The sequence below is a fragment of the Psychrobacter sp. ANT_WB68 genome (assembly GCF_008369115.1).
GTDB lineage: Bacteria > Pseudomonadota > Gammaproteobacteria > Pseudomonadales > Moraxellaceae > Psychrobacter.
Map to the genome: position 1 here is coordinate 230,686 of NZ_VOAZ01000002.1, position 115,343 is coordinate 346,028.

The 115,343-nt window shown below is 43.0% G+C and carries 86 protein-coding genes, 2 tRNA genes, 1 other RNA gene, 1 pseudogene and 1 other annotated feature (2 of these 91 only partly in view); of the genes and pseudogenes, 40 read left to right on the forward strand and 50 right to left on the reverse strand.

What is annotated here, in order from left to right; all coding sequences use genetic code 11:
- From mfd to FQ084_RS06150, 4 genes are all read left to right on the forward strand, one after another.
- Positions 1-913, forward strand: the end of a protein-coding gene (gene mfd / locus FQ084_RS06135) for a transcription-repair coupling factor (protein ID WP_149489764.1). The gene continues 2,822 nt to the left of window position 1, outside the view; the window shows 913 of its 3,735 coding nt (coding positions 2,823-3,735); its start codon lies off the left edge, out of view; it ends in the stop codon at positions 911-913.
- Between the two features lie 252 nt (positions 914-1,165).
- Positions 1,166-1,597: an HIT domain-containing protein gene (locus tag FQ084_RS06140; RefSeq protein ID WP_045445060.1), complete on the forward strand. Its 432-nt coding sequence runs from the start codon at positions 1,166-1,168 to the stop codon at positions 1,595-1,597.
- Between the two features lie 321 nt (positions 1,598-1,918).
- Positions 1,919-4,159: a neutral/alkaline ceramidase gene (locus FQ084_RS06145; RefSeq protein ID WP_262880679.1), complete on the forward strand. Its 2,241-nt coding sequence runs from the start codon at positions 1,919-1,921 to the stop codon at positions 4,157-4,159.
- Positions 4,160-4,556: 397 nt separating this feature from the next.
- On the forward strand, positions 4,557-5,990 hold the full coding sequence (locus tag FQ084_RS06150) for an adenylate/guanylate cyclase domain-containing protein (RefSeq protein WP_149489765.1): 1,434 nt from the start codon (positions 4,557-4,559) through the stop codon (positions 5,988-5,990).
- A 214-nt stretch (positions 5,991-6,204) separates the two neighbouring features.
- Here FQ084_RS06150 and fdx read toward each other — a convergent pair whose 3' ends face one another.
- From fdx to FQ084_RS06190, 8 genes are all read right to left on the reverse strand, one after another.
- On the reverse strand, positions 6,205-6,543 hold the full coding sequence (gene fdx / locus FQ084_RS06155) for an ISC system 2Fe-2S type ferredoxin (protein ID WP_149489766.1): 339 nt from the start codon (positions 6,541-6,543) through the stop codon (positions 6,205-6,207).
- 101 nt (positions 6,544-6,644) lie between these two features.
- Positions 6,645-8,522, reverse strand: a complete 1,878-nt coding sequence (hscA, locus tag FQ084_RS06160) for a Fe-S protein assembly chaperone HscA (RefSeq protein WP_149489767.1) — start codon at positions 8,520-8,522, stop codon at positions 6,645-6,647.
- Positions 8,523-8,720: 198 nt separating this feature from the next.
- On the reverse strand, positions 8,721-9,314 hold the full coding sequence (hscB, locus tag FQ084_RS06165) for a Fe-S protein assembly co-chaperone HscB (protein WP_149489768.1): 594 nt from the start codon (positions 9,312-9,314) through the stop codon (positions 8,721-8,723).
- Between the two features lie 140 nt (positions 9,315-9,454).
- A complete protein-coding gene (iscA, locus tag FQ084_RS06170) occupies positions 9,455-9,775 on the reverse strand; it encodes an iron-sulfur cluster assembly protein IscA (protein ID WP_149489769.1) in 321 nt (106 codons plus the stop codon).
- 289 nt (positions 9,776-10,064) lie between these two features.
- Positions 10,065-10,475, reverse strand: coding sequence for a Fe-S cluster assembly scaffold IscU (iscU, locus tag FQ084_RS06175; RefSeq protein ID WP_149489770.1), 411 nt, complete (start codon positions 10,473-10,475; stop codon positions 10,065-10,067).
- A 231-nt stretch (positions 10,476-10,706) separates the two neighbouring features.
- On the reverse strand, positions 10,707-11,933 hold the full coding sequence (locus FQ084_RS06180; protein ID WP_149489771.1) for an IscS subfamily cysteine desulfurase: 1,227 nt from the start codon (positions 11,931-11,933) through the stop codon (positions 10,707-10,709).
- Positions 11,930-12,442 (reverse strand): Rrf2 family transcriptional regulator, encoded by a 513-nt coding sequence (locus FQ084_RS06185; RefSeq protein WP_149489772.1) that lies wholly within the window; start codon positions 12,440-12,442, stop codon positions 11,930-11,932. Before FQ084_RS06185 ends, FQ084_RS06180 begins: the two co-directional genes overlap by 4 nt.
- Positions 12,443-13,012: 570 nt before the next feature.
- A complete protein-coding gene (locus tag FQ084_RS06190; protein WP_149489773.1) occupies positions 13,013-13,660 on the reverse strand; it encodes a hypothetical protein in 648 nt (215 codons plus the stop codon).
- Positions 13,661-14,284: 624 nt separating this feature from the next.
- Here FQ084_RS06190 and FQ084_RS06195 point away from each other — a divergent pair.
- Both FQ084_RS06195 and FQ084_RS06200 read left to right on the forward strand, forming a co-directional pair.
- Positions 14,285-14,557, forward strand: coding sequence for an HU family DNA-binding protein (locus tag FQ084_RS06195; protein WP_068404475.1), 273 nt, complete (start codon positions 14,285-14,287; stop codon positions 14,555-14,557).
- Positions 14,558-14,990: 433 nt separating this feature from the next.
- Positions 14,991-16,865 carry a SurA N-terminal domain-containing protein gene (locus FQ084_RS06200; protein ID WP_149489774.1) on the forward strand — a complete coding sequence of 625 codons (1,875 nt, stop codon included), beginning with the start codon at positions 14,991-14,993 and terminating at the stop codon, positions 16,863-16,865.
- 154 nt (positions 16,866-17,019) lie between these two features.
- Here the strand turns inward: FQ084_RS06200 and purH are convergent, their stop codons facing one another.
- The 6 genes from purH to mrcB form a co-directional block, all read right to left on the reverse strand.
- Positions 17,020-18,600 carry a bifunctional phosphoribosylaminoimidazolecarboxamide formyltransferase/IMP cyclohydrolase gene (gene purH, locus FQ084_RS06205; protein WP_149489775.1) on the reverse strand — a complete coding sequence of 527 codons (1,581 nt, stop codon included), beginning with the start codon at positions 18,598-18,600 and terminating at the stop codon, positions 17,020-17,022.
- Positions 18,601-18,843: 243 nt separating this feature from the next.
- The gene (gene fis, locus FQ084_RS06210; RefSeq protein WP_316620108.1) at positions 18,844-19,236 is read right to left on the reverse strand and encodes a DNA-binding transcriptional regulator Fis; all 393 of its coding nucleotides are present in this window, start codon (positions 19,234-19,236) and stop codon (positions 18,844-18,846) included.
- A 257-nt stretch (positions 19,237-19,493) separates the two neighbouring features.
- Complete coding sequence (locus tag FQ084_RS06215; protein ID WP_149489777.1) at positions 19,494-20,774, reverse strand: DUF3426 domain-containing protein; 1,281 nt, start codon at positions 20,772-20,774, stop codon at positions 19,494-19,496.
- Between the two features lie 179 nt (positions 20,775-20,953).
- Positions 20,954-21,880: a 50S ribosomal protein L11 methyltransferase gene (prmA, locus tag FQ084_RS06220; protein ID WP_149489778.1), complete on the reverse strand. Its 927-nt coding sequence runs from the start codon at positions 21,878-21,880 to the stop codon at positions 20,954-20,956.
- Positions 21,881-22,123: 243 nt separating this feature from the next.
- The gene (locus FQ084_RS06225; RefSeq protein WP_149489779.1) at positions 22,124-22,936 is read right to left on the reverse strand and encodes a tetratricopeptide repeat protein; all 813 of its coding nucleotides are present in this window, start codon (positions 22,934-22,936) and stop codon (positions 22,124-22,126) included.
- A gap of 31 nt (positions 22,937-22,967) precedes the next feature.
- Positions 22,968-25,457: a penicillin-binding protein 1B gene (gene mrcB / locus FQ084_RS06230; protein WP_149489780.1), complete on the reverse strand. Its 2,490-nt coding sequence runs from the start codon at positions 25,455-25,457 to the stop codon at positions 22,968-22,970.
- A 608-nt stretch (positions 25,458-26,065) separates the two neighbouring features.
- Here mrcB and FQ084_RS06235 point away from each other — a divergent pair.
- Positions 26,066-28,894, forward strand: coding sequence for a heavy metal translocating P-type ATPase (locus FQ084_RS06235; RefSeq protein ID WP_149489781.1), 2,829 nt, complete (start codon positions 26,066-26,068; stop codon positions 28,892-28,894).
- Between the two features lie 98 nt (positions 28,895-28,992).
- On the opposite strand, the gene FQ084_RS06240 is transcribed toward FQ084_RS06235, so the two are convergent.
- Positions 28,993-29,715 carry a Bax inhibitor-1/YccA family protein gene (locus tag FQ084_RS06240; protein ID WP_149489782.1) on the reverse strand — a complete coding sequence of 241 codons (723 nt, stop codon included), beginning with the start codon at positions 29,713-29,715 and terminating at the stop codon, positions 28,993-28,995.
- A 318-nt stretch (positions 29,716-30,033) separates the two neighbouring features.
- Here FQ084_RS06240 and FQ084_RS06245 point away from each other — a divergent pair, with 318 nt between their 5' ends.
- Together FQ084_RS06245 and FQ084_RS06250 are read left to right on the forward strand one after the other, a co-directional pair.
- Entirely contained in the window at positions 30,034-31,035 is a 1,002-nt protein-coding gene (locus FQ084_RS06245; RefSeq protein WP_149489783.1) for an NAD(+) kinase, read from the forward strand.
- A 69-nt stretch (positions 31,036-31,104) separates the two neighbouring features.
- Positions 31,105-31,416 carry a YeaC family protein gene (locus FQ084_RS06250; protein WP_149489784.1) on the forward strand — a complete coding sequence of 104 codons (312 nt, stop codon included), beginning with the start codon at positions 31,105-31,107 and terminating at the stop codon, positions 31,414-31,416.
- Between the two features lie 103 nt (positions 31,417-31,519).
- On the opposite strand, the gene FQ084_RS06255 is transcribed toward FQ084_RS06250, so the two are convergent.
- From FQ084_RS06255 to FQ084_RS06275, 5 genes and pseudogenes are all read right to left on the reverse strand, one after another.
- Entirely contained in the window at positions 31,520-31,894 is a 375-nt protein-coding gene (locus FQ084_RS06255; RefSeq protein WP_149489785.1) for a HopJ type III effector protein, read from the reverse strand.
- Between the two features lie 169 nt (positions 31,895-32,063).
- Positions 32,064-32,231: pseudogene (gene csrA / locus FQ084_RS06260) on the reverse strand (carbon storage regulator CsrA); the annotation flags it as partial.
- Positions 32,232-32,625: 394 nt separating this feature from the next.
- Positions 32,626-33,912: an aspartate kinase gene (locus FQ084_RS06265; protein ID WP_149489786.1), complete on the reverse strand. Its 1,287-nt coding sequence runs from the start codon at positions 33,910-33,912 to the stop codon at positions 32,626-32,628.
- Positions 33,913-34,236: 324 nt separating this feature from the next.
- Positions 34,237-36,909, reverse strand: coding sequence for an alanine--tRNA ligase (alaS, locus tag FQ084_RS06270; protein WP_149489787.1), 2,673 nt, complete (start codon positions 36,907-36,909; stop codon positions 34,237-34,239).
- 262 nt (positions 36,910-37,171) lie between these two features.
- A complete protein-coding gene (locus FQ084_RS06275) occupies positions 37,172-38,833 on the reverse strand; it encodes a DUF389 domain-containing protein (protein WP_149489788.1) in 1,662 nt (553 codons plus the stop codon).
- Between the two features lie 364 nt (positions 38,834-39,197).
- Between FQ084_RS06275 and FQ084_RS06280 the strand changes: the two genes are divergently transcribed.
- A complete protein-coding gene (locus FQ084_RS06280; protein ID WP_149489789.1) occupies positions 39,198-39,410 on the forward strand; it encodes a hypothetical protein in 213 nt (70 codons plus the stop codon).
- Positions 39,411-39,606: 196 nt separating this feature from the next.
- Here FQ084_RS06280 and FQ084_RS06285 read toward each other — a convergent pair whose 3' ends face one another.
- Positions 39,607-41,025: a L,D-transpeptidase family protein gene (locus FQ084_RS06285; protein WP_149489790.1), complete on the reverse strand. Its 1,419-nt coding sequence runs from the start codon at positions 41,023-41,025 to the stop codon at positions 39,607-39,609.
- A gap of 363 nt (positions 41,026-41,388) precedes the next feature.
- On the opposite strand from FQ084_RS06285, the gene prmB reads away from it, so the two are divergent.
- From prmB to FQ084_RS06315, 6 genes are all read left to right on the forward strand, one after another.
- Positions 41,389-42,558 carry a 50S ribosomal protein L3 N(5)-glutamine methyltransferase gene (gene prmB / locus FQ084_RS06290; protein ID WP_149489791.1) on the forward strand — a complete coding sequence of 390 codons (1,170 nt, stop codon included), beginning with the start codon at positions 41,389-41,391 and terminating at the stop codon, positions 42,556-42,558.
- Positions 42,559-42,632: 74 nt separating this feature from the next.
- Positions 42,633-43,736 (forward strand): chorismate synthase, encoded by a 1,104-nt coding sequence (aroC, locus tag FQ084_RS06295; RefSeq protein WP_149489792.1) that lies wholly within the window; start codon positions 42,633-42,635, stop codon positions 43,734-43,736.
- A 369-nt stretch (positions 43,737-44,105) separates the two neighbouring features.
- Positions 44,106-44,777 carry an alpha/beta hydrolase gene (locus tag FQ084_RS06300; protein ID WP_149489793.1) on the forward strand — a complete coding sequence of 224 codons (672 nt, stop codon included), beginning with the start codon at positions 44,106-44,108 and terminating at the stop codon, positions 44,775-44,777.
- A gap of 85 nt (positions 44,778-44,862) precedes the next feature.
- Positions 44,863-45,221, forward strand: a transfer-messenger RNA (tmRNA) gene (ssrA, locus tag FQ084_RS06305).
- A gap of 394 nt (positions 45,222-45,615) precedes the next feature.
- Positions 45,616-45,732, reverse strand: a sequence feature (AL1L pseudoknot).
- 480 nt (positions 45,733-46,212) lie between these two features.
- Complete coding sequence (locus tag FQ084_RS06310) at positions 46,213-46,464, forward strand: hypothetical protein (RefSeq protein WP_149489794.1); 252 nt, start codon at positions 46,213-46,215, stop codon at positions 46,462-46,464.
- A gap of 263 nt (positions 46,465-46,727) precedes the next feature.
- Entirely contained in the window at positions 46,728-46,973 is a 246-nt protein-coding gene (locus tag FQ084_RS06315; protein ID WP_149489795.1) for a hypothetical protein, read from the forward strand.
- A 326-nt stretch (positions 46,974-47,299) separates the two neighbouring features.
- On the opposite strand, the gene FQ084_RS06320 is transcribed toward FQ084_RS06315, so the two are convergent.
- From FQ084_RS06320 to FQ084_RS06345, 6 genes are all read right to left on the reverse strand, one after another.
- Positions 47,300-47,386 (reverse strand) — tRNA-Leu (locus FQ084_RS06320).
- A gap of 123 nt (positions 47,387-47,509) precedes the next feature.
- Positions 47,510-47,583, reverse strand: a tRNA-Cys gene (locus FQ084_RS06325).
- 220 nt (positions 47,584-47,803) lie between these two features.
- Positions 47,804-48,856 (reverse strand): formate dehydrogenase accessory sulfurtransferase FdhD, encoded by a 1,053-nt coding sequence (fdhD, locus tag FQ084_RS06330; RefSeq protein ID WP_149489796.1) that lies wholly within the window; start codon positions 48,854-48,856, stop codon positions 47,804-47,806.
- Positions 48,857-48,946: 90 nt separating this feature from the next.
- Entirely contained in the window at positions 48,947-51,334 is a 2,388-nt protein-coding gene (locus tag FQ084_RS06335; protein ID WP_149489797.1) for an FdhF/YdeP family oxidoreductase, read from the reverse strand.
- A gap of 218 nt (positions 51,335-51,552) precedes the next feature.
- The gene (locus FQ084_RS06340) at positions 51,553-52,521 is read right to left on the reverse strand and encodes a c-type cytochrome (RefSeq protein ID WP_262880680.1); all 969 of its coding nucleotides are present in this window, start codon (positions 52,519-52,521) and stop codon (positions 51,553-51,555) included.
- The gene (locus FQ084_RS06345) at positions 52,521-53,897 is read right to left on the reverse strand and encodes a cytochrome c (RefSeq protein ID WP_262880681.1); all 1,377 of its coding nucleotides are present in this window, start codon (positions 53,895-53,897) and stop codon (positions 52,521-52,523) included. Before FQ084_RS06345 ends, FQ084_RS06340 begins: the two co-directional genes overlap by 1 nt.
- Positions 53,898-54,139: 242 nt before the next feature.
- Here FQ084_RS06345 and FQ084_RS06350 point away from each other — a divergent pair, with 242 nt between their 5' ends.
- Complete coding sequence (locus FQ084_RS06350) at positions 54,140-56,257, forward strand: PhnD/SsuA/transferrin family substrate-binding protein (protein ID WP_149489799.1); 2,118 nt, start codon at positions 54,140-54,142, stop codon at positions 56,255-56,257.
- Between the two features lie 33 nt (positions 56,258-56,290).
- Positions 56,291-56,968 (forward strand): response regulator transcription factor, encoded by a 678-nt coding sequence (locus tag FQ084_RS06355; RefSeq protein ID WP_188032911.1) that lies wholly within the window; start codon positions 56,291-56,293, stop codon positions 56,966-56,968.
- Positions 56,969-57,063: 95 nt separating this feature from the next.
- Here the strand turns inward: FQ084_RS06355 and FQ084_RS06360 are convergent, their stop codons facing one another.
- The 6 genes from FQ084_RS06360 to FQ084_RS06385 all read right to left on the reverse strand — a co-directional run bounded on the left by FQ084_RS06360 (position 57,064) and on the right by FQ084_RS06385 (position 65,584).
- Entirely contained in the window at positions 57,064-57,858 is a 795-nt protein-coding gene (locus FQ084_RS06360; protein ID WP_149489801.1) for an ABC transporter ATP-binding protein, read from the reverse strand.
- A 31-nt stretch (positions 57,859-57,889) separates the two neighbouring features.
- Positions 57,890-58,789, reverse strand: coding sequence for an ABC transporter permease (locus FQ084_RS06365; protein WP_149489802.1), 900 nt, complete (start codon positions 58,787-58,789; stop codon positions 57,890-57,892).
- 375 nt (positions 58,790-59,164) lie between these two features.
- Positions 59,165-60,193: an ABC transporter substrate-binding protein gene (locus FQ084_RS06370; RefSeq protein WP_149489803.1), complete on the reverse strand. Its 1,029-nt coding sequence runs from the start codon at positions 60,191-60,193 to the stop codon at positions 59,165-59,167.
- Positions 60,194-60,307: 114 nt separating this feature from the next.
- Positions 60,308-61,354 (reverse strand): ABC transporter substrate-binding protein, encoded by a 1,047-nt coding sequence (locus tag FQ084_RS06375; protein WP_149490199.1) that lies wholly within the window; start codon positions 61,352-61,354, stop codon positions 60,308-60,310.
- Positions 61,355-61,668: 314 nt separating this feature from the next.
- Entirely contained in the window at positions 61,669-63,774 is a 2,106-nt protein-coding gene (metG, locus tag FQ084_RS06380) for a methionine--tRNA ligase (protein ID WP_149489804.1), read from the reverse strand.
- Positions 63,775-64,168: 394 nt separating this feature from the next.
- Positions 64,169-65,584 carry a GntP family permease gene (locus FQ084_RS06385; protein ID WP_149489805.1) on the reverse strand — a complete coding sequence of 472 codons (1,416 nt, stop codon included), beginning with the start codon at positions 65,582-65,584 and terminating at the stop codon, positions 64,169-64,171.
- A gap of 312 nt (positions 65,585-65,896) precedes the next feature.
- Between FQ084_RS06385 and FQ084_RS06390 the strand changes: the two genes are divergently transcribed.
- From FQ084_RS06390 to dcd, 7 genes are all read left to right on the forward strand, one after another.
- On the forward strand, positions 65,897-66,610 hold the full coding sequence (locus tag FQ084_RS06390; protein WP_149489806.1) for a CoA transferase subunit A: 714 nt from the start codon (positions 65,897-65,899) through the stop codon (positions 66,608-66,610).
- A 92-nt stretch (positions 66,611-66,702) separates the two neighbouring features.
- The gene (locus FQ084_RS06395) at positions 66,703-67,332 is read left to right on the forward strand and encodes a CoA transferase subunit B (protein ID WP_149489807.1); all 630 of its coding nucleotides are present in this window, start codon (positions 66,703-66,705) and stop codon (positions 67,330-67,332) included.
- Positions 67,333-67,400: 68 nt separating this feature from the next.
- Positions 67,401-68,201, forward strand: a complete 801-nt coding sequence (locus tag FQ084_RS06400) for a 3-hydroxybutyrate dehydrogenase (protein ID WP_149489808.1) — start codon at positions 67,401-67,403, stop codon at positions 68,199-68,201.
- A gap of 156 nt (positions 68,202-68,357) precedes the next feature.
- Complete coding sequence (mgtE, locus tag FQ084_RS06405; RefSeq protein ID WP_149489809.1) at positions 68,358-69,707, forward strand: magnesium transporter; 1,350 nt, start codon at positions 68,358-68,360, stop codon at positions 69,705-69,707.
- Between the two features lie 243 nt (positions 69,708-69,950).
- The gene (apbC, locus tag FQ084_RS06410; protein WP_149489810.1) at positions 69,951-71,171 is read left to right on the forward strand and encodes an iron-sulfur cluster carrier protein ApbC; all 1,221 of its coding nucleotides are present in this window, start codon (positions 69,951-69,953) and stop codon (positions 71,169-71,171) included.
- Positions 71,172-71,324: 153 nt separating this feature from the next.
- On the forward strand, positions 71,325-72,437 hold the full coding sequence (locus FQ084_RS06415) for a DUF2804 domain-containing protein (protein ID WP_149489811.1): 1,113 nt from the start codon (positions 71,325-71,327) through the stop codon (positions 72,435-72,437).
- 172 nt (positions 72,438-72,609) lie between these two features.
- The gene (gene dcd / locus FQ084_RS06420) at positions 72,610-73,185 is read left to right on the forward strand and encodes a dCTP deaminase (protein WP_149489812.1); all 576 of its coding nucleotides are present in this window, start codon (positions 72,610-72,612) and stop codon (positions 73,183-73,185) included.
- Positions 73,186-73,320: 135 nt separating this feature from the next.
- On the opposite strand, the gene FQ084_RS06425 is transcribed toward dcd, so the two are convergent.
- From FQ084_RS06425 to FQ084_RS06450, 6 genes are all read right to left on the reverse strand, one after another.
- The gene (locus tag FQ084_RS06425; RefSeq protein WP_149489813.1) at positions 73,321-73,758 is read right to left on the reverse strand and encodes a ClpXP protease specificity-enhancing factor; all 438 of its coding nucleotides are present in this window, start codon (positions 73,756-73,758) and stop codon (positions 73,321-73,323) included.
- Positions 73,759-73,884: 126 nt separating this feature from the next.
- The gene (locus FQ084_RS06430; protein ID WP_149489814.1) at positions 73,885-74,499 is read right to left on the reverse strand and encodes a glutathione S-transferase N-terminal domain-containing protein; all 615 of its coding nucleotides are present in this window, start codon (positions 74,497-74,499) and stop codon (positions 73,885-73,887) included.
- A 195-nt stretch (positions 74,500-74,694) separates the two neighbouring features.
- On the reverse strand, positions 74,695-75,411 hold the full coding sequence (locus FQ084_RS06435) for a cytochrome c1 (RefSeq protein WP_149489815.1): 717 nt from the start codon (positions 75,409-75,411) through the stop codon (positions 74,695-74,697).
- Positions 75,411-76,631, reverse strand: a complete 1,221-nt coding sequence (locus FQ084_RS06440; protein WP_410477333.1) for a cytochrome b — start codon at positions 76,629-76,631, stop codon at positions 75,411-75,413. The genes FQ084_RS06435 and FQ084_RS06440 overlap by 1 nt, the downstream gene beginning before the upstream one ends.
- 7 nt (positions 76,632-76,638) lie before the next feature.
- A complete protein-coding gene (petA, locus tag FQ084_RS06445; RefSeq protein WP_149489817.1) occupies positions 76,639-77,223 on the reverse strand; it encodes a ubiquinol-cytochrome c reductase iron-sulfur subunit in 585 nt (194 codons plus the stop codon).
- 431 nt (positions 77,224-77,654) lie between these two features.
- Entirely contained in the window at positions 77,655-79,604 is a 1,950-nt protein-coding gene (locus FQ084_RS06450; RefSeq protein WP_149489818.1) for an ATP-binding cassette domain-containing protein, read from the reverse strand.
- 189 nt (positions 79,605-79,793) lie between these two features.
- On the opposite strand from FQ084_RS06450, the gene FQ084_RS06455 reads away from it, so the two are divergent.
- The 8 genes from FQ084_RS06455 to FQ084_RS06490 all read left to right on the forward strand — a co-directional run bounded on the left by FQ084_RS06455 (position 79,794) and on the right by FQ084_RS06490 (position 94,761).
- The gene (locus tag FQ084_RS06455; protein ID WP_149489819.1) at positions 79,794-80,075 is read left to right on the forward strand and encodes a SlyX family protein; all 282 of its coding nucleotides are present in this window, start codon (positions 79,794-79,796) and stop codon (positions 80,073-80,075) included.
- A gap of 232 nt (positions 80,076-80,307) precedes the next feature.
- Complete coding sequence (locus FQ084_RS06460; RefSeq protein ID WP_149489820.1) at positions 80,308-81,699, forward strand: outer membrane protein transport protein; 1,392 nt, start codon at positions 80,308-80,310, stop codon at positions 81,697-81,699.
- A 413-nt stretch (positions 81,700-82,112) separates the two neighbouring features.
- The gene (locus FQ084_RS06465; RefSeq protein ID WP_149489821.1) at positions 82,113-83,516 is read left to right on the forward strand and encodes an OmpP1/FadL family transporter; all 1,404 of its coding nucleotides are present in this window, start codon (positions 82,113-82,115) and stop codon (positions 83,514-83,516) included.
- Between the two features lie 457 nt (positions 83,517-83,973).
- Entirely contained in the window at positions 83,974-85,362 is a 1,389-nt protein-coding gene (locus tag FQ084_RS06470; protein WP_149489822.1) for an OmpP1/FadL family transporter, read from the forward strand.
- A gap of 226 nt (positions 85,363-85,588) precedes the next feature.
- The gene (locus FQ084_RS13235) at positions 85,589-86,638 is read left to right on the forward strand and encodes a transferrin-binding protein-like solute binding protein (RefSeq protein WP_188032912.1); all 1,050 of its coding nucleotides are present in this window, start codon (positions 85,589-85,591) and stop codon (positions 86,636-86,638) included.
- A 400-nt stretch (positions 86,639-87,038) separates the two neighbouring features.
- Entirely contained in the window at positions 87,039-88,982 is a 1,944-nt protein-coding gene (locus tag FQ084_RS13240) for a transferrin-binding protein-like solute binding protein (protein ID WP_188032913.1), read from the forward strand.
- An 811-nt stretch (positions 88,983-89,793) separates the two neighbouring features.
- Positions 89,794-93,057 (forward strand): transferrin-binding protein-like solute binding protein, encoded by a 3,264-nt coding sequence (locus tag FQ084_RS13245; RefSeq protein ID WP_188032914.1) that lies wholly within the window; start codon positions 89,794-89,796, stop codon positions 93,055-93,057.
- A 150-nt stretch (positions 93,058-93,207) separates the two neighbouring features.
- The gene (locus FQ084_RS06490; RefSeq protein ID WP_149489823.1) at positions 93,208-94,761 is read left to right on the forward strand and encodes a porin family protein; all 1,554 of its coding nucleotides are present in this window, start codon (positions 93,208-93,210) and stop codon (positions 94,759-94,761) included.
- A gap of 85 nt (positions 94,762-94,846) precedes the next feature.
- Here FQ084_RS06490 and putP read toward each other — a convergent pair whose 3' ends face one another.
- Together putP and FQ084_RS06500 are read right to left on the reverse strand one after the other, a co-directional pair.
- The gene (putP, locus tag FQ084_RS06495) at positions 94,847-96,346 is read right to left on the reverse strand and encodes a sodium/proline symporter PutP (protein WP_149489824.1); all 1,500 of its coding nucleotides are present in this window, start codon (positions 96,344-96,346) and stop codon (positions 94,847-94,849) included.
- A 508-nt stretch (positions 96,347-96,854) separates the two neighbouring features.
- Positions 96,855-97,727 (reverse strand): LysR family transcriptional regulator, encoded by an 873-nt coding sequence (locus tag FQ084_RS06500; protein ID WP_149489825.1) that lies wholly within the window; start codon positions 97,725-97,727, stop codon positions 96,855-96,857.
- A 382-nt stretch (positions 97,728-98,109) separates the two neighbouring features.
- Between FQ084_RS06500 and leuC the strand changes: the two genes are divergently transcribed.
- The 5 genes from leuC to FQ084_RS06525 all read left to right on the forward strand — a co-directional run bounded on the left by leuC (position 98,110) and on the right by FQ084_RS06525 (position 104,161).
- Positions 98,110-99,528 (forward strand): 3-isopropylmalate dehydratase large subunit, encoded by a 1,419-nt coding sequence (gene leuC, locus FQ084_RS06505; protein WP_149489826.1) that lies wholly within the window; start codon positions 98,110-98,112, stop codon positions 99,526-99,528.
- A gap of 103 nt (positions 99,529-99,631) precedes the next feature.
- Positions 99,632-100,282, forward strand: coding sequence for a 3-isopropylmalate dehydratase small subunit (gene leuD / locus FQ084_RS06510; RefSeq protein WP_149489827.1), 651 nt, complete (start codon positions 99,632-99,634; stop codon positions 100,280-100,282).
- A gap of 199 nt (positions 100,283-100,481) precedes the next feature.
- Positions 100,482-101,243, forward strand: a complete 762-nt coding sequence (locus FQ084_RS06515) for a hypothetical protein (protein WP_149489828.1) — start codon at positions 100,482-100,484, stop codon at positions 101,241-101,243.
- Positions 101,244-101,446: 203 nt separating this feature from the next.
- Entirely contained in the window at positions 101,447-102,550 is a 1,104-nt protein-coding gene (gene leuB, locus FQ084_RS06520; protein ID WP_149489829.1) for a 3-isopropylmalate dehydrogenase, read from the forward strand.
- 441 nt (positions 102,551-102,991) lie between these two features.
- The gene (locus FQ084_RS06525) at positions 102,992-104,161 is read left to right on the forward strand and encodes a L,D-transpeptidase family protein (protein WP_149489830.1); all 1,170 of its coding nucleotides are present in this window, start codon (positions 102,992-102,994) and stop codon (positions 104,159-104,161) included.
- 229 nt (positions 104,162-104,390) lie between these two features.
- Here the strand turns inward: FQ084_RS06525 and infA are convergent, their stop codons facing one another.
- The 7 genes from infA to dinB all read right to left on the reverse strand — a co-directional run bounded on the left by infA (position 104,391) and on the right by dinB (position 112,821).
- Positions 104,391-104,612, reverse strand: a complete 222-nt coding sequence (infA, locus tag FQ084_RS06530) for a translation initiation factor IF-1 (protein WP_149489831.1) — start codon at positions 104,610-104,612, stop codon at positions 104,391-104,393.
- Between the two features lie 121 nt (positions 104,613-104,733).
- A complete protein-coding gene (gene truA / locus FQ084_RS06535) occupies positions 104,734-105,573 on the reverse strand; it encodes a tRNA pseudouridine(38-40) synthase TruA (RefSeq protein WP_149489832.1) in 840 nt (279 codons plus the stop codon).
- 43 nt (positions 105,574-105,616) lie between these two features.
- Positions 105,617-106,717 carry an asparaginase gene (locus tag FQ084_RS06540; protein WP_262880682.1) on the reverse strand — a complete coding sequence of 367 codons (1,101 nt, stop codon included), beginning with the start codon at positions 106,715-106,717 and terminating at the stop codon, positions 105,617-105,619.
- A gap of 151 nt (positions 106,718-106,868) precedes the next feature.
- A complete protein-coding gene (locus FQ084_RS06545) occupies positions 106,869-108,476 on the reverse strand; it encodes a FimV/HubP family polar landmark protein (protein WP_149489833.1) in 1,608 nt (535 codons plus the stop codon).
- A 57-nt stretch (positions 108,477-108,533) separates the two neighbouring features.
- Complete coding sequence (locus FQ084_RS06550) at positions 108,534-110,198, reverse strand: FimV family protein (RefSeq protein ID WP_149489834.1); 1,665 nt, start codon at positions 110,196-110,198, stop codon at positions 108,534-108,536.
- A 111-nt stretch (positions 110,199-110,309) separates the two neighbouring features.
- A complete protein-coding gene (gene queA, locus FQ084_RS06555) occupies positions 110,310-111,560 on the reverse strand; it encodes a tRNA preQ1(34) S-adenosylmethionine ribosyltransferase-isomerase QueA (RefSeq protein ID WP_149489835.1) in 1,251 nt (416 codons plus the stop codon).
- A 175-nt stretch (positions 111,561-111,735) separates the two neighbouring features.
- On the reverse strand, positions 111,736-112,821 hold the full coding sequence (gene dinB, locus FQ084_RS06560; protein ID WP_149489836.1) for a DNA polymerase IV: 1,086 nt from the start codon (positions 112,819-112,821) through the stop codon (positions 111,736-111,738).
- A gap of 435 nt (positions 112,822-113,256) precedes the next feature.
- On the opposite strand from dinB, the gene FQ084_RS06565 reads away from it, so the two are divergent.
- Positions 113,257-113,502, forward strand: a complete 246-nt coding sequence (locus FQ084_RS06565) for a hypothetical protein (protein ID WP_149489837.1) — start codon at positions 113,257-113,259, stop codon at positions 113,500-113,502.
- Positions 113,503-113,572: 70 nt separating this feature from the next.
- Here the strand turns inward: FQ084_RS06565 and maiA are convergent, their stop codons facing one another.
- Positions 113,573-114,226: a maleylacetoacetate isomerase gene (maiA, locus tag FQ084_RS06570; RefSeq protein WP_188032929.1), complete on the reverse strand. Its 654-nt coding sequence runs from the start codon at positions 114,224-114,226 to the stop codon at positions 113,573-113,575.
- 153 nt (positions 114,227-114,379) lie between these two features.
- Between maiA and FQ084_RS06575 the strand changes: the two genes are divergently transcribed.
- On the forward strand, positions 114,380-115,237 hold the full coding sequence (locus FQ084_RS06575; RefSeq protein WP_149489839.1) for an IclR family transcriptional regulator: 858 nt from the start codon (positions 114,380-114,382) through the stop codon (positions 115,235-115,237).
- Positions 115,238-115,328: 91 nt separating this feature from the next.
- Here the strand turns inward: FQ084_RS06575 and FQ084_RS06580 are convergent, their stop codons facing one another.
- Positions 115,329-115,343 carry the 3' portion of a VOC family protein gene (locus FQ084_RS06580; RefSeq protein WP_149489840.1) on the reverse strand. The gene runs 561 nt beyond the window's last position, so the window shows 15 of its 576 coding nt (coding positions 562-576); its start codon lies off the right edge, out of view; the stop codon is at positions 115,329-115,331.

Consider the following 115,343-nt stretch of genomic DNA (forward strand, 5'->3'; position numbering starts at 1 on the left):
CGAGCAAGTAATGCAGCAGTTTTATCATAAAAAGTTCAACGTGCTGATATGCTCGACCATTATCGAAACGGGTATTGATGTACCCAATGCTAATACGATTATCATTGAGCGCGCGGATAAGTTTGGCTTGGCTCAATTGCACCAACTTCGTGGTCGCGTCGGTCGTAGCCATCATCAGGCTTATTGTTATCTACTGGTGCCGTCTATTAAAGGTCTTAAAGGCGATGCTAAGCGCCGATTGCATGCGATTGAACGCGCCAATACCCTAGGCGCAGGCTTTATGCTGGCAAGTGAAGATTTAGAGATTCGCGGTGCTGGTGAGATACTTGGTAAGCAGCAAAGCGGTAATATGCAAGCCATTGGTTTTAGTCTGTATATGGATATGCTGGAGCGGGCAACAAAAGCGATTAAAGCGGGTAAGGAACCTGATTTGAGTACGCCATTGTCACTGACTAGCGAGATTAATCTGCATAGCTCCGCATTGATTCCTGAAGAATATTTGCACGATGTTCATCAGCGTTTATTGTTCTATAAACGCATCAGTAATGCCGATGATAAAGAGGCATTAACCGATATCCGTACCGAAATGATTGATCGTTTTGGCGTTTTGCCAGACCAGACCAAGCAGTTATTTGCTATTCATGGACTGCGCATACAAGCCGAGCCGCTAAAAATTAATAAGATTGATGCCAATAGCAACAGCATGACGTTAGAGTTTGCCCCTGATACGCCGGTCGATGCGTTAGCAATTATTAAGTTGATTCAATCAAATGGGCAACGCTATCGTATGAATGGTGCATCTGGTATTCGTTATCAGGATGCCGATAAACTGGCAACGCCGCAACAACGCGTCACTGCCATTCAAGAGCTATTACGCTATTTTAGTGAGCATATGGTGGCAGAGTCAGCGTAGCGCTTCTTGATATTTTGACAGTCATTTTCTGCGAATTAGATTGCTAAATAGGTAGACTGGCTAGCCAGTGCTTAAGTAGAACGTCAAGGCAATCAGTTATGGCGCTATTTTATCGGTTGGATAACTGATAAAATAGCAACATCCTGTATTTAGCCTATTATCTTTAAGCTTCTTATGTTTTAGTAAATTAAATTCTGCTCTTCTATATTCCAATTCCTTTTATTTCAGCGTCATAACAAGAGAACCGTCATTATGTTCCAACTTCATCATAAACTTGCTGCCGATAGTTTTTTAGTGGGTGATTTCCCCTTATCCACCTGTCGTTTAATCAATGATTGTCAGTTTCCTTGGTTGATCTTAGTACCTCGTGTATCGGGTATCAAAGAGTTGTATGAGTTGTCTGAGGCCGACCAAACACAGTTTTTGCGTGAGTCGAGCTGGTTATCAAGCCAACTTGCTAAGACTTTTCAAGCAGATAAAATGAACGTAGCAGCACTGGGCAATCAAGTACCGCAGCTGCATTTTCATCATATCGTTCGTTATCAGAACGACATGCAATGGCCGAATCCAGTGTGGGGCGTCCCTGCGATACCTTATACCAAAGAAGTGTTGGCGCAGATGCAGCAGACATTAATGATGGCATTACGTGGTCATCATCAAATGCCGTTTGATTGGCAAATGTAGTCGAGCCTTAAATGATGGTTTATAAATTTTACCTCAAGATTTTTTTATTGAAGCAGTTTTTACCTAAAGTAAAACAATAGTTAAATCAGCTTTGATACTAATTTCAGCTGATTTAACTATAAATTATTTTACATTTGTTTGTTATTCGTTATATTAGTAGAGTGGGTTGGTTAAATGGATATAGCCAACTTATCTGCTCGCAGCCGTTTTTTTGCGTATTAGTCAGTATGCTTGATTTAATGCATTGGAAACGCTTCGAGGTATTTGATCTTAGATCGAAAGTTTTCAGTCTGAGATTTCACTCTATGTTAAGGATAACAGATGGCTACTTCCTCTATTGCATCCCCATTACTACGACCTTCTATGTTACTCATCTCTATTTGTACCGCCGCTCTCGGTTTAACGGCCTGTGAGACGGATTCAACTGAAGCTGCTTCATTACAGGCTGACTCAATACAGTCAGCATCCGTGCAATCCGATTCAGCGCAAACCATTACCGAAAATACCTCATCATCAGACAGCTCTGTTACGTTAAATCATAGCGCCTCTGCCATGTCTATGAGAGGAATGCCGACAAGTCAGTATCTCGTTGGTAGCGGTAAGGCAGATATCACCGGTGCGGCTGCCGAAACTGGCATGTTTGGTTATGCTTCTGGGCAGGTGGTGCAAGGTATTAACGACCGCTTATACTCTCATGCTTTTATTATCGGAGAAGCGGATAAAAATGATGGCAAGCGCGTCGTCTATGTATCAGCAGATATGGGCGCGATGTTTACTGCAGTAAAGCTTGAGGTCATCAAACGCCTGCAAAAGTACTATGGCGAACTATATAACGATGATAACGTCATGCTTACTACCACGCACACCCACGTGGGTAATGCCGGTTACTCGCATCAACAGCTGTATCAAATTGCCAGTACTGACGACACGCTATCAGGATATAGTAGCCAAAATTTCAATGCTATCGTTAATGGCATTGTCACCTCGATTAAGCGTGCTCATGATACCTTGACGCCAGGGACGTTATCTTTGGCGCAAGGCGAGCTAAAAGGTGCCACACTTAATCGCTCAGAATTTGCTTATAACAATAATGTTGATGCAAAAGACTTTGATAGTAATGTCAATCAGACCATGACTCAGCTGCGCCTAAATGCTGCCGATGGTACACCAGTGGGTCTGATTAATTGGTTTGCACTACATCCGACCAGCTTTAGCAATCAATTTATGCATCTAAGCGCTGACAATAAAGGCTTTGCTCAGCGCGGCGCAGAAAAGATTTTTGCTGGAAAATCAGGCAAGCCTTTTGTCGCAGCTTTTGCCAATGCGGATGAGGGTGATGTACTGGCCGCAGGTGGCAATGCCAACTCAAAACCTGGCTATCAAGGTAGTGACAATGAGTGGGAAAATGTCAGTCGTGATGGGCAGCTACAGCTTGATAAGGCTATTGAGCTTTGGAATCGAGGTGTGCCTGTTGCTGGACCTGTGGACGTACGCGCCCGTTGGGTCGATTTAAAGGGCTACCAAGTAGATGGTAAATTTACTAATGGGGCGGGCAATAAAGTCCTATGTATGCCAGCTCGTGGTTATTCTTTTGCTGCTGGCGGCGAGAATGGCCCATCGAACATACCGGGTATGTATGAGGGCATGACGCGAGAAAACTTCCGCATTAATGATGATATTAATAAAGTCGACCAATCCTTTCTAGGTAGTTTGACGCGCGGTGCCTTTGGGATTGTTTCAACCGTCAGCCAAGATGATTGTCAGGCTGAAAAACAGGTGTTATTACCTACTGGCAGCTGGGGCTGGATTAATACTCAGCAACCCGTCCAGCTCATGCGTATCGGTAATATCGCCCTCGTTGCTATTCCTGGCGAGCCAACCACCATGGTTGGACGACGAATGCGCGCTGCCGTGCTTGCACAGCTAAAAGATTCAGGGGTCGACACGGTTATTATTAATGGTTTGGCGAATAACTATAGCGGCTATTTAAGTACACGCGAAGAATTTGCCACCCAGCATTATGAAGGGGCGTCTACCGAGTATGGCCCTTATCAAGCCGCTGCTTATATACAAGAATACACGCAACTGGCCGAAGCGCTGCGTGATGGCATAGAGGTTTATGACAGTGCCACACCGCCTGATCGCTCAGGTAAATCGTTTAGTGAACGTCCAGGCGTGGTATTTGACGATAAACCTTTAAACCAAAGTTGGGGACAAACACTCACTCAGCCTAAAGCCAGTTATCAAAAAGGTCAGGTTGCTACGGCGGTATTTCGCGGCGCTCATCCTAAAAACAATTTACGTACCGAAGACAGTTTTTTAAAAGTGCAGCGTTTTGAGAATGGTCAATGGGTCGATTATCTAAGTGATAGCGATTTTGAGACCACTTATACATGGAAGCGTGAAGGGGCGGCTTATAGTAAAGCCATTATTGATTGGCGGATTGGTAATGATACTCCAGCGGGCACTTATCGATTGACGCACCAAGGTGATTGGAAAAGTGGCTGGACGCGTAAAATAAAACCCTATTCAGGCGTTTCTAATAGCTTTAGCGTTCAATAATTGCTCTCAGTCTTATAGCAACTTAGCTTTATTTCTCCTTAGTTTTACCTGCAAAAAAGCCAGATAGTATGCATCTGGCTTTTTTGTCTTTGTTATCGTTACTTATAAGGTTGTTAGGCTAAATCATATCTACCTGCCTTCAGATTGAAGTAACTTTCAGACAAATGAGCGATAAGTGGTATGCTTTTACTTACCAGTAACCTAGGTGCTATGGAAATAAGCCAGTATAATGTACAGATTTACTATCTAGTTATATTATCAGTTGTTTATAAAGTTGAGCGCTGCTTATCAACTTGTTATCACGTACTATGTGCCTCTTAAAGCCTAAATGGTAGTATGAACCTTATTTAATTTTTATTTAAACCTCTGATAGTTTTTCTTTAGGCGAATATCGACCATGGCACTTTTAGCAACCTCAAGCCCAAAGACTCCTGTACAAGATAACTATAGTATTAGTGATGCCTATCGCTTTGATTATCCAGAAGTCTTCGTCTTAATACTCACAGTGATATTGCTGGCTGTACATTTCAATTTTAGTGCCACCTCAATGGCGATGGTTGTTATTGTCTGTCTACCTAGCCTAATGATTTTGATTTATAACTATCGCCGTAAAACCAGTTTTTGGACATCGAATATTGTCGTTATTTTATTATCGGCGGTCATTGGTTCGATACAGTTTTGTGCAATTATTTCGCTCAGCTTAGCGGCGCTCATAGGTTTGAGGGTTATTATTAGTAGCCCAGAAAACCATCTAAAACTCATAGCGGTCTCAGTAGTAACCGTCATTATTTTTTATTATGTTAGTGTCACATTAAGTAGCTCTGAGATAGATTGCCATGAGGGCTTAATCACCCCCATCATCTTATTGGCTACTATGCTCGTGATATTGTGCCATTTTCGCCATGTTTATCATGACTATATAAACTATGAAGCGCGCGCTCAGCAAGCGGTTGGGCGCTTAAATACTATGGTTTCCGTGATTAATAAATTGACACGTTTTGTACCGCCGCAAGTGTGGGAGCCAATCGTCAAATCTGACAGTCCTGTTAGCGTCGATAATAAACGTGCCAAACTGACGATTATGTTCTCAGATATTGTTGGGTTTACTGAATTGTCTGAGAGTTTGAGTGCTGACAATTTGGCGGATATTTTAAATACGTATATGCACTGTATGACGTTAATTGCCAATAAGCATGGCGCGGTACTAGATAAATTTATTGGCGATGGTATGGTGTGTTTTTTTGGCGAACCAAATAGTCGCGGACCCCGTCAAGATGCACTGGATTGTGTGGCAATGGCGATAGATATGCGCCGTGAGATGCGTACCTTAAGGCAAAAATGGCGCTTGTTGGGCTTTGAGGGTTTGTATATTCGTATTGGTATTACCACGGGCTACTGTCATGTTGGTAACTTCGGTAGTAATAGCCGCCTAAGCTATACCCTTATTGGTAAGGAGGCCAACTTAGCATCAAGGCTTGAGGCCGTTGCTGCTAAAGGGCAGATATTCATTAGCGAAAGTACGCATGACTATATCTCGCATGATTACGATTGTGAATATGCCGGTGCTTTTCAGCTAAAAGGTTTTGATAATAAAGTAAATGCGTGGCAAGTACTTGACCCTGATGAAAATAAAGGCCAGTTATCAAAGTGGGTTGACCATACGCTACCAGGTTTTAACTTGCACCTAAACTTTCGAGACATGCAAGATAACGATTATCAAGACATCAGAAATCGCTTAAATCTAGCACTTGCACGCATTGAGCAAGAAGAGCAGACGGTAGCGCTTAAGATTATAAAAGAAAGTAAACAGGAAAATAGTCGTCATAAATAAGCAGAGGTTGATATCGATTTAAGTGATTTTGAGAAAATGACTATTTATGGCATAGCAGTTAAACTTGCGGGTAGGGTTTTGGGATTATAAATAGAAAAAGCCAGTTATTTATCATAACTGGCTTTTTTAATATCATTTCAGCGTTGCTATCTAAGCCAGAACCTAAGCTATACAAGCAAGCGAATCATGTTAATAGATGAGACGACTTCGGTACTTAGTGGTTTTCTTTGGCATGGTTTAACGTGTACTTAGGAATTTCGATGGTCAAATCTTCGTCATCAAGCATAACCTGACACGATAGGCGCGAATCAGGCTCTAACCCCCAAGCGCGATCTAGTAAGTCGGCTTCGATATCGTCCATCTCCTCTAAGCTATTAAAACCTTTACGTACCACGACATGACAAGTAGTACAAGCTTTTGACATCTCGCAAGCATGTTCAATCTTGATACCTTTTGCGAGCAGCGCTTTACATAAATTTTCGCCTGCCTCTAGTTCAACTTCGATGCCTTCAGGGCAAATTTCGTGATGGGGTAGTACAGTGATTTTTGGCATAAGTTATGTGTCCGGTGCTAATCAATTAAAAAATAAAAAGGGTCAACCTAGCATATAGTGACTAAGTTAGTTTCTTAAGCGTATATTATTAACGGTATCTGCTACCAATCTTGCGCACTGGTGCCTGCCATGCTGGCTTTAACACTTTTATTCATAATACGGGCCGCAAAGTCATCACTGTGTGGCTTTAATTTGGCTTGCCCGGCTTCGATAATGGCTAGATCGTCAGTGCTGAGCGCGGTTTGTAACGCCTGCATAGCTTGGGTCAATGACTGCTGCTCTTCAGCTGACATTAATACCGCAAACTCATTAAGCGCCGATTTTAATGCCAATAATTCACGTTCAGCTTCTACTTTGGTCTCGATTAAAGAGCGCGCGTTTTTGTCTTCTTCTGCGTATTTAAAGCCGGCAATCAATAGCTGCTCTTTTTGCTCATCAGACAATCCATAAGATGGCACAATCTCAATCTTACTTTCAGTCTTAGTGGTGGTTTCTTGCGCACTGACGGTTAGCTGTCCATTGGCATCAATACTAAAGGTCACCTCAATACGAGCAAAGCCAGCTTTCATCGGTGGAATGCCATATAGCTCAAAGCGGCCAAGTGAACGGCAGTTGTCTACTGTCTCGCGCTCGCCTTGTACCACATGAATCACCATGCCTGTTTGACCGTCTTGATAGGTGGTAAACACTTGGCGTTTTTTGACCGGAATAGGGGTGTTACGCGGAATCAGTACTTCAACCAACCCGCCCATGGTTTCTAGACCAAGCGATAAAGGCGTTACGTCAAGCAATAACAGGCCATTGTCACTATCGCCATTGACCAATTGATGCGCAGTTTGTGCTGCCCCTAAAGCGACGACTTCATCTGGATTTAAGCGGCAAAGCGGCTCTTTAGCAAAAAAATCTGCAACCACTTGCTGCACCGCAGGCATACGCGTAGAGCCACCGACCAAAATTACTTCATCTAAATCAGCGGCAGATAACTTGGCATCGCGCAGGACTTGCTCACAGACGCTCAACGTGCGACGACTGACAGGCTCTGCAATCGTTATCAAGTCTTCACGGCTTAAGATGCCTTGATAAGATTGCTCATTGACTACAATGTCGATATCCACTTGTTCGGCATCGGTCAATGCTTGCTTATAAGCTTTGGCTTGTTGGGCAAGTATTGATTTGTCATGCAGGCTTACGTTTTTAGGGTCAATATGCAACTGTTTGATCAGCCAATTGGTCAATAAGCGGTCAATATCATCACCACCAAGCGCACTATTACCGCCCGTGGCTAATACTTCAAACACGCCATCGCTTAGCTTTAAAATAGACACATCAAAGGTACCACCACCCAAATCATAGATTAAGTAGTAGTTTTCAGTATTGTCATCGGTAGGTTGATCAAGACCGTAAGCGACCGCCGCAGCGGTAGGCTCGTTTAATAAACGCAGTACATTGATACCGGCCGCCTGTGCCGCATCTTTAGTTGCTTGACGTTGCGCTTCATCGAAGTATGCCGGTACGGTAATCACCGCACCCTTTATGCTGTCATCTGGCAAAGCACTTGCGGCCCGTTGTTCTAGCGCTGCTAAAATACGTGCTGAAACCTCAACAGGAGATACTTCCCCTTGCGCCGTAACAAACGCTGGCATCGCATCTTGGCTGCCACTTAATTCATAAGGGTGTGAGAATTTAATATCTGCTTGGCTACGACCCATGAAGCGCTTAGCCGAGATAATCGTATTTTTTGGATCATCTACTAAGTGGGCAAGGGCGTCATAGCCGACCACTGGGTTGCCTGTGCTTGGGTAGTAGACCACAGACGGTAGCAAAGTATCTGTCGTTGTCGCTGCTTGCAAAACTTGCGCCTTGCCTGAGCGTACCACAGCGACCAGTGAGCGCGTTGTCCCAAGGTCGATTCCTAGACCAAAACGATGCTGGTGAGGTTGGGTACTTTGATTGGGTTCGGCAATTTGCAATAAAGACATAAGAAAACTCAAAGATAAAATGAATAAGTGAAGTGAAACAAATGCAATAATAGTAGGGTTTAGAAATATCCCAATTTAAAAGGCAATAATCAAAGACAGTGAACAGCAGCCATTATACGGGATAGCGACAGCTATTTTAACCATGCCTTTATATAATCCCGTCTATTATAAAATTAAGCATATTTAGCTTGTATGATGTTAAACATATAAATCATCGTCATCTGAATGTTCAGTAGAGGCCACTGTATCAAGTCCTGCGGTAACATCGCCATCTAGCTTTACTAAGAATTTTAACTTTTGCGTGGCATCAATCGCGGTTTGCCAGTCTTGGCTTTGATAAGCGGTGTTAAAGCGCTCAGATTGTTTGGCTAAACGCTCAGTAATCTGCGGATGTAGTTGCTTTAGCGTTGCTATGTCTTTATCACCAATAGCGTCGTCCAAATCTATACGCATTTCCATCGCATCTTCTAAAAAGTCTAAATCGGCAATAGAATGCTCTAAATTCTGGGCTTGACCTGCGATATCTAATAAGTAGCTGGCACGACTATCGGGCACACTTAGCGTTTGATAAGCTTGGTTAATAAGTGCTGATGCTTGTTCTGATTGCTGTTTAGCTTGCGCACTATCTGCCGCATTTTTAGCATTTGCTACCGATAGGTTATCCGGATGATAGCGTTTTTGTAGCAGACGCAGCTGCTGATCAAGATGCTCTTGATTGACTGCAAATTGTACAGGTTGTTCAAATAGGGCAAAGAAGTTATCAAACTGTGCTTCTGAGGTGAGGTCTGTCATATCGTCTGCCTTCATTTCTATTTATTATTGTCAGGACTTTACTGTTTTGATGATCGCTTTAAATAGTGTTTTTTTTAAAATCGGTATTTAAGCGCTAAGCGCTTGCATGTTAATCGTTTAGCGCTCTCTCGTTTAAATTTTTAAACCGTAAACGATTCACCGCAACCACATTCACCTTTTTGATTGGGATTAGTAAATTTGAAGCCTTCGTTAAGCCCTTCTTTTTCATAATCCATCAATAAGCCATCTAAATAGACCAAGCTTTTAGGGTCAATAAAAATATTAACGCCAAGACTTTCGTAACGTGTATCATTTTCGTCAGGTGTGTCAACAAACTCTAGGACATAAGCCAAGCCTGAGCAACCCGCTGTGCGGATACCCACTCGAATGCCTTCACCTTTACCGCGATTGTCCAAAAAATCTCGAACATGCTGAGCGGCGCGTTCTGTCATTTCAATCATGCCAACTCCCATTGACTATCAAAAGTCGATAATAATAATTCACGTAAAATGCTTATTTTGTTTAGAGCTTAGTACGAATAAAGCGTTGTGAATAATATTCTGTAAATAAAGCATTAAAAAACAAATAAAAGGTGACAATTACATGAGCGTTATTGTCACCTTATTAGCGTTAGTAGCTTCTAACGTTACTGCTCATGGCTTTTGCTAAAATACTGCTATTAAAGTATTGCTACTAAAATTTGGCTACTAACGCTTATTACATTAATAAGCGCATACGCTCTAAATTAGCTTAGCTGGTTGCTTCTTCTGTTTCTGCAGTAGCACTATGCTTACCTTTATAGTCGCTAATCGCGGCTTTAATAGCGTCTTCTGCAAGTACAGAGCAATGCACTTTTACTGGTGGCAATGCCAATTCTTCAGCAATGTGGCTGTTCTTAATTTCGCCAGCTTGGTCTAAGCTTTTGCCTTTTAGCCACTCGGTAACAAGTGAGCTTGAAGCAATGGCTGAACCGCAGCCGTAAGTCTTAAAGCGTGCATCTTCGATGATACCGTTATCATCGACTTGGATTTGTAGACGCATCACATCGCCACAGGCTGGGGCACCAACCATACCTGTACCAACGTTTTTGGCATTTTTGTCAAGATTGCCGACGTTGCGTGGGTTTTCGTAATGATCAATAACTTGGTCACTATAGGCCATGGGGTTTTCTCCTAGTTAGGTGATGAGTAGGTAGTTAGACGATAAAAATGAATCAGTCACCTACTAACGCTAAATGGTTATCTACTCATCGATAATTGGGGTCAAACATGTCATTCATAAAACTGTATTTATAAAAACTAAATGTATGATTGTCTGATTAATTGTTTGTCATAATGGTTATATTTGATAACCATTAGACGTTTTAACTATTAAAGGTTTTACTGATAAATATTAATGCTCAGACCATTCTACTGAGTCTAGATCAACCCCTTCTTGATACATATCCCAAAGTGGCGATAGGGCACGTAATTTATCAACCGCTTCATGCATTTGCTTAATGACCGTATCAATGTCTGCTTCAGTGGTATAACGACCAAAGCTAAAGCGGATTGAGCTATGTGCCAATTCGTCTGGGCGACCAATAGCACGCAATACATATGATGGCTCAAGCGTTGCTGAGGTACAGGCAGAACCCGATGATACTGCTAGATCTTTTAGCGACATCATGAGCGACTCGCCTTCAACGAAGTTAAAGCTGATATTCACAATATTTGGTACGCTGTTTTCTAAATCACCGTTTAGATAAATCTCTTCGATATCTTGTAGACCGTCCCACAGCTTTTGACGTAATTTTGCCGCGTGAGCATGGTCTTCTTGATAGCGCTCATTGGCTAATGCAAATGCTGCACCGAGACCAACGATTTGATGCGTCGGCAATGTACCTGAACGCATACCGCGCTCATGACCACCGCCATGCTGTTCCGCTTTTAGGCGAACACGTGGCTTACGACTGACAAATAATGCGCCGATACCTTTAGGACCATAAGCCTTATGACCTGAGAAACTCATTAAGTCAATTTTCATCTCTGCAAGATCGACCAATACTTTACCAACTGACTGCGCACCATCGACATGAAAGATAACGCCGGCTTCGCGAGTAATCTCACCAATCGCCGCAACATCAGTAATCGTACCAAGCTCATTATTCACCATCATCAATGATATTAAAATCGTATCATCGCGTAGGGCTTCTTTCACTTGCTCTGGTAAAATCAAACCGGTGCTTGGCTGCGGCTCAAGATAAGTAATCTCGAAACCTTCTTGCTCAAGCTCACGGCAAGTATCTAATACGGCTTTATGCTCAATTTTACTGGTAATAATATGTTTGCCACGAGACTGATAAAAATGTGCTGCGCCTTTGATGGCTAAGTTGTCTGATTCTGTCGCGCCAGAGGTAAAGACGATTTCGCGTGGATCCGCATTAATCGCTTCAGCCACTTGCTGACGAGCCGTTTCTACCGCTTCTTCTGCTTGCCAGCCGTAGCCATGTGAGCGTGATGCTGGGTTACCAAAGATGCCGTCTACCGTCAGATATTCGCTCATCTTGGCAGCGACTGACTTAGCAACTGGCGTGGTGGCGGCATAATCTAAGTATATAAGGTTGTTATGTTGGCTCATGCTGGGTTTGCCTCGCTGGTCGATAGAGTAATAGTATTGATGTCTTTTGTAGAGATGTCTTTTGGAAAAGAAATATGTTGACGGTCTGAGACCGACTGCACATGTTCCATGTCTAATAATTGCGCTAATGTTATATTTTTCAAGTATTGTTCGACATGATTTGAAAGGGCACACCATAAATCATGTGTTAGGCACATTGTACCACTTTGGCAATCGCCGCGTCCTTCGCACTGCATAGCGTCCACAGATTCATCGACGGCAGAAATAATGCTCATCACATCAATCTCATCAAGTGGTTTGGCTAGGTGGTAGCCGCCTGCTGCGCCGCGAATACTGGTGACTAAACCACGCTTACGAAGCTTTGAGAATAACTGTTCAAGATAAGAGATAGATATCGATTGCCGCTTGGCAATATCAGATAACGAGACGGCGCTGTCTTGTTGGCTGGTTTGCAATGCCAAATCAAGTAAAGCGGTCACGGCGTATCTGCCTCGAGTAGTCAAACGCATGTGTTATCTCCAAACCTTTTAAGGATAAATTTATTTAACAACGATCTTAGTCATGTCGTATTGTTAGAAGTGCATCGCTAGCGATAAATAATGAAAGTCTGTAAGTGCTTTATTAACCGCTGGCCATTAGTAATTAATACTATTAAATAACTAACTGATATTGAATAACTAATGCTATCTACACTTCTATTAAGGGAAATCATCTATGGACTAAGTGGTGTCTTGTCGCTATTAAACAGCAGATGGTTTACCCGATGTGTGCAACGATAGATTCATTATAATCAATCCTGAGTAATTTAGTCAAGATTAAAGTGTGGTTGAATGGTGAGTGCGACTGATTGCCGTTATTGATAAAAACAATGATAGGTACAGTAGGCAGATGAGGAAAGTTAATACTTGAGTAATAGCGATGAGTTCGTGACTCTAGTTTATGACTTAAAGCGTTGATAAAAGCGTTTAATAATTTTGAGTTTATTAAACGCCAGATAAATAAGAGCAATGACTTTAAAACACCTTACTAATGAATTAGGCCGCTATAAATTGGGTCATTATAAATTAGGTCACTACTAATCATGTCATTATAAATAGAGCGATGATGGCAGCAATAGCGATAACAGCAGCAATAACTGTGGTAATCATAAAGGTCTTTTGCTTACTTTGTAACTCTTTTACCGTGGTTTCAAGCTCACGGTTTTTGATGGTCAAGGTAGTGATTTGAGTTTGCTGCTCTTTAATACGTAGCTTGTAGCTCTCTTTTTTATCAGCCATTTCTGCTTCAGTAGGCTTGGGCTTGCTTTTGCCGCCTTTAATCTTTTTAATCAAACCTTGAATTAAGCTACCAAGACCTAGCTGCATAATAAATTGCTTTACCAATTGTACTTGCACGGATTCGCCACGCATTTGCAGCTTTTCAGTGGTTTCTCTGTCATGGGTAGTGAGCGCATTGAGTACTTGAATGCTATAAGCGTTGATAACGACGTCGGGCTCAGTACGGCCAATAGGCAGGCGGTCATCCAACAATACGCCCTTGGTGCTAAAGGTGGCAAAAACTTCCACATGCGGTAAATACAGTCTTAGCGCGACAACAGTCTCTTGCTTGGCAAGCGGATAAGCGGCTTTACGGAGTTCTGGGTCTAAACGTAACAGCAGGGTCAGCGCCGACTCGATAAACACCAAGATGATATTAAGCAGAGAGTGAGACAACGTAGAACGCTTCATGTAAATAATCCGTTTTTATCGTGTAAGTAAAAGAGAAAAGGACAAGCAAGGATCAAAATCGACCCAAAATAGGCAATGGAATGGCGCTTATAGTAACGCCTTTATAATAAAAAGTAACGCCCGTTTCTGTCAGTTGGTAAATTATTACCTTACAATTTGCCAGTCAGTAAAGACACTGGTATTTATGACTGACAATGTATTAGTATGGCTTGGCAGCTATTCATTATGGGCAAACCTGATTTTTAGGTGGCGAAGTTAGCAATTTACATTTCGTACTGAAGCCTATACTGAATATCTGATAATGCTGTCATGAACCTATATAGGTAAACCACCGATATAACGATACATAGCGAAACCAATGATACTAAACTGTCTAAGATAAAGTAGCGATTTAGTAGAAAAGTTGCAGCAGTTTTAAGTAACATTGGGTGTCAAATAAGTAGCACAGTGGACAAAAATATGTAAAATCGCTTGCGCTCCTTATGCGGCCTTGATATAAAGACGTTAACAAAGCGAAACCTGTTTATACGCCAGTCAGGTGGTTTTTATTGCTTAAGTAGTCTGAGAGCGATACAATACTTGGCGTGAGCGTTTTTTTACCCCCTAAAACTTGAAGGAAATTTTATGAATAAGTCAGAATTAATTGATAGCATCGCCGAGAAAAGTGGTCTAAATAAAACTCAAGCTGGTGAAGCTTTGAATGCAGTAATGGAAAGTGTTGGCGAAGCTCTAGAAGCTGGCGATAGCATCTCATTGGTTGGTTTTGGTACTTTCAGCGTAAAAGACCGTAAGGCTCGTACTGGCCGTAACCCTAAAACTGGTGAAGAGCTTAGCATTCCAGCAAGCAAAGTACCAAGCTTCAAAGCGGGTAAAAACTTGAAAGAGCGCTTAAACTAAGCCACTTTATTCAAGCCATTCTATAATAGACAGATGCTCGTTGACGACGTGATACACGAATAAAAGCAGCGTTTGTTGGCAGTAAAGCGATAGATGGCAGCTCATGGCTTAAGGGACCATACTAAGTCACGAGCGATGTAGCAAAAAAGCACCTAGAAATTAGGTGCTTTTTTTAGCGCTATAGTTTGTATTATATAGTGCGAATATTTTGAGTCTGTATCAAAAATCACGTATCATAGGGCGCGCGATAGATGTGTTGTTTAAACAAGGGGTTTTAAAAAACCTTGTCATAAGCCTCATCAATCAGCCTTGTTTTACAACGATAAAATGCACACGTTCTTTTTCTTACCATTGCCTGCTTATACAGCGTTGATATTATTAATAGTATTACAATGGTCTTTCATCAATATAGGTTAATAAAGCAGAGATAACTATGGATAAATTGCGCGATTTCTTAAAAAGTTGGCCGGGTCGCATTTTATTGATTCTATGCCTATCGCCGCTCGCTCTATTGGGTGTCGAAAGTTACTTTGGAGGCGGGGTCGATCCCAACCAAATCGCTCAGGTAGGTGACGCAAGCGTGGGATTGTCCGAGTATCAGACAGCCGTAAATAATCGCCGTAGCGAGCTTTTAGACCAAGTTGATGATGCCAGTTTATTAAATGAAGATGTACTACATGAGCAAGTCTTAAAAGGCTTGATTGATCGTACCTTACTAGAGCAGCAGGCTGGTAAGCTGGGTATGACGGTTTCTGATGACACTATCAATCGTTTGTTGCGCCAAGAAGCAATTTTTAAAGATGCTGAAGGTAACTTTTCTAACGAGCAGTTTTCGAACTTTTTGCGTCAGCGCAACATGACCAAAGATCAGCTGTTTGCAGAGTTTCGTAATCAGTTAAGCCTTGACCAACTTAACGCCAGTATCGTAGGGACAGCGGTTTATCCAATGCAAGCAGTCAGTCAGTTGATTGACTTGCAGCTAGAGTCGCGCAATATTTGGCTGCATCGTTTTAACTGGCAGGATTATGCGGAGCAAGTGAAATTGAGCAAGGGTGACATCCAAGCCTACTATGATGCCAATAAAGACAAACTCAAAAGTGCGGCCATGGTAGATTTGGCATACCTGCAACTGAGTCCGCAAGCGATTGAAGTTAATGAAGTTAGTAAAGAAGATGTGCAGCAGCAATATGAAGCCTATAAGCAAAGTCTTGCCGTGGTTGATGAGCGTAAAATCAGCCAAATTTTGTTAACGGGTAAAGATGCCAAAGCGCGCGCTGACAAGATTAAAGCCCGTCTTGCTAAAGGTGAATCATTTTCTAAGCTAGCCAAAACCGAGTCTGATGATCCATCAGGAGAAACAGGCGGTGCTATCGGACGCTTTAATCCAACAGTATTTGGTAATGATGCACCAGCAGTTGAAAAAGCGCTTGAAGGCTTAAGTGCTGGTGATGTCAGTGCGCCTGTAAAGACCAGCTTTGGCTATCAGATATTTACCGTGACCGAGGATAATGGTAGCAAAATACCTAGTCTAGAAAGCATGCGTGCAGAGCTAACGGCTAAAGCCAAAGAATACAAGCGTCAGGAAATGTATGCGGATAAAGTCACAGCGATTAACGATCTAACGGCAGATGGTTTTAGTATTGAAGACATCGCTCAGCAAGAAAATGTGGCACTGAAACGTATCAAAGATTATCGTAAAGAAAACAATAAATCTGTTTTGGCACAGCCTGCGGTGATTAAGCAAGCGTTTGATGAATTCACGATTCAAGATCAAGCAGTGACAGCAGGTATTGAAGTCGGTAACAGTACGGTATGGGTACAACCCAGTAACTACCGTCCAACGAAGACGCTATCTTTATCAGCGGCGACGCCAAGAATTACGCAGATATTGCGTCAACAAAAAGCCACTGAACTGGCACTAAAAGAGGCGAAAAATCTAGCAGCTGGTATTAAGACGCCTGCTGATATCGGCAAGCAGCCAGTTAAGCTACAAGCTTTGGGTGAAGTGAATCGTCAGACCACGCAATTGACTGAAAAAGAGCGTGGCTTAGCCTTTAGCCAACAAGCGGCAGCAAATGGTATCGTAGCCGTAGCTAGCGAGACTGAGATGGGTGCAACGCTATTGGTAGGTGATCGCATCAAAACAGAGCAGCAATCACCGTTATCTGATGCCCAGAGAGCACAAACTGCCGCCATTATTCGTGATAACTTGGGTCAAGATCAGTTGCAAGATTATCTGGATTATCTGCGTATGGTGTATAAAGTTGAGATTAACGAAGCCAACATGGCCAATGCGCAAGGGCGCTAAGCTACCTGTAACGGATTTATTTTACGCTTTGTATTAATAAACTTTATCAAATCTTAACTAAAAAAAAGCCACTATTGATAGTGGCTTTTTTATGCAATACGATTTTTATTTATTCTTAATGTCTTTGTCTTAACAGTATTATCATAACCGCTGCTTAATGGCGGAAATGACGCATACCAGTGAATACCATGGCGATACCATGCTCATTGGCCGCGGCAATCGTTTCGTCATCACGCATAGAACCACCTGGTTGGATGATAGCAGCAATACCGACTTCGGCAGCGTTATCGATACCATCACGGAACGGGAAGAAGGCATCTGATGCCATTACCGCGCCTTCAGTGGCAAGACCTGCGTGCTCGGCTTTGATAGCGGCGATACGCGCTGAATTTACGCGGCTCATTTGACCGGCACCCACACCGATAGTGCGCTGACCTTTAGCGTAAACGATGGCGTTAGATTTGACATATTTAGCAACGTTCCAGCTAAATAGTAAATCAGCAATCTGTGCTTCGGTTGGTTGTACGTCAGTAACAATTTTTAGGTCATTAGCGGTAATCAAGCCCAAATCTTGCTCTTGCACCAATAAGCCGCCATTGACGCGTTTATAATCAAGCTGGCTTTCACGCTGTTCAGGCGCTGGCAATTCACCGCAAACTAAGACGCGCACGTTTTTCTTGCTCGCAGTCGCCTCGAGAACGCCATCTTCAATACTTGGTGCAATGATAACTTCGACAAATTGATTGTCAATAATGGCTTTGGCAGTAGCAACGGTTAGTGGGCGGTTAAAGGCGATAATGCCACCAAAAGATGACTCAGGGTCAGTACTAAAGGCAGTGCGATAAGCGGCTACTTGATCGCTATCTACTGCGACACCGCAAGGATTGGCATGTTTTACGATCACACAAGCGGGTGCGCTAAAGGCTTTAACGCATTCAAGCGCTGCGTCGGTATCAGCGATGTTGTTATAAGACAGCTCTTTACCTTGCAGTTGCTGTGCGGTTGCAATAGACGCTTGCTTGCTTTTTAGCGCATGATTTTCGACATAAAAAGCAGCGTTTTGATGGGGGTTTTCTCCGTAGCGTAGGTCTTGTACTTTTTCAAGTTGGACGTTAAAGGTACGGGAAAAATGCTCAGGCTCTTGAGTCTCATTCACTCGGCTGCCCAAGAAGTTTGCAATCATACCGTCGTATTGCGCGGTATGCTCAAAGGCTTTAACCGCTAAATCGTAGCGTAGGGCGTGGGTCAGTGTCGTACCTTCACCTAAGGCTTCGAGTACGCGCGTATAATCAGCAGGATCAGTCACAATACCGACATGGGCGTGGTTTTTTGCTGCTGAACGCACCATAGTAGGACCGCCAATATCGATATTTTCGATAGCGTCATTCATGGTCACGTCAGGACGAGCAATGGTTTCTGCAAACGGATAAAGGTTGACGACGACCAAGTCAATACGTTCAATCGCGTGCTCACTCATCACCGCGTCATCGGTACCACGGCGTCCTAAAATGCCCCCATGAATTTTTGGGTGTAGGGTTTTAACACGGCCGTCCATCATTTCAGGAAAACCGGTATAGTCTGATACTTCGGTCACAGCAACGTTGTGCTCTGTCAGCAAGCGATAAGTACCGCCAGTCGATAGTAAGCCAAAACCTGCTTTCAGCAAACCTTGAGCGAATTCAACGATGTTAGATTTATCGGAGACCGATAGTAGCGCAAGTGGGGTTGTACTCATAAGAAAAGTTCCATAAAAAAAGCCTGACGTAAACGTCTGGCAAGGTAATAATGGCAAGCAGTACAGAGCATATCGCGATTGATAAGATCATAAACTTATAGATTTGCCATACATAGCGATTGTGAAAAGTAACTGTTAAAAGTGGCTGTGAAAAATGATAATTAAAAATGACTGAGAAATAAGGGTAGCGCGCATAATGTTGGCGGTATTAAGCAAAAGTATGTGGCATCAATGCTAGCCGTACTACATTAAACCATAGATTTTTAGCTTTTTGCGTAGCGTGCCGCGATTGAGCCCTAAAATTTGCGCACACTTGGTTTGATTGCCTCGGCTCTTTTCAAGCACCACAGACAAGAGTGGTTGCTCTATTTCTTTTAAAATAAGATTATACAAGTCCGTTGGCATCTCATCATCTAACATCGCAAAATACTGCCGCACCACACGTTCCACATGCACCCGTAGAGGTTCATGAGCATGAATGCTGTTGTCTAAAGAAGATTCCACCTCGTGAATTGAGCGAGCGTAGTCTTCTTCATAGTAATTGGTAAGACTCTCGGCATTTTTGTCAAAATGATTGGCATTATACTGTGCATGTGGTGCCATAAGATAATGTCCTTGAGCGTAAATAAAAGCCATAAGGCGTTTAAGGGTTATTATAACAAAGTCATCGCGAATCAGAGCAATAGATTGAGCATTACGATAGCATTGGCGCTACTTATTTCTATCCATTGTTGCCGATTTAAAGCGATTGGCTTAAAGGTTATTGGATAGCATCGTATTTTTGTTAAAGGATGCCATTAATAAAAACTTTCTGTAATAAGAATGGTCTTTAATAAAAGATAAGCCTTAATACATCTTGTGGCTATTAACTGTATTTTTAATAAACGATATCATTAGTAAATAGGCTCGACGCTTACTTTGCTGATTTGAGCATTGGCAACTGGGATAGTGAACAATAGCTGTTTGTGACTTTCCGCGCCTAATTGGTTTTGTGTGCTCAATAAATAATCCTGTGGCGCCGCAATAAACGCGCCGATAAGCGCATTTTCACCATAGACACTGACTCTTACATGAGGAAGTAGTTGTGCTTGTGGGCTTTGATTGTTTAAAGTGACGCTGATATCACTAAATGTGCTTGCAGTCTTAATACGACTGGATTGATGCTGAATATCGCTTGTGCTCAAAGCCGCTAAATTGGCATTAGGGAGACTACAAGCAGCGATGGCACATATTTTTTGCAAGCGTTCTGCATGGGCAGGGTTTTTAACCAAGTTATCTAAGTTGAAAATGACATACTGGGCAAATAGGAGCAGCGTCAATACCAGACAGCCGAGTGTCCATAATAATGTGGCAATCGACCGTCGGGCGCGCTTTGGCGAAAACCTTGTTTGGGTATGTTGCTTTTTAATATGAGCCGCATTGGTGTGGTTTCCATCTTTAATAGAAACACCCATACTCGCCAGCAGTTCTGATAAGTCTGTCTGATTTCTTTCGGTATCTTCACTTTGATTTTGTTCTTTGAGGAGTTTTTCAAGCCATGACTCATCGGCATTGTCATCAACATTGGCATTGATATCATTAGCGGCGGCTGAGCTAAGAGCAACGTGTGCAGCTGATGAATCCTCGTTTAAGAAGGTTTTTGCTAAAGAAGAGTTTTCTACTGGGTTAACAGATAGATGAGAGCTTTTATCTAATGTCTTAGAGTTATTTTTTGCTGAATTAGTGTTTTTATCTTTAATAGCAGTAGGATTGCTATCCGTTGCTTTAGTCAGCCATGCATCCATACTGTCTAATGAACCATATTCTAAATCGTCCTCTTCAAAAGCCTCAATATCCATGTCGTCATGAATCATGTCATCATGAATAAGAATATCCGCTTCTGCTGGCTCTGATGTTGTGTTTGACTTAGCTAAGATTTTTGATTTTGATAAGATGGTAGAAGTTTGCTTATTAACAGGAATATTGGAAGTAGCCGCTGCTTCAGCTTTATTTTCACTTATGATAGCGTCATGAGTGCTTTCTGTATCAGCAGTGACGATAAGATTGCTATTGACCAAAAAACTTTGCTGACAATGCTCGCAGCAAACATTTGCCGTTTTTTGGTCTAACTGAGTTTTTTTGATATTGAAAATAGCATGACAATGAGGGCACTGGGTTTTTATTGGCGTAGTCATAGGGTCGAATCCAAAAAGGTATAAGTATTAATACCGCATAGCCACTCACCAATCGCTGCCAATTATTCTAATGTCATTTTAGATATACTAACCATCACAACCCAGAGGCAACTATAGAGCAGCGTCAAATACACAACATTTAACTGCTCCTCTATCGTAACAGATGTAATTAAATGTTGCTAGCCTGTAAATGTGCCAGATAAACGCTGCCAATGTTGATCTTCTTGCGCGGTGAAAGCATGCTTAGGATCTAGGTCAAAGTAGGGCTGATACGCTTCGGTGACTTGCTCAGTTTGGGATTCAATTAAACCTGCTAATACAATACGACTTTCCGGTGCCATCAAGGTCGCAAAATAAGGCGCTAAGCCAATAAGTGGCTTGGCTAAAATATTGGCGACCATGACATCTACGGGTTTAACATCGTTTTGTTGCCAGTAATTATTGAAGTCTTCTGGCAAGAATGCTTGCAGGCGATCGTCGACCTGATTACGTGCTGCGTTTTGATTGGTCGCAAGGACGGCTTGAGGATCAATATCAACGGCATAAACTTGACGAGCGCCCAATAAAAGCGCGGCAATGCCTAAAATACCTGAGCCACAGCCATAATCAATCACGACTTTATCGGTAAGGTCTTGCTCTGTCAGCCAATCCAGGCAGAGGCGGGTAGTGGCATGGTAGCCGGTACCAAAAGCCAACCCTGGATCCATAATAATATTGGTGGCGTCAGGGTTTGGCGGTGTCAGCCAGTTAGGCACAATCCATAAGTCGTTGGCACACTCGATAGGCTTATAATTGGACATCCATTCACGTTCCCAGTCCTTGTCATCGACAGCGCTAACCCACGTACGGCTAGCTTGCACTTGTGCGCCGATTTCATGGCTTAATTGCTCAATCGCCTGACGATTGCCAGCATCGGTAGTGGCATCGAACAATCCTGTGAGTATGACCTCATCCCATAATGGCGATTCACCAGGAAGTGGCTCAAATAAAGGCTGATCGCCGGCGTCATCTAAAGCGATTGAAAGAGCGCCAGCTTCTAATAACAGTGCTTCAGCGAGATCGACATTGTCTTTTTCACATTGTAAATGCAGTTGTTGCCATGCCATAAGGGTTACCTTTATGTTGAATTAAAAGCGGAGTGATATCTTTTAATATTATTGATTCATCAATAATGTTAATGAGAAATAGCAAAAGAGAAAGATATTGGCAGTTGATAAATCATATGTTTTGCAGAAAATGTCTTAGGGCCAATTTATAAATGCTTATTAAACAACTGTAAATTGGCGCTAATAAATAAGTGAATAACAGACAAGTCGATAATCATTGACTTAATAACAGTCATGATACGCTTAGCGTAGCGCTTGTTTAGCTTCCTTTATCACGCGGGCGTTGCCTTGCGCTTGTCCTGATTGCAAAATAATTTGCCACAGCGCACGGCGGCGACTGCTGTCTTGAGAGACAGTTAAACCACGACGTGCCATTGCTTCAGCCTTACGTGGTTGGTTTTTCTTAAGAGCCACTTGTCCCAAATAAAAATAGACTGCTGATGATTTGGGTGCGAGTCGCTGCGCACGAGTAAAACTGCTTTCAGCGCCATTTAGATTGCCAGCTTTTAATTGCTCTGTACCTACTTGCATCAAATTACGAAAGGCAGGTAAGTTACTGTTATTGGTCGTGCTTTGCTGGCTACGCTGCTGTGAGTTCTGTCGCGCCCGCTCTAATAGCTCATTATGTGGAGGTATCGATGGTTCAGATATCATGTAATCTTCACGAGCAGGTGTGATAATCACAGTATCAGGCTGAGAGACAATCGGACTTTGCGTGGGTGGCGTATATATCGTAGTGGCTTCGGTTAACGGGTTTGTTGCCGTGGTTTGCTCAGGCGGCGTATAAGGCTCAGTAGGATATTCATAGCCATTACTTTCGTAGTTATTGCTTTTAACAATAGGTGCCTGAGTTGCTGTCGTTGGTTGCTTCGCCGTTGGCCGTTTAATCACTGATGATGACGTTTGTGCAGGAGAGGTTTTCACCACCGTTGGCGCCGTCTGGCAGGCACTTAAACTTAGCATGCCGATAAGGGCACTTGCGGTAAGGATAGTATTAATAAACTTAGTCTGTGCTTTAGGCTGGGCAGTGATAGTCTGCTGTATAAATAACGCCATATTTAAACCCCTTTTTTAAGTTTTCAAAACCCTAGAACCATTCAACGGCACGATCATACCAAGTATCAGTACGATTGCTTGACTCACCTTCTTGCCCAGCATTGTTCTCTTCGTTATTGATATCAACGGCTTCGCCATTAGGAATGTCTAAGCCTTCGCGGCGACGCTGCTGATTGATAGAGCCTTGCTGATTTTGCCATTGTATCTGCTCACTGGCACGATCTTGCTGATATAAGCCAATAGCGCAACTGCTGGCTTCTTCTGGTAGATGTGCTGACATAACAGGCAGATAGCGTGCGTTGGCACAGCGCTCATTAGACAGCTTGCCTGAGTTGTTCTCTAGCCACAACCATTCAATACCTTCGGGCTCTGGTAGCGCTACAGGCGTCAGTTTTAGACGATTCATATAATCGACCCAAACTGGTAAAGCACCACTACCACCGCTCAGACCAATGGGTTTATTGTCATCACGACCGACCCAAACCACGCTGACATAGTTACCACTGTAGCCGGCGAACCAAGCATCGCGGTAATCGTTGGTGGTACCCGTCTTACCAGCAAGATTTAAGTTGTTGCCAAGGGATTGCACGCGTCTGGCAGTGCCATTTTTGACCACATCTTGCAAAGCATAATTAATCAAAAAGTTGGTTTCAGGCGGGATACTGCGCTGAGTATTTAACCCTGTACGCTGTAAGATGCGCCCACGATCATCAATCACGCTACGGATACTATGAATAGGGGTGCGGAAACCACCGGTAGCAAACACTTGGTAGACGCCGAGCATATCCATCGGACTAAGATTAACTGAGCCTAACAAAGCGGAAGGATAGGGCGGGATTTTCTCTTTGATACCCATACGCTGCAACTGCTTGGCAAAAGTGTTAACACCAAATTCCATACCCAAACGTACCGCGCTATGATTATAAGATTGCGACAAAGCAGTGGTAAATGGCACATAACCATGGTCACGATTGTCGTAGTTTTTAGGATTCCACTCAGTACCGTCGCTGAGATTCACCGTAATCGGCGAATCATCAACCGAGCTTGCCAAATTATAGCGTCCGCTTTCAAGCGCCGTCATATAGATAATAGGTTTTAGTAATGAACCGACTTGTCGTTTGGCGTCGACAGCACGGTTAAAGCCAGTAAATTCACTGCCACTACCGACCACTGAGACCAGCTCGCCCGTTTCAGGATTGGCACTGACTAAAGCGCCTTGTAAATCCTTAGTCTTGCTACCTTTACGGCGCAGCTCACCGAGTTTTATCTGGACGGCTTTGTCCGCTGCTAACTGCGCAATAGGATCTAAGGTACTGATAATAATCAGACCTTCGTTTTTAAGGTCATCAGAGTAATATACTTTGTTCAGCTCGCGCTTGACGATATCTAAGAAGTCAGGGAACTGGCTTTTCCCTTCAACCGGTTTATCCACCACACCAAGTGGCTTCTCGATAGCCTTGTCATATTCTTCTTGGCTAATCTTACCTACGGCTAGCATATTATTAAGTACCGTGTTGCGACGCGCTTTTGAGTCGTTTGGATGGCGGCGTGGATTATAAACGCTCGGTCCTTTTGCCATACCGACCAGCAGTGCTTGTTGGTCTAAACGCAGCTCTTTGAGTGGTTTATCAAAGTAAAACTGCGATGCTAAACCAAAACCATTAATAGAGCGGTTGCCATTTTGACCCAAGTAAATCTCATTGAGATAGGTTTGCAGGATTTCATCTTTACTATAATGCAGCTCAAGTAAGACCGCCATCAAAGCTTCATTGGCTTTACGTTTCATCGTACGGTCTGAATTCAGATAAAAGTTCTTAATCAGCTGCTGAGTGATGGTCGAGCCGCCTTGCCTAGAACCGCCAGTAAAGTTGTTTAATACAGCACGGGCAATACCACGTATTGATACGCCTTTATGCTCATAAAAACCACGATCTTCTGTAGCGATGAGCGCGTCAATCAGCGGCTGCGGCACTTGATCTAGCGACACCACCATACGATCTTCGTTACTGTCAGGATAAATGCCGCCGATATTAACGGGCTCAAGACGGATGATGCCGGTTTTGGCCGGTTGGGTACTTTGGACCGACTCAATCTTATTGCCAGCAATCGTCATTTTAATGACTTGTTCTTTGTCCACATCATTGGCGCTATAAGTAAAGCCGCGCGTATGGATAAAGTAGGTGTTACCAGATTGATGATACGTACCCGTACGATCGTAAGCTTTATTGCTTTGATAATTGAGCAGCTTAAGCCACGTCTTCATCGTGTCTTTATCGACGTTAGCCCCTTGATAGAGCTCGAGAGGCTGCGAATAAACTTTGGCAGGAATATCCCAGCGTTTACCCTCAAATTTATGGGTAATAGTGCGGTCAAGTTTGATCAGATATAGCGCTAATAGCACCATACCAGCGATAATGACAATTAATAAAATACTACTAAACACCATGCCGCGCTGCTGTGAAGGTAGCGTGTTTATAGCAGGCTTAGAGGACTGTGGCTGCTTAGAATTAGATTTTTGCACTGATAACACACCATTCTAGGATAAAAAACTGCCTCATAATGACGCAAATTGACAAATTTTTCAATCTATCATCGTCAACGTACGCATTCATTGAGTGTTTATTAGATATTTATTACATGTGGTTTAGAGGGGGCGAGAGAGTGAAAGGAAGGGTTATGCTGCTTACCGCGCCTGCTTATAGTATAATGTTTATCTTAATATTCGGGTATATGTTAATAGGGTTTTACTCGAGCATCGGGCACTTTTAATAGGGTTTGTTGATACCATATAAGTCTTATTAAAAGTAGTCACTAAGCCAGTAATTTGCCACTGATGCTACTTAAAGCAGTGACATCATACTTTCCCCACCATTTGCTTCAGGATGCTTTTTTATCAATGCTATCAAGGAGCCGTTGATTTTTTTATTAGGTATTTTGTTTGTGCCAGTCATGCCAATCTCTATGCAAAGTAGCTGTGTCAAAAAGCAGTAATATTAAATATTAGCGGTGTTAAACAGAGACCATGTTAAACAGCTTTTTTACATAGGGATTGATTCTATTTGATCATAGCAAGTTTACTAAAAGCCCATCGCTCATAAGTAAACCTGTCGAAAGGAAATAAGCGCGATTATGTCCAGTGTTCCCTCACCAATGCCATCAACCAGCAACCGTTATTATCAAGACAACTCAATTACTGAGGGTCTGGTGCTGCCGCTTGCTGGTCACTGTTTTCATTGCGGTGATCCTGTGCCGCAGCCGCCGTTTCATACTGAGATATTGGGTCAGTCACGTGAGATGTGCTGTATGGGCTGTCAGTTGGCCTCGCAAAGTATCGTCGAAGCGGGTCTTGAGCAATATTATCTCGACCGCTCGGAGATTAACCGTACGGCAAGCTTACCCACGCAGCTGACTCGCCTCGAAGCTTATGATCACGATGAGATAAAATCACAGTTTGTCTATGCGCAAGATGGCATGTCGGTAGCCGAGCTGTCGGTGAATAACCTGCGCTGTGCCGCTTGTACGTGGCTGATTGAATCGCGTTTAGATGAGTTAGATGGCATCAGTCAATGTCAGGTCAATTTAACCAATCAGCGTATGCGGGTAATTTGGGACGAAGATAAGCTGCCGATTAGTCGCATTTTGGGCGTTATCAATGAGATTGGCTACGAAGCCAAGCCTTATCGGCAAGATACGCACGAAGCCATGCTGGCACGTCATAACAGTCAGATGCTATTGCGTCTTGGTATCGCTGCGCTCGGCTCGATGCAGGCAATGATGTATGCTGTCGCGATTTATTTTGGTGAATATAGCGACATGCTGATTTTTCAGCGTGATTTTTTGCGTTGGGTATCTTTGTTTGTGAGTACGCCGGTGTTCTTTTATGCAGGTATTCCGTTTTTTACCTCAGCATGGTCAGCGATTCGTGCCCGTCAAGTCAATATGGATGTGCCGGTTAGTATTGCCTTAGTGGTGACTTTCTTTGCCAGTCTTTACGCCACCATTACTGGGCAAGGGGAGACGTACTATGATTCAGTCAGTATGTTTATTTTCTTCTTATTGGCTGGGCGCTATATTGAGCATAATGCGCGCTTAAAAGCAGCCACCATGGCCAATGATTTGGTGGTAGTCGAGCCTGTCTTGGTACAAAAAATTGCTGAAGATAAAGATGCGGCTGAGCGTATCTTGGAGCAGCTAGCGCAAAATGCGCTTAAGGAAACTGCGCTTGATAAGGAATCTGAACAATTTACCAATCCAAATAGTAATTTAGCGGTTGATGAGACAAGCATAGTATCAAAATCGATGCCCGACTTTATGCAAAGCATGGATGTCAATATCCAGCAATTGACATCACGCGTCGCCCAAGACTGGCAGCAATCAAATAATACGCCCACGAGTCTCTCAAAAACGGAATATACGCTAAACAATAAGCCAAAAGACAAGCAGATGGTGACTGCGCATAGCTTGCAGGTGGGTGACATCATCATGGTGGAGGCAGGTTCTGAGATTATCAGTGATGGTATCCTGCTCAGCCCAACCGCTACCGTTTCGCAAAGCTTGTTAACAGGCGAAGGTGACTTAATCCTTAAAGCCCAAGGCGATTATATCGTTGGCGGCGCACAAAATGACAGTCAGCCATTCGAGATGTTAGTGACGGCATTGCCAGAAGACAGTCAAATAGGGTTGATTGACAGGCTAATGAACCGTGCCATGAGCGAGAAGCCGAAACTGGCCCAGCAAGCGGATAAGCTGGCGCGTTGGTTTGTGGCGCGGATTTTAGTATTGTCAGCCTTGGTATTTATCGGCTGGTATATCGTTGACCCGAGCCAAGCGATTTGGGCGACAGTTGCGGTATTGGTAGCGACTTGTCCTTGTGCGCTGTCTTTAGCGACACCGATTGCGCTGACGGTGGCGACCAATCGACTGGCAAGTTATGGCTTTTTGACCACGCGTGGGCACACTTTACAAACCCTCGCTGAGATTACCCATGTAGCATTTGATAAGACGGGTACGCTGACTTACGGTAAGCCTAATTTATTAAATATCGAACTAATGGCAAGCAATGATGCGACAACAGATACAAACGATGCTAGTGATAAAAAAAACCATCTATTAGCCATTGCCGCAGCGCTTGAAGTAGGCAGTCGTCATCCGATTGCTCATGCGCTGCTTACCGCTGCTTATCAATTGCACCTGCCAGCCACGCAAGCGTTAAAGCATTATCCGGCAGGAGGGGTGGAAGCGATGATTGATGGCATGTTATATCGCATTGGCCATGTAGATTTTGCTTTAGATAGAACGAATAATAATGCCAATGCGGATAACGATTTAACGATTGATTTAATTGCTCATCGTGCCAGCTCAGCGGTGGTATTGTCTCGTCAAAATAGTCAGTCAAATGCATGGCAAGCGCTGGCCTGTTTTTACTTTAACGATAAGGTGCGTGATAGTGCGCCGTCTATGCTTAACGCCCTAAAAGAGCTCGGTATTGAGCCTGTGATGCTCACAGGAGATCCAAGTCCGCAAGCACTGGTGCTGGCTGAGGATTTAGGGATAAAGGCAGCCTATAACGGCTTGTCACCCACCGATAAAGTCAATCATATTCAGGCGCTGCAAGCCAAAGGCGCAGTCGTGCTGATGGTCGGTGATGGTATTAATGATGCGCCGGTATTGGCAGCAGCCGATGTTTCAACATCGATAGCGGGCGCAGCAGATTTGGCGCAAGTATCGAGTGACAGTATCATCCTAAATGGACAGATTGAAGCTATTACTGCGGCGAAACGTATCGCTGATAAAACCAAACGTATTATTAAGCAAAACTTGCGCTGGGCACTCATCTATAACAGTAGTGTGTTGATACCTGCAGCTTTAGGCTACGTGCCACCTTGGCTTGCTGCTATTGGTATGTCATTGAGCTCATTGTTTGTGGTATTAAATGCGCTGCGCCTAAAACGTGGCTAGTTTAAAGCCATTTGAATATATCTTTGAAAATTGCCCAAAAAAAACCGTCTCTATAAAAGACGGTTTTTATTTTGACTGATTGCTAAACGTTTTTTAAGTTAGTCTTGTAGATAGCTTAGCAAACGCATGAATTCGATATACATCCACACCAGTGTGGCAAGGATACCAATACTAAACAACCATTCGTAGTCTTCTGACACGCCCATCGCTACGCCACGATCGATGTTATCAAAGTCTAACAACAGGGTAAAAGACGCGATAACAATCACAAATAAGCTAAAGCCGATAGCGATAGCGCCACCTTCAAATAAGAAAGGTAGGCTTGAACCAAAAGCTAAAGATAGCACCCACTGCGCCACATAAACCAGCATGATAGCAATCAATGCTGAAGTAACAATCGAGCGGAATTTTTCAGTCACTTTAACCAAACCTGAGCGGTATAGTCCTAGCATCACGGCTGCCGTGACAAAGGTCGCACACATCGCAGTGACAGGAACGCTTGGGTACATGCGCATAAAGAATAGCGAGATGCCGCCTAAAAATATACCTTCCAATAAGGCATAAGGCACCGCAAAGGTTTTGGCTTTTTGCGGTTTAAAGGTGATAAAAATAGCTAAACCGAAGGCAGCAAACATACTACCAAAAGCTGCCATGGTGATAAAACCTTGCGATAAGCCTGCCATCAAGGCATAAAAGAAAAATCCAATACCAGTAATGGCCGATAGCCCAAGCAATAAACTAGTTTTTTGAATCACGCCCTTCACCGTCATTGGCGCGCCGCCAATAGCAAGCTCTGCGCGACTGACAATAGGATTGGCCATAAAAATATCCTCAATAAAATATAAATAATTTAGATGTTAGCTACTTTAGCAAAACCGCTATTATTGTCAACTGTGTTTGCGTGACAGCATACAAGGCTCTCAGCGACTATTGCGCCACTTATGAACCAATATGCATAGAAAAAGTTTGCGTAATTTGCGTCAGTGGTAGCTAAACAAACTCGCCTAAAAGTGGCGTATGATAGAAGTTATATGGGGCCAATTACGACAGTTAACAACGAAAATTGATAAACATGCTAGTCTAAGCACTGATTTCTCGTTATCATTGCCCTGTAATTTACCGTTAAGCCGAGTCGTTTTATGGAAAACTCAGCGCAGTCCGCACGATTGCCGCATTTACATGAATCAGAGCTGTTCCACGCTATCAAAAATCCTGCTTTCAGGCGTATTGGTCTGATGGGCCGTGCGGGAAAACGTAGCGTCACCCAAACTTTGGTGCAGATTGCCCAAACCATCAATGATATGAATTTAACATTGATTATGGATGTGCAAACGGCCAATTTACCGACATTAAATCTTACTGAGATTGAGGTAGTCAAAATCGTCAAGCGTAGCTTGATTGGCGAGATTTGTGACTTGGTCATTGTCGTCGGTGGTGATGGCTCAATCTTGCATGCCGCTGAGGCACTGGCGCGCTATCGAGTGCCTGTTTTAGGCGTCAACCGTGGTCGTCTGGGATTTTTAGCCGATGTGAAGCCTGATGAAGCCGCCTTTAAGTTACGCCAAGTATTGATGGGTAATTATCAGTTAGATCACAGGTTTTTGCTCACCATGGAGATTCGTGAAGGCCGCAAGATTATCCACGAAGATATGGCGCTCAACGATGTGGTGCTGCATGCCGGTAAATCAGTGCATATGATTGATTTTCAGATGAAAATCGACGGCCATGATGTCTATCGTCAGCATAGTGATGGTCTCATTGTGGCGACACCAACGGGTTCGACTGCTTATGCGCTCTCTGGCGGTGGTCCTATCATTCATCCAAGTATGGATGCGATCTGTTTGGTGCCCATGCATCCGCATACCTTGTCTAGTCGACCGATTGTGGTCAGCGGTACGAGCGAGATCTGTATTCGTATTCATAAGGACAATCGCACTCAACCGCAGGTGAGCGCCGATGGCAAGCCCAGCATACCGCTTGACCAAGAGCAACGCCTTTATATTCGCAAGCATCCTGATAAGTTAACCTTGTTACATCCACCTGGGTTTGATTTTTATGAGGCCTGCCGAACCAAGTTACACTGGAACGTGCATGCCGAAGAATTCAGTATGGATGTTGATGATGATATTATAGAAGAATAAGGGCATCGATTATATAAAGCCTATTAGATAACGATTTTATATAAAATATAGTAGTGGAGAGTAGGTAAGATGGACAAACAAACGATATTAGCAAGTGTCACACCAGAAGTGGTCGATAAATTCCGTTTAGCGATTGAGATAGGTAAATGGCCAGATGGTCGTAAGCTCACGCCTGAGCAGCGCGAAACTTGTATGCAAGCAGTGATGGTTTGGGAGCACGAGCATCTACCGCCAGCTGAGCGTACCGGTTATATTCATAAACCCGTAAAAGACGATGGCTCTATTGTGGGTGCTGAGTGTGATGTCGAACATGAACATCACTACCCTAATATGCCCAATCCTAAAGGGGCGGTCCAGCCTGTTAAATTCCGCGATAAGTAAGTTGATGATTAAATTTTATAATAAAAAATATTGATACATAGAAAAAGCCACGCTATCATTATAGCGTGGCTTTTTTATGTATCAATATTGCATTGCCACATCACTATAGCGCGCTGGTATCGACACTTGGACGTGGCGTTAATGGATTTTTTTCCATCAAAAACCCTTGCCAACCCCAATGTAAAAAGTTACGGATATTGGCATGGTCCGTACCCTTAGGGGTCGCTTGAACCTTAGCATAATGCTCACCGAACAGCTTTAGGGTGTCTAATTGATTTAAGCCATGGTGCTTAGCAAAGCCAAAAATCTTAGCGCTGCCTTCGTTTTCGCCAGCCGCATTATGCTGCATGCCATTCACAAAAGGCGCGGGTGCATAACGATAAAAATCATCAATAAAGCTGATGACATCATTGAATCCAATGGCTTTTTTGTTCAAACCATTAAGTAGAGCCGATACATCTGATTGGCGAATACTCATAAATACATGACCTCAGAGCAGATTAAAAAGCAAAAATAGGGTGCTTAATTTATGCTCAATGATTATTGATAGTTAGATAGTAAGCAACAACTTAGCGATTGAAATAGTCTTCGTCATCGAATGAAGGCGCAAAACTACCTTGTTCAAGATGTTGCATTTGCGATTGTACCGTGCGCTCATGCTGAATACGCTGATAAATCTCTTCGCGGTGTACGGCAATATCTTTTGGTGCATTCACACCAATTCGTACTTGATTGCCTTTGACACCTAGGACAGTCACACTGACCTCGTCGCCAATCATTAGCGTTTCGCCCACGCGGCGTGTCAAAATTAACATGCGTCACACTCCTTATGTCGCATCAACAGATTATTACTCATCAGATTGCGTCTCAATTACAGGACATCACCGCAGCACTAAATAGGCAAGGTATTTATTATAAAAACAATGCTTAAGGTTGTGCCAATAGCGGTAATGATAGGTAGATTCATTTAGCCCAAATGAAAGCCCCATTATAGGGGGCATAACAGATACTGTCACGGGTTTTCACAAAACTATTAGGTATATACTTACCTGAGCAATAGTAATAAAAGAAAATAGAGCCTAAAAAGACTCTATTTAATTAAAATTTTGCTAAAAATAATCAATCGCTATTGCTTAATAACTATAAAACCAGCTTGAGGTTTTATTAATGCGCTAACGTTTATAATGTATAAACGCTTGCCATTAAATATTATAGCCCAGCAATTTTGCTGTCACCGTCTTCACGGTCAAGCCCAAAAGCAGTATGTAGAGATTTAACCGCTTTTTCTAAATGCTGTTCTTGGATAAGAACCGATACTTTGATTTCACTAGTCGATATCATTTGGATATTGATATTATTTTCTGCCAACGTTTGGAACATAAGGCTAGCAACACCGGCGTGCGAGCGCATGCCAACGCCAACTAATGAGACTTTGACGACTTCGTTGTTAGCCAATATCTCTTTAGCGCCGATCTCATCTTTAACTTCGTTTTCTAGCACTTTCATGGTTTTATCCATGTCAGAACGGTTGACGGTAAAGGTAAAGTCTGTAGTGCCATTGGTCGATAAGTTTTGTACGATCATATCGATTTCGATATTGGCGCGACCGATAGGGCTTAGGATGGCAGAGGCGATACCAGGGTGATCAGGTACACCGCGTACTACGATCTTTGCTTCGTCGCGATTAAAAGCGATACCTGAGATGATTGCCTGTTCCATATTGTCTCCTTCGTCTATCGTAATTAGGGTGCCGACATTGTCTTGAAAGTCTTGGTCGAAGCTACCATCGTTGTTTTCATCAAAGCTAGATAGTACGCGCAGTGGTACGCCGTATTTGCCAGCAAATTCTACTGAGCGAATTTGTAAAATCTTAGAGCCAAGGCTTGCCATCTCCAGCATTTCTTCAAAGGTAATTTTTTCAAGTTTTTTGGCTTTTGAGGTCACGCGTGGGTCAGTGGTATAGACGCCATCGACATCGGTATAGATTTGGCATTCATCAGCGCCTAGCGCTGCAGCAATGGCCACACCAGTAGTATCCGAGCCGCCGCGTCCTAAGGTCGTCGCATTGCCTTCTTCATCGATACCTTGGAAACCTGCGACGATAACGACGTTACCGGCATCTAGTTGCTCACGGATGTTTTTGTCATCGATGCTCTCGATACGCGCTTTATTGTGGGCGCTATCGGTTTTAATGGCGACCTGACGACCCGTAAATGAACGTGCGCCAATACCCAGCTCTTTAATCGCCATCGCAAGTAAAGAGATAGAAACCTGTTCGCCCGTTGAGACCATTTGGTCATATTCGCGTGGGTCAGGCTGGCTGCTGATTTGGCGCGCTAAATCGATCAAACGGTTGGTTTCGCCGCTCATGGCAGACACCACCACGATCACTTGATGACCATTGTCATGCCAGCGTTTGACTCGTTTGGCGACATTTTTGATGCGGTCGATACTGCCCATCGAGGTGCCGCCGTATTTCTGTACTATTAACGCCATAAAAATCTACCTATTATTCACTAATGGCCATCTGTTAATTATCGACATCAATCCGTCATGCCACTATTTATAAATTCAATTTACAAATTCAGTGTGAGATTAATTTTAATAACGATAGAGCCGGATTATAAAAATGCGCCCTGTATTTACATCTCTGATGTTTTAATCTTCGATTATGCTAGAGACTTCATATGCTGACAGTCGTTTAAGCGTGGTACTTTATACCATATTAGTGTGATAACTTTAAGTGCCAACAAGCATTAGATATATGGCGATTGGTTATAACCATTATAACCAATCGCGTATTATCCTTTAGCTTCATGGCTAACCAAGCTGCTCTGCAATCCAAGCAGGCAGCGCATTGATAACCGCACTGGTATTGGCAGCTTTTGGCGCACCGCCTTGAGCATAGTCAGGCTTTCCGCCACCTTTACCACCTAGCTCGCCTGCCAAATGACGAATGATGTCGCCCGCTTTGACGCGATCTGTCACAGATTTATCGACGCTTGCAGCCAGTGCCAACTGCCCATCTTTATCACCAATCAACACAATAACACTGTATGGCAGTTTAGATTTAACATCATCCATCAGCGTACGGATTGATTTACCATCAACGCCGCTTAAGGTGCTGATAAGTACTGGCGTACCGGCGATGGTCTGAACGTCATCGAGCAAGTTTGCGGCTTGGGCACTGGCGATTTTTTGCTCTAAACGCTCTAGCTGTTTTTCCAAATCGCGCTGCTTATCTGCCATGGTACGCACACGCTGCGCCACTTCAGGACGTTTTACTTTTAGTTGACTGGCAAGCTCACTCAGTTGCTGCTCACTTTGCTGAATGTTTTTAATGGCATTCATACCTGTGACGGCTTCAATACGACGGATACCCGCCGCAATACCTGACTCGCTGGTGATTTTTAACACCCCAATATCACCAGTACGCTGTACGTGTAGACCGCCGCATAGCTCAATAGAGAAAGGCTTACGTTGACCATCGACAATGGTATCGGTACCCATGGTTAGGACACGAACGTCATTACCGTATTTTTCACCGAACAATGCCATGGCACCTTGTTTCATGGCCTCATCGATAGACATGTGCTCGATACGGGTAGGAGTGTTTGCTTGGATTTGCTCATTAACCAGACGTTCAATACGGCTAATTTCAGCGGCACTAACGGGTTTGTCATACGAGAAGTCAAAACGTAAGACGTCGCTTGATACTAGCGAGCCTTTTTGCGACACTTCCGCGCCTAATACTTCTCTTAATGCAGCATGCAATAGATGCGTGGCCGAGTGGTTTTTGGCACTAGCCGCACGAATGCTTGATAAGACTTGTGCATCAGCCGTTTGCTGGGCGTTAATTTCGCCCATAGTTACCACGCCATAATGGATAATGGCTTGCCCTGATTTTTTGGTATCTTGCACTTCAAAGACGCCGGTCGCGGTGCGAATTTCACCCAGCTCACCAACTTGACCACCGCCTTCAGCATAAAACGGCGTACGATCAAGGACAACGACGCCTTCCATGCCTTCGCTTAAGCTATCGGCTGGATTGCCGTCTTGATAAAGCGCATGAATGGTCACGCCGTCTTCTTCGAGCTGCTCATAACCGATAAAGGTGGTTGGGTTTTCTACTTGAATAACGCTACTGTAATCGACATCGAATTTGCCAGCATCACGCGCACGTTCACGCTGTGCTTGCATATGTTCATCAAACTCAGCTTCATCAATCACAATGCCGCGCTCACGGGTGATGTCAGCGGTCAAATCAAGTGGGAAGCCGTAAGTATCATACAGTTTAAATGCCGCTTCTCCAGAAAGAGTATCACCATCTTGCAAGCCTTCAAGCTCGCTGGCAAGTAAACGTAAACCTTGCGCTAAGGTTTTGGCAAACTGGGCTTCTTCTTTTTGAATGGCGTTTTCGATGATGCTTTGTTTGTCTTTTAGCTCTGGATAAGCGGTGCCCATCTCAGCGACCAAGGGCGCGACCATTTTATAAAAGAAATCACTGTCAGCGCCAAGCTTGTTGCCATGACGAACGGCACGACGAATGACGCGGCGTAGTACATAACCACGGCCTTCATTACTTGGGGTAACGCCATCAGCAATTAGAAATGCTACGGCACGGATATGGTCGGCGATGACTTTTAATGACGACTGTTGCTGATTTTCAATGCCTAAAATATCTGCAGCAGCATCCATTAGATGGACGAATAAATCTATCTCATAGTTGCCGTGCACGCCCTGCATAATGGCACTGATACGCTCAAGCCCCATGCCGGTATCAACACTTGGTGCTGGTAGCGGTAACATGGTGCCATCTTTTTGACGGTTAAACTGCATAAAGACGCAGTTCCAAATCTCGATATAACGGTCACCGTCTTCTTCTGGCGTACCCGGCAGACCACCTTCGATATGAGCGCCGTGATCATAAAACACTTCGGTACAAGGACCACAAGGACCGGTATCGCCCATCGTCCAAAAGTTGTCTGATGCGTAAGGCGCGCCTTTATTATCACCGATACGGATAATGCGCTCACTAGGAATGCCGATGTCTTTATGCCAAATATCAAAGGCTTCATCATCGGTTGCATAAATGGTCACATACAAGCGCTCTTTATCGATTGCTAGCCATTCATCTGAGGTTAGAAATTCCCAAATATAAGCAATACCAGCTTGCTTAAAATAATCACCAAAAGAGAAGTTACCAAGCATCTCAAAGAACGTATGATGGCGCGCTGTGTAGCCGACATTGTCCAAATCATTATGTTTACCGCCAGCACGTACGCATTTTTGCGAAGTCACCGCACGGGTATAATCACGCGGCTCCATGCCCAAAAAGGTCTCTTTAAACTGATTCATACCGGCATTGGTAAATAGCAATGTCGGGTCATTATAGGGAATCAAGCTCGACGAGGCGACGGGGGTGTGCTGCTTGCTTATGAAAAAATCGATAAAAGCTTGACGAATATCGGCTGAGCGAAATGGCTGGCTCACAGCGGCTCCTTACTGACGGATGGTATTGAGTAGAATAAGTAAAATAATTTTGCAAGCGATTTTAGCACAAACGTACCAAGGGTGTTGAAGATTCATAAGCAAACGCACGGTAAATACGGCTTAACTTCTTTTATGAAGCAGGCGCTTGCATTGAGTGCCTGCTACTTTTTAAACGATATGTTTTAAATAAATATTTTAGAGTTTATAGAAAGATTGTTGCGTCATAGTGAGTGCATTAAACAACTAGGGTTAGCTAAATAAATTAATTGGTTAAAATAGTCACATCGGTTTTATCGAGTCTGTCTTGAATCAATGGGTGCGACTCAATCACCTGTACAGGCATATAACGCAGCTGCAAGCGAATGGGTAAATAGCCGGGAAAATTATCCGCTATATCTTGGCTTATAATCGCTTCAATTTGACGGACGTCGTATGAGCTCGGTGTTGTTTCGCCGCGAATCACCGCGCGCACGACTTGATTGGTGTCGCTTTTATCAAACTGAGTATTGGTCAGCACATTGCCTTTATCGCTAAAGTAACTATTGATCGTCTCTTTGACGCTACTTTCAAATACTTGTTGTTTAGCACTAGTTTGTAAATTGATAGACAAGTACGTTCCCAAACCGCCTAATAACAATAAAGTCACCGCATTACGGCGTAAAAAGGTCAAATAGGTTTTGGATTTATAATCGTCATCGACCAAGCGGCGGAACCCCAGTAACCACAGCACAAGAGCGTTGGTAAATTGAATGGCGATAATATTTGTCAATGCTAATAGTAAGGCGCCAAGTCCCATCTGTATCTCACCATTGGCAAATAAAATCCCACTAGCGGCAAGCGGCGGTACTAGAGCAGTTGCCACTGCGACGCCAACCACTGCCACCGACAGATGCGGTGAAACCATCGCATAAGCACCTGCCGTACCACCAGCAAGGGCAATCATCAAATCCATCGAAGTCGGCTGCGTGCGAGATAAGATCTCTGCAGTTAAGGGCTGGTCTTTATGTAACCAGCCAACGATAAACCCCACCAATACTACCAAAGAGATGCCAAGAAGCACGGTAACCAGTGACTTACGTAGTAGGGGCATACGATGGTCAATAATTGCAAGGGCAATGCCCGTAATAGGGCCTAACATCATTGCTACCAGCATCGCGCCAATAACCACCGCAACTGAGTTGGTCACCAGTCCATAGCTTGCGATTATAGCCGAGAGTATGTTCATGATGAAATACATTTTACTCGGTAGCGCACTTGCCTCAATCCTAACGCGCACTTCCGGATAGTCTACTTTTTTATTACTAAACTGTTCGGCAACAAATTGCTTATAAGATTCAAGCTTCGCTTCTTTTTTTTCTTTTACCCCTTCGCCTTCTTCGTTGTCTTCTTCATCGCTTTCTTTACTATCTTTTTCGTCGCTTGCTTCGTTATTGTCACTCGCTTTATCTTCATTTTTTTCGTTTAAGGTTTCCGGGCTTTCTTTAACTGCATTATTAAAGTTTTTTGTGTTGTTTGATGACTGTTGACTAGAGTCGATTTTATTGGCTTCTACGCTCACTTCGGTAGCAGACTGGTCCTGAAAGAAATCTTTCTCGGTGCTAAAGGTTTCGGACTCTTCACTTTCGTTTAAGGATTCATTCATAGGTTTAGAGTCCGCTTCAGGTGTTTCTAATGAGGCAACCGCCACATCAGGAGCCACGGTTTCCATTTTTATCTTTGCTTGAAGCGTTTGCGCACATTCCAACCCTTTAGTGTCCTCATTTTTGGCATTGGTTTTTTCATCAATATCAGTATGGTCAGAGACTATATCTTGCGCTTCTAGATGATCAGCCAAATCATCAACGATATTGACGACTTTAGGGTCAATATCGTTTTGGGTTTTATTGACAGGTAAGCAATCATTAGAGAGATCATTATGAGTCATAGAGGAAAGCTTACCTAATGAGTAAAGAAAGATAGAAGGTTAAAAGTTAACAAATGGAATTTGCCGAATATAACAAACTAAAAAATACGAGGAACTAACTATTGTAATGATAAATAAGTGGTGGTGTATGAGTTTTTTGCCACTAAGTAATGGAGGTAGCGAGGGAGTTAAGCAGGTAAAAAATAGGAAATATAATCATGTTTTCAGTATTAAAAAGCTTTGGCACAAATCAATGATTATAATATGGCTTTGAATACGAATCACTTGCTATAAATGGGCTGCGAGCCTATAAGAAAACACTTACTTTTTGTATGGATTTAGTGTATAAAGTAGTTATACCCACACAATAAATGAGGAATACATCATGAACTGGCCCCTATTTTCTGTTATCTACTCAATAGCTGCAACCGTGACTATCGGTGTATTCATGATCGGCGCCTTGATCACAGGATTTAACCAAATTCCGCACATTCAGATAGCGGTAGCAGCAGGCTTTTTAGTATCCATTCCTGCCGCATTATTCTTTACTAAAAAAGTCGGTAGTATTACTGGTAATGAGGAAGGTTATAAAGCGTAAATTTTAAGATAAAGAGTTATCGATAATAATAAGAGCAAACGATACTTAGCTTAAGGATTCATCTAAAATAAAAAACAGCCTCATTCTAGAGGCTGTTTTTTTATCGACTTGTAATATAAGTTGAAAGCGAGTTTTTGTTTAAGCAAAAAAAAGACCTTGATTATACATCAAGGTCTTTTTTATTTACGAATACTAACTATTTTAGCTCAACGGTTGCACCATTTTCGATATTGGCATAAACCTCTAATACATCCCAGTTGGTCAAACGCACACAGCCTGCTGAAGCTTGGCGGCTGATACCCTCAGGCTTTGGTGAGCCATGAATACCATACGATGGTTTAGACAAGCCCATCCATACGACACCGACAGGGCTGTTTGGGCCTGGTGGTAGCATATGAACTTTTTTATCTGCACCTTCACCAACCGTCGCTTTGTACCACGGCATTTTTACCTTGTTAATGATCTTAAACGTGCCTTGCGGTGATGGCGTAGCGTCACTCCCAATGGTAGTTGGGTACGTGGCGACCAGCTTATCGCCATTATAAGCATATAAAGTCTTATCGGCTTTATTGGCAACGACACGGTTGATACGCTGCTTAAGCGGTTCGCGGGTATTCAAAACCGTGATGGTTTCTCCCACTTTATATTGCTTGTTCTTATTCAACTTATCTAAATAACGCACATCCATATGGAAGCGCTCACCAAACATCTCTTTGATGTCTTGATAATATAAGCCTTTCATTTTTGATTTGGCTTCTGAGCCTGCAGGTGTGCTGGCAAAGTTGGTATTTACATCGTCTTCAGTGATGGTATAAGTCACTAACACTGGCTTATTGGCTGGGATGTTTTTGTTTAAAGCGTCCCACGTTTTCTGGTCCATTTTGCCAGTCGCTGGCAGGCCTTTCATGGTTTGGAAGTTAATGAGTGCTTTTTTACTGTTCATACCCCAACCGCCATCAATCGCGCCAGGAGAAGCATGGTTCCAATCTAACAATGCCTGCATTTTGATGGTCATTGCCGAGTTGACTTTCATATTCGGCGTCCATGTAGCACCGTTTACTTGCTTGGCATAATTAGATAAGTTCAGGGTGGTATGCTTTTTGCCGTTAACATCTTCGATGCTCTTAATAGCAGAGTCGTTTGCACTATCCGATGTTGATGCGCTAGGGGCCGCAACAGCTTGACCTTCACTGATATCATCGGTGCTGTCGGACTGCACGTCTTTACGAGCCAGTTCTTCTACGGTCATATTATCAGCGCTGACGGCTGCTGAATTATCTTCAGCTTCTTGCTTTGCGTCAATCAGTTGAGTCATACGGTCAGATTGATTGGTATTTGACTGAACAGGAGCACGAGTATCGGCTGAGCTGCTACGGCTTTCTTGCACATCAAGGCTAACTTTTTTGACCAGAGTTGGTAGTGAATCAGCTTTGCGTACTGGTAAAGTGCGCGTATTGTCAGCAGGTGCAGCAACAGCGCTGATACTGGCACTAACGATAGCAATTGATATAGCGGTAATAAGAGGCTTCATTTTCATCATATTGGGATACTTATGGTTATAACTAATGCGGCTATTATGCGCATAATTTGGATGCTTCGCAAACTTTTGACACATATTTTTTCGTTTAGTGCTTGCTAAACGTCAGCTGTTGACGTATTCACTACAGTTGGGAAATAATTTAGTCATGCTAAATATAAGGTTGCAGTCAGTTTTTACCAAAGCTAAGGGTTATCTACTTTATATTCAAGTTATATCATGATGCTAAATTTGATTTTCTGAACTTTTCTAAATCACTAAATCTAACGATAGTTATAGGTATGTGAGTTTTTTTGCCATAAAAAAGACAGTCATTGGCGCAGCATGATGTTTGCGTCTATAATGTGTGACACGTTTTTTATTTAATAAATCAGCTGCTAATTGACAGTGATTTAATCCATACGCATGTAGTTAGTAAGCATGTAATCAGTAAGGTGTGATATGTCAGAAGACCAAACCATGAGCGCAGAAGAGTTTCAAAATCAGTACTTTGATGAGTCGCAAGGCTTAGATAATGAGCTGGAATACGATTTAGAGACAGGGCTGCTCGGTGAGCACGATGAGTTCGCTAACCTGCATGCAGAGCTTGAAGAGGCGCGTGAGCAGTTGGTCAGCATCCGTGATTTTATTCGCTTTGCTGTCACCCAGCTCCGTAATTATGATGTGGTGGTCGCCCAAGGAACGACGGATGAGTTCGCTGAAGCCTCTGCTATTGTATTACATTCTTTATCTTTAGATTGGGCTGCCAATGAGCAGATTTTGGATTGTCGCCTGACCACATCAGAGAAGCAGCAGGTACTGAGCTTATTAGAAGAGCGTATCGCTGAGCGTAAGCCGTTAAGTTATTTGATCAATTTATCGTATTTCTGTGACTTGCCTTTTTATGTCGATGAGCGTGTATTGATTCCGCGCTCACCAATCGCTGAGTTAATTCGTCAGCAGTTCCATCCGTACTTTGAAGTTACTGAGTTGGCAAAGCCGATTGGAATGAGTGTCAATAATCAAGCACCGGCTTTTTATGATCATGGCTTAGAGATTAAGCAGTTGTCACAGCCTGAGCGTATTTTAGACTTGTGTACGGGTTCCGGCTGTATTGCTATCGCATTGGTTACACGTTTTGTCGATGCACTGGTTGATGCCGTAGATATTGATAAAGCAGCGCTTGAAGTCGCAATGGTCAACGTCGATCATCATGACCTAGGTCATCAAGTCAATGTGATTGAATCTGACTTATTTGCTAAGATTCCTGCTGAACATCAATATGAGCTGATTGTTACCAATCCTCCGTATGTCGATGCAGCTATCATGGCAGATTTGCCACCGGAGTTTTTATATGAGCCGGAACATGCGCTCGCAGCCGGTCAAGACGGACTGGACTTAGTACATCGCATCTTGTTTGAAGCGCCAGATTATCTAAGCCCTGAAGGATTGCTGGTCTGTGAAGTGGGCGATAGTGAGTGGGCACTAAAGCAGGCTTATCCTGAAATTCAGTTTGATTGGTTAAAATTTGCCCACGGGGGTCATGGTATTTTTGCCATTACTTATGATGAGCTCATGACCCATCGCCAGTTATTTGCGGCTTACGTTCAATTATTGGATGGTAATCAATAATCGGCTAGCTATCTATTAGCGCTGAGCGATTATTAAGACAATCAAAAGTAGACGTTACATGTTTAAGGATAGATATGGCAGGCAATAGTATTGGGCAGGTTTTTACGGTAACGACGTGCGGTGAGTCGCATGGTGCAGGTCTCATGGCCATCGTTGACGGGGTACCACCGGGTTTAGCATTATGTGAAGCAGATTTGCAGGTGGATTTGGATCGCCGTAAACCTGGGACGTCTAAGTACTCGACCCAGCGCCGTGAGTCTGATGAAGTTGAGATTATCTCTGGCGTCTTTCAGGGTAAAACGACCGGCACCTCCATTGGTCTGCTGATTCGTAATACCAATCAAAAATCAAAAGACTATAGTGAGATAAAAGAGACGTTTCGCCCCGGTCATGCCGACTATACTTATAGTATGAAATATGGCTTTCGCGATTATCGCGGTGGCGGTCGTTCATCAGCCCGTGAAACGGCCATGCGAGTAGCGGCAGGTGCTATTGCTAAAAAATACTTGTACGAACGCTTAGGAGTACAAGTACGTGGGCATGTCACTCAAATTGGTTCGGAATACAGTCAAGTGCTAGAACATAATCAAATCGACTGGGATTTTGTTAATAGTAATCCATTCTTTTGTGCTGATAAAGAAGCGGTAAGTCGCTTTGAAGTCTTGATAGATAGCTTACGCCGTGAAGGAACGAGCTGTGGTGCGCGTTTAGAAATTATTGCCAGTGGTGTACCTGTCGGACTGGGTGAGCCGGTATTTGACCGCTTAGATGCGGATATTGCCCATGCCATGATGAGTATCAATGCGGTAAAAGGCGTTGAAGTTGGTGACGGCATGGCAGTGGCTGGACAGTTTGGTCATAGTTCTCGTGATGAGATGACACCCGATGGTTTTACCGCCAATCATGCAGGCGGCATTTTAGGTGGTATCTCATCAGGACAAGACATCCGCGTGAGTATCGCACTTAAACCAACTTCTAGTATTACTACGGCTGGCAAGAGTATCAACACCCAAGGTGAGTCGGTTGATATGCTGACCAAAGGTCGTCATGACCCTTGTGTGGGTGTGCGTGCCACGCCTATAGCTGAAGCCATGCTAGCGATTGTTTTACTGGACCATTATCTGCGTCATCGTGGTCAAAATGCGGATGTTGAGCAACCAGTAATATCGATTACTTAGCGGTTTATCAAAAGATTGCTGATCAGCCCTGTATCTTTTCTAAGTATGTTTTATGGAAGAAGATATAGGGCTTTTTTATACCTTTTAAAGGATATACTCTTTAGCCAAAGCTTTAAAAATAGGCTCAACCCTTTCTATGTAGAATGTCATATTAAAACGCCATGTTGAAAAAGAAATATAAGGTAGCATTAAGGGGTCAGCACGGATGAAGCAACCGTTCTCTTAAGTAGCTATTTTAGATTAATGTGAAATGTTTAAATTAAAGTTAAATGACCGCTAGATAAAAAAGTCATCAGAAATTATGAACGTTAACGATTTAATAAATGTACTTTGACACGTATAGACTTTATATGAAGGATATTAAAAGATATGAGTAATTATTTAGACACTGTGATTGTTGAGCACAATCCCTCACAAAAAAAGATAGATAGAGCTGTCATCTGGCTGCATGGCTTGGGAGCGAGTGGTCATGATTTTGAGCCAGTGGTACCGCAGCTAGGCTTGGCTGATGATATGTCGGTACGCTTTATCTTTCCGCATGCGCCCAATCGCCCAGTGACGGTAAATGGTGGCATGGTCATGCCAGCATGGTACGATATTTTAGAGATGAGCCTAGAGCGTAAAGTCGATATCGCTCAGATTGAAGAGTCTTCTCAGCAAATCTATGACTTGATTGCTCGGGAAATTGAGCGTGGTGTCGCCCCTGAACATATCGTGATTGCTGGATTTTCGCAGGGCGGGGCAGTGGCATATCATGTGGCACTTAGTTATCCACAGCGCTTAGCAGGGCTGATGGCGCTATCCACGTATCTAGCGACCAATGACAACATCGACTATAGCGATGCTAATAAAGACATGCCGATACTGATTGAACATGGTACTCATGATCCCGTTGTCCCTGTCGTGTTAGGTGATCAGGCACAGGAGCTCTTATCATCGAAAGGCTACAGTATCGCTTATCATACGTATCCGATGGCGCACCAAGTTTGTATGCCTCAGATTCAAAATATTGGCAAATGGATGAATAAAGTTTTGGCTTAGCTCACTAAGCTGTAACTTAATGTAATACGGCCTGCTTATAGGTTGAAAACCAATGGGTAAGTGCTATATAATAGTCAGTCTTATTGGGGATGTTCTGGCTTCGACGCTGGTGATGAAACTCAATGATGCATGTCGAGAGTATATGTCCTCTCGTTAATCAAACATATATTGTTATAGTCGCAAACGACGAAAATTACGCTCTAGCAGCTTAAACCCTGTTTACTTGGTTGCTGATCACCTACAGTTGGTCAACTAAGTTGAAGCGTCCGCATGTAGGATCGCCACAAGCGATTGTCTCAATCGCTTGGGTTCAAAAGTAGAGAATCGTCCAATCCATCCTGACTGTCGGATCGGTGCGGATTAAAACCAAAGACAGAAACTAAACATGTAGATTCATGAGCGTAATGCTGGCGGACGCGGGTTCAACTCCCGCCATCTCCACCAAACAACGATAAAGGGCTGACCGTCATAGACTGTTAGCCCTTTATTTTGGGCGTTTTTCAGGTATTGATTAATATATAAGGGTATGACGAACCATATAGGATGTTGATGTTATTGAGCAGTACCAATATGGACAATACCAACAAAAGATATACAACCATATTAACGCCATGCCATTGTTCTTTTAAATCATGAATTACCTCAGTTGTACTAACAGAGGCGATAACATCGGATTCAGCCATTCTATCGCTATCATGAATCATGTCATTAGGCTTACTCCTAACTGTTATCACTTGCACTAATGCAGCTGCGCTCATATTAGTGCGAATATGATTAGACACTTTCTAGCCGACAATAGCGCGTGCTTATCAATTAATGATAAAAGTAGTATCAACTCAGGAGCAATTGGTAGGATTCTACAGATTGTCTCGACCCCATATTCTAACTGATGATTATCTATAAAGTGGATCATCAATTTGGTGGGTGGCCCATCTCCGTTTGGGCAATAAAAGCGGCGGACCGACGTATACTCTTACTTCAGCTTTCTATTCTCGCGTTCAAGCGCTGTGATACGTTCTTTGTTGCTTTGTGCTTGCATATACGAAGGAATATTAATAGTTTGCTCAAGATGATTCTTGTGCCATGAACGCAGCTTTTCAGGTGCGTACAACCAATGTTGACGCTATGGCTCTAATGGCTGACGATGTAGAGAGATATCGTTTGCAGCTTCTATTCAAACTAGGATGGCATATTCCTTAATCTCAGGGGCATGATTTTGTCTTTTTATTGTTGTGTTCTCTCAGAATGTTAAGCCTCCGACAATACCAGGGAGGTTCAGCTATCAGAATATTAGAGGTTTCTCTTAATTAGAATGATGTCTTCTATTTACTTCGGTTGAATATATACAATACGTGAACATTAGCAGACATAAAAACACACTATTAAGGTATAAGATTGTAATCTGTAATTAACTGTTAGAAGTAAAGGTCGAAACATGAATACCAAACTATCAGGGAATGATTTAACTCTTGCCATGTTAGAGCGTGGTGATGAGCAAGTGTGGTGCGCTGTAAGTCATAAAAGTGCTGAGCATGCTATGGAGACTATTATCAATGTCAGTAGTGATTTTATAATGCATATCGTAGCATTTGAGGATGGCCACTTTCTTTGTAAGGAGGGTGGTAGATGGAAATACGCCATACCAATTAAAAAGGCTGAGCTTACTCAAGAAGAAGTTGGGTTATAGAAAAGCTGTGATGAAGTTTATTGATACTTTACTAATAAACATTAGTTTTTTATGGTAGCACGAATAATCAATAATCAGACTATAATTAATATTCACTATTGCGAATAAATAGATATACTATATATTAAGCACGTCTACTGCACCGTTGTGATTGAAAAAGATAAAATCATAAATACGAAAGTCTCAGGGATGGTCAAGGTATGTGTATTATATATCCCCTTGTTTAGCTTGATAATCGTAAAACATGATTAGGAGCTATAGTGATGGATGAAGCAATTACAGGAAGTGAGCTAGCTCGTGCAATGTTGGAAGACGGTCATCAAGAGATATGGTGTGTAGTAGATGATAGTTGTGATCGGGAAGCGATGGCGAATTTAACAAATAATGATTTTACGGCCCGTATTGTGTCGTTTGATAACGGTATGTTTTACTGTACAGGTGGTATGGCTTGGTCGTGTGCGGTTCCAATTAAGATAATACCAATAACACAGGCCGAGGCAGGATTCTGATTCCAATAAATTAAGTTAATGCTCAGAACTATTCTTTTTATAAAAGCATGTGCCCTGTGTCGCATCACAAAGGATAGGACTAGTATCGTCTTATTTTTAATTTAATAAAATGATATAACCCCAGTACTTTAGATATATGTTTTAGTTTACGCTATCTACACCAAATATTTAAAAACCGATCACTTGATGTGGTCGGTTTTTTTTCTGAATTTTCAAGGAGCAAGATTTATGGTGCTTCAGTTTTTTTAGGGAGAATATAAGGCGGAGTAAAAGAATCGACACAATAAGAAAAAGACTTCCAATTGCTTGGAAGTCTTTCAATGTAATGGTACCCGGAGCCGGACTTGAACCGGCACGCTATTACTAGCGAGGGATTTTAAATCCCTTGTGTCTACCAATTTCACCACCCGGGCAAAACTTGTATTATCTGTTAAGTAAACTTTCTACTTGTTAGATAGTGCTCGCTATTATAAGCATTTATGTTAATAAAGCAAGCTAAAATTAACGTAATACTAATAAATTTTAAGCTAAATAATTGGAGGCTGAGGTCGGAATCGAACCGGCGTTAACGGAGTTGCAGTCCGCTGCATGACCACTCTGCCACCCAGCCAATCAAGGATGCCTATATTAGCAAAAATAATTTAAATTACAAGTCATTTTTTAGTTAAAAGACGTTTATTTATTAAGTTCTCATAATTTGACCGCGAACCAATAGTTATTTAGAGCATTTATGAGCCAGATTGAATCATTGATGAGCCTTTTTTAGTAATGAGAAGTAAAAATAAACAGCCTAATTAATTAAGTAACAGGGCAAAAAAGAGCGTAATGTCTTAAAGTTTTGCATGACCTGTGTAATAAGTAACTCTGTTATCACGCAAAAACCCAGCCAATCCTAAACCATAACGCTCAGCAACCCGTACTGCGGTACTAGTTGGTGCGGACATGCCAACCAACCAAGGTATACGGCTACGGATAGATTTTTGTACCAGCTCAATAGACAGCCGCGAGGTCATTACAACGCATGTCGGCTCTGCCTTATTGCGCAATTGCCAACCGATGAGCTTATCAAGCGCATTATGACGCCCTACATCTTCAAATAAATATAGTTGTTGCTCGTACATCGTCGCAGCAGCGTGTACGGCACCGGTCAATTGGTGCGTATGCTGCATAGCATCGACTTGCTGCCGTATCTCCAGTAGATAATTGAGACTTGGAATATTTACTTTTTGCCTGTGTTGAAGATATATGCTCAAGTCGGGGAGTGCTTGTGTCAGTCCAGTAATGCCACACATACCACAGCCTGTACGCCCTGCCAGCTGACGTTTTTGTGCTTGGATACGCTGATGACAGCGCTGGTTTAGTACAAGTTCCACCACATAAACATCATAATCTTGCAGTGGCACTAAGCTTTGCTTAACGGCTGCAGACTCAAGACTCGTATCCGTTGAGTCCTGCATAAATGAGCCTTGCGTAAATTGTTGATAATTTGCAATATCATTTAGCTGAGTAACTTCCCAATCAAGCAGTTCATGACTATGTTGAATTAATCCTTCACTAAACAAAAAGCCGACGGCTAAATACTCTAGTTGATGAGGGCTTGCCATCAATACTGCGTAATGAATACCATTGATAACAATAGCAACCGCAGCCTCGACCGCTAAGTTAACTGATTGGTAATCGACACTGTTTTTAGTCATATTGGTATGCGCAACACGAGTGTGCACATACTTATCTGACGGATAATAGTGCTTTTGCGCCCAATGATTACGCGCAAGCGGTGTTTCAGACGACTCTATAGTCTCTGACGTCTTATCTGTTAAATTATTTACCAAGAATTGATCGCTATATCTTGCGTCATATTCAGTATCACTTTCAGCAATCATAATGTCTCGTTATATCGTATGGTGATTGACAGAGTTATTGTTTTATTCCTCTTAAATACATTCACTATTCAATGACCCGCTCATTACTTATTATGCATAATTGGTAGTATTAGCCTTTGCATCAACGCGTTGCAAAACAACCGTTGTCGATTTATACGCTGGTATGTGGGAGTCTGGCGCATGCGTGTCTAAATCAAATAAGTCATTACATTCAGGATAGTAAGTTGCGACCGCGTTGGAGGCGATATCCATCTCAGTCAATACTAACGGCCCTAGCGTGCGTGGCTGAGCTAAATTGTCTGCGCTATGTGAGCCACTTGGGCTGGCTTGTCGAGAGACCATCACCTTGTCACCCGCTTGCCAACCCAAACGACTCATTTCATCTGGGTGCATAAACAACACATCACGGCGATTGGTTTGACGATAGCGATCTTTAAACCCGAAAATCATGGTATTAAATTGGTCATGGCTACGGACACTAGTCAATTGCCAAATCTTTTGTTCATTGTCCTGACCATCGTTAATAAGGTTCGTTGCTCTCGTGTCATGTTCAAGGGCTGAATTTTTAAATGCTAAAGTGGTCTCAGCCATCTGTGCTGCGACATAGGTAATAGGATATTGCGGTACTTCAAACTGCGCCTTGCCACTGTCAGTATTCCATACGCGATGACGTGCTGGATGGTATAAATGGAAGCCACGCTCAGCTGCACGAATACGCTCGTTAAAGTTCTCAAATCCATCAATCGCTTGGGCGACATAGTCACGAACGATGTCAAAGTCTTCGCTCATCGCTTGCCAAGGAATTGAAGACTCAGCACCAAGCACATAAGTCGCAATATCTGCCACAATTTGTGCTTCAGACTTCAACGTATCGCTGACAGGCTTGAGGTTGCCTTTAGTAGGTACAATCTGACACATAGAGTCTTCAATCGTCGCAAACTGCTCACCTTTGGCAGTGATAATACGTTCGGTTCGACCTAGGCAAGGTAAAATAAGATTGTTAGCGCCCGGATACAGCATAGTTTCATTGAGCTTGGTACCTACAAAAATATTGAGCTGAGTCGTAGTTAATGCCTGTTGAATGGCACTGGTATCCGGTGCTGCAACGGCATAATTACCGCCCATACTCATAAAGACCTTAAGCTTACCAGCAATCAATGCTTTCGCACCAGAGACCACATCAAAGCCGTGTTCTTGCGGCATTGGACGCTCAAAAACGCGTTCAAGGCTATCGAGTAGCTTTTGCGCAGGGCGCTCATGGATACCCATGGTACGGTCGCCCTGGACGTTAGAGTGACCACGAACGGGAGACGCGCCTGCACCATCAATGCCAATCATACCCATCAATAATAATAGGTTGGTAATCATCGCTACGTTGTCATCGCCTTGAACGTGCTGGGTAATGCCCATACCCCACGTGCAAATGGTTGCAGGACTGTCGGCAACCAGCTTTGCAATATTAATAATTTCCTCTTTACTGATACCAGACCCACGCTCCACATCCGTCCACGATTGTTGACGAAGCCACACGTCGAGCGCCTCATATCCTGAGGTATGCTCATGAATAAAGTCTTGATTGATTTTATGGTTTTTAGTCAGCCACTTAGCGATACCCGTTAGTAGTGCTGTATCGCCGCCGATTTGAATTTGAATGACCTCATCGACCATCTCATCACTTTGACCTGCTGCCATATGTGTGGGCTTCTGTGGGTTTCTAAATTTACTCAAGCCTTGTTCGCGCATGGGATTGATTGAGATGATTCGACATCCTAGCTCATGAGCATGGGCGAGCATTTCAAGCATACGTGGATGATTGGTCGCAGGGTTCTGTCCAAACATCAATATCAGTTTGGCTTGCTCAAAATCTTCTAACATGACCGTCGCTTTGCCAATACCTAGCTGTTTACCTAGCATCACGGAGGTTGGTTCGTGACACATGTTTGAGCAGTCTGGCAAATTATTGGTACCAAAACAGCGCACAAAGAGTTGATACATAAAGGCTGGCTCGTTAGTAACACGGCCTGAGGTATAAAATAGCGCCTCGTCTGGCGAATCAAGCTGTCCTAACTGCTCAGCGATACATTTATAAGCTGCTTCCCAAGAGATCGGTAGATAGCGGTCTCGCGCGGCATCATAATACACAGGCTCTGATAAGCGGCCACTATGCTCAAGCTCATAGCCCGACCAGCCTTGTAGCTCGGTTACCGTATGCTGTGCAAAGAATTGGGCATCTGCTTTTTTTGACATGGTCTCACTGGCGATAACTTTGATGCCGTTTTCACAGACATCAATGGCCTTATGTGACTTATGGTCCGGCCATGCACAGCCAGGACAATCAAACCCGTCTTTAGGTTGGTTGCTTTTTAGGACACCTAAGCTACCACGCAAAAAAGTCTGATAATCCATCAGTTTACGAGTAGAGGAGATCAGCGCAGGCCAACCGGCCGCAGGGTGGGGATAGACAGGAATTTTGCGCATGACAGACCTTATAATAAATGGCGGTGATTAACTTTGATATACAACAACTATATAATGACGAGCGAGAGGTTTGTAGAAGCATTAACTATAGATAACAAAAAAACCTTTAAGAAAAATGTATTTCCTTAAAGGTTTATAGTGTAAATGCTAACTCATAAGAGAGCGTAGAATGACGTCTGCTTAAGTGACGTCTTTATAAATGCCTTCTTCTTAATGTATCAGTAACGCGCGTCTTTAGGCTTGTTGCCGTTTGGCCAATCATTTACCTTACCGGCAAAGTCAGGGCGCGGCTGATGGGTAAAAAATTCAGCGACATCGATGGCATCTTGATCACTGAGTACATTCCCGTGACCCCATAAGCCTTTGGTTTGAATACCCATCGGCATATTGTACTTAACAAAAGCCGCGGCTTTATAAGTACGTGCCAATCCAGCGCCAATGTTAAAGGACTCATCGCCCCATAATGGCGGGAAGACAATGTCGCCGCGACTGTCTTTCATGCCTTCACCGTTATCACCATGACAGGTCGCACATTGTACTTGGTAGATTTTCTCACCGCGTACAGGATTACCGACCAAAGATTCATCCACTTTACCGGCATTTTGAATATCGACCTTTTGCTCTTTTGGCGTGTTTTGTGATAGCCATTTCATATAGGCCAACATTGCCAGCATTTCAGGTGAGTCAGGTTTTAATGGTTTGCCATTCATCGAGCGCTGGAAACAGCCATTGATACGTTTGGTTAAATCGACTTCTTTACCAGCCCGTGGCATCACGCGTGGGTAAAAGTTATAACTGTTGATATAGGGGTCGCCAAGCGGAATTTTACCTTGCGAGATATGGCAACTATTACAATTCATTTGTGCGCCAACATGCTCGGGCAGTAAGCGCTTGGTCTCGTTTAATAGGCGTTTACCATAAAATATTTCATCAGCATTTGGCTCATCCAAGATAGACGTATCTTGCGGCAGCACATAAGTGCCGATATCTGCGTTGGCATCATCAGCCGTGACCAAGCCATACTTAGGTGCATTTTGCTCGGCAGGCTCTGGCTGTGAGCAGCCACTACTGATAACTGCGACACTAACCACTGAAGCAGTAAAGATAGCAGTAGGTAATTTGCTCATGGTCGTTTTTTGAGAGATAACGCTAGCAACAGTAGGCAAGTTGAGTGGAGATTTTCTCATTATTTTGCTCCTTTTGTTTGCGTATCAATACTTAAGTCTGGGGCGATATCCGTACTGGTCTTTGGTTTTTTGGCGAGGAAAGCACGCATTTTTACCACATCGTTAACATTAATTTCGGGCGCTTGGTTGGTCCAACTATTACGCACATAGTTGACCACCTCTGCTATATCGGCATCACTTAAGTTGGTGAATTCAGGCATAGTAAACGCCATACGGTCGTGTGGTGTTTCAGGCATACGACCACCGCTCAAAGTAATCTGTAGTACCGAGTCGGCATTTTTAGCATATACCGCACTATTGCCATCAAGGGCAGGGAAAATACGCGCCACACCTTTACCATCAGCACGGTGACAAACTTGGCAATACTCTGCATACAAGATTGAGCCGCGTGAGTCATAGTCGCCATCTAGCAGTTTTTGCGTAGTAAGGTCTTTTTTCGCTGGCAAGGTTGTTTCTTTGTTTGGCGCTGGTGTTAAAGTCTTTAGATAGGATGACATGGCATTGATGTCGTATTCCGTCATATACTGGGTGCTGTGCTCAACCACTTCGGCCATAGCACCAAAGGCAGCTGTGGTGTCAGTACGACCGGTTTTAAAGAAGTCATTTAATTCTGCGACGGTCCACGTAGCCAAACCGCGATGCTCACCGCGGATACTTTTGGCGCGCCAGCCATCGATAACCGCGCCGCTCAAGTATTCTTCTGAGTCGGCATTGTTTAAGGCGATTTCTTGGAAGCCGATGCCGCGCCCAGTATGACAAGAGCCGCAGTGACCAGGACCTTCGATCAAGTACTGACCACGAGTCAAGAGAGCGTCGTCTGTTTCAGGAACAAAGTCACGCTTGCGATCAAATAAAACCTGCCAGTAAGCCAAGGGCCAGCGCCAGTTGGCTATAGGGGGCAGCTCGCTTTTTAGATTGGATTGATTGACTGCTTTGACATCGGACATAAAAAAGGCGTACATGGCGGCCAAATCCTCGTCTGGCATGAGTTGGTAAGAGGGGTACGGCATAGCAGGGTAGAGGGCTTTATTATCACGACGCACGCCATGCTTAACGGCGTTTTTAAAGTCGGTAAAAGTATAATGACCAATGCCGGTTTCTTTATCGGGCGTGATATTGGTTGAGTAAATCGCACCAAGTGGCGTTAGCATAGGTAGGCCACCCGCATAAGTTTCGCCATCTAATGTGGTATGACAAGCAACACAATCAGCGGTGCGCGCGATATATTCGCCTCGCTTAATGAGAGCAGGATCAGTGATATTGACCTCGATATCGCTACTGCTGGTACGCATATTTGGCAGTAATTGCCCAATAATAAAGGCAACTGCCAGCCCGATGATGGCTGCTATTATTATAATCAGTGGCCATTTTTTCATAAGCCCGCCCTCCATAAGATATTTTTACTAAGCTTATAATTCATCACCAATATTTTATGGGACGTATTAGACATCCACATTAAAATTAAATATCTGTGATTTAAGCTTAGCGAATTAATAGTTACACGATTAGTATCTAGTATAGGGTAGCGGGTAACATTACGATATTGTGGAAAACCACATTATAATTAAGGTTTTCATTTATAATGTAAGTTTGGTAGGTCAAATGCAAGGCTAGGTTTATGGATAAAAAGTCTAAAATTTGGGCTGCCTTAAATGTTTATTTCATTACTATCGTTGTAGCATCTGTTGCTTGGTCAATGCTATCTAGGGCGAATGCTCAAACCTATTATTTAGGTGTACTGGCACCTCAAGGTGAAACAGCCGCGCAAAATCGCTGGCAGCCATGGCTTGATGAGCTTAATCATCAGTTATCAGATGACACCGTGATATTGGTACCACTAGCACTAGAAAATTGGCAACAGCAAATAGAAGCAAAGCAGTTTGCGCTAGTGCTTGGCCCGCAAGTACAGTTTATAAAAATGAATACCATTAGGTGGCGCTGGCTGGCTACCTTACAAGCAGATACCGCTCAGTTAAATAACAATGTGCAAAGTTCGAGTGTGCAAAGTTCTAGCACTCAAAGATTTGGTACTCGAGGCTTTGATGGGCGCAAATCGCAAAATCAGCTTTCGACAACAGTCACGCTCGCCAATGAATTTAATAAACTCAATGAACATACGCCATTGAAACAGCCCAGTGCGATGGAAGAAGTCGCCAGCGCTATATGGGTCGCCGCCGGCAGTGATGTCTATCGTTTGCAAGATTTACGGCAACGTCATATTGCTGCTGTCGACGCTGACGCATTTGGCGGATATCTGTTGGGAGCGCACTCATTACAGCAAAATGGTATAGCACCCAGCCATTATCAAATACAGTTTGTCGGTTATCCGATAGAGCGTACCTTGCACGATTTGGCTAGCGGAAAGGTAGATGCTGCCATCGCACCGCTTTGCCTGATGGAAGAGATGGCAAGGCGAGGTCAAATTAACGAAAAGCAATACCGTCTGCTTCATCCAGTCGTGACCCCATCGAGCTGCCAATCTTCAACGAAAATATACCCAAATTGGACATTGGCGGCGACCGAGCAAGCGCCAGATGCTTTGGTGCGGCAGATCAATCAAAATTTATTTGGCGCAAGTCAATCAAAGCAGGACGCAGCGTTATTAGGAATAGAGCAGCGCTGGCTGCCACCAGAATCGAGTAGCGATGCTGAGCGTATACTTTATGAGATGAATCGCCATCCAGCACAAAAGCAGCTGAGCGCGCATATTTTGGACTGGGTACAATCGCATCGCTTCTGGGTGAGCATGATGGTATTAATTGTCATGATATCGACAGTAAATTATGCTTGGATGGGCTGGTTGGCATGGAGGCGGCAAAAAAAGATAAAGCAGCAAAACCGATTGATCCGTGATTATGATCAGCAGTTACACCAATCAGAGCGCTTCGCGGTCATTGGCGAAATGAGCGGGGCTATCGCTCATGAAATCAATCAACCGCTAGCGACCATTCAAAATTATGCGCAAGGGTTATTGATACGCAGCCAACAAGCAAGTTTGTCTAAAAAGGCTATCGACATAGCGCCACCTGATACTGCAGCGACAGAGAATGCTCTGCAGCAGATTGTCAATGAAACAGAACGCGTCGCAGCTGTGGTGACTAATATTCGCCGCTGGGCTGGACGGTCGCAAGCGAATGAAGTTAAGGTGGATATCGCAGCGATCTATCAACAATGTAGCTTGTTATTGGGTGAGCAAGCAGAAGGTATCCACTTTTGGCTGGCAAGTGATTATCAGCATCTAACCTTGCCTAATTTATTGCTGGATCAGTTACTGATAAATAGCATGACTAACGCCGCGCAGCAAGGGGCGACCAATATCATGCTACGTTGTCAAACAGAGGAGTATAATAATAAGCCATGGTTGGTATTGCATCTGAGCGATGATGCGGGCGGCTTTGATCGATCCCAGCTTACGGCGTGGCAGCTACAAGAAAGCCTGCCCAGTCAATATGCTATTCACTCAACGAAAGCAGACGGTCTAGGATTGGGGTTGATGATATGTCAGCGTTTGTGCAAATCACTAGGCGGTATGATGCAGCTAAGCAATATTGATACCGAGAATGAGCTTAAGAAAATCTATCAGATAGCGAGTAGTGATCAGCGCCGCTTTAAACGTACCTTAAACGGTAAGGTTCAGCTGCTGCAAGCCAATTATCAGCTCTCAAACAGGATTGGCGCGCAACTATCTTTTTATTTGCCATTATCTTTAGCAAGTATTGACGATAAACTTCAATAAATATCAACAATGTATTTCGCCATAAGGTCGCATATGACTTCTAATCGCCTACCAAACGAGCCTTCATGCTGGCAAGATAAAGACAGCCATCCGTCTGATGACTTATTAGGTATTACACCTGAATTACTTATTATTCATATCATTGACGATGAAGAAAGTGTGCGCACTTCCTGTGATTTTTTAATTAGCAGCTTAGGGCTACAAACCCAAGTGTGGGCAAGCGCGCTGACGTTTTTGCAACAAGTTGATATCTATCACCCAGCAGTGATTGTTAGTGATTTGATGATGCCGGAGATGAGTGGTCAAGCGCTACAAGCGCATCTCAATCAATATGATAGCCCCATAGCGCTGATAGCGTTAACCGGAAATGGTGAGATTGCTGATGCTGTCAATATGCTCAAACAAGGCGCGGCGGATTATCTGGAAAAACCGATCAGCAGTCAGCGTTTGCAAGAGGCAATGGCGCGTGCGCAAAACCTCACTCTAAAACGTGCCAAGCTTTATGATATTAAAAAGCTCTATGCGCAGCTGACCGATAAAGAAAAACAGGTGGCCAATGAATTATTAGAAGGTAATCTGAATAAGAATATCGCCGATCATTTAGACGTTTCTATACGTACGGTAGAAGTGCATCGCTCACAAGTGATGAAGAAAATGCAATCGCAGCATGTTAGTGAATTGATTCAAAAGTTAGTATTGCTTGATTCTTAGTATTTGAAGTAGTCATATCTATGACAGCTGTCATAAAAAAACGCCTACGAATGAGGCGTTTATTATTTTAGTGTTGAAACTAAGACAGTTTTAAACTAACTTAATATCAAACTATCATCGTCAACCTTTTCGCCGCGAGTTTGCTCAAACATATCGAGCAAATCATGTACGGTCATGCCTTTACGGTCATTACCAGCAACATCTAATACCACTTGACCTTGATGTAGCATCACGGTTCTGGTGCCATGAGCTAATGCCTGCTGCATCGAGTGGGTAACCATCATTGTCGTGAGCTGATTGTCCGTGACGATTTTATCGGTCAACTCTAATACAAACGCAGCAGTTTTAGGGTCAAGCGCCGCCGTATGCTCATCAAGCAAAAGAATCTTAGACGGTTGCAATGAGGCCATTAGCAGACTAACTGCCTGACGTTGACCACCAGATAATAGGCCCATACGGTCGGTCAGACGATTTTCTAGACCCAATTTTAAAACCGACAGTTTCTCGCGAAATAAGTCACGATTATTCTGATTTAGGGCAAATTTTAAACCACGTTTGCCGCCGCGCTTATAGGCAAGCGCCATATTTTCTTCAATGGTTAATGCTTCACAAGTCCCAGCCATCGGGTCTTGGAATACACGAGCCACCCAATGAGCGCGTTGGTGTGCGGTCTTTTTGGTGACGTCAATGCCATTCAATAAGATTGAACCGCTATCGACGCGTGTGGTGCCACTGACCGCATTTAAAAAGGTTGATTTACCGGCGCCATTGGTACCGATGACAGTGACAAATTCACCATCGGCGATATTGAGATTGATACCACGTAGGGCAGGGTTTTCAATGGGCGTTCCAGGATTAAAGGTCAACCGCAAATCTGTAGCTTGCATCATAATAATTATTCCTTATGGTTGCACATTGACATTAAGCCCGAACTTTACGACTTAAAAATTTATTTTTAGCTTTGGGCAATACCAAGGCCAATACCACGAGCAGCGCTGTAATCAAGTTTAAATCTTGTGGACCAAAACCAATACTACGCAGCGTGTCGCTCGATAAAGCAACCTGAATAAACAGCTTGTACAACACCGCACCGACAACCACAGCAAAGGTAATCAGCCAAATACGTTTGGCAGGAATGATGGTCTCACCGATGATGACTGCTGCCAGACCAATGACTATCGTACCGATACCAATTGAGATATCTGCGCCACCTTGCGTCTGCACAAACAGTGCACCTGCTAGAGCAATCAAACCGTTAGAGATTGCCATACCTATGATGGTCATCCATGAGGTGTTGATACCTTGCGCTTGTGCCATACGTAGGTTTGAGCCAGTTGCCCGCATCGAAAGACCGGTTTCAGTACTATAAAACCAATTCAAAAATAACATGGCAACCAGCACGACGATACCAATAATCAGACAGCGCATCCAGTAACCATTGCCATCATTGACCAAGGTACTAAATACCGTGGTTTCACCCAACAGCGGCAAGTTTGGCGCACCCATAATCCGCAGATTGACAGAATATAAGGCAACCATCACTAGGATACTGGCAAGTAATTGCAAAATGCCCAGTTTGACGTGTAGCCATGCGGTGACAATACCGGCGACTGACCCTGCTAGCATACCAAAGGCGCAAGCAAGCCAAGGATTAATACCAGCAATGATAGAAATACCAGCGACAGCGCCACCCAACGGAAAACTACCGTCAGCGGTTAAATCCGGAAAGTCGAGGGTACGAAATGAGATTAGGACGCCAAGCGCCACTAGGCCATAAATCAGACCACTTTCAAGCGCACCAAAAAAAGCAATTAAAGACATAAGAGATCAGTAAGTCATAACCAAGCATTTAATCAATCATAGCAAGATAAGTGAGTGAAAGAGACGGGCGGCATTCACTGTTACCAATATACCAAGGTCGCAATGTAAGCATGTCACGTTATCTAGTAGCCATTTTAACCAAACGACGAAGCGGTGAATTTAACAGATTGGATTATCTGCAGCTAGGGTAAAGCAAAACTTATCGCTACTATGGATAACTGTAAGTTTTGCTCATTTAAAGCCTTTAAAAAAACAAGCCCAGCCTAGTGACTGATAGCTGGGTGTTGTCTTCGCTAAATAAATAGCGGTATCAAATCAACCAAAACGATAATTGACAAAAATTACCGTCTATAGATTAGATACCAGAAGTCACAGTTATTCTACCACTACTTTTGCTTTATCGATAACCGCTTGTGGCAAAGTAATGCCTTCGGCTTTCGCGTTTTTTGGACTGACATATAAATCAAGTGATTGCGGCGTATAAACAGGGATAGCTCCCGCTTTTTCACCGTTTAAAATGCGAGTGACGATTTTACCAGTTTCGCGGCCCAAATCGTAATAGTTGACCCCTAAAGCAGCAACGGCACCGCGCTCAACAGAGCTGGTATCAGACGCAATCAATGGAATTTTACTTTCTTTAGCGATTTGGTACAGTGACTCATAAGCTGAGACGACGTTGTTATCTGTTGAGGTATAAATCATATCGACTTTACCTTCAAGACTGCGGGCGGCCATCGCGATATCGTTACTACGCTGCGCAGGCGCTTCATGTACCTTGATACCCAATGGGGTTAGGTTATCTTTCAGCGCTTTTAAGACGATGGTTGAGTTAACTTCGCCTGGACTATAAACATAACCGACGTTTTTTAAGCTTGGGATGATTTGGCGCATCAAATCGATTTGCGGTGCATAAGGCAGAGCATCAGAGGCGCCAGTGACGTTGGTACCAGAACCATCAAGCTTAGAGACCAGTTTAGCCGCTATAGGGTCTGTCACTGCTGAGAATACCATCGGAATGGTGCTGGTAGAGGCGGCAACAGACTGTGCCGATGGCGTTGCAATTGCAACAATAACGTCTGGTGCATCAGCGACGAATTGCTTGGCAATCTGACCAGCAGTCGCAGTATTACCTTGGGCGCTTTGGAAATTGATGGTTAGATTCTCGCCTTCTTTAAAGCCGGCGTCATTTAATTCATCGATAACGCCTTTACGCACGTCATCGAGTGCTGGATGCTCAACAATCGCAGTAATAGCGACCGTTTTCATGGCGGCTTTGGCATCACCACCAGTTGCAGCGCCGTCAGTGGTGTTGGCGTCTTGTGCTGGCTTGTTACAGCCGGTCAAGATAGCGGTGCAAACACCGCCCCATAGTAAAGCTTTAGCAAAACGATTTTGATACAACATGGGTCTGACTCCTGAGAATAATAATGTGTCCGTACATTATATAAAAGATAAATAAAGGGTAGCGCTGACTGCTTGTTAATCACGGTCTTTCTATTTATTACTGTTTACTAGTGACTACTTACTGGTTTTTTTTGCTTCTTGATCGACATTAATAGCGTTCTTAAGTAACTCTGCTGATAGGCTAGTACCTTGTTCAGCGGCATGTTTTGGGCTGACGTATAGCGTTAACGTATTCATCACTTGTGGTGCGATATCTTTTGTGGCTTCACCGTTTAATACTCGATAAACCATTTTGCCCGTGGTACGACCAAAATCATAATCATTAACACCAAGCGCTGCAGTCGCACCGCGTCTGACACTAAATTCATCTGAGGCGATGACTGGGATATCAAGCTCGTTAGCCGCACTGGCCATGGCTTCAAAAGCCGAGACGACGTTGTTATCCAATGAGGTGTAAATGACTTCTACCTTTCCTGCAAGACTACGAGTTGCCATCGCAACGTCGGTAGGGCGATTAGCGGTGACGCTCAATATCTTAAGTCCGCGTGCTGGCGCTGCTTTTTCAAGTTGTTTAAGTACCACCACAGAGTTGGCTTCGCCTGGACTATAAACATAACCAATGGTTTTTACATTGGGCACAATTTTTTGAATGTTGTCTAACTGTGGCTCGATGGGTAATTCGCTTGATAGACCAGTCACATTAGTTTGGATGGGCACATCATTTTCGTCAATAAGTTTCGCTGCTACAGGATCTGAGATGGCAGTATAAATAACGGGAACGGTTTTGGTCGACGCAACGATTGATTGGGCAGAAGGTGTTGAGATTGCGACGATGGCATCCGGATTGTCCCCTGCAAACTGCTTGGCAATTTGCCCTGCGGTTGCGGTATTACCTTGAGCACTTTGAAAATTCACTTTTAGATTTTGACCTTCTACATAGCCATTTTCAGACAGCTCATCGATAATGCCACGACGCATCTCATCTAAAGACGGATGCTCGACAATCTGGGTGATGGCCAAGGTTTTGGCAGGCTTATCGTTAGTCGCGCTGTCATCAGTACTGACCGCAGGGTCAGTAGCGTTAGAGCAGGCGGTTAATCCAAGCACAGCGCTGATAGCAGCGCCACACAAGCTAAGGCGTAAAGTAGTGGCAAAGGTCATTTTATTTTGGCTCATAGGTTAAAAAGTGCAGGTTACCCGAGTCAATGTTATGTGCATGCTGAGATAACGGGCTAACATTAAGGTAATCAATCCATTGATCATTACGTCCATATTATGACAGTAATGTAACTTATGGCAATAAGAAAATAAAACGCGTTTGTCATTGGCTTTAGAAAGGAGGGTTTAAATAAATTTTTGTTGGATAAATGACTTTATTATGGTGTCTTTTATATCTAATCGGCAATGAATTTTAGGTAATAAAAAAGATGCCACGAAGGACATCTTTTTTATTGTTTAATAAGCAATCATCTGTTTTAAGCGAGCACATCACCAATGACGCAGTTATCAGGTAGAGTAACCACCGTCAGCTGGGTTTTTGGATTGCCCGTTGATAGCACCATACCTTCTGAGAGACCAAATTTCATCTTGCGCGGTGCCAGATTGGTGACGCAAATCACTTTTTTATCCAGTAATTGCTCAGGCTCGTAAAACTTACGGATACCGCTAAAGACATTACGCGGTTTGTCTTCGCCAACGTCCAAGGTAAATTGTAATAGCTTGTCAGCACCTTCGACATAATTACAGGCTAAGACGTGAGCGACTTTCATCTCAACTTTGGCAAAGTCTTCGATGCCGATATAGTCAGTTTGCTCAGTATTTGTATCAGTATCAGCCTTTTCTGCTTGCTGAGTGTTTACCACTGCTGGTTTGCTATCGGCGTTAGCAGTAGGAGCATCTGCTTGCGTCAATGAAGCTTTTGAGTCTTCAACCATTGCTGCAACGTCTTTTTCTTCGATACGCTGCATCAAAGGTTTGAATTTATTGATTTTATGTCCAAGCAACCATTGGTTACGGCTAGCAAAACTCAAATCGTCAATATTTAAGAATTCTTTGGCATTGGCCGTTAGCTCAGGTAATACTGGCGAAAGATAAACCATCAGTTGACGGAAAATATTAATCGCCACCGAGCAGACGTCTTGAACTTCTTGCTCAGTACCTTCTTGTTTAGCCAGCGACCAAGGTTTTTTACCATCGATATATTCGTTGGCTTTGTCAGCACATTGCATGATCAAGCGCATCGCACGCGAGAACTCACGATTCTCATAAGCGGCTGCAATTTCATCACCAGTCTTAGTAATATCTTCTAATAATTCTGACTCTACGCAAACGTCTGACAGCATACCGTCGTATTTCTTCACTAAGAAACCCGCACTGCGACTGGCGATATTGACCACTTTACCAACCAAGTCAGAATTGACTTTTTGCATAAAGTCTTCTAAATCAAGGTTGATGTCCTCGACTTTATCAGACAGTTTACTGGCGAAGTAATAACGTAAGTATTCAGGATGCAAATGCTCAGCGTAAGTTTCGGCCTTAATAAAGGTGCCGCGTGACTTACTCATTTTCTCGCCATTAACCATCAAGAATCCATGCGCGAAGACACCCGTTGGCGTACGGAATTCACTACCGGCTAGCATGGCTGGCCAAAACAGCGCATGGAAATAAACGATGTCTTTACCGATGAAGTGATACACCTCGGTCTTGTTCTCGTTTTCCTGCAGCCAATAACGGTCGAAATCAAGCGCCTCATCTGTACCTGCGCGCTTATCGCATAGGTTTTTAAAGCTTGCCATATATCCGACTGGCGCATCTAGCCATACATAGAAGTATTTGTCTGGCTCATCGCTTGGAGTATCTGGAATCTGAAAGCCAAAATAAGGCGCATCACGCGAGATATCCCAGCTAGTTAAGCCAGCGTCGAACCATTCTTGGAGTTTATTGGCAACCGATACTTGCAAGCGATTGTCACTACGCGTCCAATCTTTTAAGAATTGCTCAAACTCAGGCAAATCAAAGAAATAGTGCTTTGAAGTTTTCAGAATTGGCGTGGCATCAGATAACGTTGAGTGCGGGTCTTTAAGGTCGGTCGCATCATAGGTGGTACCGCACACTTCGCAGTTATCACCGTATTGGTCAGGGGAATCACACTCAGGGCAAGTTCCTTTAACAAAACGATCGGCTAAAAACAGCTGCTTTTCAGGGTCAAAAAGTTGTTTGACGTCGCGGGTTGAGATATGTCCAGCACTGCTCAGCCTGCGATAAATCAGTTCAGAGAAATGTCTGTTTTCTTCTGAGTGCGTGCTGTGATAGTTGTCAAAGTTAATCAAAAATTTGGCAAAGTCAGCTTCATGTGAGGCTTTTACCGAGGCGATTTGCTCTTCTGGGGTAACGCCATTGGCTTCTGCTTTGAGCATAATCGCAGTACCATGAGCGTCATCTGCGCAAACATAGGTAACCTGATGACCTTGCGCTTTCATGGCGCGTACCCAAATGTCGGTTTGAATGTATTCTACAAGATGCCCCAAATGGATATGGCCATTGGCGTAGGGCAGCGCACTGGTTACTAGAATCTCACGCACAAAATCACCTATATTTTTATATAAACGGGTTGGTTATCAAACGTCTCAAGCGCTTTATGATGAGCAGGCGCGATATTATCAACATTAGATTATCAATGCTAAAAACGTCTAAAAACTTATAAGAAAGCGAAAAATTAAAAAAGCGTGCCTATGATACCGTAATTCGGCTAAATTTGTGACATTCCTCAGTAATTAATACGATAACTCATATGGTAATTAACTCTATATCACATATAGATTGTTATTCACTCATTGGGTATAAACAATTGATTTTATTTAGATAGGTTGATAATAATGTGACCATAAAAAACCCACCAAGCGATTGGCTAAGTGGGTTTGATAAAAGGTATGTTTATTTGATAGCTAGAGTCTTTCCTGAACACCTAGATATTTCTTAAAAAGAACCAAACATCGTGCCTAAAATAATAACAGCGACCACAGCGATGAGTGGAATGATTATTGTGACCATGGCGACGTTTAGATACGACTGCTTATGGGTCAAACCACAAATCGCCAGTAAGGTAATGACCGCGCCACTGTGTGGCAAGGTATCTAAACCACCTGCTGCCATCACGGCAACACGATGCATCAGTTCTGGATCAATACCAGCGGCGACGGCCATTCTTAAATAGTCTTCACCCAACGTCGATAGCGCAATACTCAAACCACCAGACGATGAGCCAGTGATACCTGCCAGCGTGGTCATCGCGACGGCTTCTGAGATGAGTGGATTGCCTGGTGTTAGGTTTAAGATACTGTCACGAATGATAAGAAAGCCTGCCAGCGAGGCAATAACCGCGCCATAACCAACTTCTGATGCGGTATTAAAAATCGGTAACATCGAATCATAAGTGCCACGGTTAATGGTTTTTTGTAGATTTTTCCAATGACCAATACGCAGCACAATGAGCACGGTACAAGCAACGACCAATGAGATGATAATTGACCATAGACCAAGTGAGCCTGCGATATTTAAATCAGGGAATTGAGTTTGTAAGCCGCTAAAATCTAGCGAGGGGAAAATCGCATAAGTTAATAAAGCGTTTAGGGCGATGACCAATACCAGCGGAATCATGGCCACGGTAAATGACGTGTGATGCGTACTCAGTGTCTCAGATTCTTTCTTAACGGCACCAACGCCGCCTACATCTTCTTCGTCATGCTGACCATAGCCTTCTCCTGCTGCATTGGCTTTTCTCGCCCGTGACTGCAACCATAACCAGCCACAGATAAACATGATCGTACCGCCGATAACACCTAAAATAGGCGCGGCAAACACATTGGTATTATAGTAGGGAATCGGAATGGCATTCTGAATGGCTGGCGTGCCTGGTAACGCTGTCATGGTAAAGGTGAATGAACCTAACGCAATCGCTGCTGGAATCAAGCGCTTAGGAATATCCGCGGCTTTAAACAAATCTTTGGCAATTGGATAGATAGCAAATGCCACCACAAATAACGAAACGCCACCATAAGTTAAGATGGCACAAACCAAGATAACCGCTAAAACGGCTTTACTGGCACCGAGTTTTTCGACCACGGTATTGGCAATCGCTGTCGCTGCGCCAGAGTCCGCCATCAGACGACCAAATAGCGCGCCCAGTAAGAAAATAGGGAAGAACTTCAGTAAGAATCCGCTTAACGCCCCCATAAATACATCGGTGTAGGCGGGAATACTACTTAAAAAATCACCTGAAAGTAATACGGCTAATATCGCCATAATCGGTGCTAAAATCAGCACCGAATAGCCGCGATAAGCAAAAAACATCAATAGTAACAAAGTGATGACAATAGCAAATGTGCTCATCATGATCGCCCTCCTTGGCAAAGTTCAAGCCCCGAGTATGCAGGGCATATTGACATGGGTCAATAAAATTAATCAAAATATAGGATGTATGAGGTTTTATTAAACATAAATCTAGACTAATGCCGTAGCGATTTAATATGTACTGAGATACTGCGCTGGCTGGTAAGTTCTTACGGTTATTCTCTTCTCGCTGCCAGAATAATATGTTAAGTTAGTATAAGCGCTATACCTAATATATCGATAGAAAATGTATTATTATAATTTCAATTGATGACGAATATGAATAACAAAAACCAGACTTGCAAGGAGATAAGCATGAGTCGCTCAAAAGTATATAGCAGTGCCGAAGAGGCGTTAAAAGGTATCGTTAGTGATGGACAAACACTCGCTATCGGCGGTTTTGGTCTGTGCGGTATCCCTGAAGCGCTCATTGAAGCGTTACGTGATAGTGGGGTCAAGGATTTGACTTGCATCAGTAACAACGCAGGCGTTGATGAGTTTGGTTTAGGGTTGCTCCTACAAACTCGCCAAATCAAAAAAATGATTTCATCTTATGTCGGTGAAAACAAAGAGTTTGAACGTCAATATTTAGCAGGTGAGTTAGAAGTTGAGCTGACGCCGCAAGGGACGTTAGCGGAAAAGCTACGATCAGGTGGCGCAGGTATTCCAGCATTTTATACGGCGACGGGCGTCGGCACGCAAGTGGCTGAGGGTAAAGAGACGCGTGATTTTGATGGACGCACCTATGTACTTGAGCATTCATTACGTGCTGATGTGGCACTAATCAAAGCGCAAAAAGCAGATAAAGCGGGTAACTTAATATTTAATAAGACTGCGCGTAACTTCAACCCAGATTGCGCCATGGCAGGCAAGATTACCATTGTCGAAGTTGAAGAAATCGTAGAAACTGGCACCTTCGATCCGGATGAAGTGCATCTGCCGGGTATCTTTGTGCAGCGTATCGTCTTAAACAGCAATCCTGAAAAGCGTATTGAGAAGACGACCACTAAAGCCGTTGAAGGCGCTTAGATAAAGAGCTTATCAACATAATTATTAAATACTTAGATCAATGATAATAAAGTATTTTAAAAATAAAGTATCGTAACAATAAGGAAATCACCATGGCATGGACAAGAGAACAGATGGCACAGCGTGCCGCACAAGAGCTACAAGACGGTTATTATGTCAACTTAGGTATTGGTCTACCAACTCTAGTCGCCAACTATATTCCTGAAGATGTGGATGTTTGGTTGCAATCGGAAAATGGTTTATTAGGTATTGGCGAGTTTCCAACCGCTGAAAATGTCGACGCTGATTTGATTAATGCTGGCAAGCAAACCGTAACCGCAGAGCCGGGCGCCAGTTACTTTAGTAGCTCAGAGTCATTTGCGATGATTCGTGGCGGTCATGTGAATTTAGCGATACTAGGCGCGATGGAAGTGTCAGAAAAAGGGGATTTGGCCAACTGGATGATTCCCAAAAAAATGGTTAAAGGCATGGGCGGCGCGATGGACTTGGTTGCAGGCGTGCAACGGGTGATTGTGCTCATGGAACAAGTTAATAAACACGGCGAGCCAAAAATCCTTGCCAACTGCGAGCTGCCATTAACGGGTAAAGGGGTGGTTGATCGTATAATCACCGAACTTGCCGTCTTAGATGTCACAGACAATGGATTGAAACTGGTTGAGCTGGCAGATGGCGTTAGCTTTGATGAGCTACAAGAAAAAACACCAGTAAGCATTGCTCAGTAAACCTGTTTAATAGATAAGACTGTTTGAGACAGGCATCCAAAAAACCTATTTATAATGGATTATAAAATATGGCGACTACATTACAACAAGATTTGACCGGCAAAGTGGCGTTAGTCACTGGCGCTGCCAGTGGCATTGGACGTGACATCGCTGAGACTTATGCCAAGGCAGGCGCTGCAGTTGGTATTGCTGATATTAATCTTGCAGCTGCACAGCAAACGGTGGCTGGTATCGAAGCCGCTGGCGGACGCGCACTTGCAATTGTCATGGATGTGACCTCAGAGGATGCCGTAAATGATGGCGTGCAGCAGTTAGTGGATACCTTTGGCGGTATAGATATTCTTGTCTCCAATGCCGGTATTCAAATCATTGACCCGATTCATAAGATGGCATTCGATGACTGGAAGAAAATGCTCGCTATCCATTTAGATGGGGCGTTTTTGACCACCAAAGCTGCTGTGCAGCATATGTATAAAGGCGATAAAGGCGGTACCGTTATCTATATGGGCTCGGTACATTCGCATGAAGCGTCACTTTACAAAGCGCCTTATGTGACTGCCAAGCATGGACTCCTTGGACTGTGCCGTGTGCTGGCAAAAGAAGGTGCTGAGCATAATGTACGCGCGCATGTGATTTGCCCAGGATTTGTCAAAACTCCATTGGTCGAAAAACAAATCCCGCAACAAGCAGCTGAAAAAGGTATCAGTGAAGAATCGGTAGTGAATGACATCATGTTGGTTAATACCGTTGACAAAGAATTTACGACCGTTGATGATATTGCCCAATTGGCATTATTCTTAGCAGCGTTCCCAAGTAATGTATTCACCGGTCAATCTATCGTTGCCAGTCATGGTTGGTTTATGAATTAACTGGTCTGCTGGTTGTTTGATTGGTTTAAGAATCATTAGCTTGCTAATAAAAGACCAATCCATTAGGATTTGATTCTATGTTAACTTGAGCCAATTATATTGGCTCTTTTTTATGAGCGCCTGTTGCATAATGTTGCGCTGCACGGAGTAAAAATAATGAATAATGAAGACTTAGCGTTGACCTTCGCTGCAAAATTAAGCCGTGCTATCGAGCAGCAGCAGTTTGAGCAAGCGATTGATGAGGTGAAAGCGCTACGACCTATTGATGTTGCTGATGTGCTGGCGATGATTGAACCCAAACTTGCTTGGCAGCTCCTAGAGCATCTGCCCAATCGCTCGACGATATTTGCCTATTTAGACGCGGATATCCAGGTTGCACTCGCTTACGTATTTCCACGAGCTGTTTTAGCGAAGATAGTCGGGGAGATGCCGTCTGATGAGCGTACCGACTTATATAAGCGCCTGAATCAGGAACAGCGAGATGCATTGCTACCCGCACTTGCACAGGCAAAACGTGAAGATATTCGCAGATTGTCTGCCTATGAAGAACGTACTGCTGGCGCGTTGATGACGTCTGATTATGCCACATTAGCTGCCGAGATGACTGTTGCTGAAGCCCTAGATGCTCTTAGACTAGAAGCACCCGATGCCGAGACTATTTACCATGCTTATGTCATCGATGATGTCCGTAAGCTGTTAGGTGTCGTATCATTAAGAGTGCTTATTTTAGCGTCGCCAGAGCAGCTGATTAATGACATTATGGTGCGCTCGGTCATATCTTGTGATGTAAACGACGATCAAGAAGATGTCGCCAAAACCGTTGCTCGCTATGACTTAATTGCCTTGCCGATTACTGATGCCAGTGGTGCTTTAGTCGGTATCGTCACCCATGATGATGCCATGGATGTCGCCAGTGATGAAGCCACCGACGATTTCCATAAGTCGGGCGGTGTCTCGACCATGGTAGGTAAGTTAAAAGACGTCAGCATTCGCATGTTATACCGTAAGCGGGTGTTTTGGTTGGTATTTTTAGTATTTGGGAATTTACTCTCAGGGCTTAGTATCTCAAATTTTGAAGATGTCATTGCGGCCAATTTGGTATTGGTGTTTTTCTTACCTTTGCTGGTTGATAGTGGTGGTAACGCCGGCTCTCAGTCTGCAACCTTGATGGTGAGGGCGCTAGCGACAGGCGATGTGGTCATGCGCGACTGGTTTTCACTGCTCGGTCGCGAAGCTTTAGTTGCGCTTATGCTTGGTGCTACGATGGCCGTTGCTATCGCGCTTATCGGCTATGTGCGCGGTGATGCGGTTGTATCACTAGTGTTGGCCCTGAGTATGATGTCGGTGGTCATGATTGGTTGTGTGATTGGCATGAGTTTGCCCTTTGTGCTCAATAAACTAGGTTTTGACCCTGCCACGGCTAGTGCACCCTTGATTACCTCGGTATGTGATGCGGCAGGCGTACTGATTTATTTATTCATTGCCTCACGATTCTTAGCCATTTAATAAGGTGAATATAAAGACAGCACTAACACCAATCATTGGAAATAATAGGCGGTAGGATAGATGAGTGGTACAACGCTTCATCCTATTGGCGTTGTGGTTTTTTTATACTTGCAATTGAGCTACACTGTCACGATAAAAGGTTTTGTTAAAGAGCTCATGGCCAATGTGATTTAGCCTATTTGCAACAGTATGAACTGAGTTTTTTACCATGCCCACCCACTTGTATAGGCAGTAACGGTAGCTATGTTTAACTTTATGAAGAAAAATAAACCGACCACAAAAACTGAAACCCCGCAGCAGCAGGCAGAACGCGATAGTGCCGTGGATAAGGTGCTGCTCGGCTATGAAGTAGGTACGATTAGCATTGCCACCATGGTAACGGGGCTTGAGCGCAATGGTGAAGAGCTTACTTTAGACTTGCGCCTGCCACAAGACAGTAACCCTGAAACCATTCAACAAGAGCTTGGACAATTGCTGCATCCGCATGGTATTAAAACCATTCATATGAATGTCCGTTTACCGGCACCAGCCAAAGGCGCAGGATCAACCTTACCGAAGCAAATGCCAAAAACCACAGATGCCATGGCAAGTCAATCCAAATCTAGCGACCACGCAAATACCAACAGCGAACCACCGATTACCAAGGCAGCTCCTACCCAAGCGTCACTTGCAGCGCATCCACGTATTCGTCATATTATCGTGGTAGCGTCAGGCAAGGGCGGTGTGGGTAAATCAACGACGACAGTCAATATAGCCTTGGCATTACAAAAATTGGGCAACCGTGTTGGCGTACTTGATGCCGATATCTATGGTCCTAGTATGCCAACCATGCTAGGCGTCGCTGATGTAAAGCCGCAATTGGAAAACGAGCAGTTTGTTCCTGTCGATGCGCATGGTATGGCGATGCTATCGATTGGCAGCTTGCTTGATGGTGATAATACCCCTGTTGCTTGGCGCGGACCAAAAGCCACTGGTGCGTTGATGCAGCTGTATAACCAAACCAACTGGCCACAACTAGATTACTTAGTCATTGACATGCCACCAGGTACCGGTGATATTCAGCTGACGCTCGCACAGCGTATTCCAGTGACGGGCGCTGTAATTGTTACGACGCCGCAGCATATTGCGTTACTTGATGCGCAAAAAGGCGTTGAGATGTTTAACAAAACCAATATCCCAGTACTTGGTGTGGTCGAAAATATGGCACTACATACCTGTAGCAACTGTCATCATACCGAGGCCATTTTTGGTACGGGCGGCGGCGAATTTATCGCTGAGCAATACCATGTGCCGTTATTAGGTCAGTTGCCACTTGCCAGTGGCATTCGTGCACAAGTAGATAAAGGTGAACCAAGCGTATTAGTAGATGATGAGTTTGCACCCTATTATCTAAGCATTGCTAAAAACATCGAAGCCAATATTAATAAATTTGCGAAACCTATCGATAATAAGCGTATTTTTTAGTGGCTAAGCTTTATTGCTAAGATACTAGGAGCCACAGCGTTTTAATGTTTAGTGAGCTATTGTTTGCTATTATAAGAAAGTAGTAGCAAACGATAGCCATTACATAATAAACACCTTAACTCTTGGTATAAACTTGGCTAGGATGCCGCAAAGATGAATAGATATGACAGCGAACAAAATAAACAATACCCATCTAACCTCTTAAAACCAGCGTTGCTTGACCAAATTATTCAAAACTCTCAGCCTGTTTTTGGTGTTTTTGCGCAGGTAAAAAATATCAATTATCTGGACTATCATAGTCATCTTATCTCACAAAGGTCGTTACCCAGTTGGCGTAAAGAGCTCAAAGCTAACCAGTTCTGCTTTATCCAAATTATTCAGCCGCCTTATCGAGTTTGTTTAGCACTGGCGACGATTAAGCTTGCGACTAGTGCTTTTGTCTATCTTTATAACGATGACACTGATGAGTTAGAGGTTTGTGAAGCGTTACAGCCTTTGACTCGGCAGACGCATGTAACAGGTGGCTGCTATCAAGGGCAGATGGTATTTACGCATACCAAGCTGACAGTCACTTTAGACTTTACGCCCTTGCAGATTAACGTTGCGCTAGACAGTCAATACCTGGTACTCAATGCAACCTTAGCAAGGCAATCAGAGCCACTTGCTATATGCACACCGAGTGGTAGGCGTGGCTGGACGTTCACCCAAAAAGAGCCATTAACAGCGATATCTGGGCATTTACTTATCAAAGCCCATTCAAAGTTTAACGCGGATGTTTCTGATGCTCAACCCGAACAAATAGATTTTACCGAGACCGCTATTGCCAACCTCGATTGGACGCTAGGCTATATGCGACACGAGACCAATTGGTTTTGGACGTGTATCAACAGCTATTTACCCGATGGGCGTCATTTTGCATTGAACTTATCGATGGGCGTCAATGAAACTGGCGCCAGTGAAGATGCATGCTGGCTTGATGGGCAGATAGTTTATCTACCGCCCGTAATGTTTATACGTCAGGATTCGGATACATCAGCGCAAAATACTTGGCATATTTATCATCAAAACCTAGGCTGGAGCAAGGTTGATATTGATTTAATCTTTACGCCTATTATTGTCTATAAAAAGACCGATAACTTTGGTGTGCTTGCCAGTATCTTTGAGCAGTGGATCGGATTGTATAGCGGGGAGATACGTTTGGGAGATGAGGTGATTAAGATTGATAAGGTAATGGGCTTGGCAGAAGACCATTTTGCTAAATGGTAGTGTAGTGAGCATAGTTTTGAGTAGCAGCAGTAAGACATTTACTAGATATTGAATAGCATGCTTTATTTTTAAGTCGCCACTGCTCTATAAATTCGGCCGCCAATTCCGTATAATCGTCGCTATCAAAATACTGTTATCATAACCGCTATTAAATATTTGCTAAGGAAGAACAATGTCTATCAAATCTGACCGCTGGATTCGTAAAATGGCCGAAGAACATGGCATGATTGAACCATACGAGCCAGGTCAAGTGCGTTTTAATGATGCAGGTGAGCGTTTGGTCAGTTACGGCACTTCAAGCTATGGTTATGATGTACGCTGTGCCCCTGAATTTAAAGTCTTTACCAACGTGCATTCGGTAGTCGTTGATCCTAAAAATTTCGATGAAAAAAGCTTTATCGATATCGTTGGTGACGAGTGTATTATTCCGCCAAACTCGTTTGCATTGGCGCGTACGATGGAGTACTTCCGCATTCCACGTGATGTATTGACTATTTGCCTTGGTAAATCAACCTACGCACGCTGCGGTATCATCGTTAACGTTACGCCGCTTGAACCTGAGTGGGAAGGACACGTTACCTTAGAGTTTAGTAATACCACTAATTTGCCCGCGCGTATTTATGCGGGCGAAGGCGTGGCACAAATGTTATTCTTCCAAAGCGATGCTGACGACGTCTGCGAGACCAGCTATAAAGACCGTGGTGGTAAGTACCAAGGCCAACGCGGTGTAACACTACCAAGAACTTAAGCACCAAGAACTTAAGTGTTTTAAGGTTGTTGCGCTTTTACACTGACCATAAAAAAAGCCAGCATATTGAATATGCTGGCTTTTTTATTGTTTTATAATTCGGCTATTTCAAAGTCGACTATTTTTTTAAGTTAATTACTTTAAAACTTTTAAACCGGCTTTATTATCACGTTTGGGCTTAGGCGTCGCAGTAGTTATCTTGGATACAGACGTGGGCTCTTCTTCAGGTTCATAATTTTCATATTCATTAGGGTCAAAAAACATCCCTTGCGAGTTTTCTTTGGCATAAATACCCATCACTGCCGTTAGTGGTACCCAAATCTCCTGTGATACCCCACCAAAGCGCGCGCTAAAGTTAATATACTCATTTCCCATACTCATATTACCAGTCGCACGACTGGCGATATTGAGCACAATACGCCCATCTTGTACATGTTCTCTTGGGATCTGTACGTTATCAGCGGTGGCGTCCACCATCAGATAAGGCGTGAGTGCATTATCTTCTATCCATTCATATAGCGCGCGCACCATGTAAGGACGGGTGGGGGTAATAGAGGTGGTTTCTTCGCTCATCTTTGGCTTCCTATATTGAAGATATGAAATAATAATGAAAAGGTATTAATAGTAGAACGTTTTTTATAAAAATTCATTTAAGCTTTATTGTTTGATATTTTAAGGCAGCGTTTGACTATTGTCTAATTAACGCACGCTTTTTTGAAAGCTATCACGCTCAAAGACACGTTTTTGATAGTCAAATAGGGGGCGACTAATCGCGCGCGGTAGCTCGATGCCCATTTCTTCCAATCGCCACAATAAAGGCGCTAAAAGTACATCACACCAACCAAATTCATCTGCCATAAAATAAGGCTTATGGGCAAATAGTGGCGATAAAGTAATCAATGAATCGCTTAACTGTTTTTTAGCCAAGTCAGCTTGGGCTTTGTTAAAACTGTCTGGATGCATCAATAGGCGCTTTCCAAGTACCAGCCAATCGTGCTGAATGCGCCATGCCAATTGTCTGAACTGTGCCCGCTCTTGCGGCGTCTCGGGTAAGAGTTTATTGGCATGATAACGTTCTTCAAGATACTCAAAGATCACGTTAATTTCATACAGCGCAATCTCACGCTGCTGCAAGACAGGTAGAGTGTGATAGGGGTTAAGCTCAGTCAAATCTTCAGGACGTTCGGAGTGCAAACGGGACAAATAATAGGCAAGCTTTTTTTCTTCAAGTAATAGACGCACCACATGACTGTTGTAGCCGTCATCAGCATATAAAATCAGCTGACTACTTGGAATGTCATTTGCATCAATCATGAAAGCCTAATGTTAATAGTAAAGCCTGTTATCGTAAACAAAGTCGCTCTTTTTATCAAGGTAGCGTACGTAAACATTATGAGTGAGCCACATTTTTAGCGGGTATTTTAGTGTTCAATGAGCTCTCAAAACATAAAAAAAGCACTACCGAAGTAGTGCTTTTTTTATGATTAGATTTTATTTTTTAATACTTAATTATTTTACGTCTTTCCAGAACTCTTTGTTCAATAAGTAAACCGGAATTAGTAATACTAACAAGAATAAAATCACAAAGAAGCCAATCACTTTACGGTCATGACGAACAGGCTCAGCCATCCATGCCATAAAGTTAACCAAGTCGCCAACCTCAGATTCAAACTCATCGGCACTCAGCTTTTCTTGCATATTATGCAAGACGTGAGGCATCGCAGCGTTTGCTAGCACTAAGTTGTTAGCGCCCCAAGGACGGCTTGGATCTTCATAGAATGACAACAAGTATGTATATACCCAGTCATCACCACGCAGACGTGTCTCAAGAGACAAGTCTGGAGGTGCTGCGCCAAACCATGAGGCTTGTACTTCAGGGTCAATCTCAGCATTGATATGGTCACCGATTTGATCAGTGGTGACCATCAAATACTTTTCAACCAACTCAGGTGGTATCTCTAAATCTTTAGCAATGCGCGAATGGCGAACGTACTGCGCGGAGTGACAACCGGCACAGTAGTTCATGAAAATCTTCGCGCCGTTTTGTAACGAGCCTTTATTGGTAAAATCAATAGGGGCTGTGCTACAAGCTAAGTGTTCGACCACACCGTCAGCATTGGTGAACGTACCACATCCACCGCCGCCTGCTGCCAGTGCGCTACCAGCAGTCAAGGTCAATGCCGCGCCTAAGCCTAGACCAGCTAGGGATTTAATTAGCGTGCTCATTAGTGACCTCCGGTAACGCGTTCTGGTGGCTGTTTACACTTCTCAATGGCAGTGTAAAACGGCATCAATAAGAAGAACAAGAAATATAGAATGGTAAATACACGCGCCAAGATTGTTGCTGTTGGCGTTGCAGGCGTCGCACCTAAGTAACCCAGTACCACAAAGCTAATAGCAAATACGGTTAAGGCAATTTTTGACAAAATTCCTTTGTAACGTATAGAACGTACCGGTGATCTGTCTAGCCATGGAATTAAGAACAGGAATGCAATCGCACCGCCCATCGCAATAACACCACCCAGCTTATTAGGAACCGCACGTAGGATGGCGTAGAAAGGCGTGTAATACCATACTGGTGCAATATGTGCAGGTGTTTTCAGTGAGTTCGCTGTCTCAAAGTTTGGTGGCTCAAGGAAGAAGCCGCCGCCTTCTGGGAAGAAGAATACCACGGCAAAGAACAAGATAAAAAAGACAACAATACCAACCATATCATGCACAGTGTAGTACGGATGGAATTCAATACCGTCTAATGGTACGCCATTCTTATCTTTTAGCTTCTTGATATCAATACCATCAGGGTTGTTCGAACCCACATGATGTAGTGCCACTAAATGCATAAATACTAAGCCAACTAGTACTAATGGAATAGCGACGACATGCAAGGCAAAGAAGCGGTTTAGGGTAATACCTGAGATGATATAGTCACCACGTACCCATTCGGCAAGGCCATCGCCAATCACAGGTAGAGCAGCAGGTAGGTTTAAGATAACCTGAGCGCCCCAGAATGACATGTTGCCCCAAGGAAGTAGGTAACCGAAGAAACCTTCTGCCATCAATGCTAGGTAAATACCCATACCGATGAGCCAAATAAGCTCACGTGGTTTTTGGTATGAACCATATAACAAGGCTCTAAACATATGCAAATAGACAACGACGAAAAACGCTGAAGCGCCGGTAGAGTGCATATAACGGATGAGCCAACCGCCTTTGACATCACGCATGATGTATTCAACAGACGCAAATGCTCCTTCGGCACTTGGGTTGTACATCATGGTTAGCCAAATACCAGTTACTAACTGATTGACCAGTACGACCATCGATAATACGCCAAAGAAGTACCAAAAGTTAAAGTTCTTTGGTGCATAGTACTTTGACATATGATATTCATAGGTTTCAGTCGCTGGAAAGCGCGCATCCACCCAATGCATTAACTTTTTACCCATGCTCATATTAAGCCTCCCCAATCGTCAAGATGGTACCATCCATACTATAATCTGGGATGGGTAAGTTAAGCGGTGCAGGGACACCACTATAAACGCGACCCGCTAAATCGTATTTAGAGCCATGACAGGGGCAGAAAAATCCACCGTACCAGTCATTACCACCTAAATCGGCTGCGCCAACATCAGGACGGTAGTTTGGCGCACAGCCTAAATGCGTACAGACGCCTTCCACGACCAATATTTCTGGTGAGATAGAGCGCTCAGGGTTTTTACAGTATTCAGGTTGCAAAGATGCATCAGAATCAGGGTCAGACAGTAACGATTTTACTGAATCAAGTGTGGTCAGCATCTCTTCAGTGCGCTTGACCACAAAGATAGGTTTGCCGCGATATTTGACGACAATCATTTGTCCTGCTTCGATAGAACCAATATCTTGGGTCACTGCCGCACCGGCAGCCTCAGCTTTAGCGCTTGGGGTCCAAGAGCGGACAAAAGGTGTTGCCACAGCAGCTACCCCAGCTGCACCAATTACGGCAGTCGAGGCAATCAGAACTCTACGGCGTTGTACGTTAACGCCTTCGGCATGGCTCATTAATACTTCCTCCAGGTGAATGAAATGGGATTATCCCACACTGGGTTTGTGGCTTAGAAAAATTACAATTATCAAGCCACGTTAGCTGTGCCTAATTTTGCTAATTGTTGCTATTCTAAGCTATTTTGGTCATAAAATAAATTATTGTGTTAAAAATAAAGCAACCTTGATAGGGCACACTACAACGTTAAACAGGATAATCAGTCTAAAAGACCTTACTTATCAATGTTTAACAGCTGCTTTTATTCAACAAGGCTTATAGGAATAATGACCTTATAATTAATAAGGATATTCAGCAATAGCGAATGATACTTGAAATTAACACAATGTTCACTAACTTTCAGCACATCACTACTGTGTAAGTCGCTGTGACACCCTTATCACTATTTTATATTATAAAGTAGTGATAAGGGCGTGCATGAAGACTTAGATTAGCTCTCAAGCGTATGCCAGCGTTCAAGCTTATTCATCATTTCATCCTCGATCACTAATAATCGCTCACTGGCAGCAGTAGCGGCTTCAATATCTTGGGTAAACCATGAACCGTCAGCCAGCTTTTCTTCTAGTTGCGTTTGCTCAGCTTCTAGCGCGGCGATTTCTTTTGGTAAATTATCGAGTTCGCGCTGTTCATTATAATTGAGCTTTTTAGCAGCTGTATTAGGCTTTGAGGCTACGGCAGCTTTATTGCTAGCTTTACTATTGGCAGTATTATCGTTAGATGATTTAGCACTCTTAGCTTTTGCCGCTTCTTCACGATTTTTTTGTACCAAATATTCTTGATAACCGCCGACATACTCTTTGACGATACCTTTGCCTTCTTCATCTTGGTCAAATACCCAAGTAGAAGTGACGACGTTGTCCATAAATGAGCGGTCATGACTAATCAGCAAGATAGTACCGTTAAAGCTGCTAACCGATTCTTCTAATAGCTCAAGGGTTGCCATGTCCAAATCGTTGGTTGGCTCATCGAGTACCAGAATATTGGCAGGCTTTAATAATTGCTTGGCTAGTAGGACACGGTTACGCTCACCACCTGATAATGCTTTAACGGGAGTACGTGCACGTTCTGGCGCAAATAAGAAGTCTTGCAAGTAGCTCATGATGTGCGTCTTACGACCGCCAACTTCGACGAAGTCTGAGCCTTCTGAGACGTTTTGAGCGACGCTAGCTTCTAAATCTAGCTGATCACGCAGCTGATCAAAAAAGGCGATTTGTAAATTGGTACCGAGTTCGACAGTACCTGTTTTTGTTATTTCATCGTCCGACATATCGAGTAGGGCTTTAATCAGCGTGGTTTTGCCAGCGCCGTTAGGACCAACGATACCAATCTTATCACCGCGCATAATCATGGTGCTAAAGTTATCGACCAATACGTTGCCATCATATTCCAGATGCAAGTTTTTAACTTTACAGACCAGCTTACCGCTTTTCTCGCCTTCACCCATGGTGATATTGACGTTACCGACTTGCTCACGGCGACCACTACGTTCTTCGCGCAGTGCTTTTAGCTCACGGACACGGCCTTCGTTACGGGTACGACGAGCTTTAATACCTTGGCGAATCCAAACTTCTTCTTGGGCCAGTTTTTTATCAAAGTTGGCGTTATTTTTTTCTTCAGCCAATAATTGCTGCTCTTTTAACTCTTGATAACGGGCGTAACCTTTGGCGCCTTGGGTAACATCGTAGCTAGTAAGCTGACCGCGATCCAACTCAACGATACGCGTGGCGAGCTTATTCACAAATGCTCTATCATGGGTCACGAATAGCAAGGTTAATCCTTGCCAGTCTAATAAGAAACGCTCTAACCATTCGATACTTTCAACGTCTAAATGGTTGGTTGGCTCATCAAGTAATAACACGTCAGGCTTCGTAACAAGCGCACGGGCAAGTAGTACGCGACGCTTACGCCCACCGGATAATGAAGATAAGTCATCTTCTGGATCCAGTCCCATAGTGGTAATCAGACGGGTTGCATCGCGTTCTAAATCCCAGCCATGTACGGCATCAATATCATGCTGTAGCGTGGCCATATGCTCGCAAGCGTCCATATCGCCATTGGCGCACATATCGACCTGCTTATTATAGTTGATAAGTAAGTCAGCCGTACGGCGGCTACCACCCATCACGATGTCTAAAATACGTCCGCTGGTTTCAGGAACGTCTTGTTCTAGCATCGCGACACGCATGCTGCTATTGGTGATAATCTCACCACTGTCGGGCTGTAATGAGCCGTTGATCAGTTTAAATAAGGTGGATTTACCTTCGCCATTGCGGCCAATTAAACAAACGCGCTCACCAGCATTGATCGCAAAATCAATGCCATCAAGAACAGGAGCGACGCCAAAGGCTAAGTGAATATCTTTTAAATGTATCAATGCCATAGAATATCTTAAGCTTATATAATAGAGAAGTAGGGGTTGTTGCAAAATTCCCAGCAGTATAACATGCTGCCACCTAACTGTAGTATGCGTAAATGCATTTACAAGCACTATTTTATAACGGCTATTTTAAATGGTCATAGGTGACATTTGATAAAGCCCGTGACCATATTGTCTAGTATTGAGAAAAATATGAATGAACTGAATTCGATAGATAAATATCCTTCTAATAGTCAAGCTAACCTATCAGATGCCCAAGTGGATTTACAAGCACAGGTCATTGAATTACAAATGAACCTATCTCATCTCGAGATTACTGTAGAACGGCTTGATGAGATCATTACGCGTCAAGATAAAGATATACAAACTTTGCAACGTCAACTGCAGCTTATCTATAAGCAAGTCCAAAGCCAAGATGGAGAGGGTGGTGTGGCGCCATTTGATGTGATAGCAGATAGACCTCCACATTATTAGCGATAAAATTACTTACCTACCGATAGTCAGTATGACGTATTGTTTCTATAAGAATATATCTGCATTTTTGCATAAATATACTGTCTGGTGACTATCTAGTCATATTAGAGAAATAATGTGTTTTTAAGTTGTCTTAATGTAAAAAAAACATTAGTATCCTTCCCCTTAGATACTGTCTACCTAACAAAGTTCGGTATAGCGGTAAAACAATGTGGATGTTTGGAGATACACAATGGGCGCAAATTTCAATCTAAAGACTCTTACGGTAGCTCTGGCTGCTCTTTCTGCAGCTAGCATCACCAATGCAGCTGGTCTTGATCGTTCAGGTCAAGATATCACGGCATTTTTGCAAGATGGTACCTATGCCGAAACGGTTTATACTTATATCGATGCCGATGTGAGTGGCAAGGATTCATCAGGTAATAAAATTGACGATATCGCGGAATCTTATGATTTCTTTCGTTATGGTGTAAAAACAGATATCAACGATACTTTCAGCATTGGTATCTTATATGACGAGCCATTTGGTGCAGCAGCTGACTACACCGGCAAAAACGACTTTATTACTAATAGTAATGCAGATGCGCTTATTCAAGGTTTTACAAAGAATCCTAATTTGAATGAAGCTTTGGTTGATAAAAGTATTGCTCAATTAAAAGGTGCGCTTACTCCAGGTAACCCAGGCAATTTGACTGCTGAGCAATTACAACAAGCCAAAGGTCAGCTTATCGGTCTTGAAGCTGCAAAAGGTTTAGCTGCGACTGCAGGTGAAGCTACCCAAGTAGAAGTGCGTACTGAAAGCATTACTGGTATTTTGGGTGCTAAGTTTGGTGCTAATAAAGAGTTTCAAGCTTACGGTGGTCCAGTTGCTCAACGTGTTAGAGCAGATGTGAAACTGCGTGGTACAGCGTATAGTTCAGCAACTGGATATACGACACATATCAGCAATGATCAAGACTATGGTTGGATCGCTGGTATGGCGTATAGTAAGCCTGAAATTGCCCTAAAAGCAGCGTTGACATATCGCTCTGAAATCAAACATAACGCAAAAGCTTTTGAAACCTTTCCTATTGCTACAGCTGCGGGCGCTACCATCGGTGTACCGCTATCAACTACCAGACATGCTGATATCGAAATCAATACACCAGAATCAATTAACTTTGACTTTCAAACAGGTATCAATCCAACGACTTTAGCAACGGCTAAAGTTCGCTGGGTGCCTTGGAGTGATTTTGCTATCGTACCATCGTTATACAACGACGTGAGTAAAGTTGCTACACAAGACGATAAAGGCTTGGCATTAGTAAGTTATGATGAAGACCAGTGGCAGGTAGAGTTAGGTCTTGCTAAGCGTTTAGCACCAAAGTTTGCGGTTAGCGGTACCGTTGGTTGGGATAGTGGTGCCGGCAACCCTGTCACTTCACTTGGCCCAATTGAAGGCTATTATAGTGTCGGTCTAGGCGGTAAATATGACATCACTGAAAACTGGGCTGTGTCTGCTGGTGGTAAATATCTGTGGTTCGGTGATGCTGATGGTCAAATACCGACTAAGCAAGTTGTTAGTAATTTCGAAGACAACGATGGTTTCGCACTTGGTGTGAAGCTTTCTTATCAAGCTAAGTAAGAATTTAACTAAACATTACTAACCTTAATATAAGTCATATGTTTTTAATAAAAAACGACCTTAAATGGGTCGTTTTTTTATGCTTTTAATATGATAAATAAATATGCGAAACATTCGTTTTGTGTCTTTTATTTGAAATGAAAAATCATTATTTTTAAACTTAAGTTTACTAGTAATAAATATTATAAGATGTTGATTTTACTATAAATAAACAATAGTTTGTTTGTTTATATTTAATTTTTCATACTGTTCAGTCATTAATAAGAAATAAAGCTTTTTAATTGTTGTTTTAATGTCAAAAAGTCATTACTATTCGATTTAGGACATCGTTTACATAATCTTATGTTTTGCGTAACAATGCTAAATATTGCTTGTGTAAATGATTAAACAACGAGGATGTTTGGAGATATACAATGCGCGCTACTTTTCATTTAAAAACTCTTGCCGTAGCGATAGCTACTCTTTCTGTAGCCAGTATGACTAACGCGGCAGGTCTTGATCGTTCAGGTCAAGATATCACTGCATTCTTACAAGATGGCACTTATGCCGAAGCCGTCTATACCTACATCGATGCTGATGTTAGCGGTTATGATAGCGCTAACAACGTTCCTAGCAGTAATGCTTATGTTAAAGGTAATGCAACTGGCGATATCGCTGAGTCTTATGATTTCTTTCGTTATGGCGTAAAAGCAGATATCAACGACACCTTTAGTGTTGGTGTTTTATACGATGAGCCATTCGGCGCTGCTGCTGCCTATAATGGTGATAATAACTTTGTATCAAAAGGTGATCAGAATGCATCTATCACTCAGCTAACTGGTGGTGCATTTACTGGTGCAACTATTGGAGCTGAAATTACTAGATTAAGCCAAGCAGCAGCTAACACAGCATTACCACAAGAAGTAAGAGCAGCAGCAGCGGCAGGGGCAAGATCTCTAGGTACTGTGGCAGCAATAGCACAAGCTGAAGCAGGTAATGCAGGGGAAGGTACCAACGTCGAAGTACGTAGTAATAGTATCACCGCTATTCTAGGTGCCAAATTCGGTGCTAATAAAGAGTTCCAAGTTTATGGTGGTCCTGTTGTTCAGCGCATCCAAGCTGATGTGAAGTTGCGCGGTCTAGCTTATGGTCCAGCGACTGGCTATACCTCACATATTAGTCCGGATCAAGACTATGGTTGGTTAGCAGGTGCGTCTTATAGTAAGCCTGAAATTGCTTTAAAAGCAGCGTTGACTTATCGTTCAGAAATTGATCACGATTTAACGATTGCTGAAACCTATCCGATAGCTGGCGCCTTAGGTATTAATCCAGTTCAAACCAATACTATGGAATTAACTACACCACAATCAGTTAACTTCGACTTCCAAACTGGTATTAATCCGACAACGTTAGCGACCGCAAAAGTACGCTGGGTACCTTGGAGTGATTTCGTAATTACTCCACCACTATATAATGAAGTGAGTAAAGGTAATTACGGTCCTAATGGATTAGATTTGGTTGAGTATGCAGATGACCAATGGCAAGTGGAGCTTGGTCTTGCCAAGCGCGTTGCGCCAGCCTTAGCGGTAAGTGGTACGGTTGGTTGGGATAGTGGCGCTGGCGATCCAACAACATCATTAGGTCCTATTGATGGCTACTATAGTGTTGGCTTAGGCGCTAAGTATAATGTTACTCCTGAATGGGCAGTGTCAGCAGGTGGTAAGTACTTATGGTTTGGTGATGCCAAAGGCCAACTGCCAACTCAAAAACTTGTGGGTGATTTCCAAGACAATGATGGATTTATCGTTGGTGTGAAACTGTCTTATCAAGGTAAATAAGTTTTCCTATTAACACTTAATAAGACTAATGTTCGTAAAATAAAAGCAGCCTCAAAGGCTGCTTTTCTGTTTTTAGAATTCCATATTTATAATTAAATATTAAATAGTCACATAATGTAGATGTCTAATAGGTCTATTTCTAATCGCGATGTACTATTACCATAGGTTTGAGTACCAGTACGTCATTTGTATTTCCTCTTAGATATTTTATAAACTTTAGCCTATTTTATTAAAGTATAAAAAGAGAGTTGCTATAAGACTCAACTTTAATTATGATATCTAAGTCGGTTACGTTGTCTTACATAGCCGCAATGTCTGATAACAAAGAAAGTAAAGTCGTGCAAACGTTAATTACCTTCGATAGTTAAACAAATAAGTCGTTTGGCAAAGGATTGCATAGCATAAACTTAAGTTAATTAAGCCATTTGCCAATTATTTTATTCATGGAGGATATCAAGTGTCTCAAAAATTTCCTGTCTCTAAGCTTGCTTTAGCATTATTCACTTTGACAGCTGCATCACTCACACAAGCCGCTGGTCTTGATCGTTCAGGTCAAGAGATTAAAGGCTTTTTTAATCCTGGTACTTATGCTGAAGTTGACTTCGCGTATATCGATACTAAGGTTTCTGCTTATGATAATGCAGGTGCAATTCGAACCTCACCAACGACAGAAATTCGTAATGGTATTACTTCAACGGAAGCGGAATACGAAAAAGGGGTATCAACCGGAAACGCTACTCCAGATTCTTACACTTTTATGCGCTATGGTGTCAAAACTGACATAAATGATAGTATCAGTATAGGTGTTTTTTATGACGAACCTTTTGGTGCAGAAGTAGAATACTCAGGAGACAACACTTTCGTATCTAAAGCGGGAAAACAAACAATCGCTGATTCTTCTACGGGTACATCTGTACCTAATGAGGTCATCAACGCTTCGGTTTTGGATCCCAATTATAATAAAAATACGAATGTTAAAGTGCACACTGAAACAGTAACAGGTTTAATCGGCTTCAAATCTAATGGCTTTCAAGTATATGGAGGCCCAGTTATGCAAAAAGCGGAAGCTGAAGTGCATTTGCGTGGTCAGGCGTATGGTCCACTAACTGGCTACGATGCAAATGTAAATAGCGATACAGATTATGGTTGGATAGCAGGTCTGGCCTATAGTAAACCTGAAATCGCATTAAAAGCAGCATTGACTTATCGTTCTGAAATCGATCATAAAACAGCAGTAGGTGAAAGAGTTCCTCTCTTAAATTCACCACTAAAGAATATAGCGCTAGGTAAGCTTGGGATTGATCCAAAGTCTGAACTTGGGCAGTCTATTGGTGAGTATGCAACGACAGATGCAACCGTAACTACGCCTGAATCAGTTAATTTTAATCTTGAGACAGGTTTAAGTGCAAAGTATCAGCTATTGGGCACCTTGGACGTACGTTGGGTACCATGGAGTGATTTTACTATTGTACCACCATTATATAATGCGTACTCTAAAGCGGCTGTTCCAGAAGGTTTACCATTACTTTCCTATGAAAAAGATCAATGGAAGGTAGACGTTGGTTTAGCGAAACGCTTCAATGAAAAATTAGCAGGTTCAGTAGTTGTTGGTTATGATTCTGGAGCAGGTGATCCAGTAAGCTCATTAGGTACTATTGAAGGATTTTATAGTATTGGTGGCGGTGTAAAATACAACGTAACACCTGAGTGGGCAGTTTCAGTCGGTGGTAAGTATCTTAAATTCGGCGATGCTACAGGACAATTGCCTAATGGTAGTATTGTTAGTAGAGCTGAAGATAATGATGGCTATATCGCTGGTGTAAAGCTTTCATATCAGAGTCAATAATTTAGCGTAAAAATATTGTATTTATAAGAATTAAGAAGCTTATTTAATGAACTTGATAAGCTTTTTAATAATTAGGTATAAAGATTGCAGCCATATATTGTTAATAATTATTATTTCGAATTATTGACTAATAAGATAGTTTTTGATTGAATCAAATGTTAACTGTATATATCATTTTCAATTTTATTAATAGAAATATCATTTAAATATTCATGGAGGAATAAGAATGTTACCTACTAGTCATTTCAGTATTACTAAGTTGTCATTAAAATCTTTCAATACTCCCTTAAAAGCAAGCGTAGTACTTATTACCGCTGTTATGCTATCTGCATGCGGAAGCGACAACGATAATTCATATAATCTTGGGGATATCTTTGATGGTAGTCCAGTAGTAAAACCAACGCCTACGCCAACGCCAACGCCTACGCCTACGCCTACGCCAACGCCAACGCCAACGCCTACGCCAACGCCTACGCCTACGCCTACGCCTACGCCAACGCCTACGCCAACGCCTACGCCAACGCCAACGCCTACGCCAACGCCTACGCCTACGCCAACGCCTACTTATCAGTCTGAATCTGAAGCTGCTAAAACAGGGGCGCAGGCTCTAAATATCGATGCTTCTGCTGCGTTACCAGGGACCGTGTTTAAAATAACAACTCGTGATTTTGACATTAACTCAAATAGTTTAGTAGCAAGAGCAGATTTAGCATCTGGAGGTTTGTTACCTCAAGTCACAGTTACAACGTCAGGAGGTAGTGATTCCAGTACTTCAAACGGTTTTAAACGTCATGATGATAGCGTTGTAATCCCGACTACATTAGGTGAGCTACCTCTGACTTATAGCTCAGTATATAAAGATTTTGGTACTCAGATGCGTATTGGTCATATTGATGGCCCAGCTAATTTTGGAGAAGCTAAACTTCCAGTAAATGGTGTAGCAGTATATGGCAATAAAACACTCACCTTACCTACAGAAGGCAGTGTATCGTATGGTGGTGATGCAACTTATCGAGAAATTGGTTTGGACAAGGCTATCGAGTATGGTAGTTCTGCGTTTACAGCAGATTTTGCTGCCAAAAAAGTTGAAGGTAGCTTGACGTTTAGTCAAGCTGGTAACATCGGCTTATCTGGTAGTATCGACAATAATCAGTTTTCAGGTGAAAAAGGTGGTTACACTACTGAAGGTGCTTTTTATGGAGATGATGCTAAATACCTAGGTGGTATCTATACAGGTAACAATGCTCAAGGTACTTATGGTGCGCAGAAGAAATAAATTGATATTTGTTTATATAAAAAAGCGTCTTAGGACGCTTTTTTTTTGGTTTCTAAATCCGCCTATTAAGTAATCATAATGATTTATCGTCATGAAAATTATGTTCATCATATCTTTCGATATAAAAAATAAATTGAACTCGAGTGTTATAAAAATTACTTTAGCAATGCTGTCACTAATATTGCTCGTTGATTAGTAATTTTTCTTAATTAGGTGGTTTCTCTAAAATATTTTTTATTATCTTTCATAATACGAATAATTTGTAGAATATCAATGAAATTATAATTACCTTATAATAGTTGACTTTTTATATTGAATTTGTTTATCTGTATAAGTGACTTTATGCAATTGGTATGTACGAAATAATGGAATATTATTAACTCTTCATGGAGGAAGACTAATGTCTCCTAAAATTTATTCAATCTCATCTGTACAGACAGTTAAAAAATTAAACACCCCTATAAAAGCCAGCGTAGTGCTTATCACTGCTATTATGTTATCCGCATGTGCTAACGATAACGATAGTAATTATATACCGCAGTTGCCAACGCCAACGCCAACGCCAACGCCTACGCCAACGCCTACGCCTACGCCTACGCCTACGCCAACGCCAACGCCAACGCCAACGCCAACGCCAACGCCAACGCCAACGCCTACGCCTGAAAACTATAGCTCCGTAGCAGAAGCTGACAAGTCGGGCGTACAGCATCTATTTATTGATGCTACTGATTTTTCTTCAGAAATAGGCATTAAAACGACAACGACTCGTGATTTCGCTATCCGTAGTACCTCCGATGTCGATGCGCGTGCTGACCTAGCACTTGAAGGCGTTCTTCAAGAACCAATAGCGATTCAAGTTTCAGGCGAGAATGACTCATCTACTGAAAATGGCTTTAAGTCTCATGAAGGTACAGCCAATGTATTAGGCGAAGGTGATTTAGCTTATACCTCAGTTTATAAGGATTTTGGCGATAGCGGTGAGATGCGCATCGCTCATATTGATGGTGCAGTAGCTAGTGCTGTACCTGTAGACGGTGTCTTGGTCATTGGTAATAAAACAGTAACTCTACCTACAGATGGTAAATTCGAATATTCAGGTGATGCTACCAATCGCAAAGTCGGTGTGGACAATGAGATTGAGTATGGCAGTTCAGAGTTTAGCGCTGATTTCGTATCTAATAAGATTGATGGTACGCTCAGCTTTACTAAAGCTGGCGATATTGCGCTAGGTGCTGAGATTGATGGCAATGAATTCTCAGGTGAGAAAGGGGGCTATAATACCGATGGTGCTTTCTACGGTAAAGATGCCAACTTTATTGGTGGTATCTATGAAGGAAATGGTTCTCAAGGTACCTTTGGTGCTGAGAAAAATGAAGTTGTAACGCCTATCCCAGAAGAGCCTAGTAATCCAGATGTAGAGGTTGATACTGAACTTACTGGTTTTCAAAGTAACACATTAAGTAGCAAGAAGTTCGTAACCCTTACGGCTGATGCGATTGGTTATGCAGAGATACGTGATGATAAGTCTGACTTTGATGATACGATAGATGTAGATGGCTCTAAAGTCCCTGTAGATAATAGATTAGGGAATAATTTCAATGGTTACGATAAGTTCTTAGCTCGTGCTGATATGACAAAGCCTGACTCTGTAAAAGAGCAAGTACTGGTAAATATAAGCGGAGAAGAAGACTCAGATTATGGTAATGGGTTTAATCTTCATACAGAGTCTACTAAAGTTCAAGGTCCTGTAGAATTAGATCTGGCATATTCATCTGTTTATAAGAACTTTGATACACAGATGCAAACGCAAATGCAGATTGGTCATGTATATGGAGATCCAAAGTTAGGTACAACAGACTTAGCTCGAGTCTCTACTGTCTATGTACAAGGTAATGGTACCAACCTTGAAGATATGCAGTATATGAAGGATCTGGCGCAGTATAATATTGATAATAATATTAATGACGGTATGGTAGCTTATAATGGTGTTGCTACCTATATGGAAAATTTGCATCTAAAAGAGGGTGAACGTGGTGGTCCAGTGGTCGATGGTACCTCGAAGTTCGATGTTGACTTTGTCAACAGCAAACTTGAAGGTACATTGACGTTTGCAAATGGCGATTATGCTTATATGCCTACTGGTAACAAGATTGCTATCAGTGCAGATATTATAGGAAATACTTTTGCTGGCAACAAGAATGATATTGATACAGCAGGTGGCTTCTATGGTAAAGATGCTAACTTCTTAGGTGGTGTGTATCAACAAGCTCTAACTCAAGGTGGTAAAGGTGGTCAGCCTGGTGAAGGTACAACTTTCCAAGGGACCTTTGGTGCTGAAAAGTAATAAATCAGTCTGACAGTTTTGAATAAAAAAGCGCCTTAAGGCGCTTTTTTTGTCTTTTAAATTACCGTTTAACATAATTCTCATAAGGAAAATTAGCACGACTGACTAATATCCCAATTAGCAGTATCTGTTATATGACAAAAATTGATGATTGTGACGTTTGCACAGATTCAGGCTTTTATCCAATTTATATTATTGTTAAACATAATTCCATCAAAAATAAAATTCCTAACAGTGATATAAATTAAGTCTATGTATTTTTCGTAAACAATATTCCTGTTCGTAAACAATATTCCTGTTCGTAATCGATAATTTATCTTAATACGGATGATATATTTATATTTTTTAAGAATTATTGGCTAATGACTTTGATATTGCATGCATTGCTATCATTATCAAATTCGCTAGAATCTTGATTTTTTCTCACATTGATTTTATATCCCTAATACAAGCTTGGGGTTACACATATCTTTATAGAGCAATGATGTTTGGCTTATTTTTCATACAAATATTATATGGTATATGGGAAATATATTTTTAATTATCCTAGCAATTTCAATTTGTATAGCCTATCGATTATAAAGGTTTTATGTATTCTTTTTCGCGAATATTCATACATTTTCTATCTGTATGCTTGATTATATTCACTATTAAGAATTAATTGGTAACTAAAGGTTACAGTAAACAATATTTCATTTATATTTATTGACTTTTTGTATGGGATTTGTTTATCTATCATAGCAACTCGATAATTGTTGTTAAGAAAAAGATAATTAACGGACTACCATAAACTCTTCATGGAGGAAGACGAATGTCACCTAACATTCATTCAGGTTCAAACCTACCAATCGCAAAAAAGCTAAAAACTCCTCTCAAAGCTAGTATTGTTCTTTTAACTTCAATGATTTTGGCATCTTGTGTCATTGACGGTGATACCGGTGCTACTGGCGCAACAGGTGCTACTGGAATGCCTGGTGCATCTGGTCAAGATGGTGCTACAGGTGCTACAGGTGCTACAGGTGCTACAGGCGCTACGGGTGCTACAGGTGCTACGGGTGCTACAGGTGCTACGGGTGCTACAGGCGCTACAGGTGCTACAGGCGCTACGGGTGCTACAGGCGCTACAGGCACAACGGGTGCTACGGGTGCTACGGGTGCTACAGGTGCTACAGGTGCTACAGGTGCTACGGGTGCTACGGGTGCTACAGGTGCTACAGGTGCTACAGGTGCTACAGGTGCTACAGGTGCTACAGGCGCTACGGGTGCTACAGGCGCTACAGGTGCTACAGGTGCTACAGGTGCTACAGGTGCTACAGGTGCTACAGGTGCTACAGGTGCTACAGGTGCTACAGGCGCTACAGGCGCTACGGGTGCTACAGGCGCTACGGGTGCTACAGGCGCTACGGGTGCTACAGGCGCTACAGGCGCTACGGGTGCTACAGGCGCTACAGGCGCTACAGGCACAACGGGTGCTACGGGTGCTACGGGTGCTACGGGTGCTACGGGTGCTACGGGTGCTACAGGTGCTACAGGCACAACGGGTGGCGAAACTGGTCCTGAAGAACCACCAGTACGCGAGCGTGGTGAGAAATCGACTAAGACTGGTGCTCAGACAGTCAACATTGGCGGTGCATTCATCACTAGCACTGGTGAGTTTGACGTTTATGACAACGGCAACAACCTAGATGCTAGAGCAGACACTGCATCAGGCGACGTTTTACCAGCAGTACCGGTATACCTTTCAGGTGATAACGATGTTGATCTTGCAAATGGATATAAGAGTAACGTAGATGAGTCAGCGACAATTACCACAAGCCCTGACTTAGGTAGTGCTGAAATACCATTAACGTATACCTCAATCTATAAAGACTTTGGCAATGACATGCGAGTTGGTCACATTAACGGTGTAGCAGATGCCACTGGTTTAGGGTTAGGTCCGCTACCTGTAGATGGTGTCGCGGTGGTAGGTAACGCCACTACGAACATGCCAACCGAAGGCGTATTTAAATACACTGGTGATGCAACTCACCGTACCAATGGCGTGGGTAACGCGATTGAATATGGCAGCTCAGTATTCACCGCTGACTTCGTCGAGAAAAACTTAGACGGTACTTTAACCTTCGCTAATGCAGGCAATATTGGCTTATCAGCTACTATTAGTGGTAATAAATTCTCAGGTACTAAAGGTGACTATAATACCCAAGGTGGCTTCTACGGAGACAAAGGTCAATACTTAGGTGGTGTTTACGACGGAAATGGTGCTCAAGGTACTTATGGTGCAACCAAAGGTGATGAGGTTATTCCTGAGCCTGAAGAACCACCAGTACGCGAGCGTGGTGAGAAATCGACTAAGACTGGTGCTCAGACAGTCAACATTGGCGGTGCATTCATCACTAGCACTGGTGAGTTTGACGTTTATGACAACGGCAACAACCTAGATGCTAGAGCAGACACTGCATCAGGCGACGTTTTACCAGCAGTACCGGTATACCTTTCAGGTGATAACGATGTTGATCTTGCAAATGGATATAAGAGTAACGTAGATGAGTCAGCGACAATTACCACAAGCCCTGACTTAGGTAGTGCTGAAATACCATTAACGTATACCTCAATCTATAAAGACTTTGGCAATGACATGCGAGTTGGTCACATTAACGGTGTAGCAGATGCCACTGGTTTAGGGTTAGGTCCGCTACCTGTAGATGGTGTCGCGGTGGTAGGTAACGCCACTACGAACATGCCAACCGAAGGCGTATTTAAATACACTGGTGATGCAACTCACCGTACCAATGGCGTGGGTAACGCGATTGAATATGGCAGCTCAGTATTCACCGCTGACTTCGTCGAGAAAAACTTAGACGGTACTTTAACCTTCGCTAATGCAGGCAATATTGGCTTATCAGCTACTATTAGTGGTAATAAATTCTCAGGTACTAAAGGTGACTATAATACCCAAGGTGGCTTCTACGGAGACAAAGGTCAATACTTAGGTGGTGTTTACGACGGAAATGGTGCTCAAGGTACTTATGGTGCAACCAAAGGTGATGAGGTTATTCCTGAGCCTGAACCAACGCCACCGCCAACTAATCCAGGCGCTGCTGCCAACAAAGATGCCACTGGTATCATGAGCAACACTTTAAGTAGTAAATCAGGTCTAGGCACTGAAAATGCTATCGGTTTCCGTCAATTTGTCACAGACAAAGATACCTATACTGCTACGACCGGTAAAGGTGAAGACATGGCACCTATTATGATTAAAGACAATAGTGTCGATAATCTAACCTATAACACGATCGAAGCGCGTCTTGATATCGTTAAGCCTAATAAGTTTAATACTGCCAAACAAGACTTCACCCTGACTACGGTGAGAGCTAATGACGTTGCCATTGCCAACACTGCTGGCTTTAAAAAGTCTGCAGCGACGAATGAAGTATTATGGAAAAATGTAAACACCGGAGTTGCTATTTCTCCAACTGCTGATCTGACGCTACCTTATCAATCTGTGTACAAGAACTTTGACGCACAGATGCAGATCGGTCATGTCTACGGTGATCTAGATAAACGTACAGGTATCTCGTCCGGCATCAAGTCACGTTATGCTAATGTCTACGTGGTTGGTAACAGCACGGCGCAAGCGGACATGGATTACATGAAACAGTTGTCTCAATACAACATTGATAACGGTATCAATGATGGTATGGTCAACTACACTGGTGTCGCGACATATGCAGACAACTTGCATCTAGCAGCCAATGGCAATCCGATGAACCTAGTGTTGAATGGTACTTCCGCGTTTGACGTTAACTTTGTCAATAACTCACTAACGGGTAACTTAGCCTTTGCCGGTAATAAAAACATTGGCATCAAAGCTGATATCAGTGGTAACACCTTCGCTGGTACCAATGCGGCTAACAACGTTGCAACCGCTGGTGGATTCTATGGTGAAGATGCTAAGTTCTTAGGTGGTATCTACCAAGAAGCACTGAAAAGTTCAGGTAGTGATGCACCAGGAACGGGTACTAATCCAGGAACCGGCACAAACTTCCAAGGTACCTTTGGTGCTACAAAGCAATAAACTAGTATGACTGTATAAAGCAAAGAAAAAGCGTCCTAGGACGCTTTTTTTCTCGCTTAAATTATCAAAATCCCTTAGGATGATTAAGTTTGGAAAATTGTTTGGAAAATTGTTTGGAAAATTAATGATCGTACTTAGGTAAGGATACCCATGAATAATCAATATATGCGCAAACCTCTCACCACTTCTATTTTACTATCGATGATGGCTTTTTCTCTCCCAACCATGGCGGTAGAAACAGAGCTTGGTTTAAATCAGCCAGCTAATGACCAAGCCACTGAATTACTTAAACGCGAAAATCAAACAGCTGTCTCAAATCCTACTGCACCTTCTACCGCTATTTCTGATACAGAAGCACAAAGCGCTATTAGGAGTCGTCAACAACTTGCAGAGGCAATTGCTTATAATCTAGAAGCCTTAAAAGCCAATCCAGCCGCATTTAGTAAATTCTTAAATGATGCCTTAGCAGCACAGGATATGGATACAGTTAAGAAGGTGTTACCCCATTACAAAATGCTAAAAAATAATGACCCTATGCTTATCAACTTTGCTGATGCATTGGTTTATCGCAGTGAATCTAAAAACAAGCAAGCCATTGCTATCTATCGGGATATGCTAGCGACAGATCCAGACTTCCATCCAGTACGCTTAAATATGGCGTTGGCTCTACTGGCCGATAAACAATATGCTGCTGCAAAGGAACAACTGCGTAAATTGCAAGCAGTTGATTTACCGGCACCTGTTATGGCGGCGGTAAGAAGCTCATTATCACGTATAGATAATCTAGAAGACTGGCGCTTTGATGCCTCTGCGAGCTACGTAAGAGACGATAATATTAATGATGCGCCTTCGAAGACGATTCAATCAGGACTAGGCAACTCAGTGGAACAAAAGTCAGCCAATGGTATTCAAGTATCGGGTAGCGCAAACAAACGCTTTAATCTACCTGATAGCTTTTATGCAACCATAGGCGGTAATGCATCGTTGAAGGCATTCTGGGATGAGACTGATTACAATGACTATCTATTTACTGCCTCCGCTGGCGTCGGTTATGATGATGCCAAAAATGATATATCGTTGACGCCCTTTGTGACTAAACGATACTACGATGAAGAAGCTTATAGCTTACGTAAAGGTGTGACCGTCAATGGCTCTCGCTGGGTTAAACCAAAGCTCAAGCTGTCTGCGACAGGTATCTTATCTAAAGAGACTTTTGAAGATGATGTTAATAAAAATCGTGAAACGGATGGTCAGTTTCTGGGCTTAAATGCTTTTTATATCAAAGATGCTAAAGAGTATTTCTATGGCGGTCTGGGTAACTATCAAAATGATGTGCCCAAATCAAGCATTATTAGCTATGACCGTAACTCAGTGAATATCGGTTGGGGTCGTGAGTGGAAGGGTGGTATCTCGACACTAGCATCGGCTGGTTATGCTGTAAAAGAATATGGCAATCCAGCGGATGCTTTTGCAGTAGGAAGTAATGGTCTGAATGCATATTATAATGCTGTGGGCGGGAAGCCAGGTTCAACAAGAGAAGACAAAACTGCTTCATTAGGTTTACAGCTATGGAAGCGTGACTTCACATTGTTAGGACTCACTCCACGATTAGTATTCGATTATGAAACGACCTCAAGTAACTTCGCTTATTATGATGATCGCGATGAAAAATCTGCGACGATATTGTTAACTAAAACCTTTTAGGTCGACAGATTTGATAGGTTGTTGCCATAAAAAACCTCGCCAATATAGCGAGGTTTTTTATTTAAGAAGATAGCGTCTAAAAATATTACTTATTAAGATTGAGTTCCATCTCTTTAAACTTCGCTGAAACTGACGCTTTTGGGCCACCCGTCATAATACTCACGGCAAAGATGGCAATAGTACTTAAGATAAAGCCTGGAACGATAGCGTATAGCCAGCTATTAAGTGCCACACCATTCATCTGGAAAGGACCATAGATCCATAAGATGACTGTTAATGCGCCAACGACCATACCAGCAACCGCACCGTTTCGATTCATACCGCGCCAGATGAGACTAAAGATAACTAAGGGTCCAAATGCGGCGCCAAATCCTGCCCAAGCGTTAGAGACCAAACTTAATACAGAGCTTTCAGGATTAGAAGCCAGCAAAATGGCAATCACTGCGACCACGATAACTGACAGACGACCAACCATTACTTGACGTGCTTCTGGCGCATCTCTATCAAAAAACAGCTTATATACATCTTTGGTTAATGAGCTCGATACCACCAAGAGCTGTGATGAAATAGTACTCATGATCGCTGCTAAAATAGCGGCTAACAAGAAACCTGAAACGAGTGGTGTGAATAGAAACTGTGTAAATACTAAGAAGATGGTTTCAGGATCTTCTAAGGTCATCGCTGTTTTTTGTACATAAGCACGACCCGCAAAACCAGTCATCAATGCCCCAACTAAGCTCACAATCATCCAGCTCATACCAATGTTACGTGCTGTTGGTATATCTTTAACTGAGCGAATAGCCATAAAGCGCACGATAATATGCGGTTGACCAAAGTATCCCAAACCCCACGCCATTAATGAGACAATACCAAGGATCGTCATACCACTGGTGACATTAAGTAAATTTGGATCGATATTTCTAACTGCTTCCGTAGTGGCTGAAATGCCGCCTAAGTCTGTAAAGGCGACGACAGGTACAATCACCATCGCAAATAGCATGATGACGCCCTGTACAAAGTCAGTCATCGATACCGCTAAGAAGCCACCGAATAGCGTATAAGCGACGACCACACCAGCGGTTACCCATAGACCTGTGCTATAAGAAAGATTGAGCGAGCTTTCGAAAAGTTTACCACCGCCGACCAAACTTGCTGCGGTATAGACGGTAAAGAATAAAATGATAACCACAGCAGAGATGACACGCAACATGTGCGATTTGTCCTCAAAGCGGTTGGCGAAATAATCAGGCAAAGTGATGGCGTTGTCAGCGACTTCGGTATAAACGCGAAGGCGGGGCGCTACTATGATATAGTTTAAAAAGGCACCCAAGGTCAAACCGAGCGCAATCCACATACTGACCACACCATCAGCATACATGTAACCAGGTAGACCAAGTAATAGCCAACCTGACATATCTGAAGCACCTGCCGAGAGAGCAGTTACTGCTGGGCCTAAGTTACGTCCTCCTAACATATAGCCTTCGGTATCATTGGCTTGCTTAAAGTAAGCATAAATGCCAATCCCAATCATTATTAAGAAATAGGCGCCAAGCGATACCAGCACGCCACTAGAAACTCCGTTCATATAAACTGTCCTTAACCAACGTAGTTGGCTGTAATTATTTTTAACGAGAAAAATTAAGTCTTACCAGACGCTGTTCAAAAACAATGTCTTAAGATGAAAGAATCTAAAGACGAAAAAAGCCATTAAGTAGACATAATGGCTTTTATTCGAAATCTTCTGGTAGTTTTATATGATTGATGCTGCTCTAGAACTGATACCTATAAAGTTATGATTAAACGGAAACGGTAAATCGATATGTCAATTTCATATTCTCATTGCTCGCATCTGCTCATCATCTAAAATATCAGTCGTTATATAACCAATCATTTAAAACCATCAAACCTACTGCTTACCATCATATATTACTAGAAATGTTCAATATATGACTATCAGTATGCTTAAGGTAAATTTATGTTGTCTAAAAAACGTCAGCTGTATTATAACGTATGAGTGTTACAAATGCGAATATACTGGCTTTCTAAATTATAGCGCTTGCTCAGTAAATATCTTTAAAGTTTTTGCTCTCTTTCTATTCAATGGGCGCCAGTAATTCTAGTAAGGCCGTCACACTACTTGATTGCGTGAGTTTTGGGTTGATAACCACGCCTAAATAACGCTGCAATTCAATATTATCTGCCATGTCAATACGTTCTAAATCTTGACTGACCATGGTTTGTGGTAATACTGACCAGCCAAGTCCAACAGAAACTAACATCCGAATGGATTCAAGGGGATTGGTACTCATGGTGGCATAAGGTTTTAGATTGTGCTTAGCAAATTCCGCCAAGGTGATCTGACTGGTAAAGGTATTGGCAGATGGCAAAATGGCAGGATACCGCGCCAATTGCTCCAGCGTTACATTAGACTTTGTCGCTAATGGCGATAAGGTGCCGGTCATAAAATAGAGTGGATCTGACCATAAGGTATGGTAGGTCAAACGCTTATCGTAGACGGGCGGCAGTGTTAAAAATGCCAATGATAAATCGCCATCGAGCACCGCTTTATGTGCAGTTTCTGAATCGACAAAATGCACTTCTAGTTGTACGGCAGGATAAGCTTGGATAAAATGCTTAAGCACTGGGGCCAGGTGGTGCAAGCCGATATGGTGGCTGGTGCCGATAACGAGTTTGCCAGATACAATATGCTTAGAATGCTGGAGGTTGATTTTAAAGTTTTCATAATCTTCAAGCCAGCGTTTGGCGTGAGGCAGCATTTCACTGGCAGCTTGAGTCGGTACAATGCCGCGCCCAACCGTATCAAATAGGGTGATATTAAATTCATCTTCTAAGTTTTTGATGCGTTTACTGACCGCAGGCTGAGTAATAAATAGCTTTTCTGCTGCACCTGAAATGCTGCCTGTCTGCATAACAGTGACAAATGTCGTCAAATTTGTGGTATTCACACCGATGTCCTTAGCTACGTAGCGAGCTATAAATAAAAGTTGGCTAGCCTAATCATAATGAATTAGAAATAAAAGTTTGTGACTATGCAAAAATCATCAATTATTATTATAGGATTAGCCTGCTATAATCACAAGACATCGAGACGTATTGTGACATATTTATTCTGTTAACGTCATGATTGGCAGAATATGGCTTGTTTTGGGAAGCCATTAATACGATAGATAGAAGAAATTGACAGATAAACCCAAGCTCAGCTTACTATCTATATATAAACGCTGTGCATGCACTAGGTATCAAGTTAAAGCAGGCAAGTAGATTTAGCCACTCACACATCATTAAAATAGTCATTCAGTAATTAGCAACTAAAAAAAGGATAGCAACATGGCCGGTCAAACGTTATATGACAAACTTTGGAATGCTCACGAAGTCACCAAGCGCGATGATGGCTCGAGCCTGATTTACATCGACCGCCATTTGCTACACGAAGTGACAAGCCCGCAAGCATTTGAAGGCTTAGAGCTTGCCAATAGAAAACCATGGCGCCTTTCGGCTAATATCGCAAGTCCAGACCACAACGTACCAACGGTCACCAAAGAGCGCTCAGAAGGCGTGGCTGGCATTAAGGATAAGGTATCGCGCTTACAAGTACTGACCTTAGATGAGAACTGTGCCAAGTTTGATATTGCTGAGTTTACCATTAATGATGCGCGTCAAGGTATCTTGCACGTGGTCGGTCCTGAGCAAGGCTTGGTCTTGCCTGGTATGACAGTCGTTTGTGGTGATTCACATACTGCTACCCATGGCGCATTGGGTTGCTTGGCACACGGTATCGGCACATCGGAAGTTGAGCATGTATTGGCAACCCAGTGTTTGATTCAAAAGAAATCAAAAAATATGCAAATCCGTGTCACCGGTAAACTTGGTGCTGGCGTGACGTCAAAAGACGTGGTGCTTGCCATTATTGCTAAGATTGGCACCGCTGGCGGCACGGGGCATGCAATTGAGTTTGCTGGGCAAGTATTTGAAGATATGAGCATGGAAGGCCGTATGACCGTCTGTAATATGGCGATTGAAGCGGGCGCACGAGTGGGCATGGTTGCCGTCGACGATACAACCATTGAGTATGTGAAAGGCCGTCCTTATGCGCCGACTGAGGAACAGTGGGAGCAAGCGGAAGCTTACTGGCGCACCCTATATTCAGATGATGATGCGGTATTTGACACTGTGATTGAGATTGATGGTAGCGAGATAGCGCCGCAAGTGTCTTGGGGCACGTCACCTGAAATGGTCGTGGATATTACTCAGTCGGTTCCAACGCCTGACCAAGCGGCTGATGAAGCGCAAGAAGAAGGCTGGTTGCGCGCTTATACCTATATGGGTTTAGAAGCCGGGCAGAAAATTACTGATATCCAGCTTGATCGCATTTTTATTGGTTCATGTACCAACTCACGTATCGAAGATTTGCGCGATGCAGCAGCAGTGATTAAAGGGCGTAAAGTGGCTGATAATATCAAAGAAGCCATTGTCGTGGCTGGTTCTGGGCAAGTGAAACTACAGGCTGAAGCAGAAGGCTTAGATACTTTGTTTACGGAGGCGGGTTTTGAGTGGCGTGAGCCGGGCTGCTCTATGTGTTTGGCGATGAACGCCGATAAGCTTGAGCCACAAGAGCATTGTGCCTCAACATCCAATCGCAACTTTGAGGGTCGTCAGGGTAATGGCGGTCGTACGCATTTGGTCAGCCCAGCGATGGCAGCAGCTGCCGCGTTAGCCGGTCACTTTGTTGATGTGCGCACGTTTTAAAACCGATGATTGATAGTGCGGACACATTATTGATTAGAACGTGCCCATTACTATTGCCTTGTGTTTTATTTATCGATCATAAATTTATTGGATAGGAAATCTTATGCAAGCTTATAACACCCAAACCGGTATTGTTTGTCCGCTCGATCGCGCAAACGTTGATACCGACCAAATTATCGCCAAACAGTTTTTGAAGTCTATTAAACGTACTGGCTTCGGAGTGAATTTATTCGATGATTGGCGTTATCTTGACGAAGGTTATCCGGGGCAAGATAATAGCACCCGCGTTATTAACCCAGAATTTGTCTTGAATCAGCCACGTTATCAAGGCGCCACTATATTGCTGGCACGCAGAAACTTTGGCTGTGGCTCTAGTCGTGAGCACGCACCTTGGGCGCTCTCAGAATATGGCTTTCGTACTATCATTGCACCAAGCTTTGCCGATATTTTTTATAACAACTGCTTCAAGAATGGCATGCTCCCAATCGTATTGGATGAAGCCATCGTTGATACCTTGATGAAAGCGACGCTTGCTAATGAAGGCTATGAGTTGACCGCAGACCTTGAGCGTCAAGTGGTTATCACCCCAACAGGTGAAGAATACACTTTTGAGGTTGATGAGTTTCGGAAGCATTGTTTACTCAATGGGCTTGATGATATCGGGCTGACTTTGCAGCAAAGCGATGCAATTAAAGAATATGAGCAAAAGATGATGCAAAAAACGCCTTGGATATTTAATGACGTTAGAGCATAGCTATTAGAGGGCAGCCATTAGAGGAAAGCCATTAGTATTTAAAGGACTGATAAATATTTTTTACTGGAAAATATTAATCAACGTAAAAAAGTGCTCAACGCTAATACAGCGTTGAGTTATGGTAATTAAGTGGCTAAAATGAATGATAATCTATTTTTACCTTATCGTAATTTTTACCTCATACATAGTAGCCACCATTATGAATAAAACACGTTTTGCTGTATGGACAAGTACGGTTATTGCCGCAAGTTTATTATTATCTGGCTGTCAGGTATTGACGGGTTATCAGCAGATAGACTCAGCAGTAAATGCCAAAGCGTGGGCAGGAAAAATCACCCCTATCGCTGGTGAAGTAAATATTGCCTGTGTCGGTACTTATCATTGCGAAATTGCCCGCATAGACCAGACACCAATTATAGGCAGTGATACTCACAAACCTATCAATCCTGCCATGCTGGTTGCGATGCAAGACGTGAATGCGAACGGCAGTAGCGGTAATAAGCATGCGCAAGCACCAATGGCTATGGATATGACGCCGCTCACTCATAAGAAAGCGATTAAGATTGTACCTTTATCGGCATCTGCTATGCCTGGGCTAACCAATTACTATGCCCGAGTAAAGCCTGCCAAACGTGAAGTACAAGTCAATTTCTATCCAGAAAACAACTTGGGCTATGTCGAGCGGTTTGCGATGATTCACGATTTTGTGGAAGCAGGAACCTATCAGCTGCGTGCTTATCAAAAAAAGTCTAGCAATAACTCAGGCAGTTTACTTGATAGTGCTTCACCAGAGCCGTTATGTGTTGAGCTATATCAAGGCAATAGCGTCCAGCGCCGCTTTTGTAAAGAGGTCGGAACTGAGCATCAGGGAGAGTTTGTAGAAACTCGCGTTGTTAAAGCTGAACCTGCTCAGTCGCAATTGAAGCCAGCAGTAAAAAATAAAATGAAAACGAAAGCTTGATAGCTATAGTTCTTAAATATAAATGTTAATAACTTAAAACTCATTTAAATAGATGGACCCTGACTTCTTGTGTAAGGTATTGCACAAGAAGTCGTTTTTTGACAGGCTGTCATACATTTATTAGCAGTACCATAAATAGCAGCCTCATAAATAGTAGTAGCATAAATAATAATTCACTTACCCATTTACCCACAAGGATTAGTATGGCAACGATTTTAACATTAGCAGGCGATGGTATCGGCCCTGAAATCATGACTCAAGCTATTGATGTGCTTGAAGCTATCAATAATAAGTTTGCGTTAGGCTTTACCCTTGAGTCTGGATTAATCGGTGGTGTGGCAGTTGATGCAACGGGTGAACCACTGCCAGAAGAAACGCTACAACGTGCGCGCGTAGCGGATGCCGTGTTATTGGGTGCCGTTGGTGGTCCTAAGTGGGATGCTATCGAGCGTAGTAAACGTCCTGAGCGCGGTCTGCTTAAAATCCGTAGTGAGCTTGGTTTGTTTGCCAATCTGCGTGTGGCAAAACTTTACCCGCAGCTTGCCAATGCCTCAAGCATCAAGCCTGAGATTATCTCAGGTCTAGACTTGCTGATTGTACGTGAGTTGACAGGTGGTATCTATTTTGGTGAGCCGCGCGGTATTCGCACGTTAGAGAATGGTGAGCAGCAAGGCTATAACACCATGGTTTATAGCACCAGTGAAATTCAGCGTATCGGTAAAGTCGCTTTTGAGTTGGCAAAGACCCGCGCACAAGCAGCGGGTACGCCAGCCAAAGTTTGCTCAATAGATAAAGCCAATGTCTTAGAAGTCACTGAACTGTGGAAGCAGACGATGATTGAGCTGCAGCAAGCGGATTATAGCGATGTGGCGTTATCGCATATGTATGCTGACAATGCTTGTATGCAGCTGATTAAAGACCCTAAGCAGTTTGATGTGATGGTCACCGGTAATATGTTCGGTGATATCTTATCTGATGAAGCAGCGATGCTGACCGGTTCTATAGGTATGTTGCCATCAGCAAGCCTTGATGAAGCGGGTAAAGGCATGTATGAGCCCTGTCATGGCTCAGCCCCTGATATTGCAGGACAAGACAAAGCTAACCCATTAGCGACTATTTTGTCTGTGGCGATGATGCTGCGTTATACCTTTAAACAAGAAGCAGCAGCGCAAGCGATTGAGCAGGCCGTCAGTGATGTGCTTGATGATGGCTTGCGTACCATTGATATCCTAGATCGTAGCGAAACAGGACTCAAACAAGTAGGTTGTCAGGAAATGGGACAGGCGGTATTGGCTAAATTGGTTTAGTTAATACAGTTTTAATGTGAAGCCAATTTCCAAATCTCAATGGTTATAAGTTTTAATAGTCAGAAGCTCTGGTAATTGCACACCCATCACTTGCTCAGCAAATGATGGGTTTTTTATGGTTATCAAAAACATTTTCTCACCGTAACACACTCAACCAGATAGTCGCAAAAAAGAGCTTTTTTTAACATAGATACTGCAGAAGGAGGGGTTTATTAACACAAACCTGTTATATGGTCACAGATCAATATGTCACCATTGTTAGCTTAGTAAGTCATGAAAATAAGGGGTATTTATTAGTATTGGCTTTTCTGTAAAAGAACAACCAATAAAAAACTTATTAAGATATTAAAAACCCACTCAAAATAAAAAGTCTTAATAGTGAATTCCTATAAGCAAATTTCTAATAATGAATGATATTAATAACAATTTTAGGAGTTTTATATGTACCAATTAACGAAAATTAGTAGTGCACTGGCAGCGCTTGGTTTATCGACAGTTTTATTAATGGGTCAAAGTATGGCCGCAACTAATGATAATAGTGCAATTGCTACAAACAAAGCTGCTACAAGTAAAATAACTACCGATAATGTTAATGATAAAACTGCGTCTAGCAATGCCAAAGACATCAGCCCAGTGACTAATGGGGTAAGTCAACAAGTTGCGGGCAATAGTAAAGCTGCCGTATCGTTAAATAAATTGTTACCAACCATTAAATATACGACAGAAAACCTACCAGCAGTGGCGCAAAAGATAAATACGGCCACTTGGAGAGAAGGTATCAATATCGATCGTAATATCGGCACCAAATTACAAGCGTTATTGAACTGGCAACAACATGGGGTCGGTGCTGTAGACGGCTACTGGGGTAAAAACACGCTCAAAGCCATGCAAGCCTTTCAAAAAGCACATGGGTTGACGGTGACTGATGGTTTGAATACTGAGACTTGGCAGGCATTAACCAAAAATGAAAAACTGATGATGCAGCCGGTATTGGTGAGTTATCAGCTTAGCGAAGCGGATGTCAATATCAAAACGACGACCATTCCCGCAGGTGCAGAAGACAAGGCTAAGCTCGATGGTATGTATTATGAAAGTGTGATGGAAGGCTTGGCAGAAAAATTCCATATCAGTGAAAAGTATCTTAAAGCGCTCAATCCCACCGCTAAATTTACCGCTGGTGAAACCATCACCGTTTATAACCCAGGCAATCCTAATACAAAGCCCGTTAGCCGAGTCGTCGCTGATAAGGCCACCGAAACACTATACGCTTATGATGATAAAGATAATCTAATTGCCAGCTATCCGACTACAGTAGGCAGCACAGCAACACCATCACCAACAGGAACACATACGGTAGAAGTAAAGGTACATGAGCCCAATTATACTTATACGGCCGAGGATGGTAGTAAGGCTATCATTCCGCCCGGTCCTAACAATCCAGTCGGGCTGGTATGGATAGGGTTGAGTAAACCTTCTTATGGTATTCATGGTTCGCCAGATCCTGAGCGTATCAGTCGTCAAGCTTCAGCAGGCTGCATACGCCTGACCAACTGGGATGCACTTGCTTTACTAGGTGTGATTCAAGATGGTGCAACTGTTGAGTTTAAGTAATGCCTCATTATTTAAAAGTCGTTATTTAAAAATGATTCACGCATAAAACTTAAACGTAAAAATACCGCTAAAAGTAGCGGTATTTTTATGGTAAAAGCAAAAACTGATATTAAAATACTAAAATATAATAGGCAATAATGAGTAGGTTAGCAATATCATTATTATTATCAGTTAAACCACTCAAGCATTAATATAAATGCTTTTTATAACCATCTTAGCTAATAAAGATTTAAGTTTTACCACGGTAAGTAATGCGACCTTTTGTTAAGTCGTAAGGCGTCATTTCGACCTTAACTTTATCACCAGTTAGGATACGAATGTAATGCTTACGCATCTTACCAGAGATGTGCGCAATGATTTCGTGTCCGTTTTCTAAACGAACTTTAAACAATGTATTTGGAAGGGTGTCAATGACTTCGCCTTCAAATTCAATAATATCGTCTTTTGCCATAATTTATATCAATCAATTAAAAATAATCCCATATTATACGTAAGTTAACGGATTAAAGCAATACGGAACCTGATTTTTGCTTGACAGCCTGTAAGTGATATGTATGCCAGCCCATATTAGTCTAATCGGGCAGGTTGAGCCAAATAGGAGTTAAAGGCGCATCTGGCAATAATTGTTGAAAGCGTTCGGGGTAATAGGCATTGATAAAGTACAAGCCATCACCAGAAGCGGTCGGCGGCGCTATGGTACGATCTTTTTTAGCTAAAATATTCAAAAAGTCGGTTGGCTGCAACTCGTGTCGACCAATGGCATATAAGGTGCCCATGAGATTACGCACCATGTGGTGTAAAAACCCGTCTGCTTGAATATCAAAAACAATAAATTGACCATGAGCAAAGAGTCTTGCATGACTGACAGTACGTACGGGCTGATTAGATTGACAGGCAGCAGCACGGTAACTACTAAAATCATGAGTACCTACTATATCGGCAGCCGCCAGTTGCATTGCTGCTAAATCAAGCGGCTCATAAATGTGAGTCACTTGGTGATTTAAGATAGCAGGACGCTGTGCTTGATTGAGCGTGATATAGCGATAACGACGGGCGATGGCACCAAAACGGGCATGAAAATCGTCAGGCATCGGCTGTATCCAGCGTAGAGCAATGTCATCAGGCAATAAGCTGTTGACGCCGCGAAGCCAATTGTTAGTGGGACGATAGGCGTGCGTCGTAAAATGGGCAATCATATTACTGGCATGCACGCTTGCATCGGTACGACCAGCCGCGACGACCTCTACTGTCTCATTAGCGACTTTACCAATAGCCGTTTCTAGGGCTTCTTGTACACCCAGCACTTCTCGTTGTCGTTGCCAGCCATGGTAATGAGTACCTAAAAACTCAATCGCAATGGCTAACGTGTATGTTGGGGGAGTTTGAGCTTCGATATTGTTAATCTCGGACATGATGGATTTGGCGCTTATAAAGTAAAGAGTGTTTGATAAATAGCTAGCGTTGCTTAATAGTAGTGCCAGCTTGATTGACATTATTAAGCCAACGCTGACGGCGTCTCGTCGGACTGTCATAACGCAGTAATAGCCATAAGAGTCGCGCATAGATAGCGGGAATCGTTAAACGTCCACCACTAATCACATGATAATCGTATTGCCAACTACCAGCAGCATAACTGTCACTAACACCGCCAAATGGAGACTGACTCGCGCATACCACCATATGGCCGTTTTTGTAAGCGAGTTCTAGCGCTTCTGCTAGTGCTGGTGAATAAGGGACGTTACCTGCGCCAAACCCTAATAAGATAATGCCACAAGGCGGCTGTGATAATAATGCCTGTAGCTGATTGCTCATCACCTCGGTGTCGTTCGGCAAGCAGTATAAAGCATGAATGCGTGCTTGCTCAGCCCGAGATTGAATATTACCAACCAATTCCTGCTGATCATCTAGCCAATGCTGGCGGCGCGTATCTGGTAAGTTTTTGATATAACTGTTGGCAGGATATGCCGCTCGAGAGTGACCCGTAAATGCCATCAGGTCATGGCTATGAATCTTTTGTACCGTTTGCGCAGGCCAAGACTCGCCGCCAAAGCTAATCTTTACGCCTGCTTCACCAGCCGCTGCCAGTTTTAATGAATTAGTGAGGTTGTCCCAGGCGTCGCTATCCGCATCAACGGTGTAGGACTGAAATACTTCACTGTCTAATAATGGGCGCATACTACCAGTGACGACCACACAAATATCACTACCAGCAAAAGCTTCTGCTAAGAACGCACCCAAATAACTCAAGGTATCAGTACCAGTAATGAGTACAAACCGCCTGTCACCTTCTGCATAAGCTGCCAGTAAAAGCTGATAAAAATGTGCGAAATCGTTAGGGGTAAGTTGACTGCTGTCTTTAATTAAGGCGTTATCTAGCCATGAAACCTGAGGCAGGTTCTTAACGTCATCTTGCTCAGCCAGTAGTTGTTGTAGGGTCGGTAAAAATATTTCTGCCGATAGTGGTGTTAAGGGGCGCCCGTAGCTACCAAAAGTACCACCAGCATAAATGAGTTTAATAGGTTCGGAGAGTGTCTTTGTCATAGCAGAGGAAGGCATAGTAGTAGCACAGTAAAGTAATTTGAAAGAAGGAGGTGGGTCTAATAATAGTAATTGATAATGATAGATAGTATAAAGGCTAAATGCAAAAAAAATCAGCAAGTATTCTGATGATAATAGAATACTTGCTGATAAGAGACGGCGCTACTTTTTAGGCAGTGCGATCTAGTAGGACTTGCGCTTGATTTTGTTGCTCGCTAGTACCTTGGCTGATCACTTCATTAAGCAAACGTTTAGCGCTATCATATTCACCTAACTGTACATACTGACCCGCTAAGTCTAAAGTCACTTGATTGCTGTCTAAGGTTTTGACAAAGTCAAAGTCTGCGGCAAAGCGCGATGAAAAGTCTTCTGCAGTTTCAATCTCAGTCTCAGCAGCAATGTCGCTTTCAACTCCGCTTTCAAGATCAACTGGCGTAATCGCTATTGGCGCGCTTGATAAAGCATCAAAGTCAAAATCGTCATCAATTAAGGTATTGTCATCGAATGTGACAGTCGTTGGCGCAATATTAGAATCTACTGTTTCATGATGGGTTTCGTTCGCTTCATTTTCTGCAGTATTAGGCTCTTCGAAACTAAAGGCTTCAACATCGTCTTCGAATGCGTTGTCCTCAAAAGTAAAGTCATCAAAATTGTCTTCAATAAGGACAGGGGCTTCACTTGATGGCTTTGTCTCTGCTTCAGCCAATGTATCGGCAGCATTACTGTCATCAATAGTGTCGAGAGATAAAACCATGTCTTGTGGCTCTAATGAAGTCGCTTCTGTAGCGACTTCATTATTGACAGTAACGTTCTCATCGATAGCTTCATTTTCTAAATCTGCTAAATCTAAGACGAAGTCTTCATTATTAGCTAATGTAATGTCGTTAGAGGCATCATTAGATAAAGTTGTGGTAGACGCTTCCGTAGAGGTATCGAGCGGCTCTGCTAAGTCGAAATCAAAATCTAAATCTAAATCTAAGTCTAAGTCTAAGTCACTGTTGCTGCTACTATTATCATTTCCACTTGTAACAGTTAAAGCAGATAAATTTTCATCATCAGCAATATCTAGCTCAGTGACAGGTGTTATGCTAGTAGAGGTTGGCTCGTTATTGAATGCTTCTAAGTCACTTAGACTAAGGTCAAAATCTTGCTCAATATTATCGAAATCATTAGAAGTCGCCAATATATTATCGGAGCTATCTGTTAAGTCGCTTTTATACGCAGTAGGCTGACCAACATTGTCATCAACGTCTGAGCGGTGAGTTGCAACTTTTTTTGTTGAGATATCAAAATCGATACTTTCAAAACCAGTGTCTTGGCCATTATCAGCTGGCTGGGCGTATTTGGCTGCTTGATTTTGTTCTTCAGTCAGCAAGGCCTTTAATTCATCAGCCTGAGCAATACTTTTGGTATCAGCATGAGCTTTAATAGAGTCATAGACTTTATTAAAGTTATCGGATTGATCTATCGTGGCATATACCGCAAGTAACTTAAGAGATAGTTGGCTATCATTAGGTATTTCAGTGAGACCGCGGTTGAGTGTTTCAATCGCTTTGTCATAGCGCTGTTGATCCATGAAACGTTGCGCAATCTCAATATGATTAAATTTTTTGTCAGTATTGGTATTGGCTTGAGTAGATGCTTCTCCAAGCGCACTTTTTCCTGCTTTTATAAGTGGCTGTTCTGATGGCTTTTGCGCTTTGTTTTTACGTATTACCAACACCGCTATTAGTACAATAAATACCAATCCGGCGATAATATATAGCATGTTGTCCATAGTTACTCCTGCGCCCATGATCAGTATTGCAGCATAGTATGTTGATCAGTTAGGCAATTATTGATTGCGTAGTTTTTTGAGACGAGCTTGTAGCTCCGCCAGTTTTTGGTTTTGTAATTGCAGTTTTTTGGTATAACTACCAAGCGTGCTGTTGGTCTTTGATAAACGCTGAGCTTGGGCGGCTGTACTTTGTCTAGATGACTTCAGAATATCTAACACCTCTGTACTAAGTCCGCTGCCCGTTGCCATACCTGACTTAGTCTTAGTACCGTCTGCGCTACCATCATGACCAGGAGCAAGAACAGAAAACTGAGCGGTTGGCAGTGTCTGCGTTTTCTTTATAACGGGCTTCTCGGTGCGCTTTGCTGCTTGAGCACTCTCAGTTTTTGTTTTGGGTGCCGCTTTCGGTGTATTGGTTTTTTTGACAAGGGGTGTATTTGCTTTTCTATAATGGTTTCTTTGCTCACTGATAGCTGCCTGTAGCTTTTTTTGTGACGGCACGACATCGTATTTGGGTAAGCTTAACTGAGCGTCGGCTTTGAGCTGATCCGCATTTTTATTGATAAACGCATTGGGGTTTTGTGTTTGAATCTCGTTCATAACGATTTGCACATCAAGGTTGTTTTTCTCTGCGATTTGCTGGGCAATGATCCATAAATTATCGTTACGCTGTACCGTATAATTGAAGTCAGGGCTACTGTCGTTATTGCCAGACGCGCTAAATACTTTATCATTAGAACTTATCGTAGATAGATTGTTAGATGATAAGGTTTGCTGGGAGGCAATTTGATTTGGTTGGGTATTGCTGTAGGGAGCGGCGCCATCTGAGTTGTTCTTAGCAGTCGACAAAGGATTGGCTGGTGTAGGTGCTTTAGGCGTGACAGCCATCATATTCGTATTGTTTACATTGCCTGTATTGTTTGCAACATTAGGCTGTATCTGACGAGTAATATTAATATTTAATATATCAAATTGAGTCGTTGTAAGCCCAGTAGCAGATGCACGGCCATCCAGATTACCTGTTGAACGATTATTAGCGTCGTTGACACCTGCTATCATATGATTATTCAGATTAGCATCGTTATTCAAGCGATCATCGTCTAAGCGACTATTATCCAAGCGATTAGGAGAATAGACCGTCGTATTGCTTTGTGTGGCAGGGGTGATAACGGCTGTGGGTGCCAATAGTAATGGTGGAGGCGTGCCTTTTTTAACAATTAATGGTTGCGCATTAGTCGTAGAGACCATAGGTAAATTAGGTTTTTTTGCTTCTGCGACAATATTTTCAGTAGGCGTAATCGGTAAGCTGTCATTCAGAGGCATCAGTAATGTCTTAGGAATGACATTACGCTGAGTACCATCATTAATAGCTAAAACCACATCTGCAAAAGGCTTAGAGACAGGTTTTGTAGTCGTAATAAGTACGTGCCCACTGGTGGCTGAAGTCGGTTGAAAGCGAACAGTCATTGAATCTGTCGGAGTCAATCCCATTTGCTGATAAATAGTAGAGTTCGCCAAACTTGCTGAAAAATCAGCGGTCTTAATATCAGTAACCATAATACTGGCGGCTAAAGGTTCGTGCTGAGCCGAAGTAATAACCGTCTTGCCAATGGTGGCTGCTTGGGCATTAGACATAAGAGCTGCATAGCCGACTGAATAAAGCAGCGCCATTGATACTGAGCGATGTACCGTAGTCAGGCGATGAGATAAGTGACAAGACATGTGCAGCCCTTTAGAATGAGAGTTATCTGTGGTGTTATAACAAAATACTGTTTAGTTTACCAGTTTATTTCACCGATGTTGTGAACAATACATTAATTGTTTGCTTAATGTTTACGCTTGCAAATTTGATTTTCTATCAAGCAGCATCGCATCGCCATAACTAAAAAAGCGATACTGCGTATTGATGGCGTGTTGATATGCTTGCTCGATGGCTGCTTTACCGGCAAACGCAGAGACTAACATCAGCAAAGTAGACTTGGGTAAATGGAAGTTGGTCAGTAGTTTATTTATCACGCCAAACTTAAACCCTGGGTAAATAAAGATATCGGTATCACCCGCCCAGCTAGAAAGCGCTTGGCCATTGACCGCTGTTTTTTGATAGGCAGTCTCAAGCACTCGTGTAACCGTCGTTCCAATCGCAATCACTTGATTACCATTGGCGTGTGTTTGGTTGATAAGGTCAGCAGTGGCTTGGGGCAGGTGAGCATATTCGCTATGCATGGTGTGATTGAGTAAGTTGTCTGTTTTTACGGGCGCAAAAGTACCTGCGCCGACATGTAGGGTAACAAAAGCAGTATTAATACCTTTTGCGGCAAGTCGATCTAACACGAGCTCATCGAAATGTAAGCTTGCAGTCGGCGCTGCGACGCTGGCAAGCTTGGCTGGATCATGAAAAACCGTCTGATAACGAGTGTTATCAGTCGCATCAGCGTGGCGCTCAAAGTACGGCGGAATAGGCAGCTCACCATGACGCTCTAAGTCAGGCAAGATAGGCGCTTCAAAAGCTAAGATAAATAAGTTATCTTGGCGACCAATCATCACAGCGTGCATATGACCCTCGGCAATCTCTAATCGTTGCCCAAGTTTGGGTGCTTTACTGGCTTTAACATGACAAAGGGCAATGTGTTCCTGGCTGACGATTGCACCGTCTGTCGTTTGCAAATGTAAGGTCGCGCCATCTAAGTTTGAGAGTTCAACTAAACGTTCAATAAGCACTTCTATCTTGCCGCCGGTGTCTTTTTGCCCGAACAGGCGCGCTTTCATGACTTTAGTATCATTAAAGACGATTAAATCACCCGCATTTAACAGATCAGGCAACTCAGAAAACTGTTTGTCTATAATCTGACTACCATCACTGTTTTGAATGTTACTGGCTACATATAGTAACTTTGATGCCGAACGCTGCGCCAATGGATAACGGGCAATTAAGCCGTCTGGCAGCTCGTAATCGTAATCATCAACACTGAGATACTCTAACACTTCATCGTTTTTATCAGTGCTGTTATCAAGGTTTTTATCAGTGCTGTGATTAGTTGTATTATTGAGATTAACATCTAGGTTTATAGGTTGAGAGTCAGTCATAGTCGGTCTTTCAATAGAGAGGGATTTTGATGTAAGTGTAGCAGAAATGCGAATATGAAAGAACGGTTTCCTAAGCGCTGACTGTTCATAAGTGAAGAGGAATCATTAAAATAGCCTAAGCAAAAAAAGTAGGATATATTAGCATTATGACTTTATTTCCAAATATTTGAAGGCTTTATTCAAATAAATTCAGCTGTGGCAGTATTTGAGTGGCAGGCGTTAATGAAGAAAAAGTCACACCGACAAGCCTGATAGGTAATAAGCGTGGAATATCTAAAAACAGCTTATCGAGCCAGTAGTGGGCAGATTCGGCGCTATCGAAAGCTGTGGATAAGGTATGTGAGCGCGTGACTTGCGTAAAATCGGCGTATTTGATTTTAAGCGTAATGGTATAGGCGACTAGTTGCTTTCTATGCAACTGATTGAAGGCATCAGCGTTTTGCTCATAGATTTGTATGCGTAGCTCCTCATCGCGACTCAAGTTGTCTCTAAAAGTGGTCTCAGAGCCAACCGATTTGTGCGTTCGCTGCGATTTAACAGGGCGTTCGTCACGACCATGAGCAATGTCGTGATAAAACTGCCCACGCTTACCAAATTCATTGACCAGTAACGCAGCTGGCGTGCGACGAAGGTCAGCACCGTTACTGATACCCATCGCATGCAAGCGTTTTGCCGTTGCTTTTCCAATCCCATGAAAACGTTCAATAGGCAGCGTGCTAATAAAAGCATCGGCATCCGCTGGCGTGATAACCGCCGTGCCATTAGGCTTATTAAGGTCAGAGGCAATCTTGGCCAGCATTTTGTTAAATGACACTCCTGCAGAGGCATTGAGTCCTGTCTGCTCTAAAATTTGCGCTCGTAGCCAATTTGCCATTAGCGTGGCTGAGCCTTGATGCACACTGAGTCCTGTTACATCAAGATAGGCCTCATCTAAAGATAAGGGCTCAACATGCGGCGTCAAACTGTGCATAATGCGGCGAATGTCGTGACTGACCGCTCGGTAAACATCAAAGCGCGGTCTGACAAATATGACATCGGGACAACGTTTGCGTGCTTCATAACACGACATAGCGGAGCGTACACCAAATTTACGTACTTCATAACTGGCCGCCGCAACCACCCCGCGACCATTTGGATCGCCACCAACAACTAAAGGCTTGCCCCGTAACTCAGGAAAGTCGCGCTGTTCCACACTGGCATAAAAAGCATCCATGTCGATGTGAATAATCTTACGAGGGCTGGTTTGGATAAGAGCGGTCATAGCCCCTATTTTACCTGATTTTATCTCTTAATTTTAGAGTCTGTCGTTTTAGTATCTGTGGGTATTTTTAAAATAGTTAATAATGGTATTGGTAAGTTTATTAAAATAAGGTATGGAGTTTCAATTAAGATATTAAGTATTTTCGATAATATCTTTGGTAATATAAATAAAATGCTCTTACCGTTTATCTGATTATCCCTACCGTTTATCAGTAAGAAATGTTTTATATGTTACAGTTTTGCTGCTATTGTTTTACAATATAGTATCCAAAGAGGGTAGTAGCTGTTGCATAAATAATGCCTGATAAGTTTATTTAGCGGCAGAAATGGATGTGTTATAGCTCATGTCATGCTCATAGATAGAGCAATGATGGAAGGTATTAGCAGAAAACCATTGGTTTGTTACTGATAGTACAAGGTAGTTAAGGAGCTGGATATGAGCGATGAGTTAACAGGGAGTGATTTAACACGCGCGCTACTTGAACGTAGTGATAAACCCATATGGTGCGCAGTTGATGATGAAAGCGATGAGCAAGCGATGATGGATAATAACGGTAACGATTTTACCGCTTATATCGTATCATTTAAAAACGGCTACTTTTATTGTAGTTGCAGTACACCTTGGGCATTTGCAGTACCCATTAAGATAAGTGCTGTCACGCAGTCTGAGATGAAAGTTTAAGTAGCATAGTAAATAGGAAATCACCTAGATAAAATAGCCTCCTAATGTAGAGGCTGTTTTTTTGTTAAAATTAAGTACTTGGTGCATCAGGTTGCACCATGGGTTCGGCATCAGAAAAAGCTTTAAGTGTGCGACAGTGTGCGTCAATCTGGGCGATATTGGGATAAATACTTAAATCTACTTTAAAGCGCCTCGCCGATGAGACTTGCGGAATCAAATAGCAATCTGCAAAAGTAGGGCTGTCACCGTAGCAAAATTTTCCACGAGTTTGATCTTCTGCTAAGCGCTTTTCTAACGCAGAAAACCCCTCACTTATCCAGTGATTGCACCATTTTATGACTTCATTCTCATCTACTGAGAGATCATTGCGTAGATATTGTAAGACGCGGCGATTATTAAGGGGATGGATATCACAGCCAATCATAGCGCTCAGCGCGCGAACTTGCATGCGCCCAGCGGCGTCTTTAGGCAATAGCGGCATCTCAGGATAAACCTCTTCTAACCATTCTAAAATAGCAGGGCTTTGGTATAACAGTAAATCGTCGACCTGATCGGCCTGTAAGACGGGCACTAATCCTTGTGGATTAATGGCTTTGAACGCTGACTCAAGCTGTTGGTCTTCTGCCAAGTTAACAGCGATATACTCATACGCCAAACCTTTAAGGTTTAACGCGATACGAGTGCGATGTGATGTTCCGCTGCGAAAGTAACTATATAGCTTCATCATTATGAATTCCCTTTATAATGGTAGGTTGTTGGTGCCATAAATGGGTATAATTATTGATAGCACGCTTATGTTATATAATCAAAGATAAGTATTGTTATGAAATTTCCGTGAGTAAACCATTAATAGATCAAACCATTGATTGAGCAAAACATGCCAGTATCTGAAAGCCTGACAGACCATTCTACGACAACCACTAAAAACCAAGGTGGCGTACAGTCACTTGAAATTGGGTTATCAGTATTAGACGTCCTTATCGATCACAATGAACCTATGATGCTAAAAGATATTGCTCAAGCGATACAAATGCATCCAGCCAAATGTCATCGCTATTTGGTCAGTCTTATCCGAAAAAGTTATGCGCGCCAGCTCAGCGATGGGCGTTATGGATTAGGTGACAGAGTCAATGCGCTTGGGCATACTGGATTTAATCAAAACAATATTTTGGAGCGGCTAACCCATATTGCCAATGAGATTAAAGATACGCTAAATTGCGGCGTGCAGATTGCCAAATGGTTTAGTGAAGGTCCGATTATCATTCAGTCTGTTGAGCCAGATAGTCCAATCAGTATTATTACTAGAATTGGCTCACGTATGCCGTTGACGACGTCGGCGACAGGGCAGCTATTCGCTAGCTATCAGTCAGATGCGGTTATTCAGCCATTGGTGATAGCTGAATGGCAGACAGGCGATCAAGCCGACATCGCAGAAAAATGGCAGAATTTCAGCCAATTACAAGCTAAGATTCGTACCCAAGGCTACGCAACGGTCACCGGTGATATGCTCATGGGCATCAATGCCATCACCATTCCTGTTATCGTACCTCAGCTTAGCACCGTTACTCAGTCCTCTAATAATAATTTATCAGCTAATGACCAGTCATCTGCTGACAATTTGCCATTAGAATATGCCATCACTATTATTGGCACCACAGAGCAGTTACCAATGAGTGAGCAACATAATGTGGTTGAGAAAATATTGGCCATCGCGCAGCGTTATCAGATTGTGTAATTAAGCCGCATAGCTAAGACAATCTCAGCAATTTGTTGATGAAGTTGTGGTGCGCCGATGCGGTTCAATCCTTATAATATCGTTCGAGCTATTACTCACCAGCAGG

Excerpts from the sequence above, each read along its gene's own strand:
- FQ084_RS06140 (WP_045445060.1), top strand. The coding sequence starts at position 1,166 with ATGTTCCAACTTCATCATAAACTTGCTGCCGATAGTTTTTTAGTGGGT.
- FQ084_RS06145 (WP_262880679.1), top strand. The coding sequence starts at position 1,919 with ATGGCTACTTCCTCTATTGCATCCCCATTACTACGACCTTCTATGTTA.
- FQ084_RS06150 (WP_149489765.1), top strand. The coding sequence starts at position 4,557 with ATGGCACTTTTAGCAACCTCAAGCCCAAAGACTCCTGTACAAGATAAC.
- fdx (WP_149489766.1), bottom strand. The coding sequence starts at position 6,543 with ATGCCAAAAATCACTGTACTACCCCATCACGAAATTTGCCCTGAAGGC.
- hscA (WP_149489767.1), bottom strand. The coding sequence starts at position 8,522 with ATGTCTTTATTGCAAATTGCCGAACCCAATCAAAGTACCCAACCTCAC.
- hscB (WP_149489768.1), bottom strand. The coding sequence starts at position 9,314 with ATGACAGACCTCACCTCAGAAGCACAGTTTGATAACTTCTTTGCCCTA.
- iscA (WP_149489769.1), bottom strand. The coding sequence starts at position 9,775 with ATGATTGAAATGACAGAACGCGCCGCTCAGCATGTTCGAGATTTTTTG.
- iscU (WP_149489770.1), bottom strand. The coding sequence starts at position 10,475 with ATGGCCTATAGTGACCAAGTTATTGATCATTACGAAAACCCACGCAAC.
- FQ084_RS06180 (WP_149489771.1), bottom strand. The coding sequence starts at position 11,933 with ATGAGCCAACATAACAACCTTATATACTTAGATTATGCCGCCACCACG.
- FQ084_RS06185 (WP_149489772.1), bottom strand. The coding sequence starts at position 12,442 with ATGCGTTTGACTACTCGAGGCAGATACGCCGTGACCGCTTTACTTGAT.
- FQ084_RS06190 (WP_149489773.1), bottom strand. The coding sequence starts at position 13,660 with ATGAAGCGTTCTACGTTGTCTCACTCTCTGCTTAATATCATCTTGGTG.
- FQ084_RS06195 (WP_068404475.1), top strand. The coding sequence starts at position 14,285 with ATGAATAAGTCAGAATTAATTGATAGCATCGCCGAGAAAAGTGGTCTA.
- FQ084_RS06200 (WP_149489774.1), top strand. The coding sequence starts at position 14,991 with ATGGATAAATTGCGCGATTTCTTAAAAAGTTGGCCGGGTCGCATTTTA.
- purH (WP_149489775.1), bottom strand. The coding sequence starts at position 18,600 with ATGAGTACAACCCCACTTGCGCTACTATCGGTCTCCGATAAATCTAAC.
- fis (WP_316620108.1), bottom strand. The coding sequence starts at position 19,236 with ATGGCTTTTATTTACGCTCAAGGACATTATCTTATGGCACCACATGCA.
- FQ084_RS06215 (WP_149489777.1), bottom strand. The coding sequence starts at position 20,774 with ATGACTACGCCAATAAAAACCCAGTGCCCTCATTGTCATGCTATTTTC.
- prmA (WP_149489778.1), bottom strand. The coding sequence starts at position 21,880 with ATGGCATGGCAACAACTGCATTTACAATGTGAAAAAGACAATGTCGAT.
- FQ084_RS06225 (WP_149489779.1), bottom strand. The coding sequence starts at position 22,936 with ATGGCGTTATTTATACAGCAGACTATCACTGCCCAGCCTAAAGCACAG.
- FQ084_RS06235 (WP_149489781.1), top strand. The coding sequence starts at position 26,066 with ATGTCCAGTGTTCCCTCACCAATGCCATCAACCAGCAACCGTTATTAT.
- FQ084_RS06240 (WP_149489782.1), bottom strand. The coding sequence starts at position 29,715 with ATGGCCAATCCTATTGTCAGTCGCGCAGAGCTTGCTATTGGCGGCGCG.
- FQ084_RS06245 (WP_149489783.1), top strand. The coding sequence starts at position 30,034 with ATGGAAAACTCAGCGCAGTCCGCACGATTGCCGCATTTACATGAATCA.
- FQ084_RS06250 (WP_149489784.1), top strand. The coding sequence starts at position 31,105 with ATGGACAAACAAACGATATTAGCAAGTGTCACACCAGAAGTGGTCGAT.
- FQ084_RS06255 (WP_149489785.1), bottom strand. The coding sequence starts at position 31,894 with ATGAGTATTCGCCAATCAGATGTATCGGCTCTACTTAATGGTTTGAAC.
- FQ084_RS06265 (WP_149489786.1), bottom strand. The coding sequence starts at position 33,912 with ATGGCGTTAATAGTACAGAAATACGGCGGCACCTCGATGGGCAGTATC.
- FQ084_RS06275 (WP_149489788.1), bottom strand. The coding sequence starts at position 38,833 with ATGACTCATAATGATCTCTCTAATGATTGCTTACCTGTCAATAAAACC.
- FQ084_RS06280 (WP_149489789.1), top strand. The coding sequence starts at position 39,198 with ATGAACTGGCCCCTATTTTCTGTTATCTACTCAATAGCTGCAACCGTG.
- FQ084_RS06285 (WP_149489790.1), bottom strand. The coding sequence starts at position 41,025 with ATGTGTCAAAAGTTTGCGAAGCATCCAAATTATGCGCATAATAGCCGC.
- prmB (WP_149489791.1), top strand. The coding sequence starts at position 41,389 with ATGTCAGAAGACCAAACCATGAGCGCAGAAGAGTTTCAAAATCAGTAC.
- aroC (WP_149489792.1), top strand. The coding sequence starts at position 42,633 with ATGGCAGGCAATAGTATTGGGCAGGTTTTTACGGTAACGACGTGCGGT.
- FQ084_RS06300 (WP_149489793.1), top strand. The coding sequence starts at position 44,106 with ATGAGTAATTATTTAGACACTGTGATTGTTGAGCACAATCCCTCACAA.
- FQ084_RS06310 (WP_149489794.1), top strand. The coding sequence starts at position 46,213 with ATGAATACCAAACTATCAGGGAATGATTTAACTCTTGCCATGTTAGAG.
- FQ084_RS06315 (WP_149489795.1), top strand. The coding sequence starts at position 46,728 with ATGGATGAAGCAATTACAGGAAGTGAGCTAGCTCGTGCAATGTTGGAA.
- fdhD (WP_149489796.1), bottom strand. The coding sequence starts at position 48,856 with ATGATTGCTGAAAGTGATACTGAATATGACGCAAGATATAGCGATCAA.
- FQ084_RS06335 (WP_149489797.1), bottom strand. The coding sequence starts at position 51,334 with ATGCGCAAAATTCCTGTCTATCCCCACCCTGCGGCCGGTTGGCCTGCG.
- FQ084_RS06340 (WP_262880680.1), bottom strand. The coding sequence starts at position 52,521 with ATGAGAAAATCTCCACTCAACTTGCCTACTGTTGCTAGCGTTATCTCT.
- FQ084_RS06345 (WP_262880681.1), bottom strand. The coding sequence starts at position 53,897 with ATGAAAAAATGGCCACTGATTATAATAATAGCAGCCATCATCGGGCTG.
- FQ084_RS06350 (WP_149489799.1), top strand. The coding sequence starts at position 54,140 with ATGGATAAAAAGTCTAAAATTTGGGCTGCCTTAAATGTTTATTTCATT.
- FQ084_RS06355 (WP_188032911.1), top strand. The coding sequence starts at position 56,291 with ATGACTTCTAATCGCCTACCAAACGAGCCTTCATGCTGGCAAGATAAA.
- FQ084_RS06360 (WP_149489801.1), bottom strand. The coding sequence starts at position 57,858 with ATGATGCAAGCTACAGATTTGCGGTTGACCTTTAATCCTGGAACGCCC.
- FQ084_RS06365 (WP_149489802.1), bottom strand. The coding sequence starts at position 58,789 with ATGTCTTTAATTGCTTTTTTTGGTGCGCTTGAAAGTGGTCTGATTTAT.
- FQ084_RS06370 (WP_149489803.1), bottom strand. The coding sequence starts at position 60,193 with ATGTTGTATCAAAATCGTTTTGCTAAAGCTTTACTATGGGGCGGTGTT.
- FQ084_RS06375 (WP_149490199.1), bottom strand. The coding sequence starts at position 61,354 with ATGACCTTTGCCACTACTTTACGCCTTAGCTTGTGTGGCGCTGCTATC.
- FQ084_RS06385 (WP_149489805.1), bottom strand. The coding sequence starts at position 65,584 with ATGATGAGCACATTTGCTATTGTCATCACTTTGTTACTATTGATGTTT.
- FQ084_RS06390 (WP_149489806.1), top strand. The coding sequence starts at position 65,897 with ATGAGTCGCTCAAAAGTATATAGCAGTGCCGAAGAGGCGTTAAAAGGT.
- FQ084_RS06395 (WP_149489807.1), top strand. The coding sequence starts at position 66,703 with ATGGCATGGACAAGAGAACAGATGGCACAGCGTGCCGCACAAGAGCTA.
- FQ084_RS06400 (WP_149489808.1), top strand. The coding sequence starts at position 67,401 with ATGGCGACTACATTACAACAAGATTTGACCGGCAAAGTGGCGTTAGTC.
- mgtE (WP_149489809.1), top strand. The coding sequence starts at position 68,358 with ATGAATAATGAAGACTTAGCGTTGACCTTCGCTGCAAAATTAAGCCGT.
- apbC (WP_149489810.1), top strand. The coding sequence starts at position 69,951 with ATGTTTAACTTTATGAAGAAAAATAAACCGACCACAAAAACTGAAACC.
- FQ084_RS06415 (WP_149489811.1), top strand. The coding sequence starts at position 71,325 with ATGAATAGATATGACAGCGAACAAAATAAACAATACCCATCTAACCTC.
- dcd (WP_149489812.1), top strand. The coding sequence starts at position 72,610 with ATGTCTATCAAATCTGACCGCTGGATTCGTAAAATGGCCGAAGAACAT.
- FQ084_RS06425 (WP_149489813.1), bottom strand. The coding sequence starts at position 73,758 with ATGAGCGAAGAAACCACCTCTATTACCCCCACCCGTCCTTACATGGTG.
- FQ084_RS06430 (WP_149489814.1), bottom strand. The coding sequence starts at position 74,499 with ATGATTGATGCAAATGACATTCCAAGTAGTCAGCTGATTTTATATGCT.
- FQ084_RS06435 (WP_149489815.1), bottom strand. The coding sequence starts at position 75,411 with ATGAGCACGCTAATTAAATCCCTAGCTGGTCTAGGCTTAGGCGCGGCA.
- FQ084_RS06440 (WP_410477333.1), bottom strand. The coding sequence starts at position 76,631 with ATGGGTAAAAAGTTAATGCATTGGGTGGATGCGCGCTTTCCAGCGACT.
- petA (WP_149489817.1), bottom strand. The coding sequence starts at position 77,223 with ATGAGCCATGCCGAAGGCGTTAACGTACAACGCCGTAGAGTTCTGATT.
- FQ084_RS06450 (WP_149489818.1), bottom strand. The coding sequence starts at position 79,604 with ATGGCATTGATACATTTAAAAGATATTCACTTAGCCTTTGGCGTCGCT.
- FQ084_RS06455 (WP_149489819.1), top strand. The coding sequence starts at position 79,794 with ATGAATGAACTGAATTCGATAGATAAATATCCTTCTAATAGTCAAGCT.
- FQ084_RS06460 (WP_149489820.1), top strand. The coding sequence starts at position 80,308 with ATGGGCGCAAATTTCAATCTAAAGACTCTTACGGTAGCTCTGGCTGCT.
- FQ084_RS06465 (WP_149489821.1), top strand. The coding sequence starts at position 82,113 with ATGCGCGCTACTTTTCATTTAAAAACTCTTGCCGTAGCGATAGCTACT.
- FQ084_RS13235 (WP_188032912.1), top strand. The coding sequence starts at position 85,589 with ATGTTACCTACTAGTCATTTCAGTATTACTAAGTTGTCATTAAAATCT.
- FQ084_RS13240 (WP_188032913.1), top strand. The coding sequence starts at position 87,039 with ATGTCTCCTAAAATTTATTCAATCTCATCTGTACAGACAGTTAAAAAA.
- FQ084_RS13245 (WP_188032914.1), top strand. The coding sequence starts at position 89,794 with ATGTCACCTAACATTCATTCAGGTTCAAACCTACCAATCGCAAAAAAG.
- FQ084_RS06490 (WP_149489823.1), top strand. The coding sequence starts at position 93,208 with ATGAATAATCAATATATGCGCAAACCTCTCACCACTTCTATTTTACTA.
- putP (WP_149489824.1), bottom strand. The coding sequence starts at position 96,346 with ATGAACGGAGTTTCTAGTGGCGTGCTGGTATCGCTTGGCGCCTATTTC.
- leuC (WP_149489826.1), top strand. The coding sequence starts at position 98,110 with ATGGCCGGTCAAACGTTATATGACAAACTTTGGAATGCTCACGAAGTC.
- leuD (WP_149489827.1), top strand. The coding sequence starts at position 99,632 with ATGCAAGCTTATAACACCCAAACCGGTATTGTTTGTCCGCTCGATCGC.
- FQ084_RS06515 (WP_149489828.1), top strand. The coding sequence starts at position 100,482 with ATGAATAAAACACGTTTTGCTGTATGGACAAGTACGGTTATTGCCGCA.
- leuB (WP_149489829.1), top strand. The coding sequence starts at position 101,447 with ATGGCAACGATTTTAACATTAGCAGGCGATGGTATCGGCCCTGAAATC.
- FQ084_RS06525 (WP_149489830.1), top strand. The coding sequence starts at position 102,992 with ATGTACCAATTAACGAAAATTAGTAGTGCACTGGCAGCGCTTGGTTTA.
- infA (WP_149489831.1), bottom strand. The coding sequence starts at position 104,612 with ATGGCAAAAGACGATATTATTGAATTTGAAGGCGAAGTCATTGACACC.
- truA (WP_149489832.1), bottom strand. The coding sequence starts at position 105,573 with ATGTCCGAGATTAACAATATCGAAGCTCAAACTCCCCCAACATACACG.
- FQ084_RS06540 (WP_262880682.1), bottom strand. The coding sequence starts at position 106,717 with ATGCCTTCCTCTGCTATGACAAAGACACTCTCCGAACCTATTAAACTC.
- FQ084_RS06545 (WP_149489833.1), bottom strand. The coding sequence starts at position 108,476 with ATGGACAACATGCTATATATTATCGCCGGATTGGTATTTATTGTACTA.
- FQ084_RS06550 (WP_149489834.1), bottom strand. The coding sequence starts at position 110,198 with ATGTCTTGTCACTTATCTCATCGCCTGACTACGGTACATCGCTCAGTA.
- queA (WP_149489835.1), bottom strand. The coding sequence starts at position 111,560 with ATGACTGACTCTCAACCTATAAACCTAGATGTTAATCTCAATAATACA.
- dinB (WP_149489836.1), bottom strand. The coding sequence starts at position 112,821 with ATGACCGCTCTTATCCAAACCAGCCCTCGTAAGATTATTCACATCGAC.
- FQ084_RS06565 (WP_149489837.1), top strand. The coding sequence starts at position 113,257 with ATGAGCGATGAGTTAACAGGGAGTGATTTAACACGCGCGCTACTTGAA.
- maiA (WP_188032929.1), bottom strand. The coding sequence starts at position 114,226 with ATGAAGCTATATAGTTACTTTCGCAGCGGAACATCACATCGCACTCGT.
- FQ084_RS06575 (WP_149489839.1), top strand. The coding sequence starts at position 114,380 with ATGCCAGTATCTGAAAGCCTGACAGACCATTCTACGACAACCACTAAA.